At 72.2% G+C, this 114,926-nt stretch carries 107 protein-coding genes, 1 tRNA gene, 2 rRNA genes and 1 pseudogene (2 of these 111 cut by a window edge); 51 read left to right on the top strand and 60 right to left on the bottom strand.

Features of this window, described 5'->3' with window-relative positions; all coding sequences use genetic code 11:
• The 4 genes from ER308_RS20280 to ER308_RS20265 all read left to right on the top strand — a co-directional run.
• Positions 1–361, top strand: the 3' portion of a protein-coding gene (locus ER308_RS20280; protein WP_131156665.1) for a hypothetical protein. The gene continues 323 nt to the left of window position 1, outside the view; only the last 361 of its 684 coding nucleotides appear in the window; its start codon lies off the left edge, out of view; its stop codon occupies positions 359–361.
• Positions 358–804: a hypothetical protein gene (locus tag ER308_RS20275; protein ID WP_131156664.1), complete on the top strand. Its 447-nt coding sequence runs from the start codon at positions 358–360 to the stop codon at positions 802–804. The genes ER308_RS20280 and ER308_RS20275 overlap by 4 nt, the downstream gene beginning before the upstream one ends.
• A gap of 70 nt (positions 805–874) precedes the next feature.
• A complete protein-coding gene (locus ER308_RS20270) occupies positions 875–1,870 on the top strand; it encodes an ABC transporter ATP-binding protein (RefSeq protein ID WP_131156663.1) in 996 nt (331 codons plus the stop codon).
• The gene (locus ER308_RS20265; RefSeq protein WP_131156662.1) at positions 1,870–2,688 is read left to right on the top strand and encodes an ABC transporter permease; all 819 of its coding nucleotides are present in this window, start codon (positions 1,870–1,872) and stop codon (positions 2,686–2,688) included. The genes ER308_RS20270 and ER308_RS20265 overlap by 1 nt, the downstream gene beginning before the upstream one ends.
• Before the next feature lie 8 nt (positions 2,689–2,696).
• Here ER308_RS20265 and ER308_RS20260 read toward each other — a convergent pair whose 3' ends face one another.
• Positions 2,697–3,728 (bottom strand): aldo/keto reductase, encoded by a 1,032-nt coding sequence (locus ER308_RS20260; protein WP_131156661.1) that lies wholly within the window; start codon positions 3,726–3,728, stop codon positions 2,697–2,699.
• A gap of 262 nt (positions 3,729–3,990) precedes the next feature.
• On the opposite strand from ER308_RS20260, the gene ER308_RS20255 reads away from it, so the two are divergent.
• The 6 genes from ER308_RS20255 to ER308_RS20230 all read left to right on the top strand — a co-directional run bounded on the left by ER308_RS20255 (position 3,991) and on the right by ER308_RS20230 (position 11,197).
• On the top strand, positions 3,991–4,776 hold the full coding sequence (locus ER308_RS20255; protein WP_131156660.1) for an ABC transporter ATP-binding protein: 786 nt from the start codon (positions 3,991–3,993) through the stop codon (positions 4,774–4,776).
• Positions 4,777–4,877: 101 nt separating this feature from the next.
• A complete protein-coding gene (locus tag ER308_RS20250) occupies positions 4,878–5,708 on the top strand; it encodes an ABC transporter ATP-binding protein (protein ID WP_420826263.1) in 831 nt (276 codons plus the stop codon).
• Complete coding sequence (locus tag ER308_RS20245) at positions 5,705–7,585, top strand: AMP-dependent synthetase/ligase (RefSeq protein WP_205745767.1); 1,881 nt, start codon at positions 5,705–5,707, stop codon at positions 7,583–7,585. Before ER308_RS20250 ends, ER308_RS20245 begins: the two co-directional genes overlap by 4 nt.
• Entirely contained in the window at positions 7,582–8,475 is an 894-nt protein-coding gene (locus tag ER308_RS20240; protein WP_131156658.1) for a branched-chain amino acid ABC transporter permease, read from the top strand. The genes ER308_RS20245 and ER308_RS20240 overlap by 4 nt, the downstream gene beginning before the upstream one ends.
• A 12-nt stretch (positions 8,476–8,487) precedes the next feature.
• Positions 8,488–9,678 (top strand): branched-chain amino acid ABC transporter permease, encoded by a 1,191-nt coding sequence (locus tag ER308_RS20235; RefSeq protein WP_205745766.1) that lies wholly within the window; start codon positions 8,488–8,490, stop codon positions 9,676–9,678.
• Positions 9,679–9,739: 61 nt separating this feature from the next.
• Positions 9,740–11,197, top strand: coding sequence for an ABC transporter substrate-binding protein (locus ER308_RS20230; RefSeq protein ID WP_131156657.1), 1,458 nt, complete (start codon positions 9,740–9,742; stop codon positions 11,195–11,197).
• A gap of 143 nt (positions 11,198–11,340) precedes the next feature.
• Here the strand turns inward: ER308_RS20230 and ER308_RS20225 are convergent, their stop codons facing one another.
• Positions 11,341–12,705 carry a TrpB-like pyridoxal phosphate-dependent enzyme gene (locus ER308_RS20225; protein WP_131156656.1) on the bottom strand — a complete coding sequence of 455 codons (1,365 nt, stop codon included), beginning with the start codon at positions 12,703–12,705 and terminating at the stop codon, positions 11,341–11,343.
• Positions 12,706–12,954: 249 nt separating this feature from the next.
• Here ER308_RS20225 and glgC point away from each other — a divergent pair, with 249 nt between their 5' ends.
• Complete coding sequence (glgC, locus tag ER308_RS20220) at positions 12,955–14,235, top strand: glucose-1-phosphate adenylyltransferase (RefSeq protein WP_131156655.1); 1,281 nt, start codon at positions 12,955–12,957, stop codon at positions 14,233–14,235.
• Between the two features lie 2 nt (positions 14,236–14,237).
• Positions 14,238–15,452: a glycogen synthase gene (gene glgA / locus ER308_RS20215; protein ID WP_205746051.1), complete on the top strand. Its 1,215-nt coding sequence runs from the start codon at positions 14,238–14,240 to the stop codon at positions 15,450–15,452.
• Positions 15,453–15,565: 113 nt separating this feature from the next.
• Here glgA and ER308_RS20210 read toward each other — a convergent pair whose 3' ends face one another.
• The 3 genes from ER308_RS20210 to ER308_RS20200 all read right to left on the bottom strand — a co-directional run bounded on the left by ER308_RS20210 (position 15,566) and on the right by ER308_RS20200 (position 18,235).
• Positions 15,566–15,985 carry a VOC family protein gene (locus tag ER308_RS20210; RefSeq protein WP_131156653.1) on the bottom strand — a complete coding sequence of 140 codons (420 nt, stop codon included), beginning with the start codon at positions 15,983–15,985 and terminating at the stop codon, positions 15,566–15,568.
• A 103-nt stretch (positions 15,986–16,088) separates the two neighbouring features.
• Positions 16,089–16,697, bottom strand: a complete 609-nt coding sequence (locus ER308_RS20205) for an HAD family hydrolase (RefSeq protein WP_131156652.1) — start codon at positions 16,695–16,697, stop codon at positions 16,089–16,091.
• The gene (locus tag ER308_RS20200) at positions 16,697–18,235 is read right to left on the bottom strand and encodes a pyridoxal-dependent decarboxylase (RefSeq protein ID WP_131156651.1); all 1,539 of its coding nucleotides are present in this window, start codon (positions 18,233–18,235) and stop codon (positions 16,697–16,699) included. Before ER308_RS20200 ends, ER308_RS20205 begins: the two co-directional genes overlap by 1 nt.
• A gap of 150 nt (positions 18,236–18,385) precedes the next feature.
• Here ER308_RS20200 and ER308_RS20195 point away from each other — a divergent pair, with 150 nt between their 5' ends.
• Both ER308_RS20195 and ER308_RS20190 read left to right on the top strand, forming a co-directional pair.
• Complete coding sequence (locus tag ER308_RS20195) at positions 18,386–18,877, top strand: hypothetical protein (protein ID WP_131156650.1); 492 nt, start codon at positions 18,386–18,388, stop codon at positions 18,875–18,877.
• Positions 18,878–19,063: 186 nt separating this feature from the next.
• Entirely contained in the window at positions 19,064–21,157 is a 2,094-nt protein-coding gene (locus ER308_RS20190; RefSeq protein ID WP_131156649.1) for a DUF222 domain-containing protein, read from the top strand.
• 80 nt (positions 21,158–21,237) lie between these two features.
• Here ER308_RS20190 and serC read toward each other — a convergent pair whose 3' ends face one another.
• The gene (gene serC, locus ER308_RS20185; protein WP_131156648.1) at positions 21,238–22,356 is read right to left on the bottom strand and encodes a phosphoserine transaminase; all 1,119 of its coding nucleotides are present in this window, start codon (positions 22,354–22,356) and stop codon (positions 21,238–21,240) included.
• Positions 22,357–22,568: 212 nt separating this feature from the next.
• Between serC and ER308_RS20180 the strand changes: the two genes are divergently transcribed.
• Entirely contained in the window at positions 22,569–23,777 is a 1,209-nt protein-coding gene (locus ER308_RS20180; protein ID WP_131156647.1) for a hypothetical protein, read from the top strand.
• Between the two features lie 41 nt (positions 23,778–23,818).
• On the opposite strand, the gene ER308_RS20175 is transcribed toward ER308_RS20180, so the two are convergent.
• From ER308_RS20175 to ER308_RS20165, 3 genes are read right to left on the bottom strand one after another with little or no spacing between them, the layout of a single operon-like run.
• A complete protein-coding gene (locus ER308_RS20175) occupies positions 23,819–24,472 on the bottom strand; it encodes a lysophospholipid acyltransferase family protein (RefSeq protein WP_205745765.1) in 654 nt (217 codons plus the stop codon).
• Positions 24,473–24,486: 14 nt separating this feature from the next.
• Positions 24,487–25,200, bottom strand: coding sequence for a 3-oxoacyl-ACP reductase FabG (gene fabG / locus ER308_RS20170; protein ID WP_131156645.1), 714 nt, complete (start codon positions 25,198–25,200; stop codon positions 24,487–24,489).
• Positions 25,197–26,123 carry an ACP S-malonyltransferase gene (locus tag ER308_RS20165; RefSeq protein ID WP_165492281.1) on the bottom strand — a complete coding sequence of 309 codons (927 nt, stop codon included), beginning with the start codon at positions 26,121–26,123 and terminating at the stop codon, positions 25,197–25,199. The genes fabG and ER308_RS20165 overlap by 4 nt, the downstream gene beginning before the upstream one ends.
• A gap of 88 nt (positions 26,124–26,211) precedes the next feature.
• Between ER308_RS20165 and ER308_RS20160 the strand changes: the two genes are divergently transcribed.
• From ER308_RS20160 to ER308_RS20140, 5 genes are all read left to right on the top strand, one after another.
• On the top strand, positions 26,212–27,126 hold the full coding sequence (locus ER308_RS20160) for an ABC transporter ATP-binding protein (RefSeq protein WP_165492280.1): 915 nt from the start codon (positions 26,212–26,214) through the stop codon (positions 27,124–27,126).
• Positions 27,123–27,905 (top strand): ABC transporter permease, encoded by a 783-nt coding sequence (locus tag ER308_RS20155; RefSeq protein WP_131156642.1) that lies wholly within the window; start codon positions 27,123–27,125, stop codon positions 27,903–27,905. Before ER308_RS20160 ends, ER308_RS20155 begins: the two co-directional genes overlap by 4 nt.
• Positions 27,906–28,107: 202 nt before the next feature.
• The gene (locus tag ER308_RS20150; protein WP_165492279.1) at positions 28,108–28,407 is read left to right on the top strand and encodes a pyridoxamine 5'-phosphate oxidase family protein; all 300 of its coding nucleotides are present in this window, start codon (positions 28,108–28,110) and stop codon (positions 28,405–28,407) included.
• Positions 28,408–28,496: 89 nt separating this feature from the next.
• Positions 28,497–29,624 (top strand): GAF domain-containing sensor histidine kinase, encoded by a 1,128-nt coding sequence (locus ER308_RS20145; RefSeq protein WP_131156640.1) that lies wholly within the window; start codon positions 28,497–28,499, stop codon positions 29,622–29,624.
• Positions 29,625–29,669: 45 nt separating this feature from the next.
• Positions 29,670–30,308, top strand: coding sequence for a response regulator transcription factor (locus tag ER308_RS20140; RefSeq protein ID WP_131157137.1), 639 nt, complete (start codon positions 29,670–29,672; stop codon positions 30,306–30,308).
• 27 nt (positions 30,309–30,335) lie between these two features.
• On the opposite strand, the gene ER308_RS21885 is transcribed toward ER308_RS20140, so the two are convergent.
• Positions 30,336–30,767, bottom strand: coding sequence for a CBS domain-containing protein (locus ER308_RS21885; RefSeq protein WP_165492278.1), 432 nt, complete (start codon positions 30,765–30,767; stop codon positions 30,336–30,338).
• Positions 30,768–30,963: 196 nt separating this feature from the next.
• Between ER308_RS21885 and ER308_RS21880 the strand changes: the two genes are divergently transcribed.
• The gene (locus ER308_RS21880) at positions 30,964–31,431 is read left to right on the top strand and encodes a DUF983 domain-containing protein (protein WP_165492277.1); all 468 of its coding nucleotides are present in this window, start codon (positions 30,964–30,966) and stop codon (positions 31,429–31,431) included.
• A 28-nt stretch (positions 31,432–31,459) separates the two neighbouring features.
• On the opposite strand, the gene ER308_RS20130 is transcribed toward ER308_RS21880, so the two are convergent.
• Positions 31,460–32,362, bottom strand: a complete 903-nt coding sequence (locus ER308_RS20130) for a heme o synthase (RefSeq protein ID WP_131156638.1) — start codon at positions 32,360–32,362, stop codon at positions 31,460–31,462.
• A 249-nt stretch (positions 32,363–32,611) separates the two neighbouring features.
• On the opposite strand from ER308_RS20130, the gene ER308_RS20125 reads away from it, so the two are divergent.
• From ER308_RS20125 to ER308_RS20110, 4 genes are all read left to right on the top strand, one after another.
• The gene (locus tag ER308_RS20125; RefSeq protein ID WP_131156637.1) at positions 32,612–33,475 is read left to right on the top strand and encodes a patatin-like phospholipase family protein; all 864 of its coding nucleotides are present in this window, start codon (positions 32,612–32,614) and stop codon (positions 33,473–33,475) included.
• 225 nt (positions 33,476–33,700) lie between these two features.
• The gene (gene tkt / locus ER308_RS20120; protein ID WP_240731870.1) at positions 33,701–35,710 is read left to right on the top strand and encodes a transketolase; all 2,010 of its coding nucleotides are present in this window, start codon (positions 33,701–33,703) and stop codon (positions 35,708–35,710) included.
• Positions 35,711–35,733: 23 nt separating this feature from the next.
• Positions 35,734–36,819 carry a transaldolase gene (gene tal / locus ER308_RS20115; protein ID WP_131156635.1) on the top strand — a complete coding sequence of 362 codons (1,086 nt, stop codon included), beginning with the start codon at positions 35,734–35,736 and terminating at the stop codon, positions 36,817–36,819.
• A gap of 359 nt (positions 36,820–37,178) precedes the next feature.
• Positions 37,179–37,847: a class I SAM-dependent methyltransferase gene (locus ER308_RS20110; protein WP_131156634.1), complete on the top strand. Its 669-nt coding sequence runs from the start codon at positions 37,179–37,181 to the stop codon at positions 37,845–37,847.
• 125 nt (positions 37,848–37,972) lie between these two features.
• Here ER308_RS20110 and ER308_RS20105 read toward each other — a convergent pair whose 3' ends face one another.
• Genes ER308_RS20105 through ER308_RS20095 form a run of 3 tightly spaced genes read right to left on the bottom strand, consistent with a single transcriptional unit; the run spans position 37,973 to position 41,984 of the window.
• Complete coding sequence (locus tag ER308_RS20105) at positions 37,973–38,587, bottom strand: nitroreductase family protein (RefSeq protein WP_131156633.1); 615 nt, start codon at positions 38,585–38,587, stop codon at positions 37,973–37,975.
• Positions 38,587–39,576 (bottom strand): CHAD domain-containing protein, encoded by a 990-nt coding sequence (locus tag ER308_RS20100; RefSeq protein WP_131156632.1) that lies wholly within the window; start codon positions 39,574–39,576, stop codon positions 38,587–38,589. Before ER308_RS20100 ends, ER308_RS20105 begins: the two co-directional genes overlap by 1 nt.
• A 5-nt stretch (positions 39,577–39,581) precedes the next feature.
• On the bottom strand, positions 39,582–41,984 hold the full coding sequence (locus ER308_RS20095) for a DNA gyrase/topoisomerase IV subunit A (protein ID WP_131156631.1): 2,403 nt from the start codon (positions 41,982–41,984) through the stop codon (positions 39,582–39,584).
• 235 nt (positions 41,985–42,219) lie between these two features.
• On the opposite strand from ER308_RS20095, the gene ER308_RS20090 reads away from it, so the two are divergent.
• The 4 genes from ER308_RS20090 to ER308_RS20075 all read left to right on the top strand — a co-directional run bounded on the left by ER308_RS20090 (position 42,220) and on the right by ER308_RS20075 (position 50,398).
• Positions 42,220–43,374: an acyl-CoA dehydrogenase family protein gene (locus ER308_RS20090; RefSeq protein ID WP_131156630.1), complete on the top strand. Its 1,155-nt coding sequence runs from the start codon at positions 42,220–42,222 to the stop codon at positions 43,372–43,374.
• A gap of 19 nt (positions 43,375–43,393) precedes the next feature.
• Positions 43,394–48,061: a cation-translocating P-type ATPase gene (locus ER308_RS20085; RefSeq protein ID WP_131156629.1), complete on the top strand. Its 4,668-nt coding sequence runs from the start codon at positions 43,394–43,396 to the stop codon at positions 48,059–48,061.
• An 18-nt stretch (positions 48,062–48,079) separates the two neighbouring features.
• Positions 48,080–49,231 (top strand): pyridoxal phosphate-dependent aminotransferase, encoded by a 1,152-nt coding sequence (locus tag ER308_RS20080; RefSeq protein WP_131156628.1) that lies wholly within the window; start codon positions 48,080–48,082, stop codon positions 49,229–49,231.
• A 126-nt stretch (positions 49,232–49,357) separates the two neighbouring features.
• Positions 49,358–50,398, top strand: a complete 1,041-nt coding sequence (locus ER308_RS20075; protein WP_131156627.1) for a zinc-dependent alcohol dehydrogenase family protein — start codon at positions 49,358–49,360, stop codon at positions 50,396–50,398.
• Between the two features lie 109 nt (positions 50,399–50,507).
• Here ER308_RS20075 and ER308_RS20070 read toward each other — a convergent pair whose 3' ends face one another.
• The 5 genes and pseudogenes from ER308_RS20070 to ER308_RS20050 all read right to left on the bottom strand — a co-directional run bounded on the left by ER308_RS20070 (position 50,508) and on the right by ER308_RS20050 (position 56,271).
• Positions 50,508–51,071 (bottom strand): TetR/AcrR family transcriptional regulator, encoded by a 564-nt coding sequence (locus ER308_RS20070; protein WP_131156626.1) that lies wholly within the window; start codon positions 51,069–51,071, stop codon positions 50,508–50,510.
• Entirely contained in the window at positions 51,068–52,885 is a 1,818-nt protein-coding gene (locus ER308_RS20065) for an acyclic terpene utilization AtuA family protein (protein WP_131156625.1), read from the bottom strand. Before ER308_RS20065 ends, ER308_RS20070 begins: the two co-directional genes overlap by 4 nt.
• A 42-nt stretch (positions 52,886–52,927) precedes the next feature.
• Positions 52,928–54,283: an ATP-binding protein gene (locus tag ER308_RS20060; RefSeq protein WP_131156624.1), complete on the bottom strand. Its 1,356-nt coding sequence runs from the start codon at positions 54,281–54,283 to the stop codon at positions 52,928–52,930.
• A 5-nt stretch (positions 54,284–54,288) separates the two neighbouring features.
• Positions 54,289–55,649: pseudogene (locus tag ER308_RS20055) on the bottom strand (acyl-CoA carboxylase subunit beta).
• A gap of 187 nt (positions 55,650–55,836) precedes the next feature.
• Positions 55,837–56,271 carry an OsmC family peroxiredoxin gene (locus tag ER308_RS20050; protein ID WP_131156623.1) on the bottom strand — a complete coding sequence of 145 codons (435 nt, stop codon included), beginning with the start codon at positions 56,269–56,271 and terminating at the stop codon, positions 55,837–55,839.
• A 236-nt stretch (positions 56,272–56,507) separates the two neighbouring features.
• Here ER308_RS20050 and fdhD point away from each other — a divergent pair, with 236 nt between their 5' ends.
• Entirely contained in the window at positions 56,508–57,368 is an 861-nt protein-coding gene (gene fdhD, locus ER308_RS20045) for a formate dehydrogenase accessory sulfurtransferase FdhD (protein ID WP_131156622.1), read from the top strand.
• Positions 57,369–57,396: 28 nt separating this feature from the next.
• Here fdhD and ER308_RS20040 read toward each other — a convergent pair whose 3' ends face one another.
• The gene (locus ER308_RS20040) at positions 57,397–58,047 is read right to left on the bottom strand and encodes an HAD family hydrolase (RefSeq protein ID WP_205745764.1); all 651 of its coding nucleotides are present in this window, start codon (positions 58,045–58,047) and stop codon (positions 57,397–57,399) included.
• A 5-nt stretch (positions 58,048–58,052) separates the two neighbouring features.
• Positions 58,053–59,987: a DNA gyrase/topoisomerase IV subunit B gene (locus ER308_RS20035; protein WP_240731868.1), complete on the bottom strand. Its 1,935-nt coding sequence runs from the start codon at positions 59,985–59,987 to the stop codon at positions 58,053–58,055.
• A gap of 192 nt (positions 59,988–60,179) precedes the next feature.
• Here ER308_RS20035 and ER308_RS20030 point away from each other — a divergent pair, with 192 nt between their 5' ends.
• Positions 60,180–60,923, top strand: coding sequence for a Mut7-C RNAse domain-containing protein (locus ER308_RS20030; RefSeq protein ID WP_131156620.1), 744 nt, complete (start codon positions 60,180–60,182; stop codon positions 60,921–60,923).
• An 8-nt stretch (positions 60,924–60,931) separates the two neighbouring features.
• On the opposite strand, the gene dapE is transcribed toward ER308_RS20030, so the two are convergent.
• Genes dapE through ER308_RS20015 form a run of 3 tightly spaced genes read right to left on the bottom strand, consistent with a single transcriptional unit; the run spans position 60,932 to position 64,060 of the window.
• Complete coding sequence (dapE, locus tag ER308_RS20025; RefSeq protein ID WP_131156619.1) at positions 60,932–62,011, bottom strand: succinyl-diaminopimelate desuccinylase; 1,080 nt, start codon at positions 62,009–62,011, stop codon at positions 60,932–60,934.
• Positions 62,008–62,829, bottom strand: coding sequence for a 2,3,4,5-tetrahydropyridine-2,6-dicarboxylate N-succinyltransferase (locus ER308_RS20020; protein ID WP_205745763.1), 822 nt, complete (start codon positions 62,827–62,829; stop codon positions 62,008–62,010). The genes dapE and ER308_RS20020 overlap by 4 nt, the downstream gene beginning before the upstream one ends.
• A 19-nt stretch (positions 62,830–62,848) precedes the next feature.
• On the bottom strand, positions 62,849–64,060 hold the full coding sequence (locus ER308_RS20015) for an aminotransferase class I/II-fold pyridoxal phosphate-dependent enzyme (RefSeq protein WP_131156617.1): 1,212 nt from the start codon (positions 64,058–64,060) through the stop codon (positions 62,849–62,851).
• A 686-nt stretch (positions 64,061–64,746) separates the two neighbouring features.
• Here ER308_RS20015 and ER308_RS20010 point away from each other — a divergent pair.
• Positions 64,747–65,646: a sigma-70 family RNA polymerase sigma factor gene (locus ER308_RS20010; protein WP_131156616.1), complete on the top strand. Its 900-nt coding sequence runs from the start codon at positions 64,747–64,749 to the stop codon at positions 65,644–65,646.
• 567 nt (positions 65,647–66,213) lie between these two features.
• A complete protein-coding gene (locus ER308_RS20000) occupies positions 66,214–67,122 on the top strand; it encodes a DNA-3-methyladenine glycosylase family protein (protein WP_205745762.1) in 909 nt (302 codons plus the stop codon).
• Here ER308_RS20000 and ER308_RS19995 read toward each other — a convergent pair.
• Positions 67,025–68,656, bottom strand: coding sequence for an SDR family oxidoreductase (locus tag ER308_RS19995; RefSeq protein WP_131156613.1), 1,632 nt, complete (start codon positions 68,654–68,656; stop codon positions 67,025–67,027). The genes ER308_RS20000 and ER308_RS19995 overlap by 98 nt on opposite strands.
• Before the next feature lie 107 nt (positions 68,657–68,763).
• Here ER308_RS19995 and ER308_RS19990 point away from each other — a divergent pair, with 107 nt between their 5' ends.
• A complete protein-coding gene (locus ER308_RS19990) occupies positions 68,764–69,156 on the top strand; it encodes a J domain-containing protein (protein WP_131156612.1) in 393 nt (130 codons plus the stop codon).
• A 61-nt stretch (positions 69,157–69,217) separates the two neighbouring features.
• On the opposite strand, the gene ER308_RS19985 is transcribed toward ER308_RS19990, so the two are convergent.
• Together ER308_RS19985 and ER308_RS19980 are read right to left on the bottom strand one after the other, a co-directional pair.
• Positions 69,218–69,727, bottom strand: a complete 510-nt coding sequence (locus ER308_RS19985) for a hypothetical protein (protein WP_131156611.1) — start codon at positions 69,725–69,727, stop codon at positions 69,218–69,220.
• The gene (locus tag ER308_RS19980) at positions 69,724–70,602 is read right to left on the bottom strand and encodes a 5'-3' exonuclease (protein ID WP_131156610.1); all 879 of its coding nucleotides are present in this window, start codon (positions 70,600–70,602) and stop codon (positions 69,724–69,726) included. Before ER308_RS19980 ends, ER308_RS19985 begins: the two co-directional genes overlap by 4 nt.
• 103 nt (positions 70,603–70,705) lie before the next feature.
• Here ER308_RS19980 and ER308_RS19975 point away from each other — a divergent pair, with 103 nt between their 5' ends.
• Positions 70,706–71,440, top strand: coding sequence for an SDR family NAD(P)-dependent oxidoreductase (locus ER308_RS19975; protein WP_131156609.1), 735 nt, complete (start codon positions 70,706–70,708; stop codon positions 71,438–71,440).
• On the top strand, positions 71,437–72,552 hold the full coding sequence (locus ER308_RS19970) for an ATP-dependent DNA ligase (protein ID WP_205745761.1): 1,116 nt from the start codon (positions 71,437–71,439) through the stop codon (positions 72,550–72,552). The genes ER308_RS19975 and ER308_RS19970 overlap by 4 nt, the downstream gene beginning before the upstream one ends.
• Positions 72,553–72,561: 9 nt before the next feature.
• On the opposite strand, the gene ER308_RS19965 is transcribed toward ER308_RS19970, so the two are convergent.
• Positions 72,562–72,954 (bottom strand): hypothetical protein, encoded by a 393-nt coding sequence (locus ER308_RS19965; RefSeq protein ID WP_131156608.1) that lies wholly within the window; start codon positions 72,952–72,954, stop codon positions 72,562–72,564.
• A gap of 66 nt (positions 72,955–73,020) precedes the next feature.
• On the bottom strand, positions 73,021–73,689 hold the full coding sequence (locus tag ER308_RS19960; RefSeq protein WP_165492275.1) for a pentapeptide repeat-containing protein: 669 nt from the start codon (positions 73,687–73,689) through the stop codon (positions 73,021–73,023).
• A gap of 115 nt (positions 73,690–73,804) precedes the next feature.
• Between ER308_RS19960 and ER308_RS19955 the strand changes: the two genes are divergently transcribed.
• From ER308_RS19955 to ER308_RS19935, 5 genes are all read left to right on the top strand, one after another.
• On the top strand, positions 73,805–74,425 hold the full coding sequence (locus ER308_RS19955; RefSeq protein WP_205745760.1) for a TetR/AcrR family transcriptional regulator: 621 nt from the start codon (positions 73,805–73,807) through the stop codon (positions 74,423–74,425).
• Between the two features lie 178 nt (positions 74,426–74,603).
• Positions 74,604–75,101 carry a DUF411 domain-containing protein gene (locus ER308_RS19950; RefSeq protein WP_131156606.1) on the top strand — a complete coding sequence of 166 codons (498 nt, stop codon included), beginning with the start codon at positions 74,604–74,606 and terminating at the stop codon, positions 75,099–75,101.
• 94 nt (positions 75,102–75,195) lie between these two features.
• Positions 75,196–75,810, top strand: coding sequence for a 2,3-bisphosphoglycerate-dependent phosphoglycerate mutase (locus ER308_RS19945; RefSeq protein ID WP_131156605.1), 615 nt, complete (start codon positions 75,196–75,198; stop codon positions 75,808–75,810).
• A gap of 34 nt (positions 75,811–75,844) precedes the next feature.
• Positions 75,845–76,051 carry a hypothetical protein gene (locus ER308_RS19940; RefSeq protein WP_131156604.1) on the top strand — a complete coding sequence of 69 codons (207 nt, stop codon included), beginning with the start codon at positions 75,845–75,847 and terminating at the stop codon, positions 76,049–76,051.
• Positions 76,052–76,090: 39 nt separating this feature from the next.
• Positions 76,091–77,569: a leucyl aminopeptidase family protein gene (locus ER308_RS19935; RefSeq protein WP_131156603.1), complete on the top strand. Its 1,479-nt coding sequence runs from the start codon at positions 76,091–76,093 to the stop codon at positions 77,567–77,569.
• Between the two features lie 69 nt (positions 77,570–77,638).
• On the opposite strand, the gene ER308_RS19930 is transcribed toward ER308_RS19935, so the two are convergent.
• From ER308_RS19930 to ER308_RS19890, 9 genes are all read right to left on the bottom strand, one after another.
• A complete protein-coding gene (locus ER308_RS19930) occupies positions 77,639–78,544 on the bottom strand; it encodes a SurA N-terminal domain-containing protein (RefSeq protein ID WP_131156602.1) in 906 nt (301 codons plus the stop codon).
• A gap of 270 nt (positions 78,545–78,814) precedes the next feature.
• Positions 78,815–79,336, bottom strand: a complete 522-nt coding sequence (locus tag ER308_RS19925) for a MerR family transcriptional regulator (protein ID WP_131156601.1) — start codon at positions 79,334–79,336, stop codon at positions 78,815–78,817.
• A gap of 196 nt (positions 79,337–79,532) precedes the next feature.
• Entirely contained in the window at positions 79,533–80,006 is a 474-nt protein-coding gene (locus tag ER308_RS19920) for a bifunctional nuclease family protein (protein WP_131156600.1), read from the bottom strand.
• Positions 80,007–80,068: 62 nt separating this feature from the next.
• A complete protein-coding gene (locus ER308_RS19915) occupies positions 80,069–81,382 on the bottom strand; it encodes a D-alanyl-D-alanine carboxypeptidase family protein (RefSeq protein ID WP_165492274.1) in 1,314 nt (437 codons plus the stop codon).
• A gap of 68 nt (positions 81,383–81,450) precedes the next feature.
• Positions 81,451–82,251, bottom strand: a complete 801-nt coding sequence (gene ftsR / locus ER308_RS19910; RefSeq protein ID WP_205745759.1) for a transcriptional regulator FtsR — start codon at positions 82,249–82,251, stop codon at positions 81,451–81,453.
• Between the two features lie 11 nt (positions 82,252–82,262).
• Complete coding sequence (locus tag ER308_RS22890) at positions 82,263–82,748, bottom strand: FHA domain-containing protein (protein ID WP_131156597.1); 486 nt, start codon at positions 82,746–82,748, stop codon at positions 82,263–82,265.
• A 159-nt stretch (positions 82,749–82,907) separates the two neighbouring features.
• The gene (gene gcvH / locus ER308_RS19900) at positions 82,908–83,288 is read right to left on the bottom strand and encodes a glycine cleavage system protein GcvH (RefSeq protein ID WP_131156596.1); all 381 of its coding nucleotides are present in this window, start codon (positions 83,286–83,288) and stop codon (positions 82,908–82,910) included.
• Positions 83,289–83,450: 162 nt separating this feature from the next.
• Positions 83,451–84,065: a CDP-alcohol phosphatidyltransferase family protein gene (locus ER308_RS19895; RefSeq protein WP_131156595.1), complete on the bottom strand. Its 615-nt coding sequence runs from the start codon at positions 84,063–84,065 to the stop codon at positions 83,451–83,453.
• Positions 84,066–84,191: 126 nt separating this feature from the next.
• A complete protein-coding gene (locus tag ER308_RS19890) occupies positions 84,192–85,316 on the bottom strand; it encodes a substrate-binding domain-containing protein (protein WP_131156594.1) in 1,125 nt (374 codons plus the stop codon).
• A gap of 72 nt (positions 85,317–85,388) precedes the next feature.
• On the opposite strand from ER308_RS19890, the gene ER308_RS19885 reads away from it, so the two are divergent.
• Positions 85,389–85,832: a MarR family winged helix-turn-helix transcriptional regulator gene (locus tag ER308_RS19885; RefSeq protein WP_131156593.1), complete on the top strand. Its 444-nt coding sequence runs from the start codon at positions 85,389–85,391 to the stop codon at positions 85,830–85,832.
• A 63-nt stretch (positions 85,833–85,895) separates the two neighbouring features.
• Here ER308_RS19885 and ER308_RS19880 read toward each other — a convergent pair whose 3' ends face one another.
• Positions 85,896–87,125, bottom strand: a complete 1,230-nt coding sequence (locus tag ER308_RS19880; protein ID WP_165492273.1) for an MFS transporter — start codon at positions 87,123–87,125, stop codon at positions 85,896–85,898.
• 200 nt (positions 87,126–87,325) lie between these two features.
• On the opposite strand from ER308_RS19880, the gene ER308_RS23310 reads away from it, so the two are divergent.
• The 6 genes from ER308_RS23310 (at position 87,326) to ER308_RS19850 (ending at position 92,002) form a co-directional block, all read left to right on the top strand.
• Positions 87,326–87,622, top strand: a complete 297-nt coding sequence (locus tag ER308_RS23310) for an FmdB family zinc ribbon protein (protein ID WP_131156591.1) — start codon at positions 87,326–87,328, stop codon at positions 87,620–87,622.
• A 149-nt stretch (positions 87,623–87,771) separates the two neighbouring features.
• Positions 87,772–89,025 carry a formamidase gene (gene fmdA / locus ER308_RS19870; protein WP_131156590.1) on the top strand — a complete coding sequence of 418 codons (1,254 nt, stop codon included), beginning with the start codon at positions 87,772–87,774 and terminating at the stop codon, positions 89,023–89,025.
• 101 nt (positions 89,026–89,126) lie between these two features.
• Complete coding sequence (locus ER308_RS19865; protein ID WP_131156589.1) at positions 89,127–89,630, top strand: AmiS/UreI family transporter; 504 nt, start codon at positions 89,127–89,129, stop codon at positions 89,628–89,630.
• Between the two features lie 333 nt (positions 89,631–89,963).
• A complete protein-coding gene (locus tag ER308_RS19860; protein ID WP_205745758.1) occupies positions 89,964–91,304 on the top strand; it encodes a chloride channel protein in 1,341 nt (446 codons plus the stop codon).
• A 210-nt stretch (positions 91,305–91,514) separates the two neighbouring features.
• A tRNA-Pro gene (locus ER308_RS19855) sits at positions 91,515–91,592 on the top strand.
• A gap of 185 nt (positions 91,593–91,777) precedes the next feature.
• Complete coding sequence (locus ER308_RS19850; protein ID WP_131156588.1) at positions 91,778–92,002, top strand: DUF3039 domain-containing protein; 225 nt, start codon at positions 91,778–91,780, stop codon at positions 92,000–92,002.
• A 120-nt stretch (positions 92,003–92,122) separates the two neighbouring features.
• Here ER308_RS19850 and der read toward each other — a convergent pair whose 3' ends face one another.
• The 16 genes from der to ER308_RS21875 all read right to left on the bottom strand — a co-directional run bounded on the left by der (position 92,123) and on the right by ER308_RS21875 (position 108,882).
• Positions 92,123–93,562: a ribosome biogenesis GTPase Der gene (der, locus tag ER308_RS19845; protein ID WP_205745757.1), complete on the bottom strand. Its 1,440-nt coding sequence runs from the start codon at positions 93,560–93,562 to the stop codon at positions 92,123–92,125.
• The gene (cmk, locus tag ER308_RS19840; protein WP_205745756.1) at positions 93,559–94,221 is read right to left on the bottom strand and encodes a (d)CMP kinase; all 663 of its coding nucleotides are present in this window, start codon (positions 94,219–94,221) and stop codon (positions 93,559–93,561) included. The genes der and cmk overlap by 4 nt, the downstream gene beginning before the upstream one ends.
• Positions 94,218–95,537, bottom strand: coding sequence for a 3-phosphoshikimate 1-carboxyvinyltransferase (aroA, locus tag ER308_RS19835; protein ID WP_165492272.1), 1,320 nt, complete (start codon positions 95,535–95,537; stop codon positions 94,218–94,220). Before aroA ends, cmk begins: the two co-directional genes overlap by 4 nt.
• On the bottom strand, positions 95,534–96,679 hold the full coding sequence (locus ER308_RS19830) for a prephenate dehydrogenase/arogenate dehydrogenase family protein (RefSeq protein WP_131156586.1): 1,146 nt from the start codon (positions 96,677–96,679) through the stop codon (positions 95,534–95,536). Before ER308_RS19830 ends, aroA begins: the two co-directional genes overlap by 4 nt.
• Positions 96,676–97,044, bottom strand: coding sequence for a chorismate mutase (gene aroH, locus ER308_RS19825; RefSeq protein ID WP_131156585.1), 369 nt, complete (start codon positions 97,042–97,044; stop codon positions 96,676–96,678). The genes ER308_RS19830 and aroH overlap by 4 nt, the downstream gene beginning before the upstream one ends.
• Positions 97,041–97,832 carry a pseudouridine synthase gene (locus tag ER308_RS22160; protein WP_205745755.1) on the bottom strand — a complete coding sequence of 264 codons (792 nt, stop codon included), beginning with the start codon at positions 97,830–97,832 and terminating at the stop codon, positions 97,041–97,043. Before ER308_RS22160 ends, aroH begins: the two co-directional genes overlap by 4 nt.
• Positions 97,829–98,476: an SMC-Scp complex subunit ScpB gene (gene scpB / locus ER308_RS22155; RefSeq protein WP_205745754.1), complete on the bottom strand. Its 648-nt coding sequence runs from the start codon at positions 98,474–98,476 to the stop codon at positions 97,829–97,831. The genes ER308_RS22160 and scpB overlap by 4 nt, the downstream gene beginning before the upstream one ends.
• Complete coding sequence (locus ER308_RS19810) at positions 98,473–99,288, bottom strand: segregation and condensation protein A (protein WP_131156583.1); 816 nt, start codon at positions 99,286–99,288, stop codon at positions 98,473–98,475. Before ER308_RS19810 ends, scpB begins: the two co-directional genes overlap by 4 nt.
• A gap of 64 nt (positions 99,289–99,352) precedes the next feature.
• Complete coding sequence (locus tag ER308_RS19805; protein WP_131156582.1) at positions 99,353–100,693, bottom strand: thymidine phosphorylase; 1,341 nt, start codon at positions 100,691–100,693, stop codon at positions 99,353–99,355.
• A complete protein-coding gene (xerD, locus tag ER308_RS19800) occupies positions 100,690–101,640 on the bottom strand; it encodes a site-specific tyrosine recombinase XerD (RefSeq protein ID WP_131156581.1) in 951 nt (316 codons plus the stop codon). The genes ER308_RS19805 and xerD overlap by 4 nt, the downstream gene beginning before the upstream one ends.
• A gap of 3 nt (positions 101,641–101,643) precedes the next feature.
• Complete coding sequence (locus ER308_RS19795) at positions 101,644–102,213, bottom strand: NUDIX domain-containing protein (RefSeq protein ID WP_165492271.1); 570 nt, start codon at positions 102,211–102,213, stop codon at positions 101,644–101,646.
• A complete protein-coding gene (locus ER308_RS19790) occupies positions 102,210–102,758 on the bottom strand; it encodes a thioredoxin family protein (RefSeq protein WP_131157130.1) in 549 nt (182 codons plus the stop codon). Before ER308_RS19790 ends, ER308_RS19795 begins: the two co-directional genes overlap by 4 nt.
• A 112-nt stretch (positions 102,759–102,870) precedes the next feature.
• A complete protein-coding gene (locus tag ER308_RS19785) occupies positions 102,871–104,679 on the bottom strand; it encodes a CTP synthase (protein ID WP_131156579.1) in 1,809 nt (602 codons plus the stop codon).
• A gap of 213 nt (positions 104,680–104,892) precedes the next feature.
• The gene (locus tag ER308_RS19780; protein ID WP_165492270.1) at positions 104,893–106,098 is read right to left on the bottom strand and encodes a hypothetical protein; all 1,206 of its coding nucleotides are present in this window, start codon (positions 106,096–106,098) and stop codon (positions 104,893–104,895) included.
• 205 nt (positions 106,099–106,303) lie between these two features.
• Positions 106,304–107,974 (bottom strand): DNA repair protein RecN, encoded by a 1,671-nt coding sequence (recN, locus tag ER308_RS19770; protein ID WP_131156576.1) that lies wholly within the window; start codon positions 107,972–107,974, stop codon positions 106,304–106,306.
• On the bottom strand, positions 107,974–108,882 hold the full coding sequence (locus ER308_RS21875; protein WP_165492269.1) for an NAD(+)/NADH kinase: 909 nt from the start codon (positions 108,880–108,882) through the stop codon (positions 107,974–107,976). The genes recN and ER308_RS21875 overlap by 1 nt, the downstream gene beginning before the upstream one ends.
• 110 nt (positions 108,883–108,992) lie before the next feature.
• Between ER308_RS21875 and ER308_RS21870 the strand changes: the two genes are divergently transcribed.
• Positions 108,993–110,414 carry a Kelch repeat-containing protein gene (locus tag ER308_RS21870; RefSeq protein WP_165492268.1) on the top strand — a complete coding sequence of 474 codons (1,422 nt, stop codon included), beginning with the start codon at positions 108,993–108,995 and terminating at the stop codon, positions 110,412–110,414.
• On the opposite strand, the gene ER308_RS19760 is transcribed toward ER308_RS21870, so the two are convergent.
• Genes ER308_RS19760 through ER308_RS19750 form a run of 3 tightly spaced genes read right to left on the bottom strand, consistent with a single transcriptional unit; the run spans position 110,411 to position 111,748 of the window.
• Complete coding sequence (locus tag ER308_RS19760; RefSeq protein WP_131156575.1) at positions 110,411–111,226, bottom strand: TlyA family RNA methyltransferase; 816 nt, start codon at positions 111,224–111,226, stop codon at positions 110,411–110,413. The two genes, ER308_RS21870 and ER308_RS19760, sit on opposite strands and share 4 nt — an antisense overlap.
• The gene (locus ER308_RS19755; protein WP_131156574.1) at positions 111,204–111,404 is read right to left on the bottom strand and encodes a hypothetical protein; all 201 of its coding nucleotides are present in this window, start codon (positions 111,402–111,404) and stop codon (positions 111,204–111,206) included. Before ER308_RS19755 ends, ER308_RS19760 begins: the two co-directional genes overlap by 23 nt.
• Positions 111,401–111,748: a phasin family protein gene (locus tag ER308_RS19750; RefSeq protein WP_131156573.1), complete on the bottom strand. Its 348-nt coding sequence runs from the start codon at positions 111,746–111,748 to the stop codon at positions 111,401–111,403. Before ER308_RS19750 ends, ER308_RS19755 begins: the two co-directional genes overlap by 4 nt.
• A gap of 71 nt (positions 111,749–111,819) precedes the next feature.
• On the opposite strand from ER308_RS19750, the gene ER308_RS19745 reads away from it, so the two are divergent.
• Both ER308_RS19745 and ER308_RS19740 read left to right on the top strand, forming a co-directional pair.
• Positions 111,820–112,566, top strand: coding sequence for a rhomboid family intramembrane serine protease (locus tag ER308_RS19745; RefSeq protein ID WP_131156572.1), 747 nt, complete (start codon positions 111,820–111,822; stop codon positions 112,564–112,566).
• Between the two features lie 149 nt (positions 112,567–112,715).
• Positions 112,716–113,672, top strand: coding sequence for an MBL fold metallo-hydrolase (locus ER308_RS19740; protein WP_131156571.1), 957 nt, complete (start codon positions 112,716–112,718; stop codon positions 113,670–113,672).
• Positions 113,673–113,792: 120 nt separating this feature from the next.
• Here ER308_RS19740 and rrf read toward each other — a convergent pair.
• Positions 113,793–113,910: ribosomal RNA gene (rrf, locus tag ER308_RS19735) — 5S ribosomal RNA — on the bottom strand.
• A 67-nt stretch (positions 113,911–113,977) separates the two neighbouring features.
• Positions 113,978–114,926: ribosomal RNA gene (locus ER308_RS19730) — 23S ribosomal RNA — on the bottom strand; it runs 2,111 nt beyond the window's last position.

Here is a 114,926-nt window from a genome sequence, read left to right as displayed (position 1 = left end):
CGTGGCCACCCTCGCCGCCGGCGTCACGATGGCGGCGACCGGCCTGCCCTCCGCCCTGCTCGTCGAGAGCGTCACCGAGTCGCGAGGCCAACGCACGCTCGCCATCACCGCGGTCGCCTATCTCACGGTCACCATCGTGTGGAGCCTGGTCCTGTGGAGCGTATGGCGGTGGCAGGTCGACCCCACGCTCGCCCCTCTCGCGCTGTTCAACGAGCAGCTCATCATCCTCGCCGCCGCGGTCGCGGTCTGGGGCGGGGCGCGCATCGCTCAGCGCCGACGCCCGGCCATCCCGCTCCTGATCGCCGCAGTGGCCGTGATGGTCCTCGTCCTCAGCAGCGCCGTCGTCACGCTGATGGGGTGACCGGCGTGGCCGACGACGACGGGCATCACGGGCTCTGGCGAGCGGTCCGGGGCCGCTGCCCGCTCTGTGGCGTGCGGCTGCGCCGTCGTGTGGTGCTCCTGGTCGCGCGCTGCACGTCGTGCGGTCTCCCGTTGCGCCGCGAGCGCGGGCACCACAGCGCCGTCGCACTCGCCGTGCTGCTGGCCACCATCGGGCTGCTGGCCATCGTGCTCCTGACCGTGGCGATCGCGACCGCGCCCGACGTCCCGATCCTGGGCCTCGCGGCCTCGGCGGCGGCGGTCGTGCTCGTGATCCCGATCGTCGGGTACCCCGTGGCGGTGGGTCTGCTGCTCTGGCTGGATCTACGGCTACGCCCGCTGGGATCGGACGACCTCGCCGCGAACGACCCCGCGCCGGGAGGACGGCGGGGCCACGGCACCCACGAACCGCGCCCGTGGTGGTAGGCGGCGGGCGGCAACCCGCGCCGAACGCACTACGCTCCCTGGGAGCGCCGCATGCCAGGAGCCCGACCCGATGACCGACCCCACCGCGAGCCCGGACGCACCCGCGCCCGGCTCCCCCGCCGCCGACGCGGCCGCGCGGTCCCACGCCGACACCGTTCAGGACCCGGCCATCTCCCTGCGAGGCGTCGCGAAGTCCTTCGGCGCGATCCGGGCCGTCGACGGGGTCGATCTCGAGGTGCCGTCGGGCTCCTGCTTCGGTCTGCTCGGGCCGAACGGCGCCGGCAAGTCGACGACGATGAAGCTGCTCACCGCGCAGGCCCTACCGGACGCGGGCGAGCTCGAGGTCCTCGGCCTGCCCCTGCCGAGCGCGTCGAAGCGAGCGCGGGCCCGCTGCGGGGTCGTCCCGCAGCTCGACAACCTCGACGTCGAGTTGACCGCCCGCCAGAACCTGGCGGTCTTCGCCCGCCTCTACCGGGTACCACGCAGCGAGCGCCGCGCCGCCGTCGATCGCGCCCTGGCGATCGCCAACCTCGTCGAACGCGCGGACACGCGGGTGGACGCGCTCTCGGGCGGCATGCGCCGACGTCTGTTGATCGCGCGAGCCCTCGTCCACGGACCCGAGCTCGTGCTCATGGACGAGCCCACCGTCGGGCTCGACCCCCAGGTCCGGCAGGAACTGTGGGGCCTGATCACGCGGCTGCGCCAGCAGGCCGTGACCGTCCTCATGTCGACGCACTACATCGAGGAGGCCGAACGGCTCACCGACCGGGTGGCGATGATGGCGGCCGGGAAGGTGGTCGCTGACGACACCCCTCCCGCGCTGATCGAGCAGCACGCGGGGCAGCAGGTGCTCGAGGTCTACGGGCCTCCCGAGCGCCTCGACGCGCTCGCGGCGCGCGCCACCGCGGCGGGGCATCCCACGCGGCGCAGCGGCCCTGCCCTGGTGGTGCTGTTCGCCGAGCGGCTCACCGCCGAGCTCGCCGGTGAGCTCACCCCGACCGCGGTGCGACGCGCCGCCAACCTCGAGGACGTCTTCGTGCGGCTGACCGGGGAGGAGATCGCCTGATGCGGGGGTCCGCGGTGTCGACCTCGTCACGCGCCCAGCCACCCGACCGCCTGCGGCGCATCGAGCCGGCGGCCGTCGCCGGCGTGCTGTCGCGGGAGTGGACGGTCTTCACCCGCTACTGGGTGTCGACGACGTTCTCGTCGATCGTCGAGCCGACGATCTACCTCCTGGCCTTCGGCTTCGGGCTCGGGGTGTTGCTGCCGGCGATCGGTGGGCTCGACTACCTGGACTTCATCGGCACCGGGATCGTCGCGACCGCGGTGATGTTCTCGTCGGCCTTCCCCGGCATGTTCGGGACGTTCGTGAAGCGGCGCTTCCAGCGCACCTACGACGCGATCCTGGCCGCACCGGTCGACACCGGCGAGCTCGTCACCGCGGAGGCGCTGTGGTTGTCGCTGCGCGCCGGCGTCTACGGCTGCGCCCCCATGATCGTGGCGATCTTCTTCGGCCTCGACCCCTCCCCCGGCATGTTGCTCGTCCCCTTCATCGCCGCGCTGACCGGCTTCGGGTTCGCGAGCCTCGGCATCCTCATCGCCGGGATCGCGAGGTCGATCGACAACTTCAACTACGTCATCAGCGCCGTCCTCACGCCGCTGTTCCTCGTGGCCGGCACCTTCTTCCCCGTGGACGTCCTGCCGGCGCCGGTCGCCGCCGCGAGCGTCCTGAACCCGCTGTACCACTGTGTCGAGCTCGTCCGCGGCGCGGTGTTCGGGTTCTCGGGCTGGGGGCAGCTCGGCCACGTCGCCGGGCTCGTGGTGTTCGGCGCGGTCGCGTGGGCCCTGGCCATCCGCCGGCTACGGGCCCGTCTCATCGACTAGGGGCGACCTCATCGACTCGAGCGTGCCAGGGCGAGACGGTCGGCGGACATGTCCTCGATGAACCCGTAGGGGTACTGCGGACGTCCCGGGTCGCTGTGGCGATCGAGCTCCGCGACGGCGTCCGCGTCGAGGATCAGCTCGGACGCCGCGAGGTTGTCGTCGAGTTGGTCGACGGTGCGCGCGCCGAGGATGGTGGACGCGACCGCCGGGCGGTCGGTGACCCATCGCAACGCCACGCGGGACATGGACGTCCCGTGTGCCTGTGCGACATCACGCAGCGCCTCCAAGAGCGCCCAGGTCCGCGGCGTGTTGCGGGCGTCCCAGGCTTCGACGCCACGCTGCGGGTCCTCACCCAGCCGGGTCGCACCGGTCGGGCCCTCGTCGCGACGGTACTTGCCGGTCAGCCACCCACCGCCCAGCGGCGACCAGGGCAACACCCCCAGGCCCTCGTCCTCGCAGAGGGGCAGCAGCTCCCACTCGATGTGACGGTCGAGGAGGTTGTACTGCGGCTGCAGCGACACGATCGGGGGCCGCCCCTCGTAGCGCGCGACGAGCACGGCGCGCTGCAGTTGCCACCCGGTGAAGTTGCTGACCCCCACGTAGCGGACCTTGCCGGCGGTCACGAGCTCGTCGAGGGCCTCCAGGGTCTCCTCGATCGGCGTCGCGGGATCCCAGCAGTGCGCCTGATAGAGGTCGATGTGCGCAACCTGCAACCGGGTGAGGCTCGCGTCCACGGCCCGGTGCAGCCACGCCTTCGACAGCCCTCGCTGGTTGGGGCCGTCGCCCATCGGCATTCGCGCCTTCGTCGCGACGACCAGGTCCTCCCGGTCACGACGCTCGCTGAGCCATCGCCCGACGATCCGCTCGGACTCGCCCCGCTGATACACGTCGGCGGTGTCGATGAGCGTGCCACCCGCCTCGACGTACCGGTCCAGCTGCGCACGGCTCTGCTGCTCGTCGCTCTCCGCCCCGAACGTCATGGTCCCGAGCGCGAACTCGCTCACCGCCAGGCCGGTCGGCCCGAGCAAACGTTGCTGCATCGTCACGACTCCTCCCGTCGACGCACCGTCGAGCGACCCATACTGCCCGCCGCAGCGCGCCAGGGCCGGCGAGGTGCAGCCCGACCCCGCCAGCCGGCGGTGTCGTGTAAGACACCCGGAAGTTTCTGCCGGATGACCCGAGACAGACGCGCGGTGATTCTCTACGATCCACCCAATACCTGACCACGGTCAGGCGCGGCCGGGCCGCGTCGGTACGCGGACCGGGCTTCGGGTGCCGGCGGTGGGCGACGGGAGGGAGTGCGTGCTCGCAGTCTCGAACCTCGAGGTCGTATACGACGACGTGATCCAGGTCCTTCGCGGGGTCAGCCTCGAGGTCCCCGAAGGCTCGATCATCGCGCTGCTGGGCTCCAACGGGGCGGGCAAGACGACGCTCCTGCGGGCACTGTCCGGACTGCTCGACGTGCACGAGGGCGAGATCACCAAGGGTCGGATCACCCTCGACGGGCAGCCGATCCACCGCAAGCGCCCCGAACAGCTCGTCGGCCTGGGGATCAAGCAGGTGCTCGAGGGTCGGCGCATCTTCGCCGAGTTCTCGGTCGAGGAGAACCTGCGCATCGGCGCCTACGTCTCCAACCGGGGGATGCGGGACGCCATGCAGCGCGTCTTCGACCTCTTCCCGATCCTCGCCGACCGACGACGAGCGACCGCGGGGTATCTCTCCGGCGGCGAGCAGCAGATGCTCGCGATGGGGCGCGCCTTGATGTCGAGCCCGCGCTACCTCCTGCTCGACGAGCCGAGTCTCGGGCTGGCGCCCCGCCTCGTGGAGCAGATCCGCGACCTGATCGTCCAGATCCGCGACCAGGGCACCACGGTCCTGCTGGTCGAGCAGAACGCGAACATGGCCCTGTCCATCGCAGAGCACGGCTACATCCTCGAGACCGGCAAGATCGTGATGGACAAGCCGGCCGTGGAACTCATCGAGGACGAGGACGTTCGCGAGTTCTACCTCGGCATGGCCGACGACGAATCGCAGAAGTCCTTCCGCGACGTGAAGCACTACAAGCGACGGAAGCGGTGGTTGTCGTGAGCCAACAGCACGCCGCCTCCCCGGCCGCGCCCCTCGCTCCGGCCGCGACCCGCGACGGCTCGGGAGCGCAAGCGGACCGCGGCGCCGCACCGGACCCGCTCCTGGAGTTCGAGGACGTCGTGCTGCGCTTCGCGGGGGTCACCGCGATCGACGGCGTCAGTTTCGAGGTCGGCCCAACCGAGCTGTTCGCCGTGATCGGACCCAACGGGGCCGGCAAGACCTCGATCTTCAACGTCTTGTCCGGCGTCTACCGGCCCCAGGAGGGCTCGGTGCGCTTCGACGGCGAGGACCTGCTCGGCCGCGAGCCCGACGAGATCGCGGGCCTCGGCATGGCTCGGACCTTCCAGAACATCGAGCTGTTCGAGAACCTCACCGTGATCGACAACCTCATGCTCGGGCGCCACCGGCACATCCGCTACGGGTGGCTCTCGGGCCTGCTCTACGCGGGTCGGGCGAAGCGCGAGGAGGTCGAGCACCGGGCCGCCATCGAGGAGACGATCGACTTCCTCGAGATCGAGCAGTACCGCAAGTACCCCGTCGGCCTCCTCCCCTACGGCATCCAGAAACGGGTCGAGCTCGGCCGCGCACTGGCGATGGAGCCCAAGCTCCTGCTCCTCGACGAGCCCGTGGCGGGCATGAACGTCGAGGAGACCGAGGACACCGCGCGGTTCATCCTCGACATCCGCGAGGAGCTCGGCATCCCGATCATCCTCGTGGACCATGACATGGGCCTCGTGATGGACCTCGCCGACCGCGTGCTCTGTCTGGACTTCGGACGGCCGCTGACCGTCGGCACGCCCGCCGACGTGCAGCGCCACCCCGACGTGATCGCCGCCTACCTGGGGGGCGGGGATCACACCCACGACCTCATCTCCGCGCAGCACGACTCCGCCGACGAGACCGCGTACCCGCGCGAGGAGGGCGCATCGTGACGACCACGCTGGAGCCCACGCCGCAGACGACGACCACCACGATCGCCACGCGGGTCCGGGACTGGGCCGCCGCACACCCCGACCGCGTCGCCATGCGCGAGAAGGACCTCGGCATCTGGCAGGAGGTCACCTGGACCGACTACTGGGAGACCGTCCTCGACGTGGCCCATGGTCTCTTGGCGCTGGGGGTCGCAGCGGGCGACCGTGTCGCGATCCACTCCGAGAACCGACCGGAATGGCTCTACACCGACGCCGCCGCCGTGGCGGTCCGCGGCGTCACGACGGGCTTGTATCCCACCAATCCGGCACCCGAGGTGTGCCACCTCCTGAGCGACTCCGGCTCCAAGGTGCTCGTGGCGGAGGACCAGGAGCAGGTCGACAAGGCCCTCGAGGTCGCCGACGACTGCCCCGAGCTGGAGACCATCGTCTACATCGAGCCCCGCGGGGTGCGGAGCTACGACGATCCCCGCCTGCTCTCGTGGGAGGAGCTGATCACCCGAGGCCGGGAACACCGGGCGGCGTTCCAGGGTGCCGTCGAGCGCCGCATGGCCGAGGCCGAGCCCGATGACGTCATCACGCTCATCTACACCTCGGGGACGACGGGGCCACCCAAGGGCGCGATGCTCACCGTCGCGAACGTCGAGTTCGCGATCAGCGTTCTGGTCGAGGGTGGCGGGTTCGTGGATCCCGCCCCGGGGCCGGACGACGTCCTGCTGAGCTACCTGCCGCTGTGCCACGTCGCCGAGCGCGTCTTCACGACCTGGTTCAACGCGGCGATGGGCACCCAGGTCAACTTCGCCGAATCGATCGACACCGTCCAGCAGAACCTCGCCGAGATCCAGCCGACCATCGTCTTCGGCGTGCCCCGCATCTGGGAGAAGATCGTCGCGGGCATCGAGATCCGGATGTCGAAGGCGAGCCTCGTCAAACGCCTCAACTACCGCTTGTGGATGAAGGTCGCCGACCGGATCGGCGCGACGCTGGTCGGGACCGGGGGCAACCACACACCGCTCACACGCACGCTCTACGCGATCGGTTGGATCCTCCTGTTCCGTTCGCTGCGCGACCGCATCGGGCTGCGGAAGACGCGCTACGCGGCGAGCGGCGCCGCACCGATCGCCCCGGAGGTCCTGCGGTTCTTCATGGGCATCGGGGTACCGATGCACGAGGTCTACGGGATGACCGAGAACACGGCGATCGCCACCGCCAACCACCCGGGGCGGATCAAGCTCGGCACGGTCGGTGAGCCGCAGGACGGGGTCGAGGTCCGTGTCGACGAGGAGACCGGCGAGATCCTCACGCGCCACCCGGGCACCTTCAAGGGCTACTGGAGGGATCCCCAGGCGACCGCCGAGATGATCGACGACGACGGTTGGCTGCACACGGGCGACGTCGGCGAGTGGGTGGACGGTACCCATCTGCGGATCACCGACCGGATGAAGGACATCATCATCACCGCGGGCGGCAAGAACGTATCGCCCTCCGAGATCGAGAACGCCCTCAAGGCCAGCCCGTACATCCAGGAGGCCGTCGTCCTCGGCGACAACCGCAAGTACCTCGCGGCCCTGATCGGCATCGAGCTCGACACCGTGGGCGACTGGGCGCAACAGCGGCGGATGCCCTACACGACCTACCGGGACCTCACCGAGAAACCCGAGGTCGTCGACCTGGTCCGGGGCGAGGTCGACCGCGTCAACGCGCAGTTCTCGCAGGTGGAGCAGATCAAGGCCTTCCGGCTCCTGCCGAAGGAGCTCGACCACGAGGACGGCGAGTTGACCGCCACCCAGAAGGTCAAGCGCAAGGCCATGGAGCGGGCCTTCGCCGATCTCGTGGCCGACTTGTACGGCGAACGCCAGCCCACGGAGCAGCCGTCGTGACGCAACTGCTACAGACCCTGATCTCCGGGCTCGGCCAGGGCGCGGCCTACTCGCTCATCGCCGTCGGGTTCGTGATCATCTTCAAGTCCACGCACGTCATCAGCTTCGCGCAGCCCGCACTCATGGCCGCTGGCGCCACCGCGGTCGCCCTACTCACGGTGCAGGTGGGCCTGAACTTCTACCTCGCCGTGCTGGTGGCCGTCGTGGCCGCCGCGATCGCCGGCCTCGGCATCGAGCGGGCCGTCCTGCGACCGATGGTCGGCAAGCCCGTCTTCATCATCGCGATCATCACGCTCGGGCTCGACGTCGTCATACGGGTCATCACCAACCGGTTCATCGGCGCCGACGTGCGCCCGATGGGCGACCCGTGGGGGCTGGAACGGTGGGAGCTCGGCGCGCTCACGCTGCAGCACCGGCACGCCGCAGCGCTGATCACGACGGCGGCGATCCTGTCGGCGCTCTACCTGTTCTTCCGCTACTCCCGTATCGGGCTCGCGATGCGGGCGACGGCCTTCGATCAGGAGACCTCGCTCGCGCAGGGCGTGAACGTCGGGCACATGTTCGGCATCTCGTGGGCGCTCGCCGCCGCCCTCGCCGCGGTCGCGGGCGTGTTCATCGGCGCGGGCTCCACGATCGACCAGCAGACCTGGTACGTCGGGCTGAAGGCCCTGCCGGCCATCATCCTCGGCGGCCTCGACTCGATCCCCGGCGCGGTCGTCGGTGGCCTGGCCGTGGGGGTGGTCGAGGCCTTGTTCGCGACCTACCAGAGCACCTACCTCCCCTTCCTGGGCTCGAACTTCAGCATCGTCGCGCCCTACGCGCTGATGCTGGTGGTCCTGCTCGTTCGTCCCTACGGGCTGTTCGGCACGCCCGAGATCCAGCGGGTCTAGGAGGCCGCGACGATGGCAACCACGACCCGCCCCGCCCCGGCCGACCGGGCTCGCGGCGTGCGAGCAGCCCGCGGTTCCCGCCTGCGGGGTCGGCGGGATCTCTACACCTCGTACGCACAGGACATGGCCCTGCTCAACACGCCGGGCAAGCGCTGGGGCGTGGGAGCCATCGTCGCACTCGGCCTCGCACTGCCCTGGATGTTCGTGGACCCGATCCTGCAGATCTTCGCGATCGGGTTCGCGTACGCGATCGGCGCGATCGGCCTGAACCTCGTCACGGGGTACGCGGGGCAGGTCTCGCTCGGTCACGCGGTGTTCGTCGGCATCGGCGCCTACACCGCGGCAGCCCTCACCGGCGACGTCGACGGTCGGCAGATCGGGCTCGGCCTGCAGTTCATCGTGGCACTGCCCGCGGCCGGGGTGGTCGCCGGATTGGTCGGGTGGGCGGTCAGCCCGGTGTTCGCCCGATTCCGAGGCCTCTACCTCGCCATCGTGACGCTCGGGCTCGTCTTCCTCGGTGAGCACATCTTCAAGGAATGGACCAGCCTCACCGGCGGGCTGGGGGCCGGACGGCGTGGGGCCATCCCCGAGATCATGGGATGGCGCTTCGACCAGCCCGGCGAGCTCCTCGGCGTGACGCTGACCGCGAACCAGCAACTGTTCTACCTGACGCTCGTGCTGCTGATCGTCTTCGCGGTGCTCGCTCGCAACCTGGCGCGCAGTCAGGTGGGACGAGCGTTCAGCGCGATCCGCGATCGCGACATCGCCGCCGAGATCATGGGCATCAAGCTGTCGCGCTACAAAGCGATCGCCTTCGCGGTGTCCTCCTTCTACGCCGGCATCGCGGGCGCGCTCTTCTACACGGTGAACACCCAGATCGATCCCGCCTCGTTCGGCCTGCTGCTGAGCGTCCAGTACATCGCGATGGTCCTGATCGGGGGGGTCGCGACCATCTCCGGCTCGATCATGGGCGCCCTGTTCATCGCGTTCCTGCCTTTCATCACCCGGCAGGCACCCATCCTCTTCCCGTTCATCAGCACGGATCCGTCGCTGCGCGACGGGGGCCTCATCAACGTGTTCCAGCTCGAGGCAGCGCTCTATGGCGTCCTCATCATCCTGTTCTTGATCCTGCAGCCGCGCGGTCTTTTCGGCTTGTGGCTGAAGGTCCGCAACTATTGGAAGGGATGGCCGTTCTCGCACTAGCCGCGCGGTGAAAGCCGTGCGCCGGACTCCATCACGGGTGGGCGACAAAGGAGCCACACACATGCACAGCAGATCAACGCTCGCGCTTCTGGTCGGGCTGCTGGTGATCGCACTGGCGATCGCCGGGTGTCGCCAGGACGAGGAGGCGGCCGAGCCAGCCGACGACGAGGACCCTGACGACGCCGCCGTCGACGACGAGCCGGACGACGATGACGAGGAGCCGGACGACGACGAGCCGGAGGAGGAGGAGGAGCCGGACGAGGAGGACGAGGACCCCGACGACGAGGACGAGGAGGAGGCCCCGGAGGCCCCCGGTGCCGGTGTCACCGAGGAGCCCTGCCCGGAGGACGTGGCGGTGAACGAGGACAACGGGTGCATCTACCTCGGCTCGTTGAACGATCTCACCGTCGGGGCCTTCGCGCAGGCCGGTCCGCTGATCCAGGACGCGATGGAAGCCTTCTGGGCCGAGGTGAACGAGGACGGCGGGATCGGCGGATACGACGTCGACATCGAGACGCACATCCGCGACAACGAGTACGTCCCGGAGGTGCAGGCGGAGGTCTTCGAGGAGATCCGCGGGGACATCCTCGGCCTCGGGGTGTCGCTCGGCTCCTCCCCCACCATCGCGATCCGTGACGAGCTCGAGGGCGACGACATGTTCGCCGTCCCCATGGCATGGAACTCGGACTTCCCGTTCGACCCGGTGATGCTCGAGACCGGTCCGAACTACTGCGTGGACTCGATGAACGCGGTGGACTACTACATCGAGAACGCCGAGGACGTCGACACGATCATGAGTGTCCACTACCCGAACGACTACGGACAGGACTCGGACGTCGGTGTGCGCCACGCGGCCGAGGCCGTGGGAGCCGAGCACATCGGTGTGCAGACGCCCGACGGCGAGGAGAACCAGGCGGACGCGATCGCCGAGATCGTCTCGCAGGACCCCGACCTCGTGATCCTCACGACGAACCCGACCGACGCCGGCGCGCTGGTCGGCGAGTCGGTCGCACAGGGCTACGAGGGCTTCTTCATCGGTCACGGGCCGACGTGGAACGTCGCGTTGCTCGACTCCCCCGCCGGTGAGGCGATGGAGAACTTCTACTGGTCGGTGGGGCCCTACCCCACGTACGAATCGGACACCCCGGGCCACCAGGCGATGCAGGACGCACTCGGCGAGGCCGGGGAGGGCGAGCCGCGCAACAACTTCCACACCGCCGGGTGGGTGTCGCAGTACCCGATTCGCGATGCGTTGGAAGCAGCCGCCGACGAAGGTGAGATCTCGCGCGCGGCCGTCATGGACGCCATCCACGAGCTCGACAGCGTGGACTACGAGGGGATGTTGCCCGAGGGCAGCGGCAACTTCGCCGGGGAGCCCAACGATCGGGTCGTGCGCGCCTCGGCCATGGGCGAGCCCGACCGAGAGAGCTCGTCGGGTCTCGTGAACACCGAGATCGAGTACGAGGGTCCGACCGCGGCCGAGCACGACTTCGACGAGCCCTGCCGCGACAGCTACTAACTCCCGTCGACGAGCACTTCGGGTGGGGCCACCCCGCGGTGGTCCCACCCGGCGCTCGTGCGAGGCCGGCGCTCGTACCAGGCCGGCGCTCGTAGGGTCAGGCGTTCGTAGGGGGCCGATCGCCGGCGGGAACGAGACTCCGGCTAGACGTCGACCCGGGGCAGCCTGGTGAGGGCTTCGTCCATCTGGGCCTGGGGGTACGGTCGGTCGACGAGCTCACCGGCGAGGTAGCGCTCGTAGGCGTTCATGTCGAAGTGGCCGTGCCCGCACAAGGCCGTCAGGATCACCTTCTCCTCACCGGTCTCCTTGCAGGCGAGGGCCTCGTCGATGCAGGCAGCGAGGGCGTGGGTCGGCTCCGGCGCCGGGATGATCCCCTCGGTCCGAGCGAACTGGAGGCCGGCCTCGAAGCAGGGCTTCTGGTCGTACGCGACCGCCTCGATCAGCCCCTGCTCGACGATGTGCGACAGCAGCGGCGACATCGCGTGGTAGCGCAGCCCACCCGAATGGATCGGGTCGGGGATGAAGTCGTGTCCCAGGGTGTGCATCTTCATGAGCGGGGTGAGCCCCGCCGTGTCGCCGTAGTCGTAGGCGTAGACCCCACGGGTGAGCGTCGGGCAAGCGGTCGGCTCGACCGCGCGGATCACCGCGTCGAGCCTTCCGGCGAGGTTCTCCCGCAGGAACGGGAACGCGAGACCGGCGAAGTTCGACCCTCCCCCGGTGCACCCGATCACGAGATTCGGTTGGTCCCCCGCGGCGGCCATCTGCTGCATGGCTTCCTGGCCGATCACGGTCTGGTGCAGCAGCACGTGCGACAGGACGCTGCCCAGGGCGTAGCGACAGTCCGGGTCGCTGCCCGCCGCTTCCACGGCCTCGCTAATGGCGATGCCCAGACTCCCCGGGCTGTCGGGGTCATCGGCGAGGATCTTGCGGCCCGCCTCGGTCCGCTCGGACGGGCTCGGGTGGATCGTGGCCCCGTACGCCTCGATCATCGCCTTGCGGTACGGCTTCTGCGTGTAGCTCGCCCGCACCTGCCACACTTCGCAGTCGAGGTCGAACTGCGAGCAGGCGAAGGCGAGCGCACTCCCCCACTGCCCGGCGCCGGTCTCGGTCGCCAAGCGCTCGACGCCTTCCTCGGCGTTGTACCAGGCCTGCGGGACGCTCGTGTTCGGCTTGTGGCTGCCCGCCGGCGACGTCCCCTCGTACTTGTAGTAGATGCGAGCGGGCGTGCCGAGCGCCCGCTCGAGGCGGCGGGCCCGATACAAGGGGCTGGGACGCCACAGCCGGTAGACGTCGCGGACCGGCTCGGGGATCTCGACCCACCGTTCGGCGGTGACCTCCTGCTCGATGAGGGCCATCGGGAAGAGCGGCGCGAGGTCGTCCGGCCCGATCGGCTCGTGCGTGGCCGGGTGAAGGACCGGCGGCGGCGCGACGGGGAGGTCGGCCCCGATGTTGTACCAATGCGTGGGCAACGCCTCTTCGTCCAACAGGTACTTGGTGCGCTCGGCCAAGACTGTCCACCTCCTCGTGCCCGCGCGTGCGGGCGTCGCCGCTGACGGGTCGTGCCCTTCCCATGCAGGACCGTACCGCGCCACGCGGGATCCGGGGAGCCGTTCGTTCGAGGCGACCGCCTTCGCCCTCCACCCCGGATGCCGCCCGGTGTACGTTGCGGCCGAGCCGGGGATGCCGAGGGTTACGCGCGACCGACCCGAGTGCGCTGCACGAGAAGCGCCCTCTCCGTCCGCACGACAAGGAGCGCCATGTCGATCCGGACCGACACCACCAACGTGCTGTCGATCGTGCTGGCCGGGGGCGAGGGCAAGCGCCTCGCCCCCCTCACCCGGGACCGGGCGAAGCCAGCCGTGCCCTTCGGCGGAACCTACCGCCTCATCGACTTCGTGCTCTCGAACCTCGTGAACGCCGGGTTCCTCAAGATCGTGGTGCTCACCCAGTACAAGTCGCACTCGCTCGACCGGCACATCGCCCAGACCTGGCGCATGAGCTCGCTGCTCGGCAACTACGTCGCGCCCGTACCCGCCCAGATGCGCAAGGGACCCCGCTGGTTCGCCGGCTCGGCCGACGCCATCTTCCAGAACTTCAACCTCATCCACGACGAGCGACCGGACTACGTCGTCGTCTTCGGCGCCGACCACATCTACCGCATGGACCCACGGCAGATGCTCGCCGCCCACATGGAGTCCGGTGCCGGCGTCACGGTGGCCGGAACGCGCGTGCCGATCGATGATGCCGACCAGTTCGGCATCATCGAGCCCGGGGAGGGCACCAAGGTGCGGGCGTTCCGGGAGAAGCCCTCGGACCCGACCCCCTTGTCCGACGCACCCGATCAGGTCTTCGCCTCGATGGGCAACTACGTCTTCACGACCAACGCCCTCATCCAGGCGATCACCGCCGACGCCGCCGACGAGGACTCCGAGCACGACCTCGGTGGCGACATCATTCCGACGATGGTCGACGCGGGCCAGGCGCACGTCTACGACTTCACCGAGAACGACGTACCCGGCTCGACCGAGCGCGACTTCGCCTACTGGCGCGACGTCGGCACGCTCGATTCGTACTTCGACGCGCACATGGACCTGATCAGCGTCCATCCGGTCTTCAACCTGTACAACGAGCAGTGGCCGATCCACACCTGGAACCCGCCGAAGCCCCCCGCGAAGTTCGTCTTCGATCAGGACGCGCGGCGCGGGATGGCGCTGGACTCGATGGTCTCGCAGGGCACGGTGATCTCCGGCGGCACGGTGCGACACTCGGTCCTGTCCCCCGGCGCGCGCGTCCACTCCTACTCGCTGGTCGAGGACTCGGTCGTCCTCAACGGTTGCGAGATCGGGCGCCACGCGGTCGTGCGCGGCGCCATCCTCGACAAGAACGTCACCGTTCCACCCGGGGCCCACATCGGCGTCGACCCCGAGCGGGACGCCGAACTCTTCACCGTCTCCGAGCAGGGGACGGTGGTGCTCGGCAAGGGCGATCCGATCCCCGAGGAGGCCATCGTCGACCCGAGCGTCGTCACGATCCGATGACGCTGCACGCGGCCCTCATCACGCGCGAGTACCCGCCTGCTGTCTACGGGGGCGCGGGCGTGCACGTCGAGCACCTGGCCCGTGCCCTCGCCGACCACGTCAACGTGCAGGTGCACTGCTTCGGCGAACCGCGGGACGATCCCCTCGTGGCCGGCGCCCACGGCACCTGGGAGGCGCTGGCCGGGGACGCCCCCCACCTCGCCGCGCTCCGCCACCTCGCGACCGACCTCTCGATCGTCGCGGGCCTCGAGGGAGCGGACGTCGCCCACTCCCACACCTGGTACGCGAACCTCGCCGGGCATCTCGCCGCTCTCGTCTACGACATCCCGCACGTCGTCACCACGCACAGCCTCGAGCCCCTGCGGCCGTGGAAGCGCGAACAGCTCGGCGGTGGCTACGCCCTCTCGTCCTTCGCGGAGCGCACCGGGATCGAGGGCGCGGATGCGGTGATCGCCGTGAGTGCCGGCATGCGCGACGACGTGCTGCGCTGCTATCCCGACATCGATCCGGAGAAGCTCACGGTCATCCACAACGGGATCGACCCGGACGTGTACACGCCCGACCGTCGAACCGACGCGCTCGAACGCTTCGGCATCGACACCGATCGCCCCTCGATCGTGTTCGTGGGCCGCATCACGCGGCAGAAAGGGGTCACCCACCTGCTCGACGCGGCCGCGGACCTCGACCGCGAGGCGCAGCTCATCCTCTGCGCCGGCGCCCCCGACACCCCCGAGCTCGGACGGGAGGTGAGCGACGCGGTCGCCGCCCTGCGCGAGCAACGGGACGGTGTCTTCTGGATCGACGAGATGCTCCCCCGCCCCGACATCGTGCAGCTGCTCAGCCACGCCACCGCCTTCGCCTGCCCCTCGATCTACGAGCCCTTCGGGCTCGTCAACGTCGAAGCCATGGCCTGCGAGGCCGCCGTCGTCGCGAGTTCCGTCGGCGGCATCCCCGAGGTCGTGGTCGAGGGCGAGACGGGCCACCTGGTCGGCTTCCACCCCGGCGACGACCCGTTCGGCTCGCCGGCAGACCCCGAGGCGTTCGCGCATCGACTCGCCGATGCCTGCAACGACCTCGTCCGCGACCCCGAACGTGCCCGCATGATGGGCCAGGCCGGCCGTGCGCGCGTGCTCGAGCACTTCAGCTGGCCCGCGATCGCGGGCCAGACCGCCGGGCTCTACCGCAGCGTGATCGAGGGCCGCAGCGTCGCTCGGTGAGGCGCCAGGGATCGGCTCCGGGGCGCCCCGGGATCGGCTCCGGGGCACCCCGGGATCGGCTCCTGGCCGGGGATCGCTTCCTGGCCGGAGACCGCTCCCTGGCCGGGGAAGGCTCAGGTCGGGGCGCTGCCGATGTTGACCATCCAACTCGTGCCAAAGCGGTCGACGCACACGCCGAACGTGTCACCCCACGGCGCCTCCGTGAGCGGCTGGATGACCGTGCCACCGTCGACCAGCGCGTCGTAGAAGCCTCCGAGGGCCGACCCGTCGTCGCCGCTCAGCGAGATCGAGATCGCCGAGCCGGGCTCGTAGGGCACCCCGTCGGGCACGTCCGAGGCCATCAGGATCAGCCCGTGGGGCGTAACGAGCTGGGCGTGCATGATCCGCTCGTCGTTGGACGGATCAGCGCTCATGCCGCCCTCGGCGTAGGTCTGCATCGTGAGTTCACCGCCGAAGACCTCACGGTAGAAGTCCATCGCCTCGCGGGCGCGATCCTGGAACATCAGATAGGGGTTGAGCTGGACGCTGGCCATGTGCGTTCCTCCTCGGTGGACACGGGCTCGCACAAGGTGCGACTCGCCGAGCGTGCGTTTCTCATCGGTTGCGGCCATCAATGTCGGGCGCCGGCCAGGAACCTCATACGGAGAGTCCGTGGCTGCGGAGGTCCTCGCGGAGCCCGATCGGGGACACGAACTGCAGGGCTTGGAAGCCGATACGCTCGGCCGCTGCCACGTTCTCGGGCCGATCGTCGATCAGCACCGTCTCGGCGGGGTCGAGCCAGTACCTCGCGATCAGCCGTTGGTAGATGCGAACATCGGGCTTGACGACGCGTTCCCGTCCCGAGATGACGATACCGGCAAAGCGGCCGAGCCACGGGTAGCGGCGAAACGCCCGCGGCCACGTCTCGTTCGAGAAGTTCGTCAGGGCGTAGCACGCCACGCCGGCGCGCTCGAGCTGGTCGAGCACGGCGACGGTCCCGACCAGTGGGCCGCCGAGCATTTCGTCCCAGCGCTCCCAGTACGCCGCGATCAGCTCGCGGTAGGCGGGAAAGGCCGCTTGGCGCTCGGCGATGGCGTCGACGAACGGGCGACCGCGGTCCTGCTGCGCGTTCCACTCGGGGTTGCACACATGGGCGAGGAACCACTCCCGCTCGTCGCGGTCCGGGATGAGCTTGCGGTAGAGGTGCCGCGGATCCCAGTCCAGCAGCACCCCGCCGACATCGAAGACCACGGCCGTGGGAGCCATCACCGGGACCGATCCTCGGCGAGCCCGTCGGCGCGCGAGGCCGCCTCGGCCGCCGCGGACAGCTCGTCCGCGAGCTCCCGAACGTGCCAGCGAGCGGTGTGCACCGACCCGATCGCGACGCGCACGACCAGACGGCCGCCGAGTCGGGTGTGGGTGAGCACCGCCCGTCCACCCTCGTTCGCGGCCTCCAGCACTCGGGCCGTCGCGTCCTCCCCGTCCCGATGGCGCAGGCAGACCAGCGCCAGGCTGCGCGGGGCGGCGAGCTCGAGGTGGGGGTCGGCCTCGATCCGCTGCGCGAGCTCGGCGGCCCAGTCGACGTGGCGTCGGATGTGGGCGCGCAGCCCACTCGCGCCGAAGCCGCGCAGCACGAACCAGAGCTTCAGGGCGCGGAACCGGCGGCCCAGGGGTACCTGCCAGTCCCGGTAGTCGATCGCGTCGCCCGAGGCGTTCGCGTCGGTGCGCAGGTACTCGGGCAGGATCGCGAGCGCGTCGAGCAGCGGACCCCGGTCGGCGACCCAGAAGGCGTCGCAGTCGAAGTTGGTGAGCAGCCACTTGTGGGGGTTGGTCGACCAGCTGTCCGCGCGCTCGGCGCCGGAGACGAGGTTCCGGTGCTCCGGGGCCACGGCGGCGACACCGGCCCACGCGGCATCGACGTGCAGCCACACCGGAGCTGGCTCACCGGCCAGGACGTCCGCGATCTCGGCGACGGGATCCACGGCGCCCGAGGAGGTCGTCCCCACGGTCGCGATCACGGCACAGGGCGTGACGCCTGCCCGCCGGTCGGCCGCGAGGGCCTCCCCCAACGCCACGGGATCGAGACGATGGCCGTCATCGCAACCCACGTGGCGCACCGCCGACTCCCCGAGCCCGGCGATGCGCGCGGCCTTTGTGACGGAGCTGTGCGCGTGCTCGGTCGCGTAGACCGCGAGGGGCCGGTCGATCCCGTGCGTGCGCGCAGCCCCGCCGGTCGCGCGCTCGCGCGCCGCCAGGAGGGCGACGAGGGTCGCGCTCGAGGCGGAGTCCTGGATCACCCCTCCCCCGGCTCCGTCGCTGCGGAAGCGATCCGGCAATCCGAGCAACTCTGCGAGCCAGTCCAGGGCCAGGGTCTCGAGTTCGGTCGCCGCGGGACCGGTGGCCCAGGACATGCCTTGCGTGCCCAGCCCTGCCGCCGCGAGGTCGCCGAGCACCGACGGTCCCGACACGTTCGCGGGGAAGTAGCCGAAGAACCGTGGGTGCTGCCAGTGGGTCAGCGCCGGCGCGATGAGCTGGTCCAGGTCCTCCAGAACCCGGGCGAACGGTTCGGGCTCCTCGGGTGGAGTGGCGGGCAGGGCCGCACGCACGTCGCCCGGTCGGACGTCGGGCTGGGCGGGTCGCTCCTCGAGCCCGGCCCAGTAGTCGGCGATCCAGTCGACGAGGGCGTGTCCGTGCCGGCGGAACGCCTCGTGGTCGAACGCGGCCGACGACGGCTCATCGGACGCGTGGGGCAGCTCGGACGGGTCGGACGCGGCGGACGCGGACGAGTTCTCGGACTTGCCCATGACCCGCGATCCTAGCCAATGGGACATGACCGAGCTGCCGCCCGAGAGACTGGCGTTCTGACTCCATCCAGGCGGCGGAGCACGTCAGGGAACAAGCCGTGCACCCTCGACGTCCAACGAGCAGGCCACCACCTATCCAGGAGCACGGCGATGCGCCGAGCCCCCTGCCCTCGCGCCAGACTCGCCGTGGTCGCGGGCACGGTAGCCGTGACCGCGATGGTGCTGGTAGCCGCCTGCGCGCCCGACGAGGCCGATGTCGATGAGCGCGGGCCACTCGACCCGGAGGCAGCGATGGACACCGAACAGATCGTTGCCGAACCGGCAGAGGCGCGCCCCGGCGACACGGTCGAGGTGCGCTTCCCGCAGGAACACCAGCGCGGCATCCACCTCGTACTCGAGCGCGCAGCGGACGGGGACTACCACCACGCCTACGACATCAGCACCAACGTCCACACCGACGAGGGCCCGCTCGTGGTCGAAGCCGGCACGGAAGGGTTCGGGATAGACGACATCGGCATCGTCGGCCCCGGACCCGACCCGCTGCCGATTCCGGACGACGCCCCGGCAGGCGACTACCGAGTCTGCACCGGCAACGCCGGCGAGAATGTGTGTGCACCCGTGACCATCCGCGCATCGCAGTAACCACCCGCCCTCGCGCGAAGTTCGTCAACGTCACGCCCGACCCTGGCGGTTCACGGGCCCGGCCCCGCCGAACCGATTTCCATCTCCAGCGACGGGCCCAGCTCACGACCCTTCGAGTTCATAGTATTACACATACTGGGTGGAAAACCCTTGACACGGGTCCACGACACGGCTACAGTATCGAACATGAGTTCTTCCACCCTGCTCGCGGAGTCGGCGCCCCCCTACGACGGGCGTGCGCGGCGTCGCTCTCACCGTGCGCGCCCGGACGACCACGACGCTGCGCGGGCCGCGGAGCCGAACGCGCGGGCTGAAGGGTGGGCTCCACCCGCCGAAGGTCCCGGCCCAGGGGCCGGGCAGCGAGAGGCCGGGGAGTCGGACGGATCGGCCTCCGATGACCACGGGGCGGACGGCTGCTCGACCGCGCGGGCGTTCGCCAAGATCCGAGAAGGCGTGGCCGAACTGGCCCGGGATCCGCTGTCGGGTGCGATCACCGACGCGGAGCTGCTCGCGAGCGTCACCGACCTCGTGCGACTCGAACGGCAGTTGGCCGCCGAGCGGTTGCGGCGCCTCGCCGAGATCGACCACCAGAGCGCCTACTTGGCCGCGGGTGCGGGATCGACGGTGCGGTGGTTGACCGACCACCTGGGCCGCACCCACCCGGAGGCCCTCAAGGAGACACGGACCGCGACCACCCTCGAGGAACTCCCCCAGACTCGTGCGCAGTTGGCAGCGGGAGCGTGCTCGGAGGGCCACGCCCAGGTCGCGGCGCAGGCCTGGCGGGAGGTCCGCGACGAGCCCCCGACCCCGGGCACCGAGGAGCCGGATGCCGGCCCCGACACGGCCGGTGGCAGCGACGACGCCGAGCCGGGCGGTGAGTCGGGTCACGACGATCACGGCCGAGGAACATCCGGGGGGCGGGAGCGCGAGGGGTCCGACGCTCACGGCGACGACGCCCAGGCGGACGGGCGCGGGGCCGATTCCGGGGACGACCAGGACGGGTCCAGCGAGAGCGAGCGGACACCAGAGCGAGGCGGGGCGGAGGAAGGCGAACGCGAAGAGCGCGAACGCGAGCGGGAACGGGAGCGGGATCGCGAACGCGAGCGAGTCCGCGCGGAGCTGGACCGCTTGGCCGGCGAGGGTGCGACCCAAGGTGATCGCGCCGACCTGCGCCGCCGACTCGAGCGTTGGCGCCAGCAGCGCGACCCGAACCGGCTGGCCGACCGGGACCGCCGCGCCTTCGCCAACCGCGAGCTCTGGGTCTCACAGCGCCCTGACGGCGACGGGACATTTCGCTTCGGTGGCCGCGCTGACCCCCAGGGCATCGCATACCTGCGGACCGTGCTCGACGCACTGTCACGTCCCTCGACCGCCGTCGAACCCACCCGTAAGGGCGACGAGGAGTCGACTGGGGAGACCGACGGACCTGCGGGCGATCCGGACCTGCGCGACCCGGGGGAACCGGCCGCCCACGGCGAGGGTGAGCGGACACGCAGCCAGGGCGCGCGCAGCGCCGACGAGCATCGCCGCGCGACCACCCACCCCGATGAGCGGGGCGCTGGCGGTCAACGGTCGCGGGGGACCGTTCCTCCGAGCGTTCGCGCCCGCGGTGGGGACACACGGTCTCGCAGCCAGCGTCAGTATGACGCGCTCATCGCCCTGGCCCGCCGCGTCGTCGAGTCCGGCGAATTGCCCGAGCTGCTCCATGCCAGCGCTCGAGTGTTGCTACTCACGACGCCCGAGGCGCTGCACGGCCAGCCCGATGCGGAGCCCAGCTGGCTCGACGGCGCCGGGGAGATCTCCCCGGAGACGGCCCGGCTCATCTGCTGCGACGCCGAGTTCGCCGCGGTCACGACCCGCAATGGGGAGGTCCTCGACGCGGGGCGAGCACGACGCGAGCCCAGCGTGCGGCAACGCGACGCGATCATCGCTCGCGACCGAGCCTGCGTCGGCTGCGGGGCGCGGCTGGCCCTGTGCCAGACCCACCACGTCCGGCAGCGCGACCGCGGTCCGACGAGCGTCGACAATCTCGTCACGCTCTGCTTCGAGTGCCACTGGCACGTCCACCATCACGGGTGGGAGGTGACCCGCCGCCCGGACGGGACGTTCCGCGTCGACCGCGCCACCCGGAGCGGGGCGGGACACGAGCGGACGGTCGGTGCCGACCCACCCGGCTCCGAGGATCACCGTCGCCGACCCGGCTCCGAGCACGGACCCGGCTCAGAGCCGACGCTGGACCTCGGCCTCGATCGGCCGCCAGCAGGCCGGGCGGGGGGCTGACGAGCGTGCTCTGCAGAGCACCGGTCCGGCGGGGCGCGGCGCTCGACGATGCGATCGCGCCGGCGCCCCGAGGACCAGGCCTACTCGGCGAGGCGCTCGACGACGTGGTCGATCGCCGCGGTCAGCTTCACGACGTCGTCGTGGTCGACCGCCGGGAAGACCGCGAAGCGCAGCTGGTTGCGCCCGAGCTTGCGGTACGCCTCGGTGTCGAGGATCCCGTTCTCCCGCAGCGTCGAGGCGACCTCGTTCGCATCGACACGCGCGTCGAGATCGACGGTGACGACGACGTTCGACCGCTCCCCGGGCTCCTTCACGAAGGGCTGCGCGAAGTCGGCGCGCGAGGCCCAGTCGTACAGGTGATTCGCCTTGGCGGCGCAGTTCTCGACCGCGAAGCCGAGGCCGCCCTCCGAGTTCAGCCAGTCCAGCTGCTCACCCATCAGGTAGAGGGTGGACACGCTCGGCGTGTTGTAGGTCTGGTCCTTGCGGCTGTTGTCGAGGGCGGTCTGCAGGTCGAGGATCGGCGGCTGGTACCGGGAGCCGGACAGCTCGCCGATGCGCTCGATCGCCGCGGGCGACAACAGAGCGAGCCACAGCCCTCCCTCGCTCGCGAACGCCTTCTGGGGGCTGAAGTAGTAGGCGTCGTACTGGCTCGGGTCGACGGGCAGGCCGCCGGCCGCGCTCGTAGCGTCGACCGCGACGAGCGCGTCACCGCTGCCGGCGGGTCGCTGGACCGGCATCGCGACTCCGGTCGAGGTCTCGCAGTGGGTGAGCGCGTAGAGGTCCACGCCCTCGACCGCCTCGACCTCGGGGAAGGTGCCGAAGTCCGACTCGAACTTGACCGGGTCGGCCAGGTGCGGGGCCTCGTCGACGGACTTGGCGAACTTCGTGGAGAACTCGCCGAAGACCGCGTGGGCGCTGCGCTCGCGGATCAGGCCGAAGACCGCGGCGTCCCAGAACAGGGTGGCGCCGCCGACGCCCAGCACGACCTCGTGGTCGTCGGGCAGGTCGAAGAAGGTGCGCAGCCCCTCGCGCACCCGGCGCACCTGCCCCTTGACCGCCGGCTGGCGGTGGCTCGTGCCGAGCAGGTCGTCGGCGTCGCGGGCGAGGCGCTGCACCGCCTCGGGGCGCACCTTGGACGGGCCGCTGCCGAAGCGCCCGTCGGCGGGGATGAGCTCGCGGGGGATCTCGATCGCGGACATGTACGTATCTCTCCCACACTGGTCGGGTTCGGGCCGCCACGAGGAGTGACGGCCGGTCGTCGGGGACACGCTCGGCCGCAGCAGCCACCGCGCGTCGCCCGGGGGTCCAGGATCGCGCGAGCCAACACCGCGCGCGTCGCCTGGTCGCCTCGTACCCTGCCCCAGATCGCGCTCAGACACCAATCGCCCGCACCCGTCAGTCGAGGATCCCCGTGCCCGCGCTCCCCTTCCCCACCGGCCCGACAGCCGAGCGGCCGCCCGACCAGCATCTCGCGCCGCTGCCGCCGAGCCCGTTGGCCGGCAGCTACGTGCCGCTCGCGGAGTGTACACCGCATCCGCTCGCGGGCGCACGGCTCTGGCGCGCGCCCAGCGGACACTGGCTGGCACCGGCGTTCCGCGGATGGGCGGTCGACCTCGGCGCGCGAGAACTTCCGGACGAGGGCGACGAGCAGGCCGAGGAGGCGCTCGCGGAGCTGATCCTCGACTGGGTCGAGGTGGTGCGCGGGACCGACTGGGAGCCGCACCAAGGCACGCGGCTCGACCATGAGTCGCAGGACGAGTGGCTCGAGCTGCGCACCGTGATCGCCCGGGTCGGCTGGGGTCCGGCCGGCGCGGAGGCCGCGTGGCACGCCTGCCGTCAGCGCCCGTGGTCGCGGGACCTACCGAGCGCGGCCGGCTGGGCCGGGGGCGGTTGGGTCCTGCCCGCCGTCCCGGACGAGCCCGAGCCCGCCTTCGCGCGTCCGGTGCTGGAGGCCCGTGGCTTGCTGCGGTGGGCGTACATCACCCGCTGGGCGGCCCCGGTGCCGGTCCCCGAGCCCCCGCTGCCCGTCGAGCCGGAGCCCGAGGACCTCGGCTGGCAGGACGTCCTGAGCCGCCTGAGGGCCGACCACTACACCGGGGAAGCGCTCGAGGAGGCCGAGCAGACCGCCATCGAGGTGCTCGGACTCGCGGGCCTGGGGCCGCGCACACCGGACGAGGCCGAGGACGAGCCGCTGCCCGACCGCGACCTCAGGGCCGCCTGCGCGCACGAGAGCCCGCTGATGCGCGCGGCGGCGTGGTTCCTGCTGCGATCGGAAGCCGACACGTGGCTCGCCTGCGCCTACGGCGAGTGCCAGCACCACTGGGCGGTCGAGGCCGAGGAGGACCAGTTCGAGCAGGAGGAGGTCCTCGAGATGGCCAGTCGCGGGGTCAGCAACCCCCTCGACGCCGCGCTGGCCCGCCGCCGTCTGCTGACGCTCGCGTTCGGCGACATCAACGACGTGCCACTCGCGGGCACCGACGGACTGGACGACTTCCTGGCCTTCTACGAGGGGTGGGTCGCCGCCGGCCGACCCGAGGAGGACTTCGAGGATGCCGCGCGCGAGCTCCGCGGCGACGACCCTCCCGGCCCGCAGCGGCGGGAACACGGCGAGGAGCAATAGGGCCGGGCACCGGCGTGGAGCCACTGGTGTGGATCCAGTGGTCAGGTCTCGATGGCGTCGCGCTGGTCCTCGTCCTCCACGGGCGCGAAGGCATCGGCGGGCTCCTGATCGGTCACCGCCGCGACCCGCGCCCGCAGTTCCCGAGTGAAAACGCGGCGCTCGCGCGGACGGTCCGCCGGCGGGGACAACGGCTCGCCGAAGACGACCCGCAGCTGTCCCGCCGGTGGCCGACGCAGGCGCGGACGCTGTCCCCGGGCCCACACCTCGGCGGTGCCCAGCAAGGTGACCGGGACCACGGGCACCTGCCCCGCGGCCGCGATCCGGGCCGCCCCCGAACGGAACTTGTAGAGCCGCCCGTCGGGAGAACGGGTGCCCTCGGGGAAGAGGGCGACCACCTCGCCCCGGGCGAGCAGGTCGATCGCCGCACCGATCGCGCCGTGATCGCCTGATCCTCGCGTGATCGGCACCATGCCCATGAGCCGGTGGAACCGCCCGATGGGGCCCCGACCGAGCTCCTCCTTGCCGATGAGGTGAGCGGGCCGCGGGGAGGCCGCCGACAGCAGGTACAGGTCGAGGGCACTGAGGTGGTTGGACGCGAGGAGCACACCGCCGTCGGGAACCCGCTCCAGGCCCTCGACCTCGGCCCGAAGCCGGCGCACGACGCGTCCCGCCGCGAGCCGGTGCGCATGTCGCATCGCGGGGCGTGGCATCAGGCGAAGAGACCCCCGTCGACCTGCAACACCGTGCCGTTGACGTATGCGGCCCGCGAGGAGCACAGGAACGCGACCGCGCCCGCGACGTCGTCGGGGGTTCCGAGCCGGCCAGCGGGGATGCGCTCGAGCAGGGACTCGTCGAGCTCCTCGGTCATGGCGGTCTCGACGAAGCCGGGTGCGACCGCGTTGACGGTCACCCCACGACCCCCGACCTCCCGGGCGAGCGACTTCGCCAACCCGACCAGCGCCGCCTTGCTCGCCGCGTAGTTCGCCTGGCCGGGGTTGCCATGCAAGCCCACGACGCTGGAGACCATCACGACGCGCCCGTCGCGTGCGCGGATCATGCGTCTCAGCGCCGCCCGCGTGAGCTTGAACGCCGCATCGACGTTGACCTCCCAGGTGCGGGCGAAGGCCTCGTCCTTCATCGACAGGGCGAGACCGTCGGCGGTGACGCCCGCGTTGTTGACCAGCGCGCGGACGCCACCCACCTCCTCCATCGCGTCGGTCAGCGGCGCCGTCTCGCTCGACAGATCGCACCCGACGGCCCGGGCCTCGGCTCCCTGCGCCTCGCAGGCTTCGACCGTCCTGGCGGCACCGTCGGCGTCGCCGCCGTAGTGCACCAGCACGTCGTGCCCGTCGGCGGCGAGTGACACGGCGGTCGCCGCGCCGATGCCCTTCGACGCCCCCGTCACGAGCGCCCAGCTGCTCATGCCGCCACCTCCTGCAACACCGCATCGCGCTCCTGCGGGGTCGTGACCACGTGCCGCTCCAGGGACCGATCGGTGCGCTTGACGAGCCCGGTGAGCACCGCCGAGGCCCCCAGCTCCACGACCGCACCCGCGGCCTGGGCCGCGAGTGCCGGGACGGTCTCGCGCCAGCGCACCGGGCGGCGGACCTGGTCGGCGAGCAGGCTGGGCCAATCGCCGGCTGCGGTGTGCGGGGCGGCGTCGACGTTGGCGATCACCGGCAGGTGGGCGTCCCGGAACGTCGTCGCGTCCAGAGCCTCCCGCAGGACCGGCACGGCCGCCTCCACGTGCGGGCTGTGGTAGGCGGCGCCCACCTCCACGTCGCGGACCTTGCCCCGCGGGTCGGCCTCGGCGAGGCGCTCCCGCAAGCGCGCGAGGGCCTCTTCGCCGCCCGCGGCGACGATCTGTCCCGGGGCGTTGTCGTTCGCGACGTACGCGCCCGCCTCGGCACACGCCTCCTCGACCGTCGCGACCTCGAACCCGAGGCAGGCGACCATCGTGCCGGGGGCTCGGCGGGCCGCATCCTGTGTCGCCCGGGCGCGCACGTCGACGAGCCGCAGCGCGTCGGCGAACGAGAGCACGTCCGCCGTGAGTAACGCGTTGTACTCGCCCAGCGAGTGCCCGGCGACCGCGACCGGTTCCGGTCCGCCCGCCGCGCGCCAGGCGTCCAGCAGGGCCGCGCCGTGCACGAACAGCGCGATCTGGCAGGACGCGGGCTCGCGGAGCTCGTCGGCATCCGCGTCGAACCCGAGGCGGGCGACGTCCCAGCCGAGGACATCGCCGGCCTCGGTCCAGCGCTCCGAGCCGGCCTCACCCCGCCACGCCTCGGCCATGCCCGGCCGCTGACTGCCCTGCCCCGGGAAGACGAGGGCGAACGATCCCGTCATGGGCCTCCTCCAGGTCGTGTGCCGCGCGGCGCCGTGCGGCCCGGCAGCGCCGCAGCCTAGCGTGCGAGTGCGCGTATCCTCGGCGGCGATGCCCGCGCACCCCGCCGCCATCGCCGTCGAAGGGCTCGAGGTCAGCTACGGCGCGCACCGGGCCCTTTCCGGCGTGTCGCTGTCGGTGGCGCCGGGCGAGGTGGTCGCGCTGCTCGGCCCGAACGGCGCCGGCAAGACGACCGCCGCCCGGTGCATCGCCGGCATGCGGCGTCCGGACGGCGGCAACGCCCGCGTGCTGGGCCTCGACCCGGCCGCCGACCGGGACCGCATGACGAGGGTTCTCGGTGTGATGCCGCAGACACCCGGATGCCACCGGCAGGCGACCCCCCGGGAGTTGCTCCGCACCCACGCTCGGTTCTTCGCCGACCCGCTCGACCCGGACGAGTTGGTCGCCCGCGCCGGGCTCGGCGAGGTGGCGCGACGCCGGATCCGCACGCTCTCGGGCGGCGAGGTGCAGCGCTGCTCGCTCGCGCTCGCGCTCGTCGGTCGCCCGCGCGTACTCCTGCTCGACGAGCCCTCGTCGGGGATCGACCCGCACGGACGCCGCCACGTCTGGGGCTTGCTGGCGGAGCTCGCCGCGGACGGCGTCGGGATCCTCATGACCACGCACTCGCTGGACGAGGCGGCACGGGTCGCCGACACCGTCGTGGTCCTCGACCGCGGCGTCGTGCGTGCGTGGGACACGCCCGCCAGCCTGTCGGCCTCGGCAGGTAGGGGGCTGCTGCTCGAGACCCCGGACGAGCTCGACGCCGACGCGTTGGCCGCGGACCTCCGGTCGCCGGTGGAAGCACTGGGAGGCGGTCGGTGGCGCGTCGATGCGACCTCCGACCGGATCCCGGAGGTCGCCGCGTGGTTCGCCCGCACGGGGTGCCGCCTGTCGGGGATACGCGCCGACGTCCCCGACCTCGAGGACGTGTACCTGCGGCTGACCGCGCGCGAGGACGAACCGTGACCAGTACGGAGGACCCTGCTGCGGGCCCTGCGAGCCCCGTCGCGCGGGTTCGCGCGCAAGCGGCCCTCGAACTGCGGCTGCTGGCGCGCAACGGGGAGAACGCCCTGGTGACCGCGGTGATCCCCACGGCCGTGCTCGTGTTCTTCGTGCTCGTCCCCGTCGTGCCCGTCGCACCGGGCCCCGATGCACGGGTCGACGCGCTCGCCCCCGGCGTGCTCGCCATCGCGGCGATGGGTTCCGCGATGGTCGCGCTCGGCATCTCGACGGCGTTCGAGCGTGACCACGGAGTCCTCGCGCGACTCGGCACGACACCGCTGCGCCGGTCGGAGCTCCTGGCCGCGAAGGCCCTCGCGGTCCTCGCCATCCAGGGCGCGCAGGTCGTGCTCCTCGTCGGCGCGGCTGTCGCGCTCGGATGGCGCCCCACGCCGACGGTGGGGGCCGCCCTGGCCGCCGTCGGCGGATGGGTCGTCGGGACCGGCGCGTTCGCGGGCCTGGGGCTGCTCGCAGCCGGGCGTCTGCCTGCCTTGCGTGCGCTGGCGCTCATCAACCTCGTGTTCCTGGCGCTCCTGCTGCTCGGCGGCGTGGTCATTCCCCCGCCGTCCCTCCCCGCGCCGCTCGCCGCATTCTCGGCCACGCTGCCGACCGCGGCGCTCGCGGGGGTCCTCCGCGCAACGGCACAAGGGGCGGTCGCATGGGGGGCCCTCGGGATCCTCGCCGTATGGGCTCTGGCTGCCATCGCCTCCGCGAGCACGCTGTTCCGGTGGGACGAGCGGCCGTAGTCCGGTCACAACGCGCGCGGAACGCGCCGCGGGCCGGCACCGATCGAAACGATCCACGCCACCGCGGGAAGCCGGGGCGAGCGGGCGAACGCGCCGGGCCGTTCGGCCCGCGACAATCGAGCACGGTGCGGGCATCCTTTCAAGGACACGCACAGGTGGCGCGGCGATCGCCGAGACGGCACGCTCGTGACCGCACATCGAGGTGCTGCCCGTCAACTTCTCGTTCTTCGAGGGCGCGGTCGTGATCCGCATCGACTTCGGCGAGCGTCTCGACCACCTCGCCAGCCGCCCGCCGGCCACCTTTCAGGTCGACGACCTCGACATGGCGTCGCGGACCGGATGGTCGGTCATGGTCCAGGGCACCGCCGAGGAGGTCGCCGATCCCTCGGAGCTCGCACGGGTCCGCGCGATCGGGCTGCGTCCGTGGGCGCCCGGCGATCGCGACCACTACGTGCGCGTGTTGCCGTCGAGGATCACCGGACGGCGCATGATGCGCGCGTAGTGGCGCCGCTGGCGCTCTCCGGCAGTCGACGAACACCCCCGACCGGCTGTTCGGAGCGTGCCCGCCGCGGCCGTTAGGCTACGATCGCCGTGGAAACACCCGACCGCCTCAAGGGAATCGCCGACGCCGCCTCGGCGTTGGCTGGGGAGCTCTCGCTCGAGCGGGTGCTCGGGCGGATCGTCGAGTTGGCTCGGGACGTGACGGGCGCCCAGTACGCCGCCCTCGGTGTGCTCGGTGAGGACGGCAACATCTCGCGCTTCCTCACCGTCGGCATCGACGCCGAGACCATCGAGCTGATCGGTCACTACCCCACTGGCAAGGGCGTGCTCGGGCTCCTGATCCGCGAGCCGCGGATCATCCGGCTCGACGACATTCGCGAGCACCCGAGCTCGTACGGCTTCCCGCCGAACCACCCCGAGATGACGACCTTCCTCGGCGCCCCCGTGCGCTCCCGTGGCCGCATCTACGGCAACCTCTACCTCACCGAGAAGCCCGGTGGCTTCGACGACGAGGACGAGCAACTCCTGATGGCCCTCTCGGCCCAGGCCGGTGCAGCGATCGACAACGCGCTCCTGTCCGACCAGCTGCAATCCGTCGCGGTCGCCGACGAGCGCGAGCGCATGGCCCGCGAGCTGCACGACAGCGTGATCCAAGCCCTCTTCTCCACCGGGATGCGGCTCGAGGCGGCTCGTCCGATCGTCGAGTCCGACCCCGAACGCGTCCGCGAGCGCATCGACGAGACCGTCGACGCGCTGGACGATGCCATCCGTGAGCTGCGCAGCGCGATCTTCCACCTGCGTCCCGGTCACGCGAGCGATCTCGGGCCCTCCCGCGGCCTCGTCGAGCTCGCCCGGGAGCACGAGGTGCAGGCGCTCACACGACCGGAGCTCGACCTGCCCAGCGACCTCGACGCGCGACTGTCGGAAACGTACGTACCCGACGTGCTCGCGATCGCGCGGGAAGCCCTCACCAACGCCACGAAGCACGCGCGGGCCGGCGAGGTGCACATCCGAGGGCGATTCGAGGGCTCGCGGTTCGTGCTCGAGATCCGCGATGATGGAGTCGGCTTCAGCCCGCGGGAACCGCGAGCAGGCCGCGGGGTCGAGAACATGCACGAGCGTGCCGACTCGATCGGCGGCACCCTCTCGATCGACAGCACCCCGGGGCACGGTGCCACGGTCACCCTGACCCTGGAACTCGCCGACGCGGCGGCATAGCTCGCCGTGCGCGAACAGCACGAGGAGGACGCGGTGACGAAGGTGATGCTCGTGGACGATCACGAGGTCGTGCGCCAGGGCCTACGCGCCATGATCGAGGCCCACGAGGACCTCGAGGTGGTGGCCGAGGCCGGCACCGCGGACGAGTCGGTGCTGCGCGCCCGCTCGTACAAGCCGGACGTGATCGTGATGGACGTCCGCCTACCGGACCGGTCCGGGGTCCTGGCGTGCCGCGACATCCGCGCCGAGAACCCCTGGATGTCGGTGCTCATGCTCACGTCGTACTCGGACGATCAGGCCCTCTTCGACTCGATCATGGCCGGTGCTGCCGGGTTCGTCCTGAAGCAGATCCGCGGGTCCGAACTGGTCGACGGCATCCGCCGGGTCGGCAAGGGCGAGTCGCTGCTCGACCCGGCGGTGACCGCCCGGGTGCTCGATCGGGTCCGCAACCCGCAGGGCAACGAGGATCCCCGGTTGGCTCGCCTCACCCCCACCGAAGCCCGCATCCTCGAGATGATCGCCGAGGGCCGCACGAACCGCGAGATTGGCGAGCAGATCCACCTCGCCGAGAAGACGGTGAAGAACTACGTCTCGACGATCCTGTCGAAGCTCCAGGTCTCCCGGCGGGCCGAGGCGGCCGCGTACCTCGCCGAGCGTCGCTCGAACGACGACCGCAAGAACTAGGCGACCGCGGCGCGACGCCCGCGCGGGTCAGCCCTCGCTGGCCAGCGGCTCCTCGGTCGAGAGGTTGCCCAGCAGGCAGTCGGTCGTCGTGACGATCCCGACCAGGTGGCGGTCCTCATCGACCACGGGCAGCGCGCTGACCCGGTGCGAGAGCATCGTCCGGGTCGCGGCCTGAAGGCCCTCGTTGGGCGCGATCGTGTGGACCCGCGTGGTCATGACGGCCTCGACCCCGGTGTCCTCGCCCTTCGCTTCGCCGAGCCGCTCCAGCGCCGCCACCTCGTCGAGGGCCCGATCGTCGATGCGCACGTCCCGGTCGCTGACGATCCCGATCAGCCCGTCCTCGGCGACCACCGGTAGGTGGCGAACGCCGTAGTACCGCATGAGCCGACGGGCCTCACCGATGGGGGTCGTCGGGGAGACCGCCACCGGGTCGGGACTCATCCACTCGCGCACGCGCATGGCCGGCTCCTCTCGTTCGGTCGTGGTGGCCTCGGCGGGAGGCGTTGCCAAGCGCCAACCTGGAGACAAGTATCCCACCGATCCCGCCGCGGAACGGGCCGACGGTCCCGCCCCCGCGCGACCCACGTCCCCGCATCCACGGCCGCCCACCGGCCGCGGACGGGCGCCCGACGTGAGCCACAGGAACCGAGTCCGCATGGCTTCCTCATCGAGCGGCGCGAACGATCCCGGGAGATCGCCCCGGTCGGATCCGCGAGCGCCGCTGCCCGCCGGACCGATGCGGATGCTCGCCCGCGCGTTGCGGCGCCGATGCCTGGTCTGCGGGGGCGGCGGCGTGTTCTCGGGCTGGTTCGAGCTTCGGGATCGCTGCCCGACCTGCGCGATGCCCTTCGAGCGTGAGGAGGGGTACTGGGTCGGCGCCATGATCGTGAACATCGGTGCCGCGCAGGCCGGCTTCTTCGCCTTCTTCATCGGGGGCCTGTTGCTCACGTGGCCGGACCCGCCCTGGATGCTGTTCCTCGTCGGCGGTGTCGGGCTCATGATCGGACTGCCGATCGGGTTCTACCCGCTGTCGAAGCAGTTGTGGCTCTGGGTGGACCTCCTCGCGAATCCGCGAGGGGACGCGGCGGCCGCGGCGCGCGAGGTCCGCCGGGGCCCCCGGTGAGTCCGCCGTGCCGGTTAGACGGACGGCGTCACACAATGACGACCGCGTCCACGCCCATGACGACGAACAGCAGCGCCAGGTACTGCATCGAGACCTTGAACAGGCGCATGGCGCCATCTCGGTCGGGCGCCCGATGCAACCGCCACGCTGACCAGAGGAACCAACCGCCGAGCACCACGGAGGCCCCCATGTAGAGCCATCCGAGCTGCGCGGCCGCACCGAACATGAGCGTGACGCACACGGTCATCACCGTGTAGAGCAGGATCTGACGCGTGGTCTCACGACTCGACGCGACCACCGGGAGCATCGGGACCCCGGCCGCCGCGTACTCCTCGCGGTGGCGCAGGGCCAGGGCCCAGAAGTGCGGCGGCGTCCAGTAGAACACGATGGCGAACATCACCAGGGCGGGCAGCTCGACCGACCCGGTGACCGCCGACCAGCCGATGAGCACCGGCATGCACCCGGCCGCGCCGCCGATGACGATGTTCTGCGCCGTGCGACGCTTCAGCGCGATCGTGTAGACGAACACGTAGAAGAGGATCGCGCCCAGGGCGAGGGTGGCCGCGAGCAGGTGAACGGTCGCCACGAACCAGGCCACGGAGGCCAGTCCGAGCAGGATGCCGAAGCGCAGGGCTTGGTTCGGCGTGATCCGCGCCGTGGCCGTCGGACGCTCGGCGGTGCGCGGCATCCGCCGGTCGATGTCGCGATCCACGTAGCAGTTGAAGGTGTTCGCGCTGCCCGCCGCGAGCGCCCCACCGACCAGCGTGGCCAGCACCAGCCCGGTGCCCGGCCACCCGCGCTCGGCGACGAGCATCGCGGGCACCGTCGTGACGAGCAGCAGCTCGATGATCCGCGGCTTGGTGAGCGCGAGGTACGCCCGCGCCAGCTCCCGGCCCCCTATTGGGGGTGCGTCGCTCGCGATCGCGGTCATCGAGCACCCCACGATCCGTCTCGACGACTGGCCCGACGGCACCGATGACCGGCGAGGGGACGGGGGCCTGGGCGGCGATTCGGGGACACCACGGCTCCGGTTGGTTGGCGGCCGGCACGGGCTCCGCGCGCGGAAGGCTCGACGCGTCACGGGCGTCGCCGACGAGTCTAGTCCGGGCGATCCGGTGGCTCGACCCGCCGACGGACGCCACTATGCGGGGATGAATTCCGACCGCGCTCCGTGCGAGCCATGAGCCAGTCGTCGAACCCCGCCGGGCGGCGGCTCGGCGTGGTGCTGACCGGGGCCGGGGTGCGGGGACTCGGGCAGGCCGGCACGCTCGGAACGCTCGAGCGGGCGGGGCTGCGCCCCGATGTCGTCGTCGGTGTCTCCACCGGCGCGGTCGTCGCGTCGATCTTCGCCGCGCGGGTGGACTGGGAAGCGGCACTGCAGGCGACGGACCGGTCCCGACTGCCCACCCTGGCGCCGACCGACCCGCAGGCCGATCCCTTCGCGCGGCTGCGGGGCGTGCTCCGGAGCGCCCGCCAACTCGCGCCGAGCGTGTGGACGTGGGGTCGGCAGGGCTACGAGACGTTCGCGCGCAGCACGCTCACCGAGCTGCTCGGCTCGACGACGGTGGAGGCGACGCGGCTGCCACTCGCGCTGACCGCCACGGACCTGCTGGCCGCCGAGCGCCGCGTCATCCGCAGCGGGGACCTCACGACGGCGACCCTGGCGGCCTCCGCACTCCCGGGGGTGAGCGATCCCATCGCCGCCGACGGCGGCCTTCTGTTCGACGGGACCTTCTCGGATCCCGCCCCCATCGACGTGGCCCGCGAGCTCGGCGCCGACGTCGTCGTGGCCGTCTACCCCGACCGGCCGCTCGAGGACATGGAGCTCGACAGCTGGCTTCGGGGACTCGTCCGAGGCGTGGAGATCGGCAGTCGAGCCTTCGCCGAGGAGCGGCTGCTCGCAGCGGACCTCGTGATCCGCCCGCGGATCGACACGGCCGTCCGCACCCTCGACTTCTCGACGCTCGACAACACCGCCCGACGCTGCGCGGTGGCGACTCGCGCGGTCATCCCCGACGTGGCCGAACTGCTCGGACGGGCATGAAACGTGCGTCGGACGGACACCGCGGCCCCCACACTGATGGAGCGAGCGGACTCGTTTGCGGGGCGGCGAGCCAGGCTGCCATCCTTACCCGGAGGTCCCCCGACGGCGACGGGCGCGTGGCTGGACCCCCCGGGACCCCTCGGAGCCCGCTCATGGTTCGCACGCCCGCCCGAAGCCGTCCATCCCGACCGGATCCGATCCGAATCGACCGAAACGAGGACGCTGGTGAGCACGACGGTCGAACCCCAACCCGCGACCGAGCTCGACGCGGTCGCGATCACCGCCCTGCGCGCGTTGGCCATGGACGCGGTCGAGAACGCGCAGTCGGGCCATCCCGGCGCGCCGCTGGGTCTGGCGCCGTTGGCGTACACGCTCGGAACGCGCTGGCTGGCCCACGATCCCGCCGACCCCGCGTGGCCCGACCGCGACCGCCTCGTGCTGTCGGCGGGCCACGCGTCGATGCTGCTGTACGGGTTGCTGCACCTCACGGGGTACGAACTCCCGCTCGAGGAGCTGCAGCGCTTCCGCCAGTTGGGGTCGATGACGCCGGGACACCCGGAGTACGGCGACGCCCCCGGGGTGGAGACGACCACGGGGCCGCTGGGTCAAGGCTTCGGCAACGCGGTCGGCATGGCGCTGGCGGAGCGGCTACTCGCCGCCCGGTTCAACCAGCCCGGCCACACCGTCATCGACCATCGCACGGTCGTGATCGCGAGCGACGGTGACCTGATGGAGGGCGTCGCGGCGGAGGCGGCGAGCCTGGCGGGCCATCTCGGCCTCGACCGCCTCGTGGTCTTCTGGGACGACAACGGCATCACGATCGACGGGTCCACCGAGAAGACCTTCGTCACCGAGGACGTCCTGGCCCGCTTCGCGGCGTACGGCTGGCACACGCTCTCGTGCGACGACGTCGAGGATCCGGGCGCGCTCGACCGCGCGATCGGGCAAGCGTTCGCCAACGAGGGGGCGCCCACGCTGGTGCGGGTGCCGACCGTCATCGGGTGGCCGGCCCCGGGCAAGCAGGGAACGGCAGCGGCGCACGGCTCGCCGTTGGGGGCCGACGAGATCGCCGCGGCGAAGGAGACGCTCGGCTGGCCGCACGGGCCGTTCGAGGTACCCGACGAGGTGTACGCGCACGCCGACCAGCGCCCGCGCGGTGGAGCCCTGCGCCGCGAGTGGGACGCCGCGGTCGAGGCCTACCGGGCGGCACACCCGGAGTCTGCGGACGAGCTCGATCGCGTGCTGGCCGGTCGCCTGCCCGAGGGCTGGCACGAGGACCTGCCGAGCTTCGAGACCGGACAGAAGCTCGCGACCCGCAAGGCGAGCGAGCAGGTCATCAACGCCCTCGCCCCCCGCGTGCCCGAGCTCGTCGGGGGGTCGGCGGACCTGGCCGCCAGCAACAACACCACGATCGCCGACGGCGGCGACGTCGCCCGCCACGACTACACCGGGCGCAACCTGCACTTCGGGGTCCGCGAGCACGGCATGGCCGCGACGCTGAACGGCCTCTGCCTGCACGGTGGCCTGCGCCCGTTCGGCGGCACGTTCCTCATCTTCAGCGACTACCTGCGCCCGAGCCTGCGGCTGGCCGCCCTGATGCACCAGCCGACCGTGCTCGTGTTCACCCACGACTCGATCGGCCTGGGCGAGGACGGCCCCACGCACCAACCGGTCGAGCACCTCGCGGCCGTGCGCGCCATCCCCAACGTCGACGTCATCCGCCCGGCCGACGCGACCGAGACGGTCGGGGCCTGGCGGTGCGCCCTCGAACGGTCGGACGGGCCCACGGCGCTCGCCTTGACCCGCCAGGGCTTGCCCGTCCTGGAGGGCACGGACGCCGACGCCGTCGCGCGCGGGGCGTATCGCGTGCGTGACGCGGCGGCGCCCGACCTCGCGCTCGTCGCGACCGGCAGCGAGGTGTCGCTGGCGGTCGACGCTGCGGACCATCTGGCCGGGGACGGCGTCTCGGCGATCGTGGTGTCCATGCCATCCTGGAAGCGGTTCGCCGAACGCGACGCGCACGAGCGCGAGGCCGTGCTGCCGAGCGGACTGCCGACGTTGTCGGTCGAGGCCGCTACGAGCTTCGGGTGGAGCCGCTGGGCCGACGCCCACGTCGCGCTCGACCAGTTCGGCGCGTCGGCGCCCGCCGGCGACGTGTTCGCGCACTTCGGGTTCACGCCCGAACGGGTCGCCGGCGCCGCCCGCACGCTCGTCTCGGGGGCCAGCGACCGTTGACCAATGCTCGAAGGGAGTCCCCGATGTCCAACCCGCTGCACGATCTCCACGGTCTCGGTCAGGCGGTCTGGCTCGACGCGATCAGGCGCAGCTGGCTCGGTCCTGAGGGTCGCCTGGCCGCGCTGCGCGATGCCGACGAGATCCGGGGGCTCACGAGCAACCCGACGATCTTCGCCGACGCCTTCAGCGAGGACGACGCGTACGCCGCCCAGCTCGCCGAGCTGCGGGGCGCGGATCCGCGCGAGGCGTTCTGGGCGCTCGCGATGCACGACGTCGGTGAGGCGTGCGACCTGTTCCGTCCGGTTTGGGACGCCACGGACGGGGTGCACGGCCTCGTGTCGATCGAGGTGGACCCCACCAAGGCGTTCGACACGGACGCGACGATCGACGAGGGCCTGCAGCTCGCGCGCTCCCTGGACCGTCCCAACCTCATGGTCAAGGTGCCCGGCACCGAGCCGGGGCTGCCGGCGATCACGCGGCTGCTGGCCGAGGGCGTCAACGTGAACGTGACCCTGCTGTTCTCGGTCGCTCGCTACGAGGCGGTGATCGACGCGTTCATTCAGGGCGTGCGGGCCCACCACGAGGCGGGGGGCGACGTCCGTCGACTGCAGAGCGTGGCCTCCTTCTTCGTGAGCCGTGTCGACGGCAAGGTCGACCCGCTCCTCGGTGACGACCATCCTCGACGTGGCGCCGCCGCGGTCGCGAACGCCCGCCTGGCCTACGAGGCCTTCCGGACCCGCCTTCCCAACGACGGGGGCCCGGACGACCCGCTCGCCGACATCCCCGGGGCCCACCCGCAACGCCCGCTCTGGGCCTCCACGTCCACGAAGGACCCGCAGTACCGGGCGACGAAGTACGTCGAGGCGCTCGCCGGACCGGACACCGTGAACACGATGCCGCCGGCCACCGTCGACGCGACGCGGTCCGGCGCCGACATCGCGGACCGGCTCTCCGGCACCGCGGAGCACGCCCGGCAGGAGCTCGACGCGCTCGCCGCCGACGGGGTGGACCTCGACCAGGTCACCAAGGAGCTCGAGACCGAGGGCGTCGAGAAGTTCGAGGCCTCGTTCGAGGAAGCCGTGGCGACGGTCAGCCACCACCTCGACTAGCACGGTCACCGGGGGCTCACCGGGGTGGCGACACCCAGCGCCCCGGATGCGTGGTGACCTCCACCCCGGATGCCTGGCGACCTCCACCCCGGATGCCTGGCGACCTCCACCACCCCGGGGCGGAACTGGCCACATCGTTCTCCTCCTCGGGGCGGAGGCGGCTCCCGCACCGGACCGCTCCGCAGCGGAGAAGCATTTCGTCCCGCGCGGAGAGGCGCCCGGACGGGGCAGGGCCGCATGCTTCGGGCCATCGATGACGGCGACGACATCGAGGTGACGGTCACCACCGCCCGTTAGAGCATCCGGCGATCCACGCAGTTCGCACGAGACGATCCGTGAACGTGAGAGGAGGTATCGACATGGGCCGCCTGTATGCCCGTTTCTACGACCGGGCCAGTGCCAAGTACGAGGCCACGGTGATCGGTCCCCGCCGGGACGCGCTGCTCGCCGACGCCGCCGGCACCGTGCTGGAGCTCGGCGCGGGCACGGGGGCGAACCTGGGCCGCTACCCCACGACGGTGACCCGGCTGCTCCTCACCGAGCCCGACCCGCACATGCGTCGACGGCTGTGCGGACGCGAGGAGCTCGCCCGCTCCCCGGCCGAGGTGCTCGACGCCCCCGCCGAGCGGCTGCCGGTCACCGACGCCAGCGTCGACACGGTCGTCACCACCATGGTCCTGTGCAGCGTCGACGACGTCGACGCGACGCTCGCCGAGGTCCGGCGCGTCCTGCGACCGGGCGGCCGGTTTCTGTTCCTCGAGCACGTGCGCGCCAGCGACCCTGCGGTGTCCCGTTGGCAGGACCGCCTGACACCGCTCGGCCGCCGCCTCGGCAACGGCTGCCACCTCAACCGCGACACCCTCACGGCCATCCGTGCCGCAGGCTTTCGCGTCGACGACCTGACCACGCACCCGACCCCGGGGCGGGCGGAACGGCTCCAGCCCATGGTGCAGGGCATCGCGACCGCCTCGTCGACTGAGCCCCGCCGCGATCCCCACCCTCCGGCCGAAGGCGCCGCCCCCGCGTGAGGCGGGGGGTTCCGGCCCCGCGTGAGGCGGGGGACTCCGGCCCCGGTTACGACGAGGCGGCTCCGGCTCTATGAAGCCAGGCCAGGCGGGTCCGCGCGTGGGGCGAGGCGGCTGCGGCCCCGGGCTCAGGTGTCGCGTGGGGGGTCCGCACCCCACCGCTCGACGTGCAGGACCTCGGTGCGCGGTCGCCGGGGCCGGCGCGCCGAGCCGACCACGGCGTCGCGGTCTCCCGGGTAGCCGACCGTGAGCACACCGATCGGCTCGACCTCGTCGGGGATGGCCAGGTCTCGTCGCAGCCCCGCGCGGTCGGCGATGTCGAGGAAGCCGGCCGCGAGACCCTCGTCGACGGCGGCGAGCTGCAGCGCCATCAGCGTCTGCCCGGCATCGACCCACCAGAACGGCACGGGCCAGGCGTCGGGACGTTCCGGCGCGGCCTTGTCCACCGCGGCGTACCGGTCCCGGTAGTCCTGGGGTCGGGCGCACAACACGAGGTGCACGGGCGCGGAGGACAACCAAGGGGGGCGTCCGCGCGCGACGTGCTCGGCCTCGTGGCAGCGTGCCGCGACGGCTCGGCGTCCCTCCTCGGAGGCGACGATGACCACGTGCTGGCCCTGGGCGTGTCCGGCGGTGGGTGCGCGGCGCGCGGCGTCGACGATGCGCGCGAGCGCGTCGTCGGGCACGGGGCGCCCGTCGTAGTGGCGCACCATGCGGCGCCGGCGCAGGGCGTCGGCGACCTCCATCAGTCGAGCGCCACGGAGGCGGTCGGTGCGCGGTCACGGGGGGCGGCCACCCTCTCGGCCACCTCCGCCGCACGCGGATCCGTCTCCCGGGCCGCGTGCCAGTACGCCTTCATGCGGGCCTCGTAGGCCTGCGGCCGCTCCGCGTGCACCCGTGCGCCCAGGCGCAGTGCCTCGGTGAGGAGCGGTACCTGTCGTCGCGCCGCCCAGGCACTCAGTGCCTCGCGGTCCGCCTCCGCCAGCGCCAGGTCGGACCCCGCCCCCAGCTCGTGAACCAGCACCGCGAGGTCCTGGACATCACCCAGCAGGTCCGAGAGGCGGTGGGCCTCCTCCGCCTCCGTGGCGAGCGACTCGGGCCACAGCGGCGTCAGCAGCCGCAGGTGGTACCAGGTGTCCTTGACGCGCTTGCGCCACTCGTGCCGTGCCTCCGCGGCCCGGCCGCGGGCGACCTCGGCCATCCCGTCGCGCGCGAGCTTCCAGCTCCGACGCAACCCCGGGCCGATCGTCCGCCAACGGTCCCCCACCAGCGGCCATTCGGCCACCCCCGAGCGCACCTCCGCGATCGCCTCCACGGTCCGCTGCACCGTCCGTGCTTGCGCCAGGCGCCCCTGCTCGGACCGCACGCGCGCCTCGAGGGCCTCGGCCGCCCGCTCCGCGGCGTCGGGGTCGGGTGCATCCACCGCCGCCGCTTCGACGTCGTGGTCCGCGACCAGCGTGTGCAACACCTGCGCGTCCCGCACGGGCGAGAGCAGCCGGGCGGCGTCTCGCAGCGCCCGGTTGTGCGCCCGGAAGGCGCTCTCCCCGAGGGCGGGACGCGCGAGCCTGAGCACCGCCCGCGCCTCCTTGGTGCGCTTGCGGGCCTCGTGGATCCGCATCTCGAGCGTCTCGCCGGTCTCGCCCCGGAGGCGTCCGAGTGCGTCGTCGAGGGTCTCACCCGCCACGCGCCGGACCTCGTCGGGCAGCGGCCGGACGGGCTCCAACTCGAATGCCACGCGGGCTACACCGCCCCTCGCTCGGGACCCACGGCCGCGATCCGACCGGCGACCCGCTCGGCGCTGCGACCGGTCCGGCGGCCGATCGGGACCTCGGCGGGCCGCAGGAGCCGCGCGCCGCCGTCGTCCACGAGGTGCAGGTCGGTCGCGACGCCGCACCACGCGAGCGCCGTGAACCCGGCCTGCACCCCCTTGCCGCCCCGTCCCTGCCGAGGCAGTTCGTCAAGGGGGTACCGCCGCGCGGACCCGTCCTCGGCGAGGGCCAGGATCTCGGCCTGCTCGGTCTCCGCGGCGGACACGACGCTGGACCCCACCACCCGGGCGCCGGCGGGCAGCTTGAGTCCGGCCACCCCGGTCGCCGTCCGGCCCATCGGGCGGATCTCCTCGGCCGGGAAGCGAATGGCGTGGCCCGCGTCGTGGGCGAGCACGAGCTCGTCGTCCTCCCCGCACGCCAGCGCGGCGACGATCTCGTCCCCGTCCTTGACCTTGGCGGCGCCCACGCGGCGCGCGCGACCCCCGAACTCCTCGCGCGCGGTGCGCTTCACCAGGCCGCGCGCGGACACGGTGAGCAGGGAGGCGGTCTCCGCACGCAGCGGGATCGCCCCCACGATCGGGGCTGCGGGGGCCTCACCGAGGAGCTGCGCGATCGTGCTCCCCCGTTGGCGCATCGTCACGACCGGGACGTCGGCCAGCGCCACCCGGTACGCCGTGCCCGTGGCATCGACGAGCAGCAGTACGTCGTCCGTGGTGGCGCGCACGACGGTCGCCACCGGATCCTTCGGGACACCGTGGGCGGTCGACGTCCGCTTCTGCGGAACGCTGCGCAGGTAGCCCTGGCGACTCGCGTACACCGTGATCGGCTGGGCGCCGAGCTCGGGCAGCGGCTCCTCCCCCACCGCCACCGGCGCGGACGCGGCCTCCGGGGCCTCCCCCGGGCCGGCGAGCCGCGTGCGGCGACCGCTCGCGTGCCGTTCGGCCAGCGCTGCGAGCTCCTCGGACAACAGGCCGTCGAGGCGGGTGGGGTCGCCCAGGATCGCGTCGAGCTCGGCGATGAGCGCGACGAGATCGTCGTGCTCCTCCTGGATGCGGCGCGCCTCCAGCTGGGCGAGGCGCCGCAGCTGCATGTCGAGGATCGCGGTCGCCTGCACCTCGCTCAGGTCAAACCGACCCATCAGCTCGTTCCGCGCCGCGTCGGCGGATTCGGCCTCACGGATGATGCGGATCACCTCGTCGAGGTGGGCGAGGGCGGTGAGCAGACCCTCGAGCACATGCACGCGCGAGGCCGCCTGGTCCCGGCGGTGTTGGGTCCGGCGGGTGAGCACCTCGCGCTGGTGATCGAGGTACGCGTGCAGGGTCTCGAGCAGGCGCAGGGTCCGCGGCTCGCCATCGACGAGGGCCACGAGGTTCGCGTGGAAGGTGGTGCGCAGGTCGCTGAGCTTGTAGAGCCGCGCGAGCACCCGTGCGGGGTCCTCACCCCGCTTCAGCTCGATCACGATCCGCATCCCGTCACGGCTGGACTCGTCGCGCAGGTCGCGGACGGCGTCGAGCTTGCGGTTCTTCACGTGCTCCGCGATCCGCTCCAGCAGCGTCGCCTTGTTCACCTGGTAGGGGATCTCGGTGACGATGATCCGCGGCAGGCCACCCGAGCGGGTCTCGGTGGTCGCGACCGCCTCGACGGTGATCGGCCCCCGGCCCGTCTCGTAGGCGGTGCGCACACCACCGTCGTCCACGATGCGCCCCCCGGTCGGGAAATCCGGCGCCGGCAGGTGCGCCATGAGGTCGTCGAGCGTCGCCTCCGGGTGGTGGATGAGGTGCCGCGCCGCCGCGATCGTCTCCCCGAGCTCGTGCGGCGGGATGTTCGTCGCCATGCCCACGGCGATGCCCGAGGAACCGTTCACCAGGAGGTTCGGGAACCGCGCCGGCAGCACGACGGGTTCCGCCTCGTAGCCGTCGTAGTTCGGGACGAAGTCGACGGTGTCCTCGTCGAGGCCCGCCAGCAGCTCCATCGCGAGCGGGGACAGACGCGCCTCCGTGTAGCGCATCGCCGCCGCGCCGTCCCCATCGATCGAGCCGAAGTTGCCCTGCCCGTCGATGAGCGGTTCCCGGCTCGCGAAGTCCTGTGCCATGCGCACGAGCGCCTCGTAGATCGAGACGTCCCCGTGTGGGTGGTACTTCTTCATGACGTCGCCGACCGCGGAGGCGCACTTGCGATGCGGACGGTCGGGGCGCAGTCCGGCCTCCCACATCGCGTGCAGGATCCGCCGCTGCACCGGCTTCAGTCCGTCGCGCACGTCGGGCAACGCGCGTCCGACGATGACGCTCATCGAGTAGTCGAGGAACGACTGCTCGAGGCGCTCGGCGATGTCGACGTCGACGACGCGCTCGTCGCCGAACTGCTGCTCGCTCATCGGGTCCTCTCGGCTGCGGCTCGTGATCGTGCTCCGAAATCGTAGGGCGAACGGCCGCGCGCCGGTGGCAGGTGTCCGCAGGAGCGACGCCCGGTGTCGCCACCACCCGTCCCGACGGCACGCTCGCCGGCGAGGCGGTGACCACCACCCTCACGGCCTCGTCCGCCCCGCCGGCTTCCCGTAGGCTGTGAACGGTGGTTCACCGCTCTCCAGCCCGAGATCGAGGAGTTCGCCGGTGCAACTCGACGACACCGAGGAGCGCGTGCTCCTGCGCGACGCGGTCGCCGCGCTCGCCGCCGACCACGGCAGCGAGTGGTTCCTGCAACAGGCCCGCAGCGGCGGGACGACGGATGCCCTCCGGCGGGCCGCGGGCGAGGCGGGCTTCCTCGGCGTCAACCTGCCCGAGGAACTCGGTGGCGGCGGGCGGGGCGTCACCGAGCTCGCGATCGTCGCAGAGGAGCTCGCCGCCGGGGGCTGCCCCCTCCTCCTCATCGTCGTGTCACCGGCCATCTGCGGCGAGGTGATCGCCCGACACGGCACTCCCGAGCAGGCGCGCCGCTGGGTGCCACCGATCGCGCGCGGCGAATCGATCATGGCGTTCGCGCTCACCGAGCCCGACGCGGGCAGCAACACGTACGCGCTCAGGACGCGAGCGGAACCCGACGGCTCGGGTTGGCGCCTCTCCGGCGCCAAGCACTACATCTCGGGGGTCGACCAGGCCGATGCCGTGCTCGTCGTCGCGCGCACCGGCACCGACCCCCACGGCCGCGCCCGGCTCGGCCTCTTCGTCGTCGACACCGACGCCCCGGGCGTGACCGCCGAACCGATCCCCGTCGAGATCACCAGCCCCGAGCGGCAGTTCGTCCTCACCTTCGACGGGACGCCGCTGGCGCCCGATCGGTTCGTGGGCCTGCGCGATGGCGCCCTGCGCTCCCTCTTCGACGGCCTCAACCCCGAGCGCATCACCGGAGCCGCCCAGGCCAACGGCCTCGGCCGGTACGCGCTCGCCAAGGCGAGCCGCTACGCGAACGAGCGCGAGGTCTGGGACGTGCCGATCGGTGCGCACCAGGGCGTGGCCCACCCCCTCGCGGAGGCCTACGTCGCAACCGAGCAGGCGCGACTGATGACCGCTCGCGCCGGCGAGCTCCACGACGCGGGGGACCCCCGGGCGGGCGAGGCCGCGAACATGGCGAAGTTCGCCGCCGGGGAGGCATCGCTGCAGGCCCTCGACGCCGCGATCCAGACCCACGGGGGCCACGGCCTCTCGCAGGAGTACGGCCTGGCCGCGTATTGGGGAGCCGCCCGACTCACCCGCACCGCGCCGGTCAGCCGCGAGATGATCCTCAACCACATCGCCCAGCACTCGCTGCGGTTGCCGCGGTCCTACTGATGAGGGCAAGCTTGGAGCGATGAATGATGCTCCCGAGCGGCCCGGGCGGCCGTTCGCCCTCGCGCTCACCCCGCTCGTCCTCGCGAACGACCTGGCCCGCGCGAGCGCGGGGACCGTCGCCCGCGCCGTCGCCGACGTCGGCGACCGGATCGACACGGCGCTCGACGGGGCGAGCGACGCGGTGGAGAGCCGGGCGAACGGGTGGCGCGACGAGGCGGAGCGCGTGGTGGGCTCCGTCGCGGCACAACTGCAGGACCGTGCGGAGGACGTGAGCGAGCTCGTCTCCGGCGTCGGCGAGTTCGTCGAGGAGCACGTCGAGGCACTGCCCGAGTTCGTGGACGGCGGTCGCGAGTTGGTCGCCGACGTCGTCGAGGAGGGGACCGACCTCGTCGAGGACACCCTCGGCACCCACCGGCGGGTCTGGGAGGACGAGGACGGCGATCAGCTCGAGATCGAGGTCCACGGGGTCGACGAACCCGGGGCCCGCGGCCTGCGACGCCGCCTCCGCGAGGCCGTCGAGCAGCTCGAGGGCGTCGAGTGGGCCGAGGTCAACGCGATCACCAGCCGGATCGCGGTCGGTCTGTCCGGTGGGCCCGTCGACCTCATCGTGGCCGCGGTCGAGACCGTCGAGGACGCGCACGGCGTCCGCCGAAAGCGCCGCGCGGAACCGCGATGGGAAGCCGCCGAGCGCGCCGAGCACCCCAGCGACGACGAACCGGTCCACCGCGCGATCGCCGCCATGACCGGCGACGTCCTCGCGATCGGTTACAGCATCGTCGGCCGCGCCGCTCGCCTGCCCCGCATCCCCGTCGAACTGGCCGGCATCCTGCCGGTGATCGACAACCACCCGGCGCTGCGTGACCGCCTCGAGCAGGTCCTGGGCCGACGCACGACCCAGCTCGTGATGCCACTGGGCAATGCGTTGGCCAACGGGGCCAGCCAGGGCCCGACCGGCGCGATCGTCGACCTCGGGTATCAGGCATCGCTGCTCGGCGAGCTGCGGGCCCGCCAGCACGTCTGGGCTCAGCGCGCGGACGAACTCTACGCCGCGGCGGACGGCGGGGAGATCGCCCCGCCCGACCTCGAGCCCCGCCCGCTGCCGCTGCCGCACGGACCGGTCGAGAGCTGGTCTGAGCGAATCAGCGCGAGCTCGCTCGCGGGGTTCGCCGTCTCGTTCGCGCTGACCCGGGACGTGCGCCGTTCCACCGACGCCTTCCTCGCGGGGATACCGAAGGCCGCGCGCCTCGGGCGGGAGGGCTTCGCCGCGCAGCTCGGGCGCACCCTGGCCTACCGGGGCGTCGTTCCACTCGACGGGGAGGCGCTCCGCCGGCTCGACCGCGTCGACACGGTCGTCGTCGACAGCGACGTGCTCGTTGCCGACGAGCACGAGGTCACGCGGGTCGCCTGGGCCGACGAGGGCGTCGATGCCGAGGCGACCGTCGATCGGCTCCTCGACGCGCGCGATCCCGGCGACCGGGTGAGCCGCGGAGGCTGGATCCTCGCGCCGTTCGACAGCCTGGAGGGGGGCGTCGAGCGCCCCCGCGGCACCACGACGCGCGCGCGGGAGTTGCGGGCCTCGGGCCTCTACGCCCTGGCGCTCGTCCGCGGCCGGCGGGTCCGGGCCGTGGTCGGCGTTCGTCGGCGCCTCGATCCGGGGGCGGAGCTGGTGCTGCGGGCGATCCGCGATGCGGGCCACACGTTCGTGATCGCCGGCCGCAAGGGTGGTCTCGATCGGCGACTCGGCCCCGACGCGGTGGTTCCGCGGGGCAAGGCCATGGGCCGCGCGGTCCGCGATCTGCAGGCCGATGGCGCCGGCGTGATGGTGATCGCCCGCCGGGGGAAGACCGGGCTGGCCGCCGCGGACGTGGCGGTCGGCCTCGTCCGCCGCAGCGGCCGCCCACCCTGGGGGGCGGACCTGGTCTTCGGCCGGGAGCTCGCCGAGACCGCGCTGATCGTCGACGCCTCGGTCGTGGCCCACGCGGTCAGCCGGCGCAGCGCCCGGTTCGCGCTGGGAGGCTCCGCACTCGGGGCACTCGTCGCGCTCACGGGGCCGCGGGCGAGCGCCGGCAGGCGCTGCCTGACCATCGTCAACGGCGCCGCCGGCGCCTCCCTGCTGGCCGGCACCTGGGCAGCCATCTCGCTCGCCCACCAACCACGTCCACGGCCTCCGGCGCGCACCGCGTGGCACGCCCTGCCCGCCGAGGCCGTGCTGCGGCGCCTCGACGCCGGCCTGCTCGGGCTCTCGACCCCGCAGGCGCGGCAGCGCAAGCGCAGCCGACGCGCCGACGAGCCGGAACTCGGCTCCGCCGAGCCGTTCCTCGCCGAGCTCGCGAACCCCCTGAACCCGATCCTCGCGGGGGGCGCGGCGCTCGCGGCGGCGGCCGGCTCGATGCTCGACGCGTGGCTCGTCATCGGCCTGATCGGGGTGAACGGCGCCGTGGGCGGGATCCAGCGCCTGCGCGCCGATCGTGAGATCGCGCGCCTGCTCGAGCGCACCACGGCCCGGGCACGCGTCCTGCGGGACGGCGCCCTGCACGAGGTCCCCGAGGACGACCTCGTCCCCGGTGACGTGATCGTGCTCGAGGTCGGCGACGTCGTGCCGGCCGACTGCCGGATCCTGGAGGCAGCCGACCTGGAGGCCGACGAGTCGAGCCTCACCGGGGAGTCCCTCCCCGTCGCCAAGGGCGCCGAGCCCACGCCCGGCGCCGAGTTGGCCGACCGGACCAGCATGCTCTACGAGGACGCCGTCGTCGCGGCGGGCAGTGCCCGCGCGGTCGTCGTCGCGGGGGGCGCCGACACGGAACTGTCACGTGCGATCGCCGACGCGGGCGCCCCGCCGGCCAGCGGCGTGGAGGCGCGCCTGTCCGCCCTGAGCGAGCGCATCCTGCCCGCGAGCCTGGCCACGGCGGGCGTCGTGGCCGGCGTGGGCATGCTGCGACGCTGGCCGCTCCGTGAGGTCGCCGGCACGGGCGTGAGCCTCGCGATCGCGAGCGTCCCGGAGGGCCTGCCGTTCGTCTCCACGGCGGCGCAGCTCGCCGCGGCGCGGCGTCTCGCGACACGGGGGGCCGTGGTCCGCGACCCGCGAGCGATCGAGGCGCTCGGTCGCGTGGAGGTGCTGTGCATCGACAAGACCGGCACCCTGACCGAAGGGCGGATGCGCCTGCGCCTCGTGACCGACGGGCTGGACACGTGGGAGCCCACGGCCAACGGTCTGCCCGGCGAGGTCCTCGCGACCGCCGCGCGAGCCACCCCTCCGAGTGGCGACGACGGCAACCCCACCGACCGCGCCATCGTCGAGGCCGCCGAGCGCGCGGGGGTCGAGGCCGGCGGCTGGGAGGTCGAGGACGAGCTGCCGTTCGAGGCCTCCCGCGGGTTGCACGCGATCGTCGCCCGAGACGGGGCGCAGCGGACGGTCGTCGTCAAGGGCGCGCCGGAGGAGATCCTCCGCCGCTGCACCCGCTGGCGGCCCGGTGGGACGACGCAACCGCTGGACCGGGCCACACTCGGCGAGGTGGACGAACGCGCCGACGCCATCGCGCGCAGCGGCTTCCGTGTACTAGCCATCGCCACGGGCCCCGTCCCCGACGGGGACGAGCCCCTGGACGACGACACGACCCTGGCCGACCTCGAGCTCGTCGGCCTCCTCGCGCTCGCCGACCCGGTCCGCGCGACGGCCCGCGACGCGCTCGACGGCATCCGCGGTGCCGGCGTCCGGGCGATGATGGTCACCGGCGACCATCCCGACACCGCTGCGGCCATCGCCGACGAGCTCGGGATCGGCGGACGGGTCCTCACCGGGCCCGAGATCGACGCGCTCGACGACGAGGCGCTCGCCGCCCGGCTCGACGAGGTCGCCGTCATCGCCCGGGTGACGCCCGCCGCCAAGGTGCGCATCGTCCAGCGACTGCAGGCCGGGGGTCGCGCCGTGGCGATGACCGGGGACGGGGCGAACGACGCGCCCGCCATCCGCCTCGCCGACGTGGGCGTCGCCCTCGGTCGGCGCGCCACCCCCGCCGCGCGCGATGCCGCGGACCTGGTCGTCACCGACGACCGGGTGGAGACGCTGATCGATGCCGTCACCGAGGGCCGTGCCCTGTGGGGCTCCGTCCGTGAGGCCCTCGGCGTGTTGCTCGGTGGCAACCTCGGCGAGATCGGCTTCACGCTCTCCTCCAGCCTGTTCAGCCGACGTGCGCCGATCAGCGGGCGACAGTTCCTCCTGGTCAACCTGCTCACCGACCTCGCACCCGCGGTCGCGATCGCCGTGCGACCCCCACGCGACCGCTCGCCCGAGGCACTCCGCCGCGAGGGGCCGAGCACCTCGCTGGGCTCCGCGCTCACCCGGTCGATCGCGGTGCGTGCGACCGCGACCGGCACGGCGGCGACCGGGGCGTGGGCCGCGGCGCGCGTCACCGGGACCGCCCAGCGGGCGGGCACCGTGGGGCTCGTCTCCCTGGTCGGCACGCAGCTGGGCCAGACCCTGCTCGCGGGCGGCGCCCGCGAGCCGCTCGTCGTGGCCACGAGCGCCGGCAGCCTCGCCGCGCTGGCAGCGATCGTGCAGACGCCGGTCCTCAGCGGCTTCTTCGGCTGCCGCCCCCTCGGCCCGCTGGGCTGGAGCCAGGCCATGACGGCGTCCGCGGTCGGCGCGGTGGGTGGCCACGTCGCCGGGCGTGTCCTCCGCAGCGACTGATCCCTAGGCTTGCGCCCCATGCGTACTCCGTACCTGACCTCACGCTTGCAGGGCTTCGGCACCACGGTGTTCGCGCAGATGAGCGCGCTCGCCGAACGACACCGGGCGGTGAACCTCGGGCAGGGATTCCCCGACTTCGACGGGCCGGGCGAGGTCCTCGAAGCCGCGATCACCGCGATCCGTGAGGGCCACAACCAGTACGCCCCGGGCCCGGGCGTAGCGCCGCTGCGCGAGGCGGTCGCCGCACACCAGCAGCGTTTCTGGGGCCTGGACTACGATCCCGAGAGCGAGATCATCGCCACCGCCGGCGCCACCGAGGCCATCTGCGCGGGGCTGCAGGCCCTCTGCGAGGTCGGCGACGAGGTCGTCGTCTTCGAGCCCTTCTACGACTCCTACCGGGCGGGCATCGCGATGGCCGGAGCGGTGCCCAGCCCCGTGCCGCTCGACCGTCGCGACCTGGCGATCGATCCCGCCGCCCTGCGCGCGGCGGTCAGCCCGAAGACCCGACTCGTCCTGCTCAACAGCCCGCACAACCCGACCGGGAAGGTCTTCACGCGCGAGGAGCTCGCCGAGATCGCAGCGGTGTGCGTCGAGCACGACCTCATCGCGGTCACCGACGAGGTCTACGAGCACCTGACCTTCGACGTCGCCCACCATCCCCTCGCGACGTTTCCCGGAATGCGCGAGCGCACCGTCACCGTCTCCTCGGCCGGCAAGACGTTCTCGGTCACCGGCTGGAAGATCGGGTGGCTCTGCGCACCGCCCGACCTGGCGAACGCCGTGCGGACCGCCAAGCAGTTCATGACGTTCGTGAACGGCACGCCCTTCCAGTACGCGGTCGCCGTCGGCCTCGCGCTCGACGACGAGTACTTCGCCAACTACCGCGCGGACTACCGCAGCCGCCGTGACCGGCTGGTCGAAGGGCTGGCGACCGCCGGGTTCGACGTTCGACCGCCCGACGGCACGTACTTCGTCACCGCCGACCTCGGCGACACCGACGACGTCGCGTGGTGCCTGGACCTGCCCGAACGGGCCGGCGTCGTCGCGGTGCCCCAGTCGGTGTTCTACGCCGAGCCCGCGCGGGGCCGCGGGCTGGTGCGGTTCGCATTCTGCAAGACCGATGCGGTGCTCGACGCGGGCATCAGTCGTCTCGAGAGGTTGCGTTCATGACGTCCGGACGGGACCCTCGGCCCGGATCCGTAGGGCCGCCGGCGCTCGTCGCGACCCACCGCGTTGAGCATGCTGCGTGTGAGGTGCGCCGTTGACGCGCGTCCGGACGGACACGAAAGGACAGCCATGAAGGCGATCGTGTACCACGGTGCCGGCGACCGCAGGTGGGAGGAGGTGCCCGACCCCAAGGTTCAGGACTCCACGGATGCGATCGTGCGGGTGGACGCCGTGACGATCTGTGGGACGGACCTGCACATCCTCAAGGGTGACGTCCCAGCGGTCACCGAGGGTCGCATCCTCGGCCACGAGGCGGTCGGCACCGTCACCGAGGTCGGCAGCAGCGTGAGCACCGTGCAGCCGGGGGACCGCGTACTGGTGTCCTGCATCACCTCGTGCGGGCGGTGCCGGTACTGCCGCGAGGGCATGTACTCCCAGTGCCAGGGAGGGGGCGGCTGGCTCCTCGGCCACCTGATCGACGGCACCCAGGCCGAGTACGTGCGCGTCCCGTTCGCGGACACGTCGACCCATCCGGTTCCCGAGGGCGTGTCCGACGAGGAGACCCTGATGCTCGCCGACATCCTGCCCACCGGGTACGAGATCGGCGTGCGCTACGGCGAGGTCAGCCCGGGTGACACGGTCGTGGTCGTCGGCGCCGGCCCGATCGGCCTCGCCGCGATCCTCGGTGCGACCCTCTACTCCCCCGCCCGGATCATCGCCGTCGACCTCGCCGATTCCCGGCTCGAGGCCGCCAAGCGCTTCGGCGCGGACGTCGTGCTCAACCCGGAGCGCGACGACGTCGCCGCGCGGGTCCGGGAGCTGACCGAAGGGCTCGGCGCGGACGTCGCGATGGAGGCCGTCGGCATCCCCGCCACCTTCGAGCAGTGCGCCGAGATCATCCGGCCCGGCGGCCGCGTGGCGAACCTCGGCGTCCACGGGACGCCGGCGACGCTGCATCTCGAGACCCTGTGGATCAAGAACGTCACGATCCGCACCGGCCTGGTGAACACCTTCGTGACGCCGGAGCTGCTCAAGCTGCTGGAGATGGGGCGTCTGGACGTGAGCCGGTTCATCACGCACCGGTTCCGGATGGCCGAGTTCGAGGAGGCCTACGACGTCTTCGCCGCCGCCGAGGAGTCCGGGGCCCTGAAGGTGGTACTGACCCCGTAGGCGGCGGAGGTGGCGGGCGGGCCGCGCCCGCCCGGGAGCGTCGTGGACGGCGCGGCGCCCCTCCCGGGCGCGGTGGCTCCCCCCGGGGCTCCCCGGGCGGGGCGATGGCTCAGGCGCCGAGCGCGGCCGCCCGTGCCATCGGCCCGAGGATCCGCTCGGCCTGGTCGGCGTCGTCGGCGACCTCTCCCGCGGTGTTGAGCAGGCCCAGCAAGGCGCGCACGACGACGGCGACGTCCTCGTCGGGCAACTCGGGTCGCAGGGCCCCGATCACCTCGCCCCAGACGCGGTAGTAGTCGTGCCGTTGCGTGGCCAGGCGCGCACGATCGTCGGGCGCGAGGCTGCGGACCTCGTGCAGGTACACCGCCAAGAGCGCACGGTCCCGTGTGGCCATGTCGAGGTGTGCTCGCACGAGTGCCACCAACGCGGTGGCCTCGTCGGGCGCGGCGGCGACGTCGCGGCGCGCCCGCTGGATGAGCTGCCCTCCGGCGCGCTCGAACAACGCCGCGAGCAGCGACTGCTTCGTCGCGAAGTGCCGGTACAGGCCGGGCCCGGTGATGCCCGCGGCCGCGGCGATCTCGTCCACGCCGACGGCGTGGTATCCGCGTTCGCGGAAGAGCTCGGCGGCGCGCTGCAGTAACTGCTCGCGCCGGGACGCCGGCGGGGCGGCGCTCATCGGTCCGCCCGCGAGTCGACGAATCGCGCGGGCACCGGCACGATCCGGCTGCGCACGTGCTCACCGAGTCCCTTGGCTTGCGGGTCGGGCCGCGACGTGGCCGCCACCCCCTCCCCCAGCAGTCCGACGACCACGAAGTTCAGGGCCCGCAGGTTGGGGAGCCGATGGCGCCGCACCGGCAGGTCCGCGGCCTCCGGTAGGAGCTCGCGGAAGCGTTCGATCCCGAGGAAGGCGTCCAGCCACGCCCACTCCGGGTCGTCCCGGGCCCAGAGTCCCACGTTCGCGTTGCCTCCCTTGTCGCCCGAACGCGCGCCGATCAGCGTGCCCAACGGCACTTCGCGGGTGGGCTCATCGGTTTCGGGTGCCCCGGATGACGCACGGCGGCCGGGGCTCCCGGGGCCGCCGACCGGTGCGGGTGCGGCGGTCACGAGCGCCGGCAGGGCCTCGGTCGCCGGCGAATCGACCGGCTCCCGGGTCGTCCCGTCGGGGGCGACCGTCCGCGCGGCGACGGCGTCACGGGGGATCAGGGCGGGCCAGTACACACCGTAGGGCTGTGCGCGCCCCGGGGGCGTGCTGGTGAAGAACCCGGGGTAGTTCGCGAGGGTCAGCTCGACCACGCGGTCGCTGAACGCGCGCCCCACCCGCTCGGGATCGGGATCCTTGACCGTCACCCGGAGCTCGGAGGTCGCGTCGGCATTGTCGCCGGCATCGAGCCGCTCGCCACCGATCAACCGCACGTCGGCCTCGGCCACCGCCCCCCGGCCGCCCAGCGCGCGCCAGAGTCCCTCCTCGGCGAGCGCCGCCTTCGCCTCGATGTCGAGGCCGGTCAGCACCAGCCCCATCGTGTTCCGGTAGCCGCCGAGGTAGTTGAGGGCCACCTTCAGCTCCGGTGGCGGCGGCGAGCCACGGGTGCCGCTGAGGCGCACACGGTCACGACCGACCGCCTCGACGCGCACGGTGTCGAGGTGGGTCGTCACGTCGGGGTTCGGGTAGGCGGGGCCGTCGATCTCGTAGAGCAGCTGGGCGGTGACGGTGCCGACCGACACGAGCCCGCCGGTACCGGCATGCTTGGTGATCACCGACGACCCGTCCTCGGCGATCTCGGCCAAGGGGAAGCCCGGGCGCTCGAGCCCGGGGACCTCGTGGAAGAAGGCGTAGTTGCCGCCGGTCGCCTGGCAACCGCACTCGAGCACGTGCCCCGCCACGACCGCGCCCGCGAGGCGGTCCCAGTCGTTCGCCGCCCACCCGAACCACCAGGACGCCGGCCCGACGGTCAGCGCCGCGTCGGTGACCCGCGGGCACACGACCACGTCCGCGCCCGCGTCGAGCGCGGCGGCGATCGGCCAGCCTCCGAGGTACGCGTTCGCGGTGAGGACCTCGGCGTCGAGTTCGGCCAGTGGCCGTCCGCTGTCGAGGTGAGCCAGGTCGACCCCACGCTGCTGCAACGTGTCGAGCTCGCCGCGCAGGTCGTCGCCGGTCACGTAGGCCACTCGGGGGCCGACGCCGAGCCGCTCCCCGAGCCGATCCAGGTCGGTCGCGAGCCCCGCGGGGTCGAGCCCGCCCGCGTTCGCGACCACCTTGATGCCGCGATCCAGGCAAGCGCCGAGCACCTCCTCCATCTGGGCGAGGAAGCTGTGGGCGTACCCGGGCCGCTCCCGCTGGGAGGTGCGGTACAGGATCAACATCGTGAGCTCGGCGAGGTAGTCGCCGGTCAGCACGTCGATCGGTCCGCCCTCGACCATCTCGCGGGCCGCCTCGTGGCGGTCGCCGAAGAAGCCGGAGCAGTTCGCCACGCGGAGGTCACGGTCGGTCATCGCGGCTCCCGTCGAACGGTGCGGCCGTGCGCGGCCGGCGGATCAACCATCCCGAGGCTCCTGCCCGTCGTCGAGCACCAACAGCGGCTCCCCGGTGTCCACGTGCGCGCCGGGCTGCACCCACAGTGCGGTGACCCGGCCGGCACGCGACGCCCGGACGGTGTGCTCCATCTTCATGGACTCGATCACGACCAGCGGGTCACCACCGGCCACCTGCGCCCCCTCGGTGACCGGGACGGCGGCGACAGTGCCGGGCAACGGGGCCGTGAGGGAACCCGCCGCCAGGCGCTCGTGAGGATCGGGGAACCGGGGCGGCGGCACGAGGGCGAGATGGCCGAGCGCCGAGTCGGTGTCGACCTCCCCGTCACGGTCGTGGACCGCCACCCGCCGCCGGATGCCGTCGACCTCGACCTCGACCTCCCCCGACCCCACGGCCCGGCCCTGCGCGGAGACCGCATGACCTTCCACGGCCGCCTCCAGGCCCGTGCGGGTCCAGCGGTAGGTCACTGCCACCTCCCCGCGGCCGTCGACGACGAACTCGACCGTCCCGAGGCCGCGGTAGCCGACCCGCTCGGCGAGCCCCACCGCCCAGGCCCCGAGGCGGTCGCGCAGGCCCGCGTCCACCGCCGGCGAGGGAGCCTCCTCGAGCATCTTCTGGTAGCGCCGCTGCACGGTGCAGTCGCGCTCGAACAGGTGGCACGCGGTCCCGTACGCGTCCACGATCAGCTGTATCTCCACGTGCCGCGGGCGCGCGACGAGCGGCTCCAGCAGCAGGCGATCGTCGCCGAAGGCGCCGATCGCTTCGCGGCGCGCCGCGGTGACGGCTGCGACGACGTCGGCGGCGTCGGTGACGGGTCGCATCCCCCGGCCCCCTCCCCCGGCGGAGGCCTTCACGATCGCCGGGATCCCGACCTCGTGGACGAGGGCCGCCAACGCGCGCGCGTCGGCGTCCTCGTCACCGCTCAGCTCGGGCACCTCGGCCCGAGGCAGCAACGGCACGCCGACCTCCCGTGCGAGCCCGCCCGCGGTGTGCTTGTCCCCCATCGCCGCGATCGCCTCGGCCGGTGGACCCACCCACACGAGCCCTTCCGCCTCGACCGCCCTCGCGAAGTCGGCCGACTCCGCGAGGAAGCCGTAGCCGGGGTGCACCGCGTCCGCACCGCTGCGTCGGGCGGCGTCGACGAGTCGGTCGACGCGCAGGTACGTGTCGCCGGGTGTCCGGCCGGGCAGCCGCACGACCACGTCGGCCTCGGCGGCGTGCGCGGCGTCGGCGTCCGCGTCGCTGGCGACCGCCACCACCTCGACCCCGAGCCGCCGCGCCGTTCGCGCGACACGGCGGGCGACCTCGCCGCGGTTGGCGACGAGCAGCCGGCGGATCGACGTCGTGGCCTCGCCCATCGCGCTCACATCCGGAACACGCCGTAGCGCTCGGTGCCGGCGACGGCCGCGGAGTGCACCGCCGACAGGCACAGCCCCAGCACGGTGCGCGTGTCCCGCGGGTCGATGATCCCGTCGTCGTACAGCCGCCCCGAGAGGAACCGGGCGAGCGACTCGGACTCGATCTGCTGCTCCACTGCCTCGCGCATCGCCGCGTCGCCGTCCTCGTCGAACGGCTCCCCCTTCGCGGTCGCGGCCTGGCGGTTGACGATCGACAGGACCCCCGCGAGCTGCTGCGGCCCCATCACCGCGGACCGGGCGTTGGGCCACGAGAACAGGAAGCGCGGACCGTAGGCACGTCCGCACATGCCGTAGTTGCCCGCCCCGTAGGACGCGCCGAGCAGAATCGTGAGGTGCGGCACCCCCGAGTTGCTGACCGCGTTGATCATCTTGCTGCCGTCCTTGACGATCCCGCGGCGCTCGTAGGCCTCGCCGACCATGTAGCCGGGGTGTGCTGCAGGAACACCAGCGGCGTGTCGTGCTGGTTGGCCAGCTGGATGAACTGGGCCGCCTTCTCGGCCTCCTCGCTGAACAGCACGCCGTGGTGGTTCGCGAGCACACCGACGGAGAAGCCGTGCACCGATGCCCAGCCGGTCACGAGGCTGGGGCCGTAGCGCGGCTTGAACTCGTCGAACCGGCTGCCGTCCACGATGCGAGCGAGCACCTCGCGCGGGTCGACGGGCCGGTGCAGATCCGCGGGCGCCAGGTCGAGCAGTTCCTCGGGATCCCAGCGGGGCGGATCCGCCGGCTCGGTCGGGCCCGGACCGCGCTTCTCGTGCCCGAGCCTCGCGACGATGCGGCGTCCCAACCGGCACGCGTCGACCTCGTCGACCGCCTGGTAGTCGGCGAGTCCCGACTCCCGCGCGTGCATCTCGGCGCCGCCGAGGGCCTCGACGTCGGCCTCCTCCCCGGTGGCCATGCGCACCAGCGGGGGGCCTCCCAGGAAAACCTGGGCCTGCTCGCTCACGAGCACGGTGTAGTCGCACATGCCGGGGATGTACGCGCCCCCGGCGGTGGAGCTCCCGAAGACCCCGACCCCGGTGACGACACTCGCCCCGACCTGGTAGTCGGTGCCCCAGGCCGCGAGCGGGCTCAGCTCCAGGAACGGGCTGTCGCGGTCGAGGAGCCACTCGATCCGCTCGCGGGGCAGCATCTTCCCGCGGGCGCGGTGCCGGTCCACGTACCGTTGACCGCCGCCCGCTCGCGCCGCGGCCAGGTCAGCCTCGACCTCGTCGAGGGCCTCGAGCAGGGCCTCACGGTTCGCGCGGTGGGTCGGGTCCTGCGGGTCGAGCGGGGATCCGACGACCGGGGCCTCGCCGACGACCATCGCCGAGCGGCGGGGTCGCGCGTTGCCCATGGGGCGTTCCTTCGCCGGGGCGTTCCCGTCACCGGGGGCGCTCCCGACACCGGGGCGTTCCCGGTGCCGGGGTGTGAACGCGCGTGAACCTAGCAGCCACCGACCATTGCACTCCACCGCCACGGCGGCGGTGGGCCGGTCGAACCGTGGACCTACGCTACTGCAGGGCCGCGTCGAGGGTGATCTCGGTGTTGCCGCTCACGAGCTTGGACACGGGGCAGCCGTCCTTGGCGGCCGCGGCGGCCTCCAGGAAGTCGTCGCTGGAGATGCCCGGGACGGTGGCGCGCACGTGCAGCGCGATCCGCGAGATGTGCGGCCCACCCTCGGTGGTGAACGTCACCTCCGCGCTGGTCTCGATTCGCTCGGGCGGGTGACCGTTGTTCGAGAGGGCACTGGAGAGCCCCATGTTGTAGCAGGTCGCGTGGGCGGCGGCGATGAGCTCGTCCGGGCTGGTGTAGCCCTCGGGCTCGCCGGCGCGGCGGGGGAAGGTCATGTCGACCGGCGGGATCGCGCCGGACGAGTCGAACGAGGTCTTGCCCGACCCCTCCTTCAGGTCTCCCTGCCAGACGTTGGTGGCCTTGCGCTCGACCATGGGTGACTCCTTCGACTCGGGTTCGGTGCGCGAACGTGGCGCGAACGCACCCTAGTCCCCTACCTACCCGTCGTGCCGCACACGACGCGTGCGACGTAGCCTGGGGTCCAGGAACCCCGCTACCGGGCCCACCGACCCTGGAGTCCCGCTACCGGGCCCACCGACCCTGGAGTCCCGCTACCGGGCCCACCGACCCTGGAGTCCCGCTACCGGGCCCACCGACCCTGGAGGCCCCGATGGGCGAGCGCGTCACCGCCCGCCGCCCGGTCGTGCGCATCGACGACGGCCGCGTCTCCCGGACCCGCGACACCCTCGCGGCCGAGGAGCCGATGGAGATGCGCGTCGACGGCGAGGCCGTGAGCGTGACGATGCGCACTCCGGGCGACGACTTCGCGCTGGCGCTCGGGTTCTGCGCCTCCGAGGGGCTCGTCGCGGACCCTCGGGACGTGGCGCAGATCCGCTACTGCGCGGGCACCGACCCCGAGACCGGGGAGAACACGTTCAACGTCGTCGATCTCTCGACCCACAGCGGCCGGGCGGTGCCACCCGAACTGCGACGCCATGTCTTCACGACCTCGTCGTGCGGGATCTGCGGAACCGCCAGCCTCGAGGTGGTGCGCAAGCGGCTGGAACCGGTCGTCGACGATCCGTTGCAAATCCCCGCCGAGACGCTCACCACCTTGCCGGGCACGCTGCGCGAAGCGCAGGCGGTCTTCGAGCGGACCGGGGGGCTGCACGCGGCCGCCTTGTTCACCGCCGAAGGGGAGCTCCTCACGCTCAGGGAGGACGTCGGCCGGCACAACGCCGTCGACAAGGTCATCGGCACGATCGCACTCGAGGGACGGCTGCCGGCCAGCGGTCACGTGTTGATGGTGTCCGGGCGGATCGCGTTCGAGATCGTGCAGAAGGCGCTGTGGGCGCGGATCCCGGCGATCGCGGCGGTCTCGGCGCCGACGAGCCTCGCGGTCGACCTCGCCGCCGACGCAGGCATGACCCTGGTCGGGTTCCTCCGCGACCCGCGGATGAACGTCTACACGGGCGCGGAGCGGGTCCTCGACCACGACGGTGCGCCCCTGGTCCAGCCGGCTGCCATCTGAGCCGCCGCGCGTGAACGCCGCGGAGCGATCACCCGCGCTCCAAGAGCCGGGGCAGCTCCGCCATGTCGGTGAAGAGGCACGCCTCCTGCTCGCGCAAGCGCTCCACGGGGACGACGCCACCGGCGAAGGCCAGGACGCGCATCCCCGCCGCCTTGGCCGCGCGCACGCCCGTCGGACTGTCCTCCACCACGACGCAGTGCTCGGGCGCGGCGCCCATGGCCTCGGCCGCGTGCAGGAAGAGGTCCGGAGCAGGCTTGGCACGGGGCACGTCGTCGGCGCTGAACACGCGCCCGTCGAATCGGTCACGCAGACCCGTCAACGCGAGGGTCAAGCGCAGCTTCTCGTGGCTGCCGTTCGAGGCGACGCAGGTCGGGATCGCGATCTCCTCCAGCGTCGCGAGCACCCCGGGGACCGGCCCCAGCTCGGCGGCCATCGCCTCCTGCTGGCGACGCGCCAGCTCCTCGTACCAATCCGACGGTAGTTCCTCGCCCAGGCGGCGCTGCACCTCGGCGACGAAGTGGTCGGTGCTGCTGCCGACGAACCGCTCGACCACCTCGTCGCAGGAGACGGGCCACCCGAGCTCGCCGAGCACCTCGGCGTCCACCCGCGCCGCGATGCGCTCGGAGTCGACGAGGACCCCGTCGCAGTCCAGGATCAGGAGTTCGTTCGCGGTACCCACCACGATCAGACGTCGACGTTGTCGGCGTAGCGGGCGTTAGCCTCGATCCACGTGCGCCGGTCGGCGGCCGACTCGCCCATCAGCAGACCGAACGTCTCGTCGGCGTGCTGCGCGTCGTCCACCGACACCCGCAGCAACGTCCGCGTGGCCGGGTCCATGGTCGTGTCCCACAGCTGCTGCGGGTTCATCTCGCCGAGGCCCTTGAACCGCTGCGGCTCGACCTTGCCCTTGTTCTTGAAGTCGGTGCGCAGGAGCTTGTCGCGTTCCCGATCGGTCATGGCGTACCGCACGAGGTCGCCCTTCCGCAGCAACCACAGCGGGGGCTGCGCCACGAACAGGTGCCCCCCGTCGACGAGCTTGGGCATGAGGCGGTAGAAGAACGTGAGCAGCAGGGTCGTGATGTGCCCCCCATCGACGTCGGCATCGGAGAGGATCACGACCTTGTGGTAACGCAGCTTCGCGTAGTCGAAGTCGTCGCCGATGCCGGTGCCGATCGCACGCACGAGGTTCTGGATCTCCGCGTTCGCGAGCACCTTCTGCATCTGCGCGCGCTCGACGTTCAGGACCTTGCCGCGCAATGGAAGGATCGCCTGGGTGTGCCGGTCCCGCGCGAGCTTCGACGATCCCCCGGCCGAGTCCCCCTCGACGATGTAGAGCTCGCACTCGGCCGGGTTGCGCGAGGAGCAGTCGGCCAGCTTGCCGGGGAGCCCCGACGAGGTCTGGTCGAGCAGCCCCTTGCGTCGGGTGAGGTCCCGAGCCTGCCGCGCCGCCTCGCGGGCCTTCGCCGCAACCTGCGCGCGCTTCACGATCCGCCGTCCCAGGGTGGGGTTCTGGTCGAGCCACTCGCCGAGCGCCTCGTTCACCGCGCGCTCGACGAACGAGCGCATGACCGCGCTGCCGAGCTTGCCCTTGGTCTGCCCCTCGAACTGGGGGTCGGGCATCTTCACGCTCACGACCGCGCGCAGTCCCTCGCGCAGGTCGTCGCCGGTGAGGGCCGGGTCGCCCTTCTTGAACGCCTTGTTGGCCTGACCCCAGCGGTTCAGCGTGCCGGTGAAGCCCTTGCGGAAGCCCTCCTCGTGGGCGCCCCCGTCGGCGGTCCGGATCACGTTCACGTAGCTGCGCATCCGCTCGTCGTTGCGTTGCCCCGACCACGTGACCGCGATGTCGCAGGCCAGCGACTGGCCGTTCACTTCCTCGGCGCGGTGGATCTCGATCGGCCGCGGGATCAACGGCTCGTCGTCACCCGACAGCTCGCGCACGAAGTCGGCGAGCCCGCGCGTGAAGCGGAAGCTCTCCTCACGGCCGTCGCGCTCGTCGACGAAGTCGATCCGCAGCCCCGGGTTGAGCAGTGCGGTCTCCCGCAGCCGGGTCGCGATGCGCTCGCCCTCGAACACCGGGTCGTCGAAGATCGTGGTGTCCGGCCAGAACCGCAGCACGGTGCCGGTCTTCTTGCTCTTTCCGACCTGCTCCAGCGCGCGGGCGCGCTTGCCCCGCTCGAACGCCATCGCGTGCCGGACGCCATCGCGGCTGACCTCGACCTCGGTGCGCTCGCTCAGGGCGTTGACGACCGACACACCCACCCCGTGCAGACCGCCGCTGACCGCGTAGCTCTGCTGATCGAACTTCCCCCCGGCGTGGAGCTTGGTCAGCACGACCTCGACCGCCGGCTTGCGCTCCTTGGCGTGCTTGGCGACCGGGATCCCGCGGCCGTCGTCGGTCACCTCGACCCCTCCGTCGGTGCGGACCGCGAGGCGAATGCGCTGGGCGTGCCCGGCCAGGTGCTCGTCGACGGCGTTGTCGACGACCTCCCAGACCAGGTGGTGCAAGCCCCCCGAATCGGTCGACCCGATGTACATCCCGGGCCGCTTGCGGACCGCCTCGAGTCCCTCGAGGACACTGATCGAGGACGCGTCGTACGACGCTCCACCCTTGGCGCTCACCGGGGCCGCTCCCTTCGTCGTCAACCGGGACACATTCCCCCGCATTGTGCCGAGCCGAACCCCCAACGCCGCGCAAGCATGCACAAGGGTCGGATCGGCCCGTGTTCGGTACCGCGGCGAACCGCCGGTGATGGCACGATCGACCGCCCGAGTCCGACACCCGCCTGCACCCTCGCCCTTCGGGGTCAGCCGATGGCCCACGCGACCATCCGCTTCTACGCCGACCTCGGCGAGCTCGCCGCCGCGGACCGACACGGCGAGGTCGCGGTGGCCACGCCCCCGACGCGTTCGGTCAAGGACGCCATCGAGTCCTGCGGCGTCCCCCACACGGAGGTCGACCTGGTGCTCGTGAACGGGGAGGTCGCGCCCTTCGACGCCCGGCTCCGCGCCGGCGACCGCGTCGCCGCGTACCCGCCGCTCTCGGTCCTCGACGTCGACTCACCGGTGCGACCGGCGCCGCGGGACCGTCGGCGGCTGCTGCTGGACGTGCACCTCGGACGCCTCGCCGAACGGCTCCGCCTCCTGGGCCTCGACGCCGCCTACGAGCACGGGGCCGACGACGCCGAGCTCGCCACGCGATCAGGGGCCGAGCAGCGCTGGCTCCTGACCCGCGACCGGGGGCCGCTGATGCGCGCCGAGGTGACCCACGGCTATCTGGTGCGCGCACTCGATCCGGTCGATCAGACCGTCGAGGTCGTGCGCCGGTTCGACCTCGCCGACGAGCTCGCGCCGTTCACCCGTTGCGCTCGCTGCAACGCCGAGCTCGCCGACACCACCCGGGCCGCGGTGTGGGACCGCCTGCCGCCCGCCGTCCGCACCGAGCCCCACCGATTCCGCGAGTGCCCCGGGTGCGGCGCGGTGTACTGGGACGGTTCCCACATGCCGTCACTCGAGGCGTTCGTGGCCCGCGTCCGGCAGCTCGCCACCCCCGGGTGACACGGGCATCAGGTCGCGAGGAACCGCCGAAGCGCCGCCAGCGCCTCGTGCAGCGCGGGCACCTCCACGTACTCCCCCGCCTGGTGAGCCTGGGCCGTGATCCCCGGGCCGTAGTTGAGCGCGGGCACCCCGTGTGCCGCGAACCGCGCGACGTCGGTCCACGCCTGCTTCGGCGAGACCGGCGCGTCGATCGCGGGGACGAAGCGCTCGAGCAAGGGCGCATCGGCACGTGGAGCGGCCGCCGGCGCCCGATCGACGATCACGACCTCACCTCGATCGCCGATCAGCTCGCGGACGGCGGTCTCGGCCTCCACGAGGTCCTTGTCGGGGGCGAACCGAACGTTGAGGTTCAGCGTGAACCGATCCGGCACGACGTTGCGGGCGTTCTCGGTCCATCCCTGGCTGACGGTGACCACCTCGCGGAACGCGAGCCCGTCGACCGTCACGTCGCGGGGCTCGCGGGCGCCGAGGTCGGACAGCAGCGGGCCCGCCTTGGTGAGCGCGTTCTCGCCGTGCCACGGCCGCGCCGCGTGCGCCGCCTGCCCGGACACCGTGACGTGCGCGTTCAGCACACCGAGGCAGCCGAGCTGCACCTGCCCGTCGGTGGGCTCGAGCACGACCGCCAAACCGGCCTGCTCCAACTCGGGGACGGCCTCGAGCAGCGGGCCCAGCTCGTTGCCGTCATGGGGACCCTCCTCGCCAGCGTAGGCCACGAGGCGCAGGGCGTACGGGCCCTGCCGCAGGGCGGGGTCCTCGAACGCCGCCATGGCCACGGCCAGGCCACCCTTCATGTCGCTCGCGCCGCGGCCCACGAGCCGGTCCCCCTCGCGTCGGGGCGCGCTGTCCGCGTCGGTTGGAGGCACCACGTCGAGGTGACCGACGAGAAGGACCTGCGGTCGCGTGGGATCGGCCGCACCGACCACCAGCGAGTTCCCGTGTCGCTCGACCGCCTCGTCGCGGTAGCGGGCGACGAGCCAGTCCGCGAGTTCGCCCTCGTCCCCGGTGGGGCTCGGGATCCCGAGCAGTTCGAGCGCGAGCTCCGCGAGCGGGTCGGGCGGCCCACCCTCGTCGCGTGACGTCCCCGTCATTGGATCGGGACGTCGTGCTCACGCAGGGCGTCGTTGAGGCTGACCTTGGTGTCGGTCGCCTCGTCGCGATGCCCGATGATCAGCGCGCACGGCACCCCGTACGTACCCGCGGTGAACTCCCGCAGCCGCGTGCCGGGGATCACGACCGACCACGCCGGGACGCGGCCCCGGTAGGTGATCGGCTCCGACGCGGTGACGTCGATGACCGGGATCGATGCGCTCAGGTTGACGCCCGTCCCGAGCACGGCACCCTGCTCGACGATCACGCCCTCGGTGACCACGCACCGGGAGCCGATGAAGGCCTCGTCCTCGACGATGATCGGGCGCGCGCTCGGCGGCTCGAGGACCCCGCCGATGCCCACCCCACCGGCCAGGTGCACGTTGCGCCCGATCTGCGCACACGACCCGACCGTGGCCCAGGTGTCGACCATCGTGCCGCCGGACACGTACGCGCCGATGTTCGTGTAGCTCGGCATCAGCACCGCGCCGCGCTCCACGTGCGCCCCGTGGCGCACGACCGCCGGCGGCACGACCCGCACGCCCGCCTTCTCGAAGCCCCCCTTCAACGGCACCTTGTCGTGGTACTCGAACGGGCCGACCTCGATGGTCTCCATCTCCCGCTGCCGGAACGAGAGCAGGATCGCGCGCTTCAGCCATTCGTTGACGACCCAATCCCGGCCGTCGTGCTCGGCGACGCGGAGCTCCCCGGCATCGAGGCCGTCGAGCGCCTCACCCACCGCCTTGCGCACCTTGCGCTTGTCCCACGACCCGTCCTCGAAGGCCGCGTCGATCGTTTCCTGCAGGTCCTCAGTGTCCACGTGCTCCTCCTCGTCGGGACTACCGATGTCCGGGAAGGTCCCCGGCCGCGATGGCCTGCTGCCACCGCTCGACCGCCGCATGGCATCCGGCCACGTCGGGCACGAGCGCGAGCCGCAACCAGCCCGCACCGCTGGGGCCGAACGCGCGGCCGGGGGAGGCGACGATGCGGTGACGCAACAGTGCCTCGGCGTAGGCGGTATCGTCACCCTCCGGGGCGGCGAACCAGAGATAGAAGGTCGCCTCGCTGCCGCTGACCTCGAGGCCTTGCGCGCGAAGGAACTCGAGCACCACCGCCCGCTTGGCCGCGAAGACCTCCCGTCGCTCCGCGGCGTGCGCGTCGTCGGCCCACGCGGCGGTCGCGGCATGCTGGACGAACTCCGGGCTCGCCGTCCCGATGTTCGGTCGCAGCGTGCGCTGGATGGCGATCAGCTCGGGGTCCCCCACGAGCGCGCCGGACCGATAGCCGGTCATCCCGGACCGCTTCGACAGGCTGAACGCGACGAGCAGACCCGAGAGGTCCGGGTCCCCGGGCGTGCCGGCGGCCTGCAACAGCGACGGTGGCGGTGTGCCGTGCGGCGGGTAGATGTCGGCATAGCACTCGTCGCTGGCGAGCACGATCCCCTCCGCGCGAGCCACCTCCAACTGGCTGCGGAGGTACCCCACGTCGACCGTGGCGCCGGTGGGGTTGTGGGGGTAGTTCAGCCACGCGATCGCCGTCGCCTGCCGCCGCTCCGGCGGCAGCGCCGCGAGATCGAGCCGCCACCCCGACTGCGCCCCCGGTGCGCCGCCCGGCGCACCCAACGGGACGGGGTCCGACCCCCCGCCTGCGAAGCGCATCCCCCGCTCGTACACGAGATAGCCGGGCTCGCCCCACACGACCGTGCGCCGCGAGCCCCGGGGATCGACGATCCCGAGGGGGAGATGGAAGATGGCCTCCTTGCTCCCCGCCGTCGGTAGCACGTGGCGGTCCGGATCGACGGTGACCCCGAACCGACGCCCCACCCAGCCAGCCACCGCCTCGCGGAGGGAGCGCAGGCCCGAGGCGGTCGGGTACTGACTGACCTCGGGCACCGCCGCCACGAGCGCGTCGCGGATGAACGTCGGGGTCGGCTCGATCGGGTCGCCGATCGAGAAGTCGAAGAGGGGCTGGCCGTCCGCGGCGAGCTCGGCCTTCAGGTCCTGAAAGGAGGCCAACGGGTAGCCACCGAGCTCGCGCAACACGGGGTTCATCGTCGGCGCTCCTCCCTCAATCTCGCCACGGGCAGCGCGGGCCGCCGGCCGGGGCCCGGCCCCGGCACACGTCCGAAGCCCGAGCGCGCGCCACGCGCACGGGTGATCGGGTCCCACAAGACCAGTCGGCAGGCCTCGCGGCCAAACTCGGGATCTCGGGAACCTCCGACAGGCTTCGTGCGTCCTCCAGGATGCATTAGGCTGTATCGGTCGCGGATCTCGTCGCCCACGGCTGCACGCCGGAACGTTGAACTCGTGCGGCCGCGGTCGACCGGGGGTGTGCCGGGCAGGACGGACGCTCGGCAGGCACACCCGTCCCGTTCGTCCAACCGGACGATGTCCATCGGACGCAGCCGGGCGGTCACGCGGTCGATGGGAACCCACAGGGATGATCCGGCATGCTACCGCCGAGGCAACGGGAGCAAGAACCCGACACCGACCCCTCGAGCCGCTGCGTGACGTTCCGTCACGTGACGGTCGCTCGTGGCAGGGGTCGGTGAGTACTCCTGCACCGACGGACCGGACCCGCGCGAGCCGCGGTGGGTTCACCCGGCTGGTGGGGCCAACCGTACCGATGATTGCCCCAGCGGGTACCGGGAAAAATCTGTGACTCGGGAACAGATCCCGGGTCGTGCGCGTTGGGAAGACATGTGAAGCGAAGCACAAGGCAGTTGGGAGGCACAAACATGGCGGTGCCGGACGACCTCCTCGACCTCTACTTCTCGGAGCTCGGGAAGGTCCGCCTGCTCACGGCCGACGACGAGATCCGTCTCGCGAAGACGATCGAGGCCGGCCGTGAGGCCCAGGAGAAGCTGGATGCGGGTCAGACCGAGAACCGCATGCAGCTGCGCCGTCAGGTCCGCGAGGGGCAGGAAGCGTTCGACCACTTCGTGGCGGCGAACCTGCGTCTGGTCGTGAGCGTGGCCGCGCAGTTCTCGAAGCGGTCGACGCTGGACCTCGGCGAGCTGATCCAGGAGGGCAACCTCGGCCTGCTCCGCGCGGTCGAGAAGTTCGACTGGCGCCGCGGCTACAAGTTCTCGACGTACGCGACGTGGTGGATCCGCCAGGCGATCCAGCGCGGGGTCGCCGGCAGCGAGCGCACGATCCGCCTGCCGGTCGCGCTGCACGACGCGCTCGTGAAGGTGCGTGCCGCGGCCGCGCGGATCGAGTCCGAGACGGGACGCGAGCCGACCGTGGAGGAACTGGCGCACGCGACGAAGCTGTCGGAGGCCAAGGTCCAGCGCGCCCTCGAGGGGGACCACGCGATGACCTCGCTCGACCGCCCGGTCGGCTTCGACGCCGACGCGAGCGACCTGGGCGAGTTCGTCGCCATCGCCGAGGACTCGCCGGACGACGAGGTCGTCGAGCGGACCTTTATGGAGGGGCTCTTCGACCTCGCGCGCGACCATCTCGACGAGCGCAGCTGGTACGTCCTGCAGCGGCGGTACGGGCTCGACGGGATGCAGTCGATGACGCTCGACTCGCTCGGCCGCGAGCTCGGGTTGTCCCGCGAGTCGGTCCGCAAGATCGAGAACCAGGCGCTTGCGAAGTTGCAGGCCGAGCTCGGGGTCGGTGCCGCGGCGTAGCCATCACGTCACGCGGCGGCGCGCCCGCGCACCACGGCAGTCCGCCGGTGCGCGTGAGCGGCACCCGCGCGGCCCGAGACCGAGACGCCCCCGGGGATCCCACCTCGGGGGCGTCGTCTGTTCCGGGGGCGTCATCTGTTCCAGGGGTGTCTGTTCCGGGGGCGTGGTTGTTCCGGGGGCGTGGTTGTTCCGGGGGCGTGGTTGTTCCGGACGTGAGCGTGCGGCAATCGCACACCTCCGGTTGCGCCGGATCGTCCTCTCCACTCCAGCGCAACATCTTGCACCGATTCGACTTCGCCATTCCGACGCAAGCGTGCAGCCGGCGACGACGGTTCGTCGCACCCGACTGGCATGCTTCGCCGCATGACCAGTTCGGCGACCACGCCCGCGCCACGAAACACAGCCCCGACCGCACCCGCCGCGGCCGTCGGCAACACAACCCCGACCGCACCCGCCGCGGCCGGCGGCAACACAACCCCGACCGCACCCGCCGCGGCCGGCGGCAACACAGCTGCTGCAGCACGCAAACCCCACGACGAGCGGCCCCGCGAGCTCGCGCGCACCACCGTGTCCGGCGTACACGACCTCCAGGGCGTCAAGTGCGACTCGGCGCGCTTCGGCGCCGTCGCGCGTCGTCACCCGTCGGGGGTCGTGCGCCGCGCCGAGCCGGCCACCACGGGCGCACTGCTGCTCGAAGCCGCTCCGACGGACGGGCGGACCGAGCTCCGGGTCGTGGGCTCGCCCGCCACGCCGAGCCACGAGGTCGAAGCCGCGCTCGAGGCCGGACTCGCCTGGATCGGGGTCAGGGACGATCCGACCCCGCTCGGGGACCTGGCGGCACACGACCGGCGCCTCGCCAAGCTCTACGCCGTGACGGGCCCCGTCCGCCTCGGTCGCCTGCCACGCCTGGGTGAGGCGTTCGGACGGGCGGTCATCGCCCAGCTCGTGCAGAGCGCCGAGGCGCACCGCTCGATCGCCCAGCTCGTCCGCCGCGCCGGCGAGGACGCGCCCGGCGGGCTCACCGCCTGGCCGCGCCGCGAGACCGTCGGCGCGATCCCGAGCTGGGAGCTGCGACGCTGCGGCATCTCCGGGCGTGGTGCCCGGGCACTGCACGCCGGCGCCGTCGACGGGCCGCACCTGGAGCGAGCGGAGCAAGCCGGCTGGGACGGCCTGGACGCCCGCCTGCGCGCGCTCCCCGGCGTCGGCGTGTGGACCAGCGCGGTCGCCCGCCGCGCGCGCGGCGACCCCGACGCGGTCGCCGTCGGCGACTACAACCTCCCGGCCCTCATCGCGTGGGTGCTCGGCGACGGGGCCGCCGACGCGGACGACGCCACGATGCTGGAGCTGTTGGCGCCCTTCGCCGGCCAGCGGGGCCGCGTCATCCGGCTCGTCGAGCGGGCGGTCGGCGCACGCGCCGTATCCGGCCCGCCGCGGCGCGCACCCCGCGCGCCGCTGTCGGCCCACCGCTACTGGTGAGCCCCGCCTCGTCCGCCAGGGCCTGCGCCATACGGCGAAATATCAGCGCATGGAACGGCAACATCGCATACCAGTACAGGCGGCCGAGCAGGCTGCGTGGGGCGAAGAGTGCACGCTGACGCAGGCGCGTCCCCCCGCCGTGTTCGGGCAGGAGGCGGAATTCCAGCCAGGCGTGTCCGGGGACCCACATCTCCGCGCGCAGCCTGAGCAGTCCGACGTCCCCCGGCGCCACCGGGGCTCGCATCTCCTCGACGCGCCAGAAGTCGACCGCATCCCCGACGCGCAGCCTGTCCGGGTCGCGGCGTCCGCGACGCAGTCCCACGCCCCCGATCAACTGGTCGGCGAACCCTCGCAGGCTCCACGCCCACTGGTGCACCGGCCATCCCCGGTCACCACCGATGCGGGCAACGGTCGAGAACACCTCGGGTGACGCCGCCGCCGCGACCGCCTCCTGCACGTCGGACAGCAGCGTCCCACCCGCCCACACCGGGTCCTCCGGCTGGGGTTCGGCCGGGCTCGCATCGCCCGCCGCCAGTGCGTCTCGCCGGCGGCCGGGTCCGGTGGGCAACTCCGACTCACGCCACGGCAACTCCGCCTCACGCCACGAGGTCTCCACCTCGCGGTCGCGCACCCGGCGCAGGACGTGCCGCAGCGCCTGCTCGTACGAGACGGGCGGATCCGGAACCCACCGGGTCGAATCGGTCGCCGGATCGTCGCGAACCACGACCTCCTGCGACAGGCTCTCGACGAGCGGCCTGGCCACACCGGTGGGCACCGGCGACACCAGGCCGATCCAGTAGCTCGACAGCTTCGGGGTGAGGACCGGCACCGTGAGGATCAGGCGCCGGGGCAGCCCGGCGACACGCGCGTAGCCCTGCAGCATCTCCGCGTAGGTGAGGACGTCGGGCCCTCCGATGTCGTGGACGCGATCCTCGTCGGAGGAGTCGTCCAGCGCCGCGACGAGGTAACCCAGGACGTCGCGGATCGCGATCGGCTGGCATCGCGTGTGCACCCACTTCGGCGCGACCATGACCGGCAGCTTCTCGGTGAGGTGGCGGAGCATCTCGAACGACGCGCTGCCGGACCCGATGATCACCGCCGCCCGAAGGACCGTGGTCGGGACCTCGCTCGCGACCAGGAGCTCCCCCACCTCGGCGCGACTACGCAGGTGCGTGCTGGTCCGATCGTCGATCTCGCCCAGCCCGCCGAGATAGACGATGCGCCGCACCCCGGCCGCGCTCGCGCAGGCGGCGACCGTCCCGGCGATCCGCCGATCGGTCTCGGCGAACGCGGCCGCACCGCCCATGGAATGCACGAGGTAGTACACGACGTCGATGTCGTCGAACGCTCCCCGGAGCGTCTCGGGGCGCAGGAGATCGCCCTCGTGGAGGGCGACGTCCGCCGCCCACGAAACCCCGGTGAGCTTCGCGGGCCGGCGCGCCACGACACGGACGTCGTGCCCCACGGCCAGCAGTCGAGGGACGAGCCGGCCGCCGACGTAGCCGGTGGCGCCGAGGACGAGCACGCGAGCCATCGGGACGACGATACCCGCGGACCTGCGGGTGCCCTCGGAGACACCCCGCGGCCCACTTCCGGCCGATGCGCGTGAACGACCCTCGAGTGGTTACCCTTTCCGACGAGATGTGGGACCACTACGGGTTGCTCGGCGTGTCCTCGCGGGCCACCCATGCCGAGATCAGGGCCGCGTACCTGCGCCTCGTTCGCGAGCACCATCCCGACCACCGCCCGGATGACCCCGCGAGCGAGGACAAGGTGCGCGCCGCGAACGCGGCCTGGGAGGTGCTCGGCGACGAGGATCGCCGAGCCGCCTACGACCGCCTCCACGCCGCCCGGGCCGAGCGGAGCCAGAAGCCCGGCACGCACGCGGGGCCCCGGCCCACCCACGCCCGTGCGGTCTCCACCGCCTACTCGGCGGAGCGTGAGCGCTTCCAGCGGCAGTTCAGCCGGACGATCTTCAACTACACGCTCGCGGCCTTCATCGTCGGCACGGTGATCCTGCTCGTGACCGCCTGAGCCACCCTCTTCAGGGACCGCCCGGCTCAAGCCAGCCTTCAGGGACCGCCTGAGCCAGCCTTCAGGGACCGCCCGGCTCGAGCTCTGCCTCGAGCGCCTCGGCCGCCTCGACGAACGCCGCCGTCCACGCGTTCTCCTCGGCGTGCGGCGCCATGACCTCATCGGAGATGCGCTCGCGCAACTCCCCGGGCACCTCGCGAGCGTTGCGCGCCTCGACCCCGACCGCGCGCCGCCCGCCGTTCGGCCCGACCTCGAAGTCGCCCGGCCGGGCGACCGCCACCACCACCAGGTCCACGTCCCACTCCTCCAGCAGGAGCCTGCCGCTGCGCTGCGCCTCCCCCTGGTTGGCCTGCTCGGACTCGAACGCGAGCGCGACGCCGTCCCACCCGGCCTCGTCGAGCCGCGCGAACGCCTCGCCCACCGCATCGCCGTCGAGCACACCGGCCGGGTCGACGACCCGCGCGTCGCCCTCGCGCTCCGACACGGCAAGGTCCGGGTCGGGCTCGTTGCCGCTGAACAACACGGCCACGAACGCGACAACGACGGCCACCACGAGGAGCCAGCGGGTCACGCCGGCTCCTGGGTGCCGTCGAGCGCGGCGCGCAGACGTCCGACGGGCCCCTCGAGGTTGTGGTCCTCCGCCAGTCGGTCGAGCGCGCGATCGTCGCGCTCACCGCGGTCGATGCGCAGCGGCACGTCGGTGCGCACCGGCACGACGCGCTGCATCGCCTCGAAATACTCGCCCGCCCCGGCGATCCGCTGGGCGAGCTTGGGCGACAACGCCCGTGCGTCCGCCTGCAGCGCGGCGAGGTCGGGGTACCGGGCGACGAGGTCGCGCGCCGTCTTCTCCCCCACCCCGGACACACCCGGCAACCCGTCGGACGGATCGCCACGCAAGATGGCGTAGTCGACGTAGCGCTGCGGGGGCACGCCGTAGCGCTCACCGACCGCGGATTCATCGAACTCCGCGAGCTCGGACACCCCCTTGACCGTGTAGAGCACGCGCACCGCGGGATCCCCGTCACGCACGAGTTGCAGCAGGTCGCGGTCGCCGGTCACGATCTCGAGCACGTCCCCGGCCTCGGCCGACGCCGCGAGGACGCCGATCGCGTCGTCGGCCTCCCAGTCCGGGGCGGCGACCTGCACCTGGCCGAACCGCGCGAGCACGTCGGTCAGCAGGGGGAACTGGGCGGGCAGCTCCTCGGGATCGTCGGCGCGCTGCGCCTTGTAGCCCGGCCAGGCCGCCGCCCGCTCGGCCGGTCGCCAGTCGTCGTCGCGGCAGTGCAGCACCTCGTCGGGTGCGCGCGCGTCCACGAGGCGCGCGACCATGTCGAGATAACCGCGGACGGCGTTGACCGCCATCCGTCCGTCGGTGATCGACGTCGGCAGGGCGAAGAACGCCCGGTACACGAGGCTCGAGGTGTCGAGCAGCAGGCGGTGGGTCATACGTCTGGCAACCTGGTCGCTGGGCCGTGACCCCGTCGGGGCACGGATCGGATGACAGGATACGGCGCGCCGGCCGAAACGGTGCGCCCGGGAGGAGGCACAGGTGAGCGACGCGATCGTGTGGATGACCGGGGCCTCGGCGGGGATCGGCGCGGCCATGGCCGCGAGAATCCCCTTCCCCGCGCGCGTGATCGACATCTCCCGCTCGGGCGGCACGCCGGGAACCGAGCATCTGCCGGCCGACCTCGCGGACCCGGCGAGCTGGGACACCGTCGGCACGCGCATGCTCGAGGTGCTCGAGGACTCCGAGGCGGATCGGGTCGCCTTCGTGCAGTGCGCCGGCCTGCTCGAGCCGATCGGCTTCGCGGGCGAGGTGGACCACCATGCCTACGCCCAGAACGTCGTGGTCAACGCGGCCGCGCCCCAGGTGCTCGGACACCGGTTCCTCGCCGCCCTGCGCGAGAGCGGCTTCCGCGGTCGCGCCGACCTGGCGATCCTCACCAGCGGCGCGGCACAGAAGCCGTATCCGGGCTGGTCGAGCTATTCGGCCGGCAAGGCGGCCGTCAACGCGTGGGTGATCGCGGCCGGTCAGGAGCAGGAGCAGCGCGGGGGGCGTTGCACCGTTCGGGCGATCGGGCCCGGGGTCGTCGCGACCGCGATGCAGGAGAAGATCCGCCGAGCCAGCGAGGACGAGTTCCCCGCCGTCGACAAGTTCCAGGCGCTCTACGACGAGGGCAAGCTGAGCGACCCGAACGACGCCGCGGACCAGGTGTGGCGCCTCATCGAGGACCCCGGATTCGGCAACGGGGCGGTGCTCGACGTGCGGGACCTCTCGTGACCACGCCGCCGTTCCCCGCTCCGGCGGCCACGATGGAGGCGCGGGTCCGCGCCAGCCTGCCGACGGACGCGGGGTGGGCGTACGAGCCGAAGTGGGACGGCTTCCGGGCGCTGGCGTGGGCCGGTCGCATCGACGACGTCCCCAGCGATCCGGGCGCCGAGCGCGCGCACGCGGGCACGGCCGACGGCGCCGCCCGGCTCGACAGCCGCAGCCAGCGGCCGCTGCGCCGCTACTTCCCCGAGTTGGACGCCGGCCTGGCGCAACTGCCCCCCGGCACGGTGGTCGACGGCGAGGTGATCGTCACCATCGGGGGCGGGCTCGACTTCGACGCGCTGCAGGCCCGGCTGCATCCGGCCGCCTCCCGCGTCGCGCGGCTCGCGGCCGAGACGCCCGCCGCCCTCGTGGCCTTCGACCTGCTCGCTGACCGGGGCGCGGACGTGCGCGAGGAGCCCTTCGCCGCGCGACGCGAGCGCCTCGAGGAGCTCGCCGCGACACTGACCGCTCCCTGGCACCTCACGCCCTCGACCCGCGATCCCCAGGTCGCACGGGAGTGGTTCGAGCGCTTCGAGTCGGCCGGCTGCGACGGCATCGTCGCCAAGCGCCTCGACGACGCCTACCACAGCGGCGTTCGAGCGATGACCAAGGTCAAGCACCGCCGCCACGTCGCGTGCGTGGTCGGGGGCTACCGCGAGCACAAGGAGGGCGGCCGCATCGGCTCGCTGCTGCTCGGCCTGCGCACCGACGGCGGCGACCTGCACTTCATCGGCCACTGCTCCGGCTTCCCCGACGGCGAGCGGGCGCGCCTGCTCACCGAGCTCGAACCGCTGATCGACCGCGAGGCGGGCTTCGGCGCCGACGCGCGGCAGCCCGGCCAGGAGAGCCGTTGGACCGGCGACCGCGATCTCTCGTTCGTGCCGCTGCGGCCAGAGCGGGTCGCCGAGGTGAGCTACGACCAACTCACCGGCGATCGGTTCCGCCACGCGACGCGCTTCGAGCGGTGGCGCCCGGATCTCGACCCCGCGTCCTGCACCCTCGCCCAACTGGAACGTCCCGAGGGGCCCACGGTGGAGGAGATCCTGGGCCTCGATCCCGGCAGGATCACCCGGGCCTGAGTGGACCGGTCACGCGGGGCCGTCGTTCTTCCAGGACCACGCACCCCCGCCGGGTCCGTCGCGTGGCGCGTGGCGCGCGGCGTCCATCCGCTCGCGCGCACCCTCCGCGCGTCCCCGTCGGGCGAGGCCGCCGAGGGCGCCAAGGATGAGCATCGCCGCGAGCAGCAGCGCCAGCAGGGTGACGGCCACGGGGCCGAGCAGGCGTGTCATGAGCACTGCCTGGCCGACCAGGAACACCGGGAGCGCAGCGAGCCCGAGCGCGACGAACACGACGAAGACCACGCGCGTCGCCGTCGGCCGGCCGGCGGAGCCGGGCCGCACGTCCCCCAGCGCCGCCCGAAGCCCGCGCGCCACGTCGTCGCGCCACACGCCGCTCACCTCTCCCCCGCGGTCACCGGGCATCGCGTCTCCCGGACACCGTAGCCCGCCGAGCGGCGCGACCGACGGCTTCTCGCCCACCGGGGCCGGTCAGCCCTCGCCACCATCGACGACCCGCAGGCCGACTCCGGCCGCCAGCGACGGTGCGAGGTCCACCAACTGTGCCGAGTCGACGATGGCCCCGCGGAGCGCGTCCACCCCGCGCAGATCGATGAGTCGGGAACCGCGCAGGTCCGTGGTCTCGTGGGTGCTGTGGGAGAACTCGACCTCCCCCAGCTCGCAGCCGGCGAACGCCGTCCGGCGGAGGTCACATCCCTGGAACGTGGCCTGCCGCAGGTCGCAGTCAACGAACTCGACGCGACGCAAGCGGGCGAACCGGAACGAAGCGAGCGTCAGCTTGCAGTCGACGAAGCGCACATCGGTGAGGAATGCGCCAGCGCAGTCGACGCCGAGCAGCTTCGTACGCTCGATCTCGACGCGCAACAGCGTCCCGTGATCGAGGTCGGCGTTGGTGGCATCGCTCGACGTCAGTCGCACATCGGTGAGCCGGGCGGAAGGAAGTCGCGCTGCGGTGAGGTCGACGTCCTCGAACGCCACCGCATCGATCTCGACGTGCGCGGCCTCGACCCCGCGCCAGTCGGCGCGATCGAACCGCACTTGCTCGTAGCGCCCCTCGTCCACCGGGACCGCACCGTGCCCCGCGGGCTCCAGCGCCGTCAGCGTTGGCGGTCGGACGGCCGTCCCCCTGCGCTGGGCCATCCTGCCGTCCCCCCGAACACCGTCGTGTCGGACCGGTCGCCGCCGCGCCCTGCCCGGTCCCGGTCGCCGTCCGGGGGGATCTCTGCGCGACGGGCTGAACGGTATCGTGCCGAGCATGCGCGAGCGACGGATGACCGCCAGCGAGCGCCGGACCCAGCTCGTTGGCGTTGCGAAACAGGTCTTCGCCGAGCTCGGCTATGACGGTGCGAGCATCGAGGAGATCGCGGCGCGGGCCAAGGTGTCCAAGCCCGTGATCTACGAGCACTTCGGCGGCAAGGAGGGCATCTACGCGGTCGTGGTCGACCGGGAGTCGGCCGCGCTGCTGCAGATGATCACGTCCCGCCTCGGCCCCGACGTGGGCGCTCGCCAGCAGATCCACGAGAGCGCGATGGCCTTCCTCGACTACATCGAGGCCGATCCCGCCGGCTTCCGCGTCCTCACCCGCGACACGCCGTCGGGCTCGTCGGGCGTGGCCGGCGGGAGCATGGCGGGCCTGCTGTCCGACGTCGCCGCCAAGGCCGAGGGGATCCTCGCCGGGTTCTTCGCCGAGGCGGAGATCGATACCTCCGTGTCGCCGCTCTACGCGCACGCCCTGGTCGGGATGATCGTGCACGTCGGGGCCTGGTGGTCCGAGGTGCGGGAACCGAGCAAGGAAGAGGTCGCCGGGCATCTCACCGCTCTGTCCTATCTCGGCCTCGCCAGGCTGCCGAAGGAGCCGCACCGACTGGGGCGCTGAACGGGCCGACCGCGCAGTTCGGTTCAAGAGTCCTCCCGGTTCCGGGCCGGGCGACCCGCCAGTCACGAGCGGGGCGGGTCGATGCTGGAGCCGTGTTCGCCACGAGCACGCGAGACCGCGGCGCGGGCCACGGCAACGCGCCCGCCGATCGCGACCGAGTCCACCGAGGAGCACACCGATGCCCGACACCCCCCGCCGATCCCGCATCTGGTTCCGGCGCACCGCGACGATGATCGGAGCGCTGGCCGCCGTCGCCTTGCTGGCGGGTTGCACCGGCGACGAGGAGGCTGCGCCCCACGACGAGGGCGCGGGGGAGGATGAGCCCCTCGTCATGCTGCGCACCGCGACGTGCGAGTGCTGCGGTGCGCACGGTGAGCACCTCGAGGCGGCCGGTCACGAGGTTCGCGAGCGCATCGTCGACGATCCCAACCTCGAGGCCGGCGTGCCCAACGGGTTGGGCTCCTGCCACGTGACGCTGGCCGGGGACCACGCCGTCGTCGGCCACATCCCGGCCGAGGTGTTCGCGGAACTCGCGGAGGAGGATCCTGCGGTCGACGGGATCGCGCTGCCCGGCATGCCGGCCGGCTCGCCGGGCATGCCGGGGACCCAGGAGGAGCCCTGGGAGTTCCGAGCCTTCTCCGACGGCCGGCCCGGCGAGGTCTTCGCGGTCGGCTAGGCTCGCTGGGCGATCGACCGGGTCGGGGCGGTGCTAGCGTCGGGCGCCGGACCGACCGCCACGACGCAACCACGCCGACGACAAGGGGGCCCTCGTGAGCACGCTGATCCTCGTCCGCCACGGCGAGTCGGAGTGGAACGCGGAGAACCGGTTCACGGGCTGGGTCGACGTGGCGCTCTCGGACAAGGGTCGCCGCGAGGCCCGGGAAGGCGGCGAACGCCTGGCTGCTGAGGATCACCGTGTCGAACGCGCCTACACGTCGACGTTGCAGCGCGCCATCGAGACGGGGCAGCTCGTCCTCGAGGCGCTCGGGCAGGACGAGTTGCACCAGATCCAGGCGTGGGAGCTGAACGAGCGCTTCTACGGAGCCCTGACCGGGCGCAACAAGGCGCAGACCGCCGAGGAGTTCGGCGAGGAGCAGGTCCACATCTGGCGCCGCAGCTACGACACGCCGCCGCCCGGCGGGGAGAGCCTCAAGGACACCACCGCCCGGACGCTGCCCTACTTCGATCGTGAGATCGTCCCGGCGACGCGCGAGGTCGACTGCGTGCTCGTCTCGGCCCACGGCAACTCGCTGCGGGCGATCGTGAAGGAACTCGACGACATCTCGGACGAGAACATCACCGGGCTCGAGATCCCGACCGGCGTTCCACTCGTCTACGAGATGCAGGACGGCCGACCGGTCAACCAGCGCATCCTCCACGCGTGAGCCGGGCGGCGGAGCCGACCGGTCGGAGCCTGCCATGATCTCCCCGGGACACACCTACCGGTGCGGGCACTGCGGGCAGCTGCTGCCATTCGACGGGGACGGGCGCGTGCCCGAGGCGTGCCTGCGACGCTGCCAGGGCGGATGCGACTGGTCCCACGTGGGACCGACCGAGCCGGAGGTACGCAGACTGGCCGAGCACGAGGGACCTCCCGGACCCGACGGGTTGCCCCGCACGGGATAGCCCGCACACCCGAAGCTCGCGAGCACGGAGCCCAGACGGATGCCGACCGTTCGAGCCGTCGCCACTCGCCCCCTCGAGTCCGGAGCGGACCTGCTCGTCGTGCCGGTGTTCAAGGGAGGCATCGAGGGGCCGGGCGCGGTGGAGACCTTGTCGGCGCTCGGGCTGGACCGCGTCCCGGTCACCGCGGGCTTCCGCGGCGACGTCGGCCAGACGCTCGAACTCGCCGGCGCCGGCGCCGCCATCGGGACGGTGCTGCTCGTTGGCCTCGGGAGGATGGACACGACCGACGCCGAGCAGTTGCGGCGGGCCTCCGCGCTCTCCGCCGGCGCGGCCGTGCGTCTCGGGGCGTCCCGACGGACGGCGGTGGCGACGACGCTCGCGCAGGTCCATCCCGCGGCGCCCTCGGTGGCGGCGGTCGCCGAGGGCTTCCTGCTGGGCGCGCACCGGGAGGAACGCTTCCGTTCCGACGGTCGCTCGCCGCCGGCCTCGCTCGACATCCTCGTCCCCTCCTCGCTGCTGCCCACCGCGGCAGCTGCCACGGAGCGCGCGACACGCGCGGCGGAAGCCACCGTCGACGCCCGCCGTCTCGTCGATCTCCCCCCGGACCGCGGCCGCCCGTTCGAGCTCGCCGGCGCGATCGCGGAACTCGCCTCGTCGAGCTGCACCGTCGAGATCCACGGGCAGCAGTGGCTCGCACGGCACGGTTGTGGAGGGATGCTCGGCGTCGCGCGGGGTTCTCGCGCCGGACCGCGTCTGGTGGAGCTGCGCTACGTGCCTTCGGATCCGCTGGGTCGCGTGACCCTCACCGGCAAGGGCCTCACCTTCGACTCCGGCGGCCTCTCCCTGAAGACGCCTGAGCAGATGCGGGGCATGAAGGCCGACATGGCGGGCGCGGCCTCGATCGCCGCTGCCTGCGCGGCACTGCGCGACGCAGGGGCCCGGGTCGAGGTCCGAGCGCTCCTCGGCCTGGTCGAGAACATGCCGGGAGGCAGCGCACTCTGCCCGGGCGACGTCGTGCGAATCACCGACGGCACGACCGTCGAGGTGCGCGACACCGATGCCGCGGGGCCACTGGTGCTGGCGGACCTGCTCGCGCTGGGCGCCCGCCAGCAGACCGACGCGCTCGTGGACGTCGCGACGCTGACGAGCTCCGCGGTCACGGCCCTCGGGCGCTACGCGGGCGCGCTCCTGGGCGACGACGAGCCCGCGGACGCGCTCACCCACGCCGCTCGCAACGCCGGCGAGGACGTGTGGCGACTACCGCTCTGGGGGGATCTGGAACACCGGCTCGACAGCGAGGTCGCCGACTGCAACAACAGCGGCGACGGTGCGGGCGCGGGTGCCATCACCGCGGCGCTGTTCCTGCGACGCTTCGTCGGCGGCACGCCGTGGGCACACCTCGACATCACCGGACCGGCCTTCCTGGACCGCGACACCGCGCGCGGCTATCTGCCGGCGGGAGCCACGGGCTTCGGCACCAGGACGTTGCTGTCCTGGCTCTCGGGCCAGCCACACTGAGAGGGCCGCGCAGACCCGGCAGGATCCGCGCGGCCCTCCTCGCGCCGTGAGTGCTCCGGGTCGCGAGCGCTACTGGTCGAGATCCTCGAGGTCCTCCATGTCCTCCATGTCCTCGAGGTCCTCAAGGTCCTCGGGATCCATGTCCTCGAGGTCCTCAAGGTCACCCATGCCGGGCTGTTCCTGCTCGGGCATCGCGTCCTCGGGGGGCTGGATGAGCGGTGCGCCCATCTGCATCCCCGACGGGTCCCACACCCCGTACTCCTCATCGACCTCGACATCGGCCGTCTGGATGCGCTCGACGATCCACTCGTCCATGGCGATGTCGTCGCCGGTCAGCTCCTGACCGCCCTGCTGCTCGCCGAACTCCTCGGCCTGCTCCTCCTGCTCCTCGGTCGCCTCGCCCTCGAAGTCCCGGCGCAGCGCCTCGAACATCGCCTGACGCTCGAGGTTCATCTCGCGGCGCTCCTCGCTCAGCTGACCCTCCTCGAGGGCTTGATCGAGCTGTTCGCCGGCGGCGTCCTCGGCGTCCTCGCGGTCCTCGTCCGTCACGTCGACGTCACGCTCATCGGCGGCCTGCACGATCAGCTCGCCGAGCACGAGCTCGGTGAGCAGCTCGGTGCGCACGAGGGTCTCGACGTCCGCGTCCTCCCCCAGCTGCTCCTCGAACTGCTCGATGTCCGACTCCTCGTCGAACAGCGCGTCGACCTCGTCGTCGGTGATGTCCATGCCCTCGACGATGGCGGCGGTCCCCTCCTCGAGGGAGGTCGGCTCCGGCGGCTCGGCACCCTCGAGGTCCTCGGCTCCGTCGTCCTCCATGCCCTCGGCAGCGTCGTCCTCGTCCTCGTCGTCGCCCTCGGGCTCTTCGACGTCCTCCTCTTCCGCCTCGTCCGGGGTCTCGTCGGGTTCGGCGTCGTCGCAGGCAGCCACGAGGAGCAGCAGCCCGGCGAGGACGGTCAGCAGGATGCGGGTGAGCATGGGGGCGTTCCTTCGGATCGGCATACGACCACCGTAGCTTCGCGTGAATCCGGCGCCCTGCGGCACGGACCCTCCCTACCGGATGGCCGCTCGCCTGACCGGACGAGGTCGAGCACTGTGCAGGGGGGTCGGATCGTGAGCTGCACCCGTCGCATCCGGCCGCGGAGCATGCGCCACGCTGCCCGGACCCGGACCGCCACCTCGCGGTCCGGAATCCGGGACGGCCACTCGGGGTGTGCTGCGGAGACGCCGCGGCCGCGAGGGCTCGCGCTAGCCGCTCTGCACCTCGGGCGGGCTCGGCACGGCTGGATCCTCGTACGCGTGCTCCCGGGGGAGATCGGCGACCTCGCCCTCCGTCTCCTGGGCCAGCGGCTCGACGGCGATGGCGAAGACACCCTGGCCCGAGCGCAACAGGTCGACGATCCGCGCATCGTCGTCGGCCGCGTACACGGTGGTCCCGTCGCTCATGAGCGTGACGTTGCGCAGATCGAGCCCGCGATCGCGGACGAACTCCAGGGCCGACCGGATGCGCTGCAGGCTCACGCCCGTATCGAGCAGTCGTTTGATGACCTTCAGCTGCACGATGTCCTCGAAGGAGTACAGCCGCTGCGTCCCCGAGCCGTCGGCGCCGCGGACTGACGCCGAGACGAGACCGGTGGTGGTCCAATAGTCGAGCTGACGGTAGGAGATCCCCACGATCTCGCACACGTGAGGTCCCCGATACCCCGCCGGCCCGCCGAGACCGGGCAGGGGGATGTCACGCAGATACCGGTTCGGACGCTCGCCGCTCATCGCGCTCCCGGGATCGGTGCAGCCCGCCTGACCGCGGACTCCACGGATGGAATTCCCTTTCCGCCAGACAGTATCGGGCCGGCGTCGGGGGTACAAGAGGGCCGCCGCACGCGGCTGGCACCCGGGGCGGGACGCGCACCCGCCCGGCCGGTGGCCGCAGTGCCCCCTGGAACGCGCCGGTCTTGAACGCGCCGGCCTAGGAGTTGAAGTCCTCGGGACTCACCTGGTCGAGGAACTCCTTGAATCGCTCGACCTCGTCCTCCTCGTCGTCCTCGATCTCGATCCCGGCATCGTCGAGAACGTCCTGCTCACCGTAGATGGGGACGGAGTCGCGCACGGCCAGCGCGATGGCATCGGAGGGCCGCGACGAGACGACGACGGACTCCTCGCCGTGGGTCATGTGGATCTCGGCGTAGAAGGTCCCTTCACGCAGCTCGGTCACGACGATGCGGTCGACGGTGACGTCAAGCGCCGCGAGCAGGTCGCGCATGAGGTCGTGCGTCATCGGCCGCTCGGTCTCCACGCCCTGTAGCGCGAACGCGATGGACGTGGCCTCGACCGGGCCGATCCAGATGGGAAGAAAGCGGGTGCCGGTCGTCTCCTTGAGGAGCACGATCGGCTGGTTGTGCGGGAGCTCGACGCGCACTCCCACGAGCTCCAGCTCGATCACGATGGCGCTCCTTCCTCGGATTGCGCCGGTGCAGGCGAGTCTATGCCCGGGCCCGGTCCCACTCAATCAGGCGCGCCCGGAAACCAGGGGCGCCCGGAAACGACCAGGGGGTGCACCGGCCGACCGAACGGCGGCTCACCGCGGACTTCCTCCAGCCCGGCTCGGGAGAGGTCGCGCAGCGCGTCCTGCAGACCGGCCCCGATCGCGGCCGACCCTTCGTGGGTCGGCCGCGGCACCTCCTCGGCGGTGGCGAGCTCCACCGAGCCGGCCGGGACCCCGTCGACGCGCAGCTCGGCGGTCCCCGCCTCGGTCCCGGCCGGCGTCCCCGCGGGGAGCGTGGCTGGCGGATCCGCGACGAGTTCGACCTCACCGTCCGCGGGCACGGCGTACTCGACCGGTCGGGCCACCTCCAGAGGGGTGGTTCCGCCGCTCGTCCGCCACGACGCGACCTCCCCCTCGATCCGTTCGCTCGCCCAGCGCTCGAACCCGTGCCGGAGGAGCTCGGCGCTGTCGGCGAAGTGGTCGTCGCTGTCGAGCACCACCGCGTACAGACGACGATCCTCACGTTCCGCCGCCGCCACCAGCGTCAGACCCGCACGGCTCGTGAAGCCGGTCTTCACGCCGGTGGCGCCGTCGAAGGTGTCGAGCAACTCGTTGCGGTTGTCGATGCGCGGGAGGCCGTCGGGCTCGGCCTCGGACATACCGACGATCTCGGCGAACTCCTCGTGACCCATCGCCTCCTCGGCCAGACGGACGAGGTCCGCGGGGCTCGCGACGTGATCCGGATCGTTCGTGAGCCCCGAAGGGTCCACGAAGCCCGTCTCGTCGAGTCCGAGCTCGTCGGCACGCTCGTTCATGGCCGCCACGAACGCGTCGACGTCACCGGAAACGTGCTCGGCGATGGCCACGGCCGCATCGTTCGCACTCTCGAGCAAGAGCGCGACGAGCAGGCTGCGCATCGGCAGCGCCTCGCCCTCGGTCAGGCCGACCCGCGCGACCCCCGGCAGCTGTCCCGCCTGGACCGCGGCCGCGCTGATCTCCACCTCGTCATCGACCGTGCCCCCCTCGAGCACGAGCAGTGCCGTCATGATCTTGGTCGTGGAGGCCATGGGGCGCGGCACCTCGGCCTCGACATCGACCAGTACCGCGTCGGCGGCCGGGTCCCAGAGCAGCGCGCCGGCCGCGGACACCTGGGGACCCGCGACATCACCAGCTCGGCCGCCGGGAACGACGCCGTCGATCCCCTCGTCTCCGTTCTCCTCGCCACGGAGTCCGTCGGCGGCGGTCGGCTGGGCGGTGGCCTCCCCCCGGGCCCCGGCCACCAGCTCCGCGGTGCTCTGCGCGCCCGCCACCAGGAGGACAGCGGACGTCAACACCGCGAGCGCAGCGCTCCTGCTCCCCCGTCCCCCTCCCCGACCGCGAGTGGCGAAGAGACGGACGGCCGTCACGGGCGCTCGGGGGACCCGTGGACTCGGTTCCGCAGCGCCCGGGAGAGCAGCGCCGACTTCAACGAGCCGGTCAGCTGCGACAGCTGCTCGAGTTGGCGAGTCGCCTGGCGGCGTGCCTCCGGGTTGCGTTGCCGCAGCAGGGGTGTCACCAACTGCTCGAACAATGCCTGCTCCCGCTCCACGAACTGCCGGTACATCCGCAGGTGGCGCGGCTCGAGCCCCAGACGCAGCAACTCCTTGGCCGCGCGTGCGGCGACGACGTCCTCGCCGTCGAACCAGCCGTCGTCGCCGGTGCCGAGTACGCCGAACTCGCGCAGTGCCTTCACCTCCCCGGGCTCGAGCCCGCTGGCCTCGCAGAGCTCCCGCACGCCCATCGGGGCCGGGGTGGGCTGCTCGTCGAGCCCACCGGAGGGCACCGCGCCAGCATCGGCACCGGCCGTCGCGCCCCCCACCCCGTCGGAGGGGACCGACCCCACGAGGGCTTGGGGCCCGCTCGACTGCGGCATCGGATAGCCCGATCCCCCCTCGGCGGCCTCCTGCCCGGGGACCTCGCCGGCGTCCAGCCGGTCGAGCTGCTCGCGGATCACCTTGAGCGGGAGGTAGTGGTCCCGTTGGGCGGTGAGGATGAAGCGCAGGCGGTCCACGTCGTCATCGATGAACTTGCGATAACCCGAGTCGGTGCGATCGGGGTAGATGAGCCCCTCGCTCTCGAGAAAGCGGATCTTCGAGATCGTGATGTCCTCGAAGTCCTCCTTGAGCTGGTTGAGGACCTCACCGATGGTGTAGCCATCCGCCACACGCCACCCCTTCAGCCGACGGGTTCCGCGACGTAGACCCTCAGCTTGAACTTGCCGACCTGCACCTCGTCGCCGGTGTCGAGCAGATGCTCCTCGGTTCGCTGACCGTTCACGTACGTGCCGTTGAGGCTCCCCGCGTCCACGACGCGGAACCCCTCATCCTCGCGCCGGAACTCCGCATGACGTCGACTGACCGTGATGTCGTCGAAGAAGATGTCACTGTCGGGATGACGACCCACCGTGACGACGTCCCGGTCGAGCAGGAACCGCGCTCCCTCGTTGGGTCCGCGCACCACTGCGAGCAACGCGGTACGCGGATCCAGCTCCGCCACGACGGCCGGCTCGTCGGGCCCCATGTTGGCGTCGGCCTCGGCGAAGGCCTCCTCGAGACGCATCGACCCGGTCGTCGCGTCGGACGTCGCGGCCAGCGGGCGACCGCAGTTCGCGCAGAAGTTCGCCGGTGCCGGGTTGTGGTGGCCGCAGTGCGTGCAGTACATCCGTCGCCAGCTCCCCCTTGACCCGGGCGCTGCACGCGGCGGGCGCTGCGCGCCTCGGCAGCGTACACCCGGCGCGACGCCAGCGGTGCGAGAGCGAATCCTAACAGTGCCGCCGCGCCCGCGGACCCCCCGCGGGCGCCTTCGGACCGATCGATCCGCTCAGCTGTCGGCGATGAGCTGCGCGTACGCTCCCGCATCCATGAATGCGTCGAGCTGACTGGTGTCGTCAGCGTCGATGACCACCAACCAGCCGTCCCCGTACGGATCGCTGTTCACGATCTCGGGGTTCTGCTCGAGCGCGGCGTTGCGGTCCGCGATCGCCCCGGACACGGGCGCGTAGAGGTCCGAGACGCTCTTCGTGGACTCGATCTCACCGAAGGCCTTGCCCGCCTCGACGCGGGTCCCCGGCTCCGGCAGATCGACGTAGACGACGTCCCCGAGCGCGTCCTGAGCATAGTCGGTGACCCCGACCACCACGCGCCCACCATCGGCGAGCGCCCACTCGTGTTCCTCGCTGTACTTGCGATCATCCGGATCCACCGCGACCTCCTCGTCGACACTCTCGGGCGAGGCCCCGTCTGCGCGGGGCGGGCGGGCCGCAGGCTAGCGCGACCGACGGCGAAGTTGCGCATCGGATCCGTTCGCCACACCCGGAGGCCCTCCCGGGACCGACCCGTCGTCCCGCCGCGAGGGCGGTTCGGCCTACTCCGGGTCGTGATCCCCTGACGAGCGGTCCCCGCGCAGGGCAAGCGCCGCGCGGGCGTATTGCACCCCCGCCACGTAGTACAAAGCGAGCCCCGTGATGGTCGCCACCCACGCGACGCCGCGCACGGCCGTCACGTCGAGCGCAGCGGCCAGCAGGAACATCGGGAGCCCCAACAGCAACAAGGCCGTCGCGGCCTTGCCCAGGCGGCTGACGGGTATCGCGGGCACGGCGGCCCCGAACAGGAGGAAACCGCCCGTGACCACCAGTACGTCCCGGGCGAGGACCAGGATCGTGAGAACCCACGGGACGAGCCCCGCGACGGCCAACACCACGACGGTCGTGACGACCAACAGCCGGTCCACGAGCGGGTCGATCACGATCCCGAGACGCGAGACCTGGTCGAAGCGGCGCGCGACGTAGCCGTCGAGCCAGTCGGTCGCGGCGATCGCGACGAGCAGCCCGAACGCCCAGCCGAAGGCCTCGGGTCCGAGCACCAGCCACGCGAACACGGGCAGGCCCACGAGCCGGACCGCGGTGATCCCGTTCGGCACCGTCGCGATGCGTCCGGTGACCCGGGACTCGCCGTCTGCGCCCGCATCGAACAGCCGCACCCCAGCCTCCTTGCCTCCCCGGACTCCCTCCCGGTCTCCGGGAGAACGGCCGGTGTCAGGGCGAACGGATCTCGCTCGGCCCCGCGGAGGCTAGTCCTACCCTCGCCCTGCGGCGCCTTGCGAGGGCTAGAGCCTCGTGATCACGTCAAACGTGGTCGTTTCGGCTCGCGCCAGGTAAACGTCCTGGACGAGATGGTCGTCCTGAAGGTGGACCGTACCGCGGGGGCCGTCGTACCCGATGGGCTGCCTGGCGGCGCGGAACATCGCCCCCACCTCCAGCGACCTGCTCCGAGTCGCGAGAGCCGCGAGCAACTGCACGGCCTCGAAACACGACTCACCCATGCTGTTCAAGACGGGCGCGTCCGGGCCGAACCGCTCGCTGTAGCGGCCCACCAGCTCAAGCGCACCCGGCGTGGCCAGGCCCTCAAAGAACCCGGCCGCGGAGTACAAGCCCCGAGTGGCCTGCGGCCCGCTCGCGAGGAGCATGTTCTCGTCCATCAACGGGCTCAGCCGCACCATTCGCTCGTCGAGGCCCGCGGCGGCGAACTCCCGGTTGAAGTGCACCGCGTCCTGCCCGACGAGCAGCTGCAGGACACCCTGCGCATCGCTCTGCTGCAAGCCGTGAACCACGGAGGAGAAGTCGCCGGTCCCCAGCGGCACGAAGACCTCGTCGGTGATGCGTAGGTCGAGCTCGCGGGCGTGGCCGCGCACGGCGGCAGCGCTCCCGTGCGGCCACAGGTAGTCGTCCCCAACCAGCGCCCACCGGCGCACGCCGAGCTGCGTAGCGAGCCAGGCCAGGGCGGGCCGGATCTGACGGCTGGGGGTCTCGCCAGTGATGAAGACGCCCGGGGTGTGCTCGCCGCCCTCGTACAGTGCGCTGTAGACGTAGGGAACCCGTGCTTGGATCCGGGAGACGACCGCGCGCCGCACATGCGAGAGGTGCCAGCCGGCCACCGCGTCGACGCGCCCGGCGTCGGTCTCCGCGGTCACGCGCTCGGCAACCTGTGACGGACTCCCGGCACCGTCGATGGGCCGGATGCGGACCTCCCGACCGAGCAGGCCCTCCGTCTCGTTGAGTGTCTCCGCGGCCAACACCGCGCTCATGTAACACGAGAGCCCGAAGATCCCCGCCGGTCCGCGCATCGGCACGACCAAGCCGATCTCGATGGTCCCCGCCTCGCGAGGACTGTCGGGGGCGAGGCACACCTCCGAGGAGCGCACCACACCGGATCGGTACACTGTCTCCGACATGGAAGCGCCTCCACTGGGTCCGCCACGTAAGCGTGCCCCACGCCGACACGTCCCGTCGTTCATGCCAGGGGCATGATGACGACCGCACGGGACGTCACGAGCATTCTAGGCGACCTGGACCGCCTTCTATCAAGGGTCGTGAATCCCGTACTCGAGGAGGTCGGGCTCGAGCGGGAGCACTGGCAGGCGCTGCGGATCCTCGCCGACGACCAGGGCCACTCCATGGGGGGGCTGTGCGAGCGCCTCGGCCTCGCCGGCGCGACGGCCACCCGCATCGTCGATCTCCTCGCCACCAGCATGCTCGCGTACCGACGCAGTGACCCTCTCGACCGCCGACGCGTGCTCGTCTACGCCTCGGACCAGGGTCACGCGCTGCTGCACGAGGTCGAGGAGCGCGTCACTGTCCACCTCGACGACGCGCTCACGGGCTTCCAGCCCGAGGAGTACGAGCGCCTCACGGAGCTCCTGCAGCGGCTGATAAGCGTCGCCGACTCAGCGTCAACGCCTGGAACGTAGCGCCAGCACCCCGGGACCCCGTGGGCGTGGGCTCGGCGGGCCGGATCCCAGGCCGTGACACGGTCACGCCCCCCGATCTCGCTTGCGCACGCGGCGCCCGCTCGTAGGGCTCGAAGAGGCCGGACGACACGTGCGGCGTAGCCGCTCAGCGGCGACAAGGCCGACGAGCGCGAGCGTCGCGGCAACCGCCCAGGCCGCCCGATCATCCGTGCGGCTCCCGATCAGCGCAGCACCGACGCTCGGGCCGAGCACACCGGCCAGGCCCCACGCGCTAAACATGACTGCGACGTTGCCACCGACATGCGCCGTGCCGAACAGGTCGGCGGTCGCGGCCGGCACCAATCCCGCGAGCGCACCGTAGGCGACTCCGAGTAGGACCGCCGCGGGGTAGAGGACCATTGGGCTCGCGAGCATGGCGAGCAGCCCCGCTGCTCCCGTCGCGACGCTGGTGGCGACCGACAACGCGGCGAGGCGGCCGAATCGATCGCTCGCAGCCCCCACCCCGACCCGCCCACTCGCGTTGCCGATGGCGACGAGCGCGACCAGGGTCGCACCATCGGCCGGTGTGAGACCGCGAACCTCGGCGACGACCGCGACGTGGCTGAGCGTCATGAGCCCTGCGAACGAGCCGAGCAGGAACACCGCCCACAGGTACCGCCCCTCCGGGGATCGCAGCACCGCCTTCGGGCGGAGCCCCGTCGTCGCCTCCGGGCGCACGGACCGCACCCGGACGCCCGTGAGCAGGAAGGCTCCGATGAGCAGCCCGATGCCGACCACGACGGTCAGCCCCAGCAGCGCCGCCCTCCATCCGGCATGCCGTACCCCCGCCTCGAGGAGCGGCGCGGCGACCAGCGCGCTCACGGCGTAGGCGCCCACGACGCTGCCGACGGCGAGGCCCCGCCGCTGCGTGGCGCCGCGGTTCGCCACCGCGACCGCGGTCGCATAGCCGAGCCCGTTGCCGGCACCGAAGAGCACCCCGTACCCCGCGACGAGGGTCACGAGGTGCTCAGCGAAGGCGGCCAGCACGAGCCCGAGCACCACGGAGGCCGTCGCGCCCAGCATGAGCCGGGCAGGCGCGACCCGATCCGTGAACCGACCAGCCAACATCACGGTCACGGCGAACGCCGCGAGGGCGACGCTGAATACCAGCGCGACCTCAGCGCCGCGCTCGAGAGCGTCGGAGATGGGGCCGGCCAGCACGCTCCACGCGTAGAGCGTGCCGAGACTCGCGGCGGCAAGGCCCGCCCCGACGAACGCCCGCACGTGCGACTCGGAACGGTCGCTTGTCGCCATACACGCTGCCCCAGGACGGTGGCACGGGCCAACGGGCCACGGCCGGGTGCGGCGGAGACGTGTCCGTCGACTCTCGATTCCGCGACCCTTGACAGACTTTACCGTATCGGTAAATTTCCGTTTCGGAAACATAATTCGGCCCGCTCGCCCACACTGAGCCGGCGGGAGGACGAGTGCGGGGCGACACGAAAGGGACGGTCATGCCCACCTACGAGTACCGCTGCGGGCACTGCGGGCCCTTCGAGCTCCAGCGCGCCATGGGCGAAGCGCCGCAGCATCACGACTGCCCGGGATGTCACACACCGGTGCGACGCGCCATCTCGGCTCCACACGTGAACCGGTTCCCGGAGGCCCTTGCCCGCGAGATCACGCGCGCGGAGAGGTCGCAGGACGAACCGGAGGTCGTCACCTCGCTGCCCCCGCCCACCGGTCGTCGGGCATCGACCGGGGGCTCCAACGTGCCTCCTCGTCCGGTCCCACCACCTCCCCGGCGCTGATACCGCACCCACCGGATTCACGACCTGCACCTGCCCGGTGTCACCGATCGAGAGGAGGCACCTCACCGACCGAGCCCCGAGCCGGTCGAGGCCAGTGCGCCACGGCCGCTCCCACATCGCAGCACCCGGACTGGAGAAAGGCCCCGAAGATGCCCGACGTCGCATTCGAGATCGACTACTCACGCTCGATGTTCGAGCAGAACGTCCCGGGCCACAACCGCTGGCATCCGGACATCCCCATCGCCTCCGAGGTCTCCCCCGGCGACGAGTTTCGGGTCGAGTGCCTCGACTGGACCGACGGGCAGGTCAACAACGACGACTCCGCCAACGACATCCGCGACATGGTGCTCGAGCGGTGCCACGTGCTGAGCGGGCCGATCGGCATTCGCGGTGCCGAGCCGGGAGACCTCCTCGTCGTCGACATCCTCGACCTGGGACCCATCCCGCAGGCGCGTGGCGACCTTCCGGGCGAGGGGTGGGGCTACACCGGCATCTTCTCCAAGGTGAATGGCGGTGGCTTCCTCACCGACAGGTTCCCCGAGGCGTACAAGACCATCTGGGACCTGCGCGGGCAGCAGGCGAGCTCGCGGCACATCCCCGGGGTCTCCTACACGGGCATCACCCACCCCGGCCTATTCGGCACAGCGCCGTCGGCAGAGCTCCTCGAGCGTTGGAACGAGCGCGAGCGAGCACTGATCGCGCGCGACCCTGACCGGGTTCCGCCGCTGGCGCTCCCGCCGGAAGAGCAAGAGGCCCTGGCAGGGAGCCTGGACCCGGGCTCGTCGTGGTTCAATGCCGTCGCCCGGGAGGGAGCCCGGACCATCCCGCCCCGCGAGAACGGTGGGAACCACGACATCAAGAACTTCTCACGCGGCTCGCGAGTGCTGTATCCAGTCCACGTACCCGGCGCCAAGCTCTCGGGCGGTGACCTCCACTTCAGCCAGGGCGACGGGGAGATCACGTTCTGCGGTGCGATCGAGATCGGTGGCTTCATCGACTTCGGCGTCGACCTCATCAAGGGTGGCATGGAGAAGTACGGCGTCACGACCGATCCGGTGTTCATGCCCGGCAATGTCGAGCCCCGCTACTCGGAGTTCGTCTCCTTCTGCGGGACGTCGGTCGACCACGACACCAACCGCCAGGAGTACATCGACGCGACGCTCGCCTACCGAAACGCCTGCCTGAACGCCATCGAGTACCTCAAGAAGTTCGGCTACACGGGTGAGCAGGCGTACATGATCCTCGGCACCGCGCCCATCGAAGGACGAGTGAGCGCTGTCGTCGACATCCCCAACGCATCCTGCTCCCTCTACCTGCCCACGGCGATCTTCGACTTCGACATCCGGCCGACGGCCGAGGGCCCCACCCACCGCGACCGCGGACAGGTCGCCGTCACGTCGTAGGCGCCGATCACGCGTCGCACCGCCGGGGTCCCGGCGTGGGGCGCCACCGCGCCGCGGCGGCGCCCCGACATCCCCGGCGAGCGCATTTCGGAGGTTCGCACATGCTTGGGCTCGTGTTGCTCTACGTGGGCGCCGTACTGTTCGTCAACGGCATCTGGCTGCTCGGTCACATCCAGAATCGCGAGGTCGCGATCATCAACGTCTTCACCGGCCTGGTGGGGCTGATCGTGGCGATCTTCTCCGTCGCGCAGGGCGACCTCGATTCGGTCCAGCTGGCCGCGTACGTCCTGCTGTTCGCCTTCACGTACCTGTGGGTCGCATACAACCAGGGCATCGCGGCCGACGGCGCGGGCCTCGGCTGGTACTGCCTGTTCGTAGCCGTGACGGCGGTGCCCGTGTCGATTCTCACCCTCTCCGCCGTCGTCGAGGTGTTCGACCTTTGGCTCGGCTTGAACTGGGCGGGTTGGGCGGTGCTGTGGTTCACCTACTTCCTGCTTCTCGCGCTCAAGAAGCCACTCACCCGCTTCGCCGCGTATCTCACGCTCCTGCTCAGCATCGTGACCGCCTGGCTTCCGGGCTTCCTGGTCCTCAACGGCATCATCTGACTGGCGAGCGGCCCGCGGCGCGCCGCGGGTGGCAAAGGCGTCCCCCCGCCCCCGTGAGGCGTCACCGACGACCGCTACGTGCGAATGGGCCCGCGCGTCCCGCGGGCAGCGCCTCGCGGACACGAGTTGGAGGACGCGACGGAGGTGCCCGTGCCCTGGTGTGGGAACTGCGCCCAGTGGTCCCGGGGACAACCCTGCGAGTGGTGCGACCACCCCGACGCACTTCGGGCCGGGAGCCGCGGGGAGGCCGCCCCTGACGACAGCCCGCCGACGCTTGCCGTAAGGTCCTACACGTACGCTCGCGGACTGCTGCGGCTCGAGGGTGGCGAGCAGGTGGCGCTCCTTCACTACCTGCTCAAGTGGGCGGTGCTCGGGACCATCGTGGGGGTTCTCGCTGGCCTCGCCGCCGCGGTGTTCCTTTTATCGCTGGCCTGGGTGACCGAGACTCGCGAAGGCAACCCCTGGCTGCTCGCAGGGTTGCCGCTCGGGGGCTTCGCCGTCGCCCTCGCCTACCACTACCTGGGAGGGAACTCCGCCAGCGGCAACAACCTCATCCTGGACGCCGTCCACGAACCGGAGCACGGCGAGCACGTCGAGCGCCCACCGGAGGTGCCTCTGCGCATGGCCCCTCTGGTGCTCACAGGCACTCTGGTCACCCACCTGTTCGGCGGTTCCGCCGGTCGCGAGGGGACCGGTGTGCAGATGAGTGGCGCACTCGCTGCGACCTTCGCCCGCATCACGCGGCTGTCAGCGGAGGACCGGCGGATCGTGCTGATCGCCTCCATCGCCGGCGGGTTCGGTGGCGTCTTCCAGGTCCCGATGGCCGGGACGGTCTTCGCCTTGGAGGCACTCACCGTGGGGCGCATCCGCTTCGCGGCCCTGATGCCCGCGATGGTCGCGGGCATTCTCGGCGACGGCGTCGCCCGAACCGCCTTCGACCTAACCGGCCTCCCGCACGGGCCCACCCCGACGGTCACGCTACCGGGTGTCACCTTCGACCCGTGGCTGCTCGGGAAGGTCGCGCTCGCCGGTATCGCGTTCGGACTCGCCGCCATCCTCTTCAGCGAGCTCGTGTACGGGCTCCGTCGCACCTACCGGGCCGCGAGCCCTTGGGCCCCCGCCCGGCCGATCATCGGCGGGTTGGCCGTGATCGCGCTCGCGGGACTGGTGGGGACCACCGCCTACCTCGGGCTGTCACTGCCGCTCATCGCTGACGCCTACGAGGGCGAGGTCGCAGCCTGGGCGTTCCTCCTCAAGATCGTGTTTACCGCGGTCACGATCGCAGCCGGGTTTCAAGGGGGCGAGGTGACTCCCCTCTTCGTCATCGGCGCGACGCTCGGGGGCGCACTGGCCGAGCCGCTGGACGCGCCACCTGAGATCCTCGCCGCGATCGGGCTCGTGGCCGTCTTCGCCGGTGCGACGAACACGCCGCTGGCCTCCACGCTCATGGGCGTGGAGCTATTCGGAGGCGGCGCCCTCGTCTACCTGGCGGTCGGATGCGTCATCAGCTACGTGTTCACTGGTCATCGGGGGATCTACGAGAGCCAGCGCATCGATTCGCCCAAGGGCGATATCCCGACCGGCCGCGGGACCGACGTGCGGACGCTGATGCAGCGTCGTCGCCCGTGGCTGCCCCCTCACCGTGGCCGACGCCCTCGACGGAGTCGCCGATGACTCGCGCAGCGGGCGCAAGAAATCAGCGCGACGCGCGCAACGACCCTCTGCCTCCGCATCTCCGCCTCCAGACACCACAACCGGGAATCGTTACCGCCTCCCGAGAGTCCTTCGCAGAACCGGCACGAACAGTCGAGCCTCCCGCTCACGCTGGCAAGGGCCCCACCGTGACGCTACGCTCACGTGTCGGGCGGCACGGTCCGCCCATACCGGGATGTGGCCCAGCTTGGTTAGGGCGCCGCTCTGGGGGAGCGGAGATCGGCGGTTCAAATCCGCCCATCCCGACCACACCACCCGCGTCACCAGCGCGCCGAAGGTCCTCGGGCACGACCCGCTCTGCCTCCACCTCGCACACAGCGTGGGATATGGTCGCGCAACGCAGTGTCCGGCGCGTCATCCTGGTGGGACCGGGCCGCCGTGGCCGGACCGACAGCCGCTATGCTCGTCATCGATCGACGTAGGGAGGGTGCGCCATGAGCAGCGTCCAGATCGACGAGCGGACGCAGCCGCTGCGCCCCGACGATGGGGACCATGAGCGCTTCGCGCACTACGTACCGAAGGCCGAGATCCTCGAGAGCGCGGTCACAGGTCGGCCCGTCATCGCCCTCTGCGGGAAGAAGTGGGTCCCGAGCCGCGATCCGGAGCGCTTCCCGATCTGTCCGGAGTGCAAGCGGATCAAGGCCGAGGGGGCCGCGTAGCGACCCGGCTCTCCCGGGCAAAGCTGCGCAGACCCCGGAGGAATCCGACCTGCCCGGCTGACGCCGGACACCCAGATCCGTGGAACGACGCGAGCCCTCGGGCCAGCGATCCAGCGCGACCTACCGGTCGCGCTCCCCCCACCGTGGCCGAACCCGAACCGCGAGATCGACCGGGCTGCCGGCGAAGCCGAACGCGTCCCTCAGGCTGCGCTCCAGGTACCGGTGGTAGGTGTCGTCGACCTTCCCGCTCGCGAACACGCGGACGGTCGGTGGGGCCGTGGCCACCTGCGTGGCGTATCGGACCTTGATCGCACGCCCGTCGTGCCGTGGCGGGGGCGTGGCCGCGACGGCCTCGCCCAGCCACTCGTTGAGCCGAGCGGTGGGCACGCGCCGTGTCCACTCCGCGATCGCTCCGTCGATGTGGTCGGGCAACCGCTGAACCGCACGGCCGGTCGTCGCGCTCGTGCGGACCACGGGTGGATCGGGCAGGAAGTGCAGGAGACGATCCCGCTCCCGTTCGAGCATCTCGCGGCGCTCGGCATCGACCTGGTCCCACTTGTTCAGCACGAGCACCATCGCCCGCCCGGCATCGAGGATCTCTCGGGCGAGCTTCTGGTCCTGCTCACCGACGGGTTCGCTCGCGTCGAGCACGAACAGCGCGACCGCCGACGCGTGCAGCGCTCGCAGGGTCCGTGAGCGGCTGTAGGTCTCGGTCGACTGGCGGACGCGGCTGCGGCGCCGCAGCCCCGCGGTGTCGACGAACCGGTACTGTCGACCCGGTGTCACCTCGACGAGCGTGTCGACGGCGTCGCGGGTCGTTCCCGGCCGCTCGTCGACGAGAGCGCGCTCCTCGCCCACCAGACGGTTGAACAGCGACGACTTGCCGACGTTGGGGCGACCGATCAGCGTGATGCCCGGGACTCCCTCGGCCAGGGGTTGTGGTCGGTCGAACGCGCCCGCTTCGTCCAAGAGATCGACGACCGCGTCGAGCAGGTCGCCCGACCCGGTACCGTGCAGCGCGCTCACCGGCCACGGGTCTCCGATGCCCAGGGAGTAGAGCTCAGCGAGGGCGACCGGCAGGGAATGACGCGGTCCTCCGGGCGCACCGCTCGCCACGGCGTCGGCCTTGTTGGCGACGAGCAGCACGGGCGCCGCGCCCCGCCGCAGCCAACGAGCGACCTCCTCGTCCTCCTCGGTGGCCCCGGTCGCCGCATCGACCACCAGCAGAACGACGTCGGCGGTCTCCGCGGCGAGTTCTGCCTGTTCGGTCACCGATCCGGCGAGCGGATCCGGACTCACCGACGTGTCGCCCAGCCGGTGCGGTGGCACCCAGCCACCGGTGTCGACGACGACGAGGTTCCGGCCGATCCACTCCACGTCGTGCACGGTGCGGTCGCGCGTGATGCCGGGCCGCTCCTCGACGATCGCCTCGCGGCGGCCGACGAGCCGGTTGACGAGCGTCGACTTGCCGACGTTGGGCCGCCCGACGATCGCGACCATGGGAACGCCCGCGGTCCCCGCCTCACTGGGCACGCGCGAGGCGCGCTGGTCGCCGGTCACGAACCCTCCCTCATGCGTACGTGGTCGGGGCCGGTCGGCAGGCGCTCGACGATCGCCTCGACCACTTGGGTCACGGTTCTCTCGCTGGTATCGACGACGATCGCGTCGTGGGCCCGTTCCATCTGTCGGGCGTCGGCGGTATCGCGTCGGGCGAGGTCAGCGGTCAGCGCGTCGATCTCGGCCGGATCGGTGATGCCGAGTTGCCGTGCCCTTCGTGCGGCGCGCTCGCGGGGGTCGGCGCTGAGCCACACCTTCGCGGGTGCGTCGGGCACGACGGCGGTGCCGGCGTCGCGACCCTCCACCACCCCTCCGTGCGCGGTGGCCGCACGTTGCCGGGGCACGAGCAGCCGTCGCACCTGGGGATGCCCGGCGACCTGGGAGACGTGCTCGGTGACCTCCGGGCCGCGGATGGCGTGCTCCACGTCGGCGCCGTCGAGGAATGTCCGTCCGCCCCGCCGGTCGATGTGGGCCTGCTCCACCACCCGGGCGCAGGCGGGGCCCTCCCCGAGGGGAACGCCGGCGCGCAGGCACGCGAGCGTGGCTGCCCGGTAGTACGCGCCGGTGTCGACGTGGGCGACACCGAGGCGGTCGGCGAGTGCGGCCGCGACGGTCGACTTGCCCACGCCACCGGGACCGTCGATCGCGACCACGTCCCTCACGGTTCCTCCTCCCAGTGCACGCCGAGCGCGGCCGCGTCGCGCCAGAAGCCCGGATAGGTCTTCGTCACGCACCACGGCTCCTCGACCACGACCCCACCGACGGCCGCGCCGATCGCGGCGAACGCCATCGCCAGCCGGTGGTCGTCGTGGGTCGCGAGCCGCGCCGGCCCTGCCGCCGCGCCCCCTTCGATGACGAGCCCGTCGGGCTCCTCGACGACGCGCACTCCCAGCTTGCCGAGTTCGGTGGCGAGTGCCGCGAGCCGGTCGGTCTCATGGTGCCTCGCGACTCCCACGCCCGACAGGTGACTCGTGCCCGACGTGATCGCGGCGAGGGCGGCCAGGGTCGTGATCTGGTCCGGGTGGGCCGAGAGGTCCGCGTCGAGTGGCCGCAGCCGCTCGGGGCCGGTCACCGAGAGCCTGTCGCCGTCCCGGGCGGTGCGGCAACCCATGGCGGCGAGCAGGTCGACGACCGCTGCGTCGGGCTGGGACGTCCTCGACGGCACGTTCGTGACGGTCACCGTGCCGCCGGTCGCGGCCGCGAGCGAGAACAGGTGCACCGCGGCGCTCGCGTCGTACTCGACCTCGACCGAGCGCGCGCGGTAGCCGGTGCCGGCGGTCACCCGCCAGCCGTCGGCGAGATCGGTGACCTGCGCCCCCCAGGCCCGCATCGCCTCGACGGTCAGCACGATGTAGGCGACCGCGGCCTCCCCCGCCAGGCGCACCGTGACGCCCTCGCGCGCGTAGGGTGCTGCCAGCAGGACGGCGGTGGCGAACTGGCTCGAGTCCCGCACGTCGATGGTGACGTCGCCGCCGACGAGCCCACCACCCGCGCTGGTCACCGGGGGGTAGCCGTCGTCGTCGTGCACGCTCGCGCCCAGCTGCGCGAGCGCCGCGGTCAACGGACCGACCGGGCGCCGCCGCAGCGGGGGCTCCCCGTCGACGGTGACCGGCCCGTCGGCCAGCGGCGCCAGGGCGGCGAGGAAACGCATGCTCGTCCCCGAGAGGCCCGCGTCGAGCGGTCCCGCGACGCCGCGCAGGGCGCCGGAGGTCCCGGTGACGTGCCACCGCGGCGTCCCGTCGGGCTCGGGATCGGCGAGGACCTGCGCGCCGAGCAGACAGACGGCGTCGCGCATCGCGCGGGAGTCGTCGCTCTCGAGGGGGGCGAGCAGGGTGCTCGTGCCGCGGGCGAGCGCGGCGATCGGCAGCAGCCGGTTCGTCACGCTCTTGCTGGCGGGCGCGCGCACCGCGCCCGCGACCGCCCCGGCCGGGCTGAGCGCGACCGCGGCACGTGGCACGGCCTCGGGCTCGACGCTCACAGGCGACGCTCCACGACCTCGTACCCGCGCGCGGTGATCGCGTCCCGCGCCCGGTGTGCCTCCTCGGTGCCGGAGACCGCGAGCCGCAGCGCACCACGCCCGCCCTCGGCGGCGTGCTCGATGCCCATGTCCTCGATGTTCACCCCCACCGCGCCGACCGTGGTCGTGACCTCCGAGAGCGTTCCCGGACGGTCGGCGATCGGCACGACGAGTTCGACCATCGGCCGGCGGCTGACCTCCTTGCTGGGCAGGCCACGGCGGCCGGCGTGGGCCTGCTCGAGCACCTGCCGCAGCGCGGTCGAGTCCTCGTGGGCGAGGCTCTCGCGCAGTTCGCGGATGCGCTCGGCGTAGTCGTCGAGGACGGCGGTGATCGCCTCCCGGTTCTCGGCGCAGATCTCGAGCCACAGGTCGGGGTCGCTCGCCGCCACCCGGGTCGCGTCCCGGAACCCGCCGGCGGCCAGCAACAGCAACCCGGCGTGCTCCCGCTGCGCCCGCTCGGTGGCGAGGTTCATGAGCGTCGTCGCGGCGAGCTGCGGCAGGTGGCTCACGACCGCGACCAGCAGGTCGTGACGGGCGGGATGGACGGCCAGCGGCCGCGCGCCGATGGCCCCCGCGAGCGCGTGCAGGCGCTGGTAGGCCGCGGGTGCGGTGTACGTCGTGGGGGTCAGCAGGTAGGTCGCGCCGACGAACAGCTCCGCCGAGCCGTGTTCGGGGCCGCTCTCGTGGGACCCGGCCATGGGGTGGCCACCGATCACGTGCACCCCGGCGGGGGCCGCGTCCTGCAACTGCTCGACGACCCGTCGCTTCACGCTCGCGACGTCGGTGAGGATCGCCCCCTCGGGGAGGGCGGACGCGACGGAGGCCGCCGCCCGGCCGACCGCGCTCGCCGGGACCGCGAGCACGACCAGGTCGGCGCCCCGGGCGGCCTCCTCCGCCGTCGACGCCGCCGCATCGAGTGCGCCGCGCTCGTGGGCGACAGCCAAGCGCTGCGCGTCTGCGTCGTAGCCGGTCACCCGTTCGATCTGGGAGACCCGACGCAGCGCGAGGCCGAGGGAGGTGCCGATGAGCCCGGTGCCGACGAGCGCGACACGCCGCGGCAGGCGTGCCGCGTGATCGGACGGCGGCGGGGTGTCCACGCTCACTCGCGCAGGTCACTGCGCAACTGGCGCGCGTCGCGCAGGTACACGTGGCGGAGCTCACCACGCTCGCGGTCGGTCTGCAGATGCGCGAGCAACCGGATGCAGCGCGGGATGTTCGACGGCCCCTCGATCGCGAGCTCACGGGCGCAGAGCATCGGGACGTCGCTGATCCCGGCCGCGCGCACCGCGGCGGCCGGGAACTCGCTGCGCACATCATCGGTCGCGGTCAGAACGAGGCTGATGAGATCGTCGGTGTGCAGGTCGTTGCGCTCGAGCATCGCCCGGATCAGTTCGCCGGTCCGCTCGAGGACCTGATCGCGCGTGTCCTCGTCCAAGGTCGTCGCCCCGCGCAGTGCTGCCACCTTCACGCTTGCCTCCGTCCGCTCGTGCGCGCGGAACCGTCGTCCGCACGGTCGTCGCCGCCATCGGGTTCCGCCCCGAGCCCCACCGCGCGGTAGAGGTCGCGGACCTCCCGGCCGTTCAGCGGGCGATACTTCCCCGTGGACAGCTCGCCGAGCGTGAGCGGGCCGATCCGGACCCGGGCGAGTCGCTGCACGGGATGGCCGACCGCGGCGAGCAGTCGCCGGACCTCGCGCTTGCGGCCCTCGGCGAGGGTGAGCTCGATGAGGACGCGCTTCGAGTCGCTGCCGAGCTGCCGGGCGGAGAGCACGTGCGCCGTCCCGTCGTCGAGTTCGACACCTGCCCGCAGCCGGCCCATCAGGCCCTTGGGGACGGGCGCGGCCACCTGGGCGACGTAGGTCTTCTCGATCTCGAAGCGAGGATGCGCGAGCCGGTGCGCCAGCTCGCCGTCGTTGGTGAGCAGCAACAGGCCCTCGGTGTCGCGGTCGAGTCGACCGACCGGATACACGCGGGGCTTCTCGGGAACGAGGTCGAGGACGGTGCGCCGGCCCTTGGGGTCGGAGGCGGTCGTCACGACCTGCGGGGGCTTGTTCAGCATCAGGTGAACGAGCCGCGGGTCGACCGCGACCCGCTCACCGTCGACGGCGATGATCTGTGCGGTCGGGTCGGCCTTCGCACCGAGCGTGACCTTCTCACCATCGACGGTCACCCGCCCGTCGGCGATGAGTTCCTCGCACGCTCGCCGGCTGCCGACCCCGGCCGCCGCGAGCACCTTCTGCACACGTTCGACGGTCACGCCGATCCCTCGTCGGACGGATCCGGTGGCTGCTGCCACGAGCTCTCGACCTCGCGCCGGGCCTGCTTGTAGCCACCCGGGGGCGGTTCGGCGGGAGCGGGCCCCTTGGGCGCCAGATCCGGGAGTGGGGGCAGCTCGCCGAGGTCGTTGAGTCCCAGGCGCTCGAGGAAGTCGGAGGTCGTCCCGTAGAGCAGTGGCTGCCCCGGCACCTCTGCTCGCCCGACCTCGGTGACGAGCCCTCGCGAGACGAGGGACCTGACCGCGCCGTCCGCGTCGACGCCACGGATCTCGCCGACCCGCGCCCTCGTCACCGGCTGCTCGTACGCGACGACCGCGAGCGTCTCGAGCGCCGCCTGTGACAGACGGTTCGTCCGCCCGTTCAGCACGAACCGCTCGACGTACGCGCTGGCGCCCGGGTCGGTGTAGAGCCGCCAGCCCCCGCCCACCTCACGGAGCACGAACCCGCGGCCCTCGTCGACGTAGGCGCTGCGCAACGCCCGCAGCCCGGCCTCCACGTCGTCAGTGGGCACCTCGAGGACCTGCGCGAGCGTCACGACGTCGACCGGCTCCTCCACCACGAACAGGACCGCCTCGAGCGCCTTGCGGAGCTCCGAGCCGAGCAGGGCGTCCGGCTCCGCGCTCACTCGTCGGCCTCCGGAGGCGCGGTGGGGGCGAGGTCGGCGCTCGTCGGGGTCAGGTCGTCGAGCCGGTGGGCGCCGTCGTCGCCCGAGGCGAGGTGGACCGTGATCGTCCCGAAGCGCTCGGCCTGCTCGAGGTCGACGTGGTCGCGCGCGGCGAGCTCAAGCAGCGCCAGGAAGTGCACGACCACCTCGACCCGGTGGCGGCACCCGGCGGTCAGTTCCCGGAACGTGACACGACCCCCGGCGCGCACCAGCTCGTCGACGACCATTCCGGCCGCCTCGCGCACCGTGAGCCGCACCGGCTGCAGGTGGCTCGTGTCCACCTCACCGGGCGGCTGCGAGGCGTAGACGCGGCGGCCCACCGCTGCCAGCCCCTCGACGTCCACCCCGACCTGCACCGGCGGGCGCAAGGCGGCGAACTCGGGTTCCGGACCGACGGTGCGGGGCACCAACCCTTCGTGGTCCCCCAGGCGCAGCGCCAGCCACCCGGCAGCCTCCTTGAACATGCGGTAATCGAGCAGCCGGGCGTAGAGGAGGTCGCGCGCTTCCAGCGCCTGCTCCTCGACCTCGGGATCCTCCTCGCCCGGCAGGAGGCGCGCGGCCTTCAGCTCGAGAAGGGTCGCGGCGACGACGAGGAACTCGGTCGTCACCTCGAGGTCCACCTCCTCCATCGCGCCCAGGACCGCCAGGTAGTCGTCGGTGATCTCCGCGAGGGAGATCTCGTGGATGTCGACCTTGTGTCGCGCGATGAGCTGCAGCAACAGGTCGAACGGGCCCTCGAAGGACCCGACCGAGACCGTGTACGAAGCCGCCATGTCGCGCGGAGTCTAACGCCGTGGAGGGAGGGTCGGACCGGAGCGCCGGGACGAGGCCGGCCGTTCAGACCGACCCGACGCGGCGCAGCAGCGTGGGCGGCGCCTCCGTGGGAGCTCCCACCTCGATGAGCTCGCCGAGTCGGCGGGCGCCCTCGTCCGCGGTCGCATCGTCGCGAGCGTGCACGGTGGCCAGGGCCTGCCCGGCCTCGACCTCGTCGCCGATGGCCACGTGCAGGTCGAGGCCGACCGCCGGATCCACGGGATCGCCCTTGCGGGCCCTGCCCGCGCCCAGCCAGGCGGCCAGCTCCCCCACCCCGCGCGCGGCCACGCGGCGGACGCACCCGGCCGCGTCCGCGGGCACCGGGCGCTGCACGGGCGCCTGCGGGAGCGTCGCCGCCGGGTTGTCCACCGCCCCGGGATCGCCGCCCTGGGCCACGATCATCTCGCGCAGCTTGGCGCGGGACGCGCCCGAGCTCCACGCGTCGCGCACCCGCTCCCGAGCTGCGTCGAGGTCGGTCTCGGTCGCGAGCGCGAGGCCGGTCGCGGCGAGCTCCGCGGCGAGCTCGGCCAGACGTCCCTGCGGCTCGGCCTCGAGCAGTCGCACGCACTCGGCGACCTCGAGCGCGTTGCCGATCCCCGTGCCGAGCGGCTGGTCCATCGCGGTGACGAGCGCCACCGTGCGACGGCCGTCGGCCTCCCCGATCTCGACGCAGAGCTCGGCCAGCTCGGCCGCGGCCTCCTCCGACGCCATGAACGCACCCTCCCCCGCCTTCACGTCGAGCACGATCGCGTTCGAGCCCGCGGCGAGCTTCTTGCTCATGACGCTCGAGGCGATCAGCGCCGTCGATTCGACGGTGCCCGTGACGTCCCGGAGCGCGTAGAGCTCGCGGTCGGCAGGCACGAGTTCGTTGGTCTGCGCGGCGACGACACAGCCCACCTCGCTCGCGACGCGGTACAGCTCCCGACCGTCGAGGTCCACCCGGAAGCCGGGGATCGACTCGAGTTTGTCGAGCGTGCCGCCCGTGTGACCCAGGCCGCGACCGGAGAGCTTCACCAGCGTCACGCCGCAGGCCGCCAGCGTCGGGGCCACCAGGAGGGTGGTGCCGTCCCCGACCCCGCCGGTCGAGTGCTTGTCCACGGTCGGACCGGGGAGCCCGGCCTGCTCGAGCATGGCTCCGGACTCGACGAAGATGCGCGTGAGCGCGATCGCCTCGTCGCGGCTGAACCCGCGCAGGACCCCGGCCATCAGGAACGCGCCGATCTGGCCCTCGCCGACCCGCCCCTCCAGGTAACCCTCGACCAGGGTGCGCAGCTCGTCCTCGGTGAGCGAGCCCCCGTCGCGCTTGCGACCGATCAGCTCACTGGGCAGTGCCACGCCGCCCGGGGTTCGGGTGTCCTCGCTCACGTCGCCGCTCCTTTCGCGAGCCCGTCGTCGTCCGTCGAGCGCGCCCTCGGATGAGCCTCGTCGTAGATCGCCCGGAGGCGACCGTCGGTGACCAGGGTGTAGATCTGCGTCGTGTTCACGCTCGCGTGCCCCAGCAGCTCCTGGACCACCCGTACGTCGGCGCCACCGTCGAGCAGATGGGTCGCGAAGCTGTGCCGCAGGATATGCGGCGAGGCGCGCTCCGCGAGTCCCGCGGCCTCGGCGTGCTTCTTGATGATCTTCCACGCGCCCTGCCGGCTGAGCCGTCCCCCACGGCCGTTGCAGAACAGCGCCGCGTCCCTCGGCGCCATCGCGGGGCGCCCGCGCACGAGCCAGGCATCGACGCTCGCCGCAGCGGTCCGACCGACCGGGACGACCCGATCCTTGCCGCCCTTGCCGCGGCATCGCAACACCCGCTCTGCAGCGTCGACGTCGTCGACATCCAGGTTCACGAGTTCGCTGATCCTGAGGCCCGCGGCGTAGAGGAGCTCCAGCATCGCGCGGTCACGCATGCCGGTGGGCTCATCCCCGGTCGGGGCGTCGAGCAGGGCCTCCACCTCGTCCACGGCGAGCGCCTTCGGCAGCGGCCGGCCGGGGCTCGGTCCGCCGAGCTCGCTGGAGGGATCGTCCGTGGCCAGGCCCTCGTCCACGAGGAAGCGGTGCAGCCCGCGCACGGCCACCAGCACCCGCGCAGTGCTCGCCGACGCGTACGGGGTCCCCCGGGGCGTCCTGCGCTCGCGGAGCCATCCCGCGAACCGCGCGAGGTCGTCCCGCGACGCGTTCAGCGGGTCGCCGGGCCCGTGCTCGGCGAGCCAGGTGCCGTAGACCTCGAGGTCCCGACGGTAGGCCGCCAGGCTCTGCGTGGCGAGCCCCCGCTCCACCCGGAGGTAGTCGAGGTAGCGGTCCCCGTGGCGTGGCAGCGAGCCCATCGCCTAACCGACGCGTCCCTCGGCGAGCAGCAGGCCGAGCGCGGTCTTCGCGTCGGGGACCGCCCCACCGCGCACGAGTTCGACGGCGTCGGACAGGGGTAGGAGGACCACGTCCATGGCCGCCTCCTCGGCCTCGGCCACGAAGTCCTGGGGGTGTCCCTGCGGCACCGCGTCGCGGGCGAGGAAGAGCTCGGTCCGTTCGTCGGTCCAGCCCGCCGAGTTCCACGCCGCGCCCAACCATTCGAATCGATCGGCCGCGTAGCCGGTCTCCTCCGCGAGCTCGCGGGCGGCGGTGCCGGCGGCCTCCTCGCCGACCACGTCGCAGATGCCGGCGGGGATCTCCAGCAGCCGTTCCCCCACGGGTCGGCGGTACTGCCGCAGGAGCACGACCTCCCCCTCGGGCGTGACCGCCACGATCCCCACCGCGTCGACGTGCTCGACGACCTCGCGCTCGAACCTGGTGCCGTCGGGGGACTCGAGGACGTCGATCCGCACGCGCGACAGCACACCCTCGTAGGCCCGCCGCGAATCGACGCACACGATGTCCTGTCGGGGCTCGTCGGAGGCGTTCACGCCGGCTCGTTGCCCGGCTTCCACTTGATCGAGCAGCCCACGCTGGGATGCTGCTCGGCGGGTGGGGGCTCACCCGCCAGGACGCGGTCGAGTGCCACGCGCAGGTCCTCCCCGGTCACGGGGACGTCGTTCCCGGGCCGGCTGGCGTCCGTCTGACCCCGGTACACGAGGCGCCGGTCGCCGTCGAAGAGGAAGAAGTCCGGGGTGCAGACCGCACCGTAGGCCTTGGCGATGTCCTGGCGCTCGTCGAAGAGGTACGGGAACGTGTACCCCACGCGGGAGGCCTCGGCGCGCATCTCCTCGGGCGAGTCCGAGGGGTGGGTCTCGGGGTCGTTCGCGTTGATCCCGACGACCCCGACGCCTCGCTGCTGGTACTCCTCGGCCAGCCGCGCCAGCTCGTGCTGCACGTGCTTCACGAACGGGCAGTGGTTGCAGATGAACATCACGAGCATCGCGGGGGCGTCGGCGAAATCGTCGAGCGACACCTCGTGGCCCTCGGTATCGAGCAACGAGAACGCCGGCGCGCGCATACCGAACTCGACCATCTGCGAGTTCACCGCCACTGTGGGCTCCTTTCGTCGCCGGACCTCGCGGGGGCCGGGCCCGCGGTTCGGCAGCGGGATGGCCGCCCGGAGGGTGCCCGCGTGCGGTGGACCCTCACGTGCCGTCCCCGGCCGACGGCGCCACGCCGCCGCGCACGGCGGCGGTCACGTCACGGGGGTCGTCCAACTCCGGGAGACGCCCGGCTTCGGCGAGCATGCGCTCGCGGGCCGCTGCCACGAACCCCGCGAACAGCGGGTGGGGTCGGTTGGGTCGCGACCGGAACTCGGGATGGAACTGCGTCCCGACGAACCACGGATGGCCCTCGAGCTCGATGATCTCCACCAGGCGGTCGTCGGGACTCAGGCCGGCGAACGTCATGCCGCCGTCCGAGAGAGCCGAGCGGTAGCGGTTGTTGACCTCCCAGCGATGCCGATGGCGCTCGTAGATGACGGGCTCGCCGTAGGCGGAGGCCGATCGCGTCCCGGGGGTGAGTCGGCAGGGGTAGGTGCCGAGCCGCATCGTCCCGCCGAGATCGGCGACGTCGTGCTGGTCCGGCATGAGGTCGACCACCGGATCCGGCGTCTCGGGCGCGAACTCGGTCGAGTGCGCCTCGCGCAGGCCCAGCACGTGGCGGGCGTACTCGATGATCGCGACCTGCAGCCCGAGGCAGATCCCGAGATAGGGGACCTCGCGCTCGCGTGCCTCCTGCGCCGCGACCACCTTGCCCTCGATGCCGCGCACGCCGAATCCGCCGGGCACGAGGATGCCGTGGACGCGGCCGAGCGCCCGATCGACGCGGGCGGCGAGGCCGTGGTCGAGCGCACCATTGCCACCTCCCCCGATCCCGCTTCGGCGTGCGGCAGCGTCGCCCAGCGACGCGACGACCTCGGGGTCCTCGCCGGGCACCAACTCGTCGGTGGACACCCAGGCGATCTCGACCTCGACCCCGTTCGCCACACCGGCGTGACCGAGCGCCTCGACCACCGAGAGGTAGGCGTCCGGCAGCGAGGTGTACTTGCCGACCACCGCGATCCGCACGCGGTCCTGGGGCGCGAGCGCACGGTCGACGATCGCCGACCACTCGGTCAGGTCCGGCTCGGGCACCGGGTCGAGCCGCAGCCGCCGCACGACGAAGTCGTCGAGTCCCTCCTCGCGCAGCCGCAGCGGCACCGCGTAGAGGCTGTCGGCGTCGTGGGCGCTCACGACGCCGTCGACGTCGACGTCGGAGAGCATCGCGACCTTCTGCTTGAGCTCGGGCGACAGGGGCCGATCCGACCGCAATACCAGCGCGTCCGGCTGGATCCCGATGGATCGCAGCTCGCGCACCGAGTGCTGCGCCGGCTTGGTCTTGAGCTCCCCGGTCGGGCCGATGAACGGGACGAGGGCGCAGTGCACGTAACAGATCTGCTCGCGCCCGACGTCGTAGCGCAGCTGGCGGATCGCCTCGAGGAACGGCAACCCCTCGATGTCGCCGACGGTCCCGCCCACCTCGGTGATCACCACGTCCGTGGGCCCGGCGGCGCGGTCCTCGTGCGCGAGGGCGAGGATGCGGGACTTGATCTCGTCGGTCACGTGCGGGACGACCTGCACGGTCTTGCCCAGGTAGTCACCGCGCCGCTCCTTGGCGATCACCGACTGGTAGATCTGCCCGGTCGTGACGCTCGAGACCTTGTGCAGGCTCTCGTCGATGAACCGCTCGTAGTGACCGAGGTCGAGGTCGGTCTCGCCCCCGTCCTCGGTGACGAAGACCTCGCCGTGCTCGAACGGGTTCATCGTGCCGGGGTCGACGTTCACGTAGGGATCGAGCTTCTGCATCGTCACGCGCAGACCCCGCGCCTTCAGCAACCGCCCGAGGCTCGCCGCCGTGATCCCCTTGCCCAGCGAGGAGGAGACGCCGCCGGTCACGAGGATGTGCTTGGCCACGCGGTCTCCTCCGTGTCGGGCGATCGGCTCGCCTGCGCGGGAGCCGGGCCACGGTCCGGCCCGACATCACCTCTCGGGCGAAGGTGCCGTGCCGCACCCCCTACCCGAGTCGGGCCCGACCGTACCAACCCGACCGCGCCACCGAGAAGCAGGACCGCCGGAGAAGGTCCGTCGCGGCCACCGCCCCTCCCGGTAGACGCCCACGAAGGACTCCTACGTCTCCAGGTCCGGACCCTGACCCTCGATCGCACTGCCGATCTCGACGTCCAGCGCCACGAGGCTGGCGCGGACGGTCACCGTGCTGACGCCGTCCTCTACCCCATCGATGCTGATCGACACGTTGAACGTGTCGCCCTCGTCGCTCTCGAGGTCGTAGGCGCGGTAGTCGTCGTCCTCGTGCTCGCTGGTGACCGACAGGTCGACCCCCTCCACCAGTTCACCGGATTCGACGATCTCCTTCATCGCGTCCACGTCGTCGGTGGGAATCACGAAGGAAGCACGACGCTGGAGGTCGATCGACGGCTCCAGGAGGGAGACGCGCGGCACGACGTAGCCGCTGTTCACCCGATCGAGACCCGCGTCGCCCGGGACCTCGACGGCGTTGACCCACCCGTGCTCGTTGCCGTCGAGCTGCGCGCCGTCCTCGCTCGTATGGTGCGAGTCGTAGAACACGACGACCGTGTCCTCGTCCTCGTCGAGGCTGCCCACATCGACGGTCAGCCGGTGCGTGGAGCCGGGCCCGCCGTCGTCGACGTACTCGACCCGATCGACGGTGAGCCCCTCCTCGGTCGTCTCTGACGAACGTTCCTCGGTGAAGCCGGCCTCCTCGACCACCGCTCGGAAGCGTTCACCGTCGTCGTCGCCACGCTCCGCGAAGAACCCGAACGTCCACGTCGAGCTCGCGAGCTCCCCGAGGCTCCAGTCGTAGCCACCCGAGGCCTCGAACACCACGACGGGTTCGTCCGGGATGACCTCCTCGGGGATCTCCAGACCCTCGGTCGCCCCCGACGGTTCGGCGCCCGTGGCGACGTCGCGGACGGCCGGCGAGAGGCTCGCCAGCTCGCTGGGCTCGCCCGCGACCTCGAGGCTCGACGGCGACGAGAGCATGGCCTCCCCGTGGTCGCCGAACGTGCTCGGCCCCTCGTCGTCCGGCTCCTCGTCCGGCTCCTCCTCGGGTTCGTCGTCCGGTTCGTCGTCCGGTTCGTCGTCCGGTTCGTCCTCGGGCTCCTCGTCCGACTCCTCCTCGGGCTCCTCGTCCACCGCCAACGTCGCGATCTCGTCGTCGATCGCCCCGCCCAGGGCTGCGAGGTCGTCGAGCGCGTCGACACAGTCCTCGACCGTCTCGTCCGCACACGCCGCCATGATCAGGCCCGCCGCGCCGACCAGCGCGATTCCCCGGAACGTCGATTGCCGCCTCATCGTGCGCCCCCGCCCCTTCTGTCGCTTCTCTGGCGGCAGCAGTATGCTGACGGGGATCACAATCGGCAAACCCAGATATCATTCGGATTCGAACATTATGTTCGAGTATGCTTCGATGCTTGTCGATCAGTGATGCTGAGCCACACACCGCGCCTCGTTCGCCGAGGGCGCGCGAACGATCGAACCCGGTGTCCGACGGCCGTGCCTACGCGTCGCTGACGGCACGCTGCGCGCGGTCGAGCAACTCCGCGGCGTGCTCGGCCGCGGCCTGGCCGCTGGAGCCCGAGAGCATGCGCGCGAGCTCGTCGACGCGCTCCGCGTCGGCCACCCGATCCACCCGGGCACGCGTGCGACCGTCGGCGTCCCCGTCCTTGGCCACGACCAGGTGCGTGTCGGCGTGCGCCGCGAGCTGGGCGAGATGGGTGACGCAGAGGACCTGGCGGCCCCGCGCGAGGCGCGCGAGCTTCTCCCCCACGGCGAGCGCGACGCTGCCGCCGACGCCCGCATCGACCTCGTCGAACACGAGCACGGGCGTCTCGTCGGCGTCGGCGAGAGCCAGGCGCAGCGCGAGCGCGACGCGGCTGCGCTCCCCTCCGCTCGCCGCCTTCGCGAGCGGGCGCATCGGCTCCCCGGGGTTCGCCGCGAGCTGGAAGGTCACACGGTCGGCGCCGTACGGTCCGGGCTCGGTCGCCTCGACGGCGACCTCGACCGTGGCATCGGCCATCGCGAGATCTGCGAGGTGCCCCGCCACGACGTCGGCGAGTGCGGCCCCCGCCTCGCGCCGCGCGGCTCGCAGCTCCTCGGCCCGCTCGCTCACCCGGCGCTCGGCGGCGGCGACCTCGTCGCGCAACTCGGCAATGCGCTCGTCACCGCCCTCCAGGCCTCCGAGCCGTTCCCTGGCCTCGGCGGCGTACTCGACGACCGCCGCGGCCGACGGCCCGTACTTGCGCGTCAACGCAGCGAGCGCCGCCTGCCGCTCACGCAGGTGCTCCAGACGCTCGGGTTCGAGTTCGAGCTCGTCGGCGTAGCGGCCCAGCTCCAGGCCCGCGTCCTGCACATCGGCGGCGAGCCCTTCGAGCCGGGCGAGCAGCGTGTCGAGGCGCTCGTCGACCCCCGCGACCCCCCGCAGGGCGGCGACCGCGGAACCGAGCGCATCGCGCGCCCCGCCGTCGTCCGCCAGGGCGGAGGCGGCGCCGTGGGCAGCGGCCTGCAGCGACTCGGCGTGCTCCAGCCGCGCGAGCTCACCGGCCAGCTCCTCCTCCTCGTCGGGCTGCGGATCCACCGCGTCGATCTCGGCGAGCTCGAACCGGAGTCGGTCGAGCTCGCGCGCGCGGTCCCGGCCGCCCTCCTCGAGGCGGGCGAGCTCGTCCGCCGCTGCCCGCCAACGCTGGTAGACCTCGCGGTAGGCCTCCAACGCGCGGGCCACGGTCGCTCCACCCGACCGATCGAGCAGCTCGCGCTGCGCCGTGGGTTCGGAGAGCCGCGCGGTGTCCTGCTGGCCGTGCACCTCGACGACCGCCCCCACGACGTCGGCGAGGCCCGACACGGGCGCGAGCCGCCCGCCCAACCGCGCCCGGCTGCGTCCGCTGGCGACCTCCCGCGAGACCACCAGTTCCTCGTCGCCGTCGTCGAGCCACTCCCCGGCCTCGTCGGGAGGCGGGGTCACCACGCCCTCGACCAGGGCACGGCTGGCCCCGCCCCGGACCCGATCCGTGTCGGCCCGACCGCCGAGCAGGAGCTCGAGCGCGGCGACGACCATCGTCTTGCCGGCACCGGTCTCGCCGGTCAGCACGGTGAGGCCCGGTTCGAGCTCCAGGGAGACCTCGTCGATGACCCCGACGTCGCGGATCCGCAGCTCCGACAGGTGGGGACGCATCAGCGCAACCCGAACTTGTCGCGAACGCGGCGGTAGAAGTCGAACTCGCCGAGGCGGACCATCCGCACGGGCATGTTGCCGCGCACCACCCGGACCGACCCTCCGTCCGGCAGCCGGATGGACTCGCGGCCGTCGAGGCTCACCGCGGCCTCCCCGCCATCGACGGGCTCGACCTCGAGCCGCTCCCCCGCGTCGACGACGATCGTGCGGTCGAACAGGGAGTGCGGCGCGACCGGCACCAGCAGGATGGCCTGGACGAGCGGCGACACGATGGGCCCTCGGGCGCTGAACGCGTACGCGGTCGAGCCGGTGGGCGTGGCGCAGATGATCGCGTCGGCGGGGACGCGGGCGAGGTTCGTGCCCGAGACACCGACCTCGAACACCATCAGCCGCTGCGGCGACACACGTTCGACCGAGGCCTCGTTCAGCGCCCACGACGATCCCACGACGGCGCCGTCGGCGTCGTGCACCTCCACCGCGAGCGTCATGCGCTCGTCGACCGTGTAGTCGCCCTCGAGCAGGCGGCCGAGCCCCGCCTCCAGTTCGGCCGCCTCGACCTCCGACAGGAAACCGAGGCGTCCGAGGTTCACGCCGAACAGCGGCACGCCCTGGTCCCGGGCGAGGTAGGCGGCACGCAGCAGCGTGCCGTCGCCCCCGAACGCGACGATGAGGTCGAGGCCCTCGCCGAACGACCGGGCCTCGCGGACGGTCAGGCCACTGCCGTCCCACACCTCGGGGTCGGCGCCGACGACGTCGACGCTGCTGCCCCGCAAGCGCGTCACGGCATCTCGCGCCGCGCTGATGGCATCGGCCCGAGCACCGTGGACGACGACGCCGACGGTGCGGGGCGGCGCGGCGGCCCGCACGGCTGAGGGGCTCGCGGAGGCGGGGTTCGGGGTCCCGGTCACGCCGCCGATGCTATCCGCTCCCCGCCGCGCATCTCGCCCACGTCCCCACAGCCGGCGCGTGCTCCACGGGGCCACCCGCCGCCTCCGGGCCCGGGTAGTACCGTGCGCTCGTGACCGACGCAGGCCGCGTCCCCGACGCTGCGGGGGACTGGGAGCCCCGCCCATCCGCTCGCGGCCGCGCACGACTTCTCGGTCGGTGGCTCCCCGTGCAGCTGCTCGTGGGGGCACTGGCGGTCGCGGGGGCACTGGCGGTCGCGGGGGCACTGGCGGTCGTGGGGGCACTGGCGCTCGTGACCGGGCACGAGCTGCCCGTCCCACCTCCCGTCCCGGAGCCATCGGACGGGACCGGCGCCGACGAGCTGCGGACGGAGCCCACCGAGGGCGTCCCGCCCTCCGCCCCGGTGGGGCGCGCGCCCGCCGACGTGGTCGACATCGGGGGACGGTGGCGGGTCGCCGCACCATCGCCGTTGCGTGCCAGCGGCTGGTCCGCGATCGCGTGGACCGGGGAGGAGTTGCTCGTGCTCGGGGGCCGCGACGGCCATCCCCGCCTGGCGGCGGAGGCGGCGGCGTACGACCCGCAGGACGATCGCTGGCGAGGGTTGCCGCGGTGGCCGCTGGAGCAGCGGCGCGGCGCCGCCGTCGTCTGGACCGGCGAGGTCCTGGTGGTGTGGGGCGGCAGGCTCGACGAGGGCGAAGCCGGGGACGGTGCCCGCTACGACCCCGCACGTGACCGGTGGGAGACCGTCCGCGACGGCCCGCTGCCCCCGCTGCGCTCCCCCGTCGCCGTCGGTGACGCTGACCGGGTCGCGGTGACCGGGGCGACCTCCGACGGCGCGCTGGTGGCCGCCGTCTACGAGCCCGCCAGGGACCGGTGGCGCGCCCTGCCCGACGCGCCCGATCCCGGCGGTGAGGGCTACGCCTCGGTCGACGCGCGCTGGGTCGACGGGCGTCTGGTGGTGTGGGGGCTCGCCGACCGCGAACCGTTCGTCGCCGAACTGCCGATCGAGGACACGGCCGAGGACTCGACCGAGGACACGGCCCAGGGCGACACGGCCGAGAGCGACACGGCCGAAGGCGACACGGCCGAAGGCGACACGGCCGGCAGGGCCTCGCCCGCATGGTCCCCGCTGCCGTTGCCCCCGTTGCCACACCTCACCAGTGCCAAGGCGGCCGTCACCGACCACGGGCTGGTGCTCTGGGACAGCCGCGCGAACCCGCCGGGCCTGCGCCTGGACGGGAACGGTTGGACGCCGCTGGCGGTCGGTCAGGTACCCGGCGGGCGCCGCACCGCGGTCACGTGGGCCGCGGACACGCTCGCGCTCATCGGGGGACAGCGAGGCACGCGGGGACTGCTCGTGGGGGACGGCGAACCGGTCCTGCGGCTCCCTCGCGGCGCCGATCGCCGAGGAGCCCGGACCGTCTCCACGGGCGATCGGATCTTCGTCTACGGCGGTGACGACGGCCTCGGCAGCACCACGCAACTCGAGTTCTGGGAGTCGGACGCGCGGCTCGGCCCGCGAGCGTCCAACTAGTGCCGTGGCGCGTCGGGCCGCACGACCGCGACCGCACGTTCGGCGACCGTGCGCGCACCACCCGGCTGCCCGTCCGCGCCGCCCCGCAGGTGCAGGAAGAACTCGACGTTGCCCGCGGGACCGCGCAACGGCGACGGGACGGCGTCGACGACCCCCAGACCCGAGCCCGCTGCGGCCTCGCCCACGGCGGCGATCGCGTCGACGTGCGCCTGCGGGTCACGCACCACACCACCCGAGCCGACCCGTTCGCGCCCCACCTCGAACTGTGGCTTCACGAGCACCACGTGATCCGCCTCAGCCGCCGCCACGCCCACCAGTGCCGGCAGCACGAGCGTGAGGGAGATAAACGAGAGGTCCGCGACGACCAGATCGGGCGGCGGAGGCGGGATCCGATCGGGTTCGAGGTGCCGGACGTTCGTGCGCTCGAGCACGTGGACGCGCTCGTCGCTGCGCAACCGCCACGCGAGCTGGCCGTACCCGACGTCGACCGCGACGACCTGCGCCGCTCCCCGCGCGAGGAGGACGTCGGTGAAGCCGCCGGTGGACGCGCCCGCGTCGAGGGCACGGCGTCCGGCGACCGCCACCTCGAGGGCGTCGAGCCCGCCGACGAGCTTCTGGCCGCCGCGCGAGACCCAGCGGGCCGCCGCGCGCACCACCAGGTCGTCGTCGCGCGCGACGAGAGTGGCCGGCTTGGCGGCCGGCGCACCGCCGACGGTGACGAGACCTTCCTCGACGAGGGCCCGCGCCTCCGCGCGGCTGGCCGCGAAGCCGCGCGCGACCAGCGCGGCATCAAGCCGGGTGCGGCGGCTCACCGGGCGGCTCGGCGTCGGGATCGCGGTCGCGCTGCCGCTGGTTCGCGAGCTCGTCGAGCTCGGCGACGAGCCGGCGGTGGACCTCCTCCAACTCGTCGGGATGCTCAACGACCGGTCGCTCGTCCAGCGCGCGAACGCGTTCGCGCAGGTCGAGCAGCGGATCCGGGTCCTCGGTCACGAGCCCGCGTTCCCGTCCGGGCTGGCGCGGTCCGCGGCCGCGCGGGCCTCATCGACCTCCCGGGCCAGCGCGTCGACCCGGCGCTCCAACCGGTCGAGGTCGGCCTGCCGCGCGAGGCCGAGCCGGTCCACGACCCGCTCCACCTCCGCGGTCACGACCTCGGCGATCGCGCCCCGATTGCGCTCGGAGCGCGCGAGCAGGTCGTCGACCACGTGCTCGGCCCGCTCCGCGGCGACCTCCCCCTGTTGCACGAGGCGCTGCACGACCGCTTCCGCGGTCCGGCGCGGCACCGCGACGATGCCGCCGGCGAGGTCCAGGTACCGTCCCCACGGCGAGCCAGCCATGCCGGTGCCCTCCTGATCGGCCGCGTCCGGCCGCCGAGCATACCGCGGGCGGCAGGTAACCTCGCCGGGTCATGGTCATCCCACTCGGCGACGGGCAGCGCCCGAGACGCACGCCCTGGATCAACCGTCTCCTCCTGCTCACGAACATCGCGGTCTTCGCCTTCCTCACCCCCTGGTGGGACGATGCGTGCGCACAGGCACGGTTCTTCCTCGAGTGGGCGGCCATCCCCGCCGAGATCACCCAGCTCGCGCCCCTGGACTCGGGACAGGTCGCCGAGACCGTCCCGGGCGACTGCCCGACCGATCCGATTCCGGGGAAGTCCGTCCCGCTCTCGGTGCTCACCGCGATGTTCCTGCACGGCGGCTGGCTGCACCTGCTCTCGAACATGCTGTTCTTGGGCGTGTTCGGGGGAACGCTCGAGGACCGCCTCGGCCGCCTGCGCTACCTGGGGTTCTACCTGGTGGTCGGCATCGTCGCGACACTCGTGTTCGTCCTCGCCGATCCCTCGGGCACCCAACCTCTGGTTGGGGCCTCCGGTGCGATCGCCGGCGTGTTGGGCGCGTACTTCCGGCTGTTCCCGCGCGGTTGGGTGACCGTGTCCATCCCCGCGCTGTTCTTCCTCGTGCTGCGCCTGCCGACCATCCTCGTGCTCGGCGGGTGGTTCGCGTTGGAGCTCGTGAACCTGCAGGTCGGCTCGCTGACCGGTGGGCACGTCGCGACCCTCGCGCACGTCGCCGGGTTCATCGCCGGCCTCGTCATCGTGGGGCTGTTCCGACCGCGTGGACGCCGCCGGCGCCGAACGAGACGCTCCCCGTGAGCACGCGGCCGGTCGCGGGCGGGCGCCGGCGACGGTCCGGCCCGGTGGTCGGCCGTGGGGGCCTCGCCGGGTCTCGTCGCTTCAGTAGCGTGGTGGCGCGCCGTTCGAGGCCGACCCCGGCGCACCACCCGACCGGTAGGAGGCGACCCGTGGCGGGAACGACCGAAGCGCTGCCAGCAGGCATCCGGGCCATCGACACCCACACGGCGGGGATGACCCAGGTCACCGCCGGCTACCTGATCGAGGCGCCGCGCCCGGCGCTCATCGAGTGCGGACCGGCGCTCAGCGTCGACAACGTGATCTCGGCCCTCCGCGAGCTGGGAATGGATCCCGACGACCTCGCCTACCTGGTGCTCAGCCACATCCATCTCGACCATGCGGGTGGCGCGGGCGACGTGGCCGCCGCCTTCCCGAATGCGCACGTGGTGGTGAGCGAGGTGGGCGCCCGGCACCTGGTCGATCCCGAGAAGCTCAACGCGTCGAGCCGACGGGTCTACGGCGAGCTGATGGACACCGTCTACGGTGACTGCACACCGGTCGAGCAGCCGCGGGTGCTCGGCGTCGGCGACGGGGACGTCCTCGACCTCGGTGGTGGGCGCCGCCTCGACCTGCTCTACACCCCCGGGCACGCGAAGCACCACATCAGCGCCTTCGATCGCGACTCGGGGTCCCTGTTCGTGGGCGACAGCGTCGGGGTGAAGATGCCCGGGATGCGGGTGATCCGTCCCGCCACCCCACCTCCGGACTTCGATCTCGTGCTCGCCCAGCGCACGCTGACGCGGTACCGGGGGCTCGCACCCGCACGCGTGTACCTCGCGCACTACGGCCCGGTAGACCCTGCCGACGAGGCGCTCGCGGAGGCCTCCGAGCGGTTGGCGGCGTGGTTCGAGACCGCGGAGGCCGCGTGGCGGGAGCACTCCGAGCTCGACCACATCGCTGAGACGCTCGCGTACCGCTTCGCCGACGACGTCGTTCCCGACCCCGACGACCCCGACGCCGAGCGACGGGTCCGGCTCCTGTCCGGGTTCGAGAGCAACGCCGCTGGCCTCATGCGGTACCTCGACCTGCGAGCCGAGGGACGCGTCACCGCGGCCGAGGACCGCTGAACCACCCCGGACAGCCACGCCCTCCACAACGACCACGCCGACACGGAACGGCAGCGCACCAACGCCCGACATGCGAATGCGGCGCGCCCCGTCAGGGCTGCGCCGCATTCGCATGTGATTGGTCCGCGGCGACCTACTCTCCCACAGGGTGACCCCTGCAGTACCATCGGCGCTGGAGGGCTTAACTTCCGGGTTCGGGATGGAAACCGGGTGTACCCCCTCCGCTATGGCCGCGGAACGTTTGTGAAGTTGTCAAGGTCGCGCCCTCGGCGGACGACTCGGAACTCCATAGCGAGCGCGAGCATCACGGCAAGTCCTCGGCCTATTAGTACCGGTCGGCTGAACCCATTGCTGAGCTTACACCTCCGGCCTATCAACCCTGTCGTCTCGCAGGGGGCCTTACCCGTTCGTGACGGTGGGAGACCTTATCTTGGAGAGTGCTTCGCGCTTAGATGCTTTCAGCGCTTATCACTTCCGCACGTAGCAAACCGGCCATGCCCTTGGCAGGACAACCGGCACACCAGAGGTGCGTCCACCCCGGTCCTCTCGTACTAGGGGCAGCCCTCCTCAAGTCTCCTGCGCGCGCAGCGGATAGGGACCGAACTGTCTCACGACGTTCTAAACCCAGCTCGCGTGCCGCTTTAATGGGCGAACAGCCCAACCCTTGGGACCTACTCCGGCCCCAGGATGCGACGAGCCGACATCGAGGTGCCAAACCTCCCCGTCGATGTGGACTCTTGGGGGAGATAAGCCTGTTATCCCCGGGGTAGCTTTTAGTCGTTGAGCGACGGCGCTCCCACATGCCACCGCCGGATCACTAGGTCCTGCTTTCGCACCTGCTCGACCTGTCAGTCTCACAGTCAAGCTCCCTTGTGCCCTTGCACTCAAAGGCTGATTGCCAACCAGCCCGAGGGAACCTTTGAGCGCCTCCGTTACCTTTTAGGAGGCAACCGCCCCAGTTAAACTGCCCACCAGGCGCTGTCCCTGATCCGGATAACGGACCGAGGTTAGAAGCTCCACATTGTGAGGGTGGTATTCCAAGGGTGGCTCCACCCGAACTAGCGTCCGGGCTTCCTAGCCTCCCACCTATCCTGCACACACAATGCCGAACCCCAACACCAAGCTGCAGTAAAGCTCCCGGGGTCTTTCCGTCCTGCTGCGCGTAGCGAGCATCTTTACTCGCATTGCAATTTCGCCGAGCTCCTGGTTGAGACAGTGCCCAAGTCGTTACGCCATTCGTGCAGGTCGGAACTT

Source organism: Egibacter rhizosphaerae (assembly GCF_004322855.1).
Lineage (GTDB): Bacteria > Actinomycetota > Nitriliruptoria > Euzebyales > Egibacteraceae > Egibacter > Egibacter rhizosphaerae.
Note: the sequence above shows the minus strand (reverse complement) of the source record. Positions and strands in the feature narration are given on the sequence as shown.

Coding starts and splice junctions, on each gene's coding strand:
- ER308_RS20270 (WP_131156663.1), top strand. CDS start 875: ATGACCGACCCCACCGCGAGCCCGGACGCACCCGCGCCCGGCTCCCCC.
- ER308_RS20265 (WP_131156662.1), top strand. CDS start 1,870: ATGCGGGGGTCCGCGGTGTCGACCTCGTCACGCGCCCAGCCACCCGAC.
- ER308_RS20260 (WP_131156661.1), bottom strand. CDS start 3,728: ATGCAGCAACGTTTGCTCGGGCCGACCGGCCTGGCGGTGAGCGAGTTC.
- ER308_RS20235 (WP_205745766.1), top strand. CDS start 8,488: ATGGCAACCACGACCCGCCCCGCCCCGGCCGACCGGGCTCGCGGCGTG.
- ER308_RS20230 (WP_131156657.1), top strand. CDS start 9,740: ATGCACAGCAGATCAACGCTCGCGCTTCTGGTCGGGCTGCTGGTGATC.
- glgC (WP_131156655.1), top strand. CDS start 12,955: ATGTCGATCCGGACCGACACCACCAACGTGCTGTCGATCGTGCTGGCC.
- ER308_RS20210 (WP_131156653.1), bottom strand. CDS start 15,985: ATGGCCAGCGTCCAGCTCAACCCCTATCTGATGTTCCAGGATCGCGCC.
- ER308_RS20205 (WP_131156652.1), bottom strand. CDS start 16,697: ATGGCTCCCACGGCCGTGGTCTTCGATGTCGGCGGGGTGCTGCTGGAC.
- ER308_RS20200 (WP_131156651.1), bottom strand. CDS start 18,235: ATGGGCAAGTCCGAGAACTCGTCCGCGTCCGCCGCGTCCGACCCGTCC.
- ER308_RS20195 (WP_131156650.1), top strand. CDS start 18,386: ATGCGCCGAGCCCCCTGCCCTCGCGCCAGACTCGCCGTGGTCGCGGGC.
- ER308_RS20190 (WP_131156649.1), top strand. CDS start 19,064: ATGAGTTCTTCCACCCTGCTCGCGGAGTCGGCGCCCCCCTACGACGGG.
- serC (WP_131156648.1), bottom strand. CDS start 22,356: ATGTCCGCGATCGAGATCCCCCGCGAGCTCATCCCCGCCGACGGGCGC.
- ER308_RS20175 (WP_205745765.1), bottom strand. CDS start 24,472: ATGCGACATGCGCACCGGCTCGCGGCGGGACGCGTCGTGCGCCGGCTT.
- fabG (WP_131156645.1), bottom strand. CDS start 25,200: ATGAGCAGCTGGGCGCTCGTGACGGGGGCGTCGAAGGGCATCGGCGCG.
- ER308_RS20165 (WP_165492281.1), bottom strand. CDS start 26,123: ATGACGGGATCGTTCGCCCTCGTCTTCCCGGGGCAGGGCAGTCAGCGG.
- ER308_RS20160 (WP_165492280.1), top strand. CDS start 26,212: ATGCCCGCGCACCCCGCCGCCATCGCCGTCGAAGGGCTCGAGGTCAGC.
- ER308_RS20140 (WP_131157137.1), top strand. CDS start 29,670: ATGCTCGTGGACGATCACGAGGTCGTGCGCCAGGGCCTACGCGCCATG.
- ER308_RS21885 (WP_165492278.1), bottom strand. CDS start 30,767: ATGCGCGTGCGCGAGTGGATGAGTCCCGACCCGGTGGCGGTCTCCCCG.
- ER308_RS21880 (WP_165492277.1), top strand. CDS start 30,964: ATGGCTTCCTCATCGAGCGGCGCGAACGATCCCGGGAGATCGCCCCGG.
- ER308_RS20130 (WP_131156638.1), bottom strand. CDS start 32,362: ATGACCGCGATCGCGAGCGACGCACCCCCAATAGGGGGCCGGGAGCTG.
- ER308_RS20125 (WP_131156637.1), top strand. CDS start 32,612: ATGAGCCAGTCGTCGAACCCCGCCGGGCGGCGGCTCGGCGTGGTGCTG.
- tal (WP_131156635.1), top strand. CDS start 35,734: ATGTCCAACCCGCTGCACGATCTCCACGGTCTCGGTCAGGCGGTCTGG.
- ER308_RS20110 (WP_131156634.1), top strand. CDS start 37,179: ATGGGCCGCCTGTATGCCCGTTTCTACGACCGGGCCAGTGCCAAGTAC.
- ER308_RS20105 (WP_131156633.1), bottom strand. CDS start 38,587: ATGGAGGTCGCCGACGCCCTGCGCCGGCGCCGCATGGTGCGCCACTAC.
- ER308_RS20095 (WP_131156631.1), bottom strand. CDS start 41,984: ATGAGCGAGCAGCAGTTCGGCGACGAGCGCGTCGTCGACGTCGACATC.
- ER308_RS20085 (WP_131156629.1), top strand. CDS start 43,394: ATGAATGATGCTCCCGAGCGGCCCGGGCGGCCGTTCGCCCTCGCGCTC.
- ER308_RS20080 (WP_131156628.1), top strand. CDS start 48,080: ATGCGTACTCCGTACCTGACCTCACGCTTGCAGGGCTTCGGCACCACG.
- ER308_RS20075 (WP_131156627.1), top strand. CDS start 49,358: ATGAAGGCGATCGTGTACCACGGTGCCGGCGACCGCAGGTGGGAGGAG.
- ER308_RS20070 (WP_131156626.1), bottom strand. CDS start 51,071: ATGAGCGCCGCCCCGCCGGCGTCCCGGCGCGAGCAGTTACTGCAGCGC.
- ER308_RS20065 (WP_131156625.1), bottom strand. CDS start 52,885: ATGACCGACCGTGACCTCCGCGTGGCGAACTGCTCCGGCTTCTTCGGC.
- ER308_RS20060 (WP_131156624.1), bottom strand. CDS start 54,283: ATGGGCGAGGCCACGACGTCGATCCGCCGGCTGCTCGTCGCCAACCGC.
- ER308_RS20050 (WP_131156623.1), bottom strand. CDS start 56,271: ATGGTCGAGCGCAAGGCCACCAACGTCTGGCAGGGAGACCTGAAGGAG.
- fdhD (WP_131156622.1), top strand. CDS start 56,508: ATGGGCGAGCGCGTCACCGCCCGCCGCCCGGTCGTGCGCATCGACGAC.
- ER308_RS20030 (WP_131156620.1), top strand. CDS start 60,180: ATGGCCCACGCGACCATCCGCTTCTACGCCGACCTCGGCGAGCTCGCC.
- dapE (WP_131156619.1), bottom strand. CDS start 62,011: ATGACGGGGACGTCACGCGACGAGGGTGGGCCGCCCGACCCGCTCGCG.
- ER308_RS20015 (WP_131156617.1), bottom strand. CDS start 64,060: ATGAACCCCGTGTTGCGCGAGCTCGGTGGCTACCCGTTGGCCTCCTTT.
- ER308_RS20010 (WP_131156616.1), top strand. CDS start 64,747: ATGGCGGTGCCGGACGACCTCCTCGACCTCTACTTCTCGGAGCTCGGG.
- ER308_RS19995 (WP_131156613.1), bottom strand. CDS start 68,656: ATGGCTCGCGTGCTCGTCCTCGGCGCCACCGGCTACGTCGGCGGCCGG.
- ER308_RS19990 (WP_131156612.1), top strand. CDS start 68,764: ATGTGGGACCACTACGGGTTGCTCGGCGTGTCCTCGCGGGCCACCCAT.
- ER308_RS19980 (WP_131156610.1), bottom strand. CDS start 70,602: ATGACCCACCGCCTGCTGCTCGACACCTCGAGCCTCGTGTACCGGGCG.
- ER308_RS19965 (WP_131156608.1), bottom strand. CDS start 72,954: ATGCCCGGTGACCGCGGGGGAGAGGTGAGCGGCGTGTGGCGCGACGAC.
- ER308_RS19960 (WP_165492275.1), bottom strand. CDS start 73,689: ATGGCCCAGCGCAGGGGGACGGCCGTCCGACCGCCAACGCTGACGGCG.
- ER308_RS19955 (WP_205745760.1), top strand. CDS start 73,805: ATGCGCGAGCGACGGATGACCGCCAGCGAGCGCCGGACCCAGCTCGTT.
- ER308_RS19950 (WP_131156606.1), top strand. CDS start 74,604: ATGCCCGACACCCCCCGCCGATCCCGCATCTGGTTCCGGCGCACCGCG.
- ER308_RS19940 (WP_131156604.1), top strand. CDS start 75,845: ATGATCTCCCCGGGACACACCTACCGGTGCGGGCACTGCGGGCAGCTG.
- ER308_RS19935 (WP_131156603.1), top strand. CDS start 76,091: ATGCCGACCGTTCGAGCCGTCGCCACTCGCCCCCTCGAGTCCGGAGCG.
- ER308_RS19930 (WP_131156602.1), bottom strand. CDS start 78,544: ATGCTCACCCGCATCCTGCTGACCGTCCTCGCCGGGCTGCTGCTCCTC.
- ER308_RS19925 (WP_131156601.1), bottom strand. CDS start 79,336: ATGAGCGGCGAGCGTCCGAACCGGTATCTGCGTGACATCCCCCTGCCC.
- ER308_RS22890 (WP_131156597.1), bottom strand. CDS start 82,748: ATGTACTGCACGCACTGCGGCCACCACAACCCGGCACCGGCGAACTTC.
- ER308_RS19890 (WP_131156594.1), bottom strand. CDS start 85,316: ATGTCGGAGACAGTGTACCGATCCGGTGTGGTGCGCTCCTCGGAGGTG.
- ER308_RS19885 (WP_131156593.1), top strand. CDS start 85,389: ATGATGACGACCGCACGGGACGTCACGAGCATTCTAGGCGACCTGGAC.
- ER308_RS19880 (WP_165492273.1), bottom strand. CDS start 87,125: ATGGCGACAAGCGACCGTTCCGAGTCGCACGTGCGGGCGTTCGTCGGG.
- ER308_RS23310 (WP_131156591.1), top strand. CDS start 87,326: ATGCCCACCTACGAGTACCGCTGCGGGCACTGCGGGCCCTTCGAGCTC.
- fmdA (WP_131156590.1), top strand. CDS start 87,772: ATGCCCGACGTCGCATTCGAGATCGACTACTCACGCTCGATGTTCGAG.
- ER308_RS19865 (WP_131156589.1), top strand. CDS start 89,127: ATGCTTGGGCTCGTGTTGCTCTACGTGGGCGCCGTACTGTTCGTCAAC.
- ER308_RS19850 (WP_131156588.1), top strand. CDS start 91,778: ATGAGCAGCGTCCAGATCGACGAGCGGACGCAGCCGCTGCGCCCCGAC.
- ER308_RS19810 (WP_131156583.1), bottom strand. CDS start 99,288: ATGGCGGCTTCGTACACGGTCTCGGTCGGGTCCTTCGAGGGCCCGTTC.
- xerD (WP_131156581.1), bottom strand. CDS start 101,640: ATGGGCTCGCTGCCACGCCACGGGGACCGCTACCTCGACTACCTCCGG.
- ER308_RS19790 (WP_131157130.1), bottom strand. CDS start 102,758: ATGGTCGAGTTCGGTATGCGCGCGCCGGCGTTCTCGTTGCTCGATACC.
- ER308_RS19780 (WP_165492270.1), bottom strand. CDS start 106,098: ATGAGGCGGCAATCGACGTTCCGGGGAATCGCGCTGGTCGGCGCGGCG.
- recN (WP_131156576.1), bottom strand. CDS start 107,974: ATGCGTCCCCACCTGTCGGAGCTGCGGATCCGCGACGTCGGGGTCATC.
- ER308_RS19750 (WP_131156573.1), bottom strand. CDS start 111,748: ATGGCTGGCTCGCCGTGGGGACGGTACCTGGACCTCGCCGGCGGCATC.
- ER308_RS19745 (WP_131156572.1), top strand. CDS start 111,820: ATGGTCATCCCACTCGGCGACGGGCAGCGCCCGAGACGCACGCCCTGG.